Origin of the sequence: Pseudomonas sp. MONT-RG-20F-20-E-7-02 (genome assembly GCF_022662395.1) — a bacterium.
Taxonomy (GTDB): domain Bacteria; phylum Pseudomonadota; class Gammaproteobacteria; order Pseudomonadales; family Pseudomonadaceae; genus Aquipseudomonas.
In genome coordinates, this window is the sequence record NZ_JAKNQN010000002.1 from 401,234 (window position 1) to 516,233 (window position 115,000).

General features: G+C 59.6%; 96 protein-coding genes and 3 pseudogenes (1 of these 99 only partly in view). 39 read left to right on the plus strand and 60 right to left on the minus strand.

Annotated features, from left to right (window positions below):
* From L8I05_RS07070 to L8I05_RS07090, 5 genes are all read right to left on the minus strand, one after another.
* Nucleotides 1–847, minus strand: partial view of a type I secretion system permease/ATPase gene (locus L8I05_RS07070; RefSeq protein WP_242167802.1) — the start only. 905 nt of this gene lie to the left of the window's left edge; 847 of the gene's 1,752 nt are visible here — the first part of the coding sequence; the start codon lies at nucleotides 845–847; its stop codon lies off the left edge, out of view.
* Nucleotides 848–949: 102 nt separating this feature from the next.
* The gene (locus L8I05_RS07075; RefSeq protein ID WP_242167804.1) at nucleotides 950–1,318 is read right to left on the minus strand and encodes a protease inhibitor Inh/omp19 family protein; all 369 of its coding nucleotides are present in this window, start codon (nucleotides 1,316–1,318) and stop codon (nucleotides 950–952) included.
* Between the two features lie 48 nt (nucleotides 1,319–1,366).
* On the minus strand, nucleotides 1,367–2,800 hold the full coding sequence (locus L8I05_RS07080; protein ID WP_242167807.1) for a serralysin family metalloprotease: 1,434 nt from the start codon (nucleotides 2,798–2,800) through the stop codon (nucleotides 1,367–1,369).
* A gap of 367 nt (nucleotides 2,801–3,167) precedes the next feature.
* Nucleotides 3,168–4,271 (minus strand): P1 family peptidase, encoded by a 1,104-nt coding sequence (locus L8I05_RS07085; protein WP_242167809.1) that lies wholly within the window; start codon nucleotides 4,269–4,271, stop codon nucleotides 3,168–3,170.
* A gap of 9 nt (nucleotides 4,272–4,280) precedes the next feature.
* Nucleotides 4,281–5,645, minus strand: a complete 1,365-nt coding sequence (locus tag L8I05_RS07090) for an APC family permease (protein WP_242167811.1) — start codon at nucleotides 5,643–5,645, stop codon at nucleotides 4,281–4,283.
* A 199-nt stretch (nucleotides 5,646–5,844) separates the two neighbouring features.
* Between L8I05_RS07090 and L8I05_RS07095 the strand changes: the two genes are divergently transcribed.
* On the plus strand, nucleotides 5,845–6,630 hold the full coding sequence (locus tag L8I05_RS07095; protein WP_242167813.1) for a helix-turn-helix transcriptional regulator: 786 nt from the start codon (nucleotides 5,845–5,847) through the stop codon (nucleotides 6,628–6,630).
* Nucleotides 6,631–6,879: 249 nt separating this feature from the next.
* Here the strand turns inward: L8I05_RS07095 and L8I05_RS07100 are convergent, their stop codons facing one another.
* From L8I05_RS07100 to L8I05_RS07115, 4 genes are read right to left on the minus strand one after another with little or no spacing between them, the layout of a single operon-like run.
* Nucleotides 6,880–7,959 (minus strand): polyamine ABC transporter substrate-binding protein, encoded by a 1,080-nt coding sequence (locus tag L8I05_RS07100; protein ID WP_242167815.1) that lies wholly within the window; start codon nucleotides 7,957–7,959, stop codon nucleotides 6,880–6,882.
* A 60-nt stretch (nucleotides 7,960–8,019) separates the two neighbouring features.
* Nucleotides 8,020–8,361 carry a cupin domain-containing protein gene (locus L8I05_RS07105; protein WP_197628257.1) on the minus strand — a complete coding sequence of 114 codons (342 nt, stop codon included), beginning with the start codon at nucleotides 8,359–8,361 and terminating at the stop codon, nucleotides 8,020–8,022.
* Nucleotides 8,362–8,387: 26 nt separating this feature from the next.
* Complete coding sequence (locus L8I05_RS07110) at nucleotides 8,388–9,794, minus strand: FAD-dependent oxidoreductase (RefSeq protein ID WP_242167818.1); 1,407 nt, start codon at nucleotides 9,792–9,794, stop codon at nucleotides 8,388–8,390.
* Between the two features lie 49 nt (nucleotides 9,795–9,843).
* A complete protein-coding gene (locus L8I05_RS07115) occupies nucleotides 9,844–10,653 on the minus strand; it encodes a helix-turn-helix domain-containing protein (RefSeq protein ID WP_242167820.1) in 810 nt (269 codons plus the stop codon).
* A gap of 257 nt (nucleotides 10,654–10,910) precedes the next feature.
* On the opposite strand from L8I05_RS07115, the gene L8I05_RS07120 reads away from it, so the two are divergent.
* Nucleotides 10,911–11,183 carry a DUF1652 domain-containing protein gene (locus L8I05_RS07120; protein WP_177018641.1) on the plus strand — a complete coding sequence of 91 codons (273 nt, stop codon included), beginning with the start codon at nucleotides 10,911–10,913 and terminating at the stop codon, nucleotides 11,181–11,183.
* Nucleotides 11,184–11,312: 129 nt separating this feature from the next.
* Here the strand turns inward: L8I05_RS07120 and L8I05_RS07125 are convergent, their stop codons facing one another.
* Nucleotides 11,313–13,760, minus strand: a complete 2,448-nt coding sequence (locus L8I05_RS07125; protein ID WP_242167822.1) for a UvrD-helicase domain-containing protein — start codon at nucleotides 13,758–13,760, stop codon at nucleotides 11,313–11,315.
* Between the two features lie 218 nt (nucleotides 13,761–13,978).
* Here L8I05_RS07125 and L8I05_RS07130 point away from each other — a divergent pair, with 218 nt between their 5' ends.
* Nucleotides 13,979–14,674, plus strand: coding sequence for a pirin family protein (locus L8I05_RS07130; protein WP_242167824.1), 696 nt, complete (start codon nucleotides 13,979–13,981; stop codon nucleotides 14,672–14,674).
* A gap of 69 nt (nucleotides 14,675–14,743) precedes the next feature.
* Here the strand turns inward: L8I05_RS07130 and pgm are convergent, their stop codons facing one another.
* From pgm to L8I05_RS07150, 4 genes are all read right to left on the minus strand, one after another.
* The gene (gene pgm, locus L8I05_RS07135) at nucleotides 14,744–16,387 is read right to left on the minus strand and encodes a phosphoglucomutase (alpha-D-glucose-1,6-bisphosphate-dependent) (protein ID WP_177018644.1); all 1,644 of its coding nucleotides are present in this window, start codon (nucleotides 16,385–16,387) and stop codon (nucleotides 14,744–14,746) included.
* A 106-nt stretch (nucleotides 16,388–16,493) separates the two neighbouring features.
* Nucleotides 16,494–17,900: a PLP-dependent aminotransferase family protein gene (locus L8I05_RS07140; protein ID WP_242167826.1), complete on the minus strand. Its 1,407-nt coding sequence runs from the start codon at nucleotides 17,898–17,900 to the stop codon at nucleotides 16,494–16,496.
* Nucleotides 17,897–19,330, minus strand: coding sequence for a hypothetical protein (locus L8I05_RS07145; RefSeq protein WP_242167828.1), 1,434 nt, complete (start codon nucleotides 19,328–19,330; stop codon nucleotides 17,897–17,899). Before L8I05_RS07145 ends, L8I05_RS07140 begins: the two co-directional genes overlap by 4 nt.
* Nucleotides 19,331–20,045: 715 nt before the next feature.
* Nucleotides 20,046–21,068 (minus strand): zinc-dependent alcohol dehydrogenase family protein, encoded by a 1,023-nt coding sequence (locus tag L8I05_RS07150; RefSeq protein WP_071483319.1) that lies wholly within the window; start codon nucleotides 21,066–21,068, stop codon nucleotides 20,046–20,048.
* Nucleotides 21,069–21,356: 288 nt separating this feature from the next.
* On the opposite strand from L8I05_RS07150, the gene L8I05_RS07155 reads away from it, so the two are divergent.
* Complete coding sequence (locus tag L8I05_RS07155; protein ID WP_003230110.1) at nucleotides 21,357–22,271, plus strand: LysR substrate-binding domain-containing protein; 915 nt, start codon at nucleotides 21,357–21,359, stop codon at nucleotides 22,269–22,271.
* Nucleotides 22,272–22,535: 264 nt separating this feature from the next.
* Here L8I05_RS07155 and L8I05_RS07160 read toward each other — a convergent pair whose 3' ends face one another.
* The 3 genes from L8I05_RS07160 to L8I05_RS07170 form a co-directional block, all read right to left on the minus strand.
* The gene (locus L8I05_RS07160; protein ID WP_242167830.1) at nucleotides 22,536–23,903 is read right to left on the minus strand and encodes a glutamine synthetase family protein; all 1,368 of its coding nucleotides are present in this window, start codon (nucleotides 23,901–23,903) and stop codon (nucleotides 22,536–22,538) included.
* Between the two features lie 69 nt (nucleotides 23,904–23,972).
* Nucleotides 23,973–25,373, minus strand: coding sequence for an aspartate aminotransferase family protein (locus tag L8I05_RS07165; protein ID WP_242167832.1), 1,401 nt, complete (start codon nucleotides 25,371–25,373; stop codon nucleotides 23,973–23,975).
* Between the two features lie 169 nt (nucleotides 25,374–25,542).
* On the minus strand, nucleotides 25,543–26,334 hold the full coding sequence (locus tag L8I05_RS07170; protein WP_242167834.1) for an SDR family NAD(P)-dependent oxidoreductase: 792 nt from the start codon (nucleotides 26,332–26,334) through the stop codon (nucleotides 25,543–25,545).
* Nucleotides 26,335–26,430: 96 nt separating this feature from the next.
* Here L8I05_RS07170 and L8I05_RS07175 point away from each other — a divergent pair, with 96 nt between their 5' ends.
* On the plus strand, nucleotides 26,431–27,336 hold the full coding sequence (locus L8I05_RS07175) for a LysR family transcriptional regulator (protein ID WP_017136660.1): 906 nt from the start codon (nucleotides 26,431–26,433) through the stop codon (nucleotides 27,334–27,336).
* A 115-nt stretch (nucleotides 27,337–27,451) separates the two neighbouring features.
* Here L8I05_RS07175 and L8I05_RS07180 read toward each other — a convergent pair whose 3' ends face one another.
* The 5 genes from L8I05_RS07180 to L8I05_RS07200 all read right to left on the minus strand — a co-directional run bounded on the left by L8I05_RS07180 (nucleotide 27,452) and on the right by L8I05_RS07200 (nucleotide 32,211).
* Nucleotides 27,452–29,062 (minus strand): gamma-glutamyltransferase family protein, encoded by a 1,611-nt coding sequence (locus L8I05_RS07180; protein WP_242167836.1) that lies wholly within the window; start codon nucleotides 29,060–29,062, stop codon nucleotides 27,452–27,454.
* A 23-nt stretch (nucleotides 29,063–29,085) separates the two neighbouring features.
* Nucleotides 29,086–29,865, minus strand: a complete 780-nt coding sequence (locus L8I05_RS07185; protein WP_053256191.1) for an amino acid ABC transporter ATP-binding protein — start codon at nucleotides 29,863–29,865, stop codon at nucleotides 29,086–29,088.
* 2 nt (nucleotides 29,866–29,867) lie between these two features.
* Complete coding sequence (locus tag L8I05_RS07190) at nucleotides 29,868–30,644, minus strand: amino acid ABC transporter permease (protein ID WP_236326210.1); 777 nt, start codon at nucleotides 30,642–30,644, stop codon at nucleotides 29,868–29,870.
* Nucleotides 30,645–30,656: 12 nt separating this feature from the next.
* On the minus strand, nucleotides 30,657–31,466 hold the full coding sequence (locus tag L8I05_RS07195; RefSeq protein WP_242167839.1) for an ABC transporter substrate-binding protein: 810 nt from the start codon (nucleotides 31,464–31,466) through the stop codon (nucleotides 30,657–30,659).
* A gap of 76 nt (nucleotides 31,467–31,542) precedes the next feature.
* Nucleotides 31,543–32,211 (minus strand): GntR family transcriptional regulator, encoded by a 669-nt coding sequence (locus L8I05_RS07200; RefSeq protein ID WP_242167841.1) that lies wholly within the window; start codon nucleotides 32,209–32,211, stop codon nucleotides 31,543–31,545.
* A gap of 436 nt (nucleotides 32,212–32,647) precedes the next feature.
* Between L8I05_RS07200 and L8I05_RS07205 the strand changes: the two genes are divergently transcribed.
* A complete protein-coding gene (locus L8I05_RS07205) occupies nucleotides 32,648–33,709 on the plus strand; it encodes an aromatic ring-hydroxylating dioxygenase subunit alpha (RefSeq protein ID WP_242167843.1) in 1,062 nt (353 codons plus the stop codon).
* 29 nt (nucleotides 33,710–33,738) lie between these two features.
* On the plus strand, nucleotides 33,739–34,689 hold the full coding sequence (locus L8I05_RS07210; protein WP_242167844.1) for a PDR/VanB family oxidoreductase: 951 nt from the start codon (nucleotides 33,739–33,741) through the stop codon (nucleotides 34,687–34,689).
* Nucleotides 34,690–34,695: 6 nt separating this feature from the next.
* On the opposite strand, the gene L8I05_RS07215 is transcribed toward L8I05_RS07210, so the two are convergent.
* The 6 genes from L8I05_RS07215 to L8I05_RS07240 all read right to left on the minus strand — a co-directional run bounded on the left by L8I05_RS07215 (nucleotide 34,696) and on the right by L8I05_RS07240 (nucleotide 42,767).
* Nucleotides 34,696–35,409, minus strand: a complete 714-nt coding sequence (locus L8I05_RS07215; RefSeq protein WP_242167846.1) for a GntR family transcriptional regulator — start codon at nucleotides 35,407–35,409, stop codon at nucleotides 34,696–34,698.
* A gap of 55 nt (nucleotides 35,410–35,464) precedes the next feature.
* The gene (locus L8I05_RS07220; protein WP_242167848.1) at nucleotides 35,465–37,207 is read right to left on the minus strand and encodes an acyl-CoA dehydrogenase; all 1,743 of its coding nucleotides are present in this window, start codon (nucleotides 37,205–37,207) and stop codon (nucleotides 35,465–35,467) included.
* A gap of 35 nt (nucleotides 37,208–37,242) precedes the next feature.
* The gene (locus tag L8I05_RS07225; protein WP_242167850.1) at nucleotides 37,243–38,478 is read right to left on the minus strand and encodes a thiolase family protein; all 1,236 of its coding nucleotides are present in this window, start codon (nucleotides 38,476–38,478) and stop codon (nucleotides 37,243–37,245) included.
* Nucleotides 38,475–40,349 carry a feruloyl-CoA synthase gene (locus tag L8I05_RS07230; RefSeq protein WP_242167852.1) on the minus strand — a complete coding sequence of 625 codons (1,875 nt, stop codon included), beginning with the start codon at nucleotides 40,347–40,349 and terminating at the stop codon, nucleotides 38,475–38,477. Before L8I05_RS07230 ends, L8I05_RS07225 begins: the two co-directional genes overlap by 4 nt.
* 62 nt (nucleotides 40,350–40,411) lie before the next feature.
* Entirely contained in the window at nucleotides 40,412–41,860 is a 1,449-nt protein-coding gene (locus tag L8I05_RS07235) for an aldehyde dehydrogenase (protein WP_242167854.1), read from the minus strand.
* 76 nt (nucleotides 41,861–41,936) lie between these two features.
* Nucleotides 41,937–42,767, minus strand: coding sequence for a p-hydroxycinnamoyl CoA hydratase/lyase (locus tag L8I05_RS07240; RefSeq protein WP_017139056.1), 831 nt, complete (start codon nucleotides 42,765–42,767; stop codon nucleotides 41,937–41,939).
* Between the two features lie 213 nt (nucleotides 42,768–42,980).
* Between L8I05_RS07240 and L8I05_RS07245 the strand changes: the two genes are divergently transcribed.
* The gene (locus tag L8I05_RS07245) at nucleotides 42,981–43,469 is read left to right on the plus strand and encodes a MarR family transcriptional regulator (protein ID WP_242167856.1); all 489 of its coding nucleotides are present in this window, start codon (nucleotides 42,981–42,983) and stop codon (nucleotides 43,467–43,469) included.
* A 5-nt stretch (nucleotides 43,470–43,474) separates the two neighbouring features.
* Here L8I05_RS07245 and L8I05_RS07250 read toward each other — a convergent pair whose 3' ends face one another.
* Entirely contained in the window at nucleotides 43,475–44,800 is a 1,326-nt protein-coding gene (locus L8I05_RS07250; protein WP_242167858.1) for an OprD family porin, read from the minus strand.
* 309 nt (nucleotides 44,801–45,109) lie between these two features.
* Here L8I05_RS07250 and mhpT point away from each other — a divergent pair, with 309 nt between their 5' ends.
* Nucleotides 45,110–46,318: a 3-(3-hydroxy-phenyl)propionate transporter MhpT gene (mhpT, locus tag L8I05_RS07255; RefSeq protein WP_242167860.1), complete on the plus strand. Its 1,209-nt coding sequence runs from the start codon at nucleotides 45,110–45,112 to the stop codon at nucleotides 46,316–46,318.
* Here mhpT and L8I05_RS07260 read toward each other — a convergent pair.
* From L8I05_RS07260 to L8I05_RS07270, 3 genes are all read right to left on the minus strand, one after another.
* A complete protein-coding gene (locus L8I05_RS07260; protein ID WP_242167862.1) occupies nucleotides 46,296–47,243 on the minus strand; it encodes a transporter in 948 nt (315 codons plus the stop codon). The two genes, mhpT and L8I05_RS07260, sit on opposite strands and share 23 nt — an antisense overlap.
* A gap of 81 nt (nucleotides 47,244–47,324) precedes the next feature.
* On the minus strand, nucleotides 47,325–48,092 hold the full coding sequence (locus L8I05_RS07265; protein ID WP_242167864.1) for a coniferyl-alcohol dehydrogenase: 768 nt from the start codon (nucleotides 48,090–48,092) through the stop codon (nucleotides 47,325–47,327).
* Nucleotides 48,093–48,165: 73 nt separating this feature from the next.
* Nucleotides 48,166–49,641 (minus strand): benzaldehyde dehydrogenase, encoded by a 1,476-nt coding sequence (locus tag L8I05_RS07270; RefSeq protein WP_242167866.1) that lies wholly within the window; start codon nucleotides 49,639–49,641, stop codon nucleotides 48,166–48,168.
* Between the two features lie 270 nt (nucleotides 49,642–49,911).
* Between L8I05_RS07270 and L8I05_RS07275 the strand changes: the two genes are divergently transcribed.
* On the plus strand, nucleotides 49,912–51,666 hold the full coding sequence (locus tag L8I05_RS07275; protein WP_242167868.1) for a sigma-54-dependent Fis family transcriptional regulator: 1,755 nt from the start codon (nucleotides 49,912–49,914) through the stop codon (nucleotides 51,664–51,666).
* A gap of 98 nt (nucleotides 51,667–51,764) precedes the next feature.
* A complete protein-coding gene (locus L8I05_RS07280) occupies nucleotides 51,765–52,376 on the plus strand; it encodes a TetR/AcrR family transcriptional regulator (protein ID WP_242167870.1) in 612 nt (203 codons plus the stop codon).
* A gap of 46 nt (nucleotides 52,377–52,422) precedes the next feature.
* Here the strand turns inward: L8I05_RS07280 and L8I05_RS07285 are convergent, their stop codons facing one another.
* The 4 genes and pseudogenes from L8I05_RS07285 to L8I05_RS07300 form a co-directional block, all read right to left on the minus strand.
* On the minus strand, nucleotides 52,423–53,526 hold the full coding sequence (locus L8I05_RS07285; RefSeq protein WP_242167872.1) for a polyamine ABC transporter substrate-binding protein: 1,104 nt from the start codon (nucleotides 53,524–53,526) through the stop codon (nucleotides 52,423–52,425).
* A gap of 40 nt (nucleotides 53,527–53,566) precedes the next feature.
* Nucleotides 53,567–54,903 (minus strand): annotated as a pseudogene (locus L8I05_RS07290) (hypothetical protein).
* Nucleotides 54,904–55,021: 118 nt separating this feature from the next.
* The gene (locus L8I05_RS07295) at nucleotides 55,022–56,284 is read right to left on the minus strand and encodes a serine hydrolase domain-containing protein (protein ID WP_242167874.1); all 1,263 of its coding nucleotides are present in this window, start codon (nucleotides 56,282–56,284) and stop codon (nucleotides 55,022–55,024) included.
* 449 nt (nucleotides 56,285–56,733) lie between these two features.
* Nucleotides 56,734–57,639 (minus strand): LysR family transcriptional regulator, encoded by a 906-nt coding sequence (locus tag L8I05_RS07300; protein ID WP_015885383.1) that lies wholly within the window; start codon nucleotides 57,637–57,639, stop codon nucleotides 56,734–56,736.
* An 89-nt stretch (nucleotides 57,640–57,728) separates the two neighbouring features.
* On the opposite strand from L8I05_RS07300, the gene L8I05_RS07305 reads away from it, so the two are divergent.
* The 3 genes from L8I05_RS07305 to choX all read left to right on the plus strand — a co-directional run bounded on the left by L8I05_RS07305 (nucleotide 57,729) and on the right by choX (nucleotide 60,672).
* A complete protein-coding gene (locus L8I05_RS07305; RefSeq protein WP_043205756.1) occupies nucleotides 57,729–58,844 on the plus strand; it encodes a TauD/TfdA family dioxygenase in 1,116 nt (371 codons plus the stop codon).
* A 24-nt stretch (nucleotides 58,845–58,868) separates the two neighbouring features.
* A complete protein-coding gene (locus L8I05_RS07310) occupies nucleotides 58,869–59,477 on the plus strand; it encodes an HD domain-containing protein (RefSeq protein ID WP_241089453.1) in 609 nt (202 codons plus the stop codon).
* Nucleotides 59,478–59,736: 259 nt separating this feature from the next.
* On the plus strand, nucleotides 59,737–60,672 hold the full coding sequence (gene choX, locus L8I05_RS07315) for a choline ABC transporter substrate-binding protein (protein ID WP_242167875.1): 936 nt from the start codon (nucleotides 59,737–59,739) through the stop codon (nucleotides 60,670–60,672).
* Between the two features lie 115 nt (nucleotides 60,673–60,787).
* On the opposite strand, the gene L8I05_RS07320 is transcribed toward choX, so the two are convergent.
* Entirely contained in the window at nucleotides 60,788–61,699 is a 912-nt protein-coding gene (locus L8I05_RS07320; protein ID WP_242167877.1) for a LysR substrate-binding domain-containing protein, read from the minus strand.
* A 108-nt stretch (nucleotides 61,700–61,807) separates the two neighbouring features.
* Here L8I05_RS07320 and L8I05_RS07325 point away from each other — a divergent pair, with 108 nt between their 5' ends.
* Nucleotides 61,808–62,887, plus strand: a complete 1,080-nt coding sequence (locus L8I05_RS07325) for a tartrate dehydrogenase (protein ID WP_242167879.1) — start codon at nucleotides 61,808–61,810, stop codon at nucleotides 62,885–62,887.
* A 62-nt stretch (nucleotides 62,888–62,949) separates the two neighbouring features.
* Here the strand turns inward: L8I05_RS07325 and L8I05_RS07330 are convergent, their stop codons facing one another.
* Nucleotides 62,950–63,903: a LysR substrate-binding domain-containing protein gene (locus L8I05_RS07330; protein ID WP_242167881.1), complete on the minus strand. Its 954-nt coding sequence runs from the start codon at nucleotides 63,901–63,903 to the stop codon at nucleotides 62,950–62,952.
* Here L8I05_RS07330 and L8I05_RS07335 point away from each other — a divergent pair.
* The 7 genes from L8I05_RS07335 (at nucleotide 63,893) to L8I05_RS07365 (ending at nucleotide 73,010) form a co-directional block, all read left to right on the plus strand.
* Nucleotides 63,893–65,413, plus strand: a complete 1,521-nt coding sequence (locus L8I05_RS07335; protein WP_242167883.1) for an MFS transporter — start codon at nucleotides 63,893–63,895, stop codon at nucleotides 65,411–65,413. The genes L8I05_RS07330 and L8I05_RS07335 overlap by 11 nt on opposite strands.
* 77 nt (nucleotides 65,414–65,490) lie before the next feature.
* Nucleotides 65,491–67,032: an altronate dehydratase family protein gene (locus tag L8I05_RS07340; RefSeq protein ID WP_242167884.1), complete on the plus strand. Its 1,542-nt coding sequence runs from the start codon at nucleotides 65,491–65,493 to the stop codon at nucleotides 67,030–67,032.
* A 35-nt stretch (nucleotides 67,033–67,067) separates the two neighbouring features.
* Nucleotides 67,068–68,549: an NAD-dependent succinate-semialdehyde dehydrogenase gene (locus L8I05_RS07345; RefSeq protein ID WP_242167886.1), complete on the plus strand. Its 1,482-nt coding sequence runs from the start codon at nucleotides 67,068–67,070 to the stop codon at nucleotides 68,547–68,549.
* Nucleotides 68,550–68,583: 34 nt separating this feature from the next.
* Nucleotides 68,584–69,384 (plus strand): 4-hydroxy-2-oxoheptanedioate aldolase, encoded by an 801-nt coding sequence (gene hpaI, locus L8I05_RS07350; protein ID WP_242167888.1) that lies wholly within the window; start codon nucleotides 68,584–68,586, stop codon nucleotides 69,382–69,384.
* Between the two features lie 114 nt (nucleotides 69,385–69,498).
* On the plus strand, nucleotides 69,499–70,839 hold the full coding sequence (locus L8I05_RS07355) for an ATP-binding protein (protein WP_242167890.1): 1,341 nt from the start codon (nucleotides 69,499–69,501) through the stop codon (nucleotides 70,837–70,839).
* A complete protein-coding gene (locus L8I05_RS07360; protein WP_242167892.1) occupies nucleotides 70,836–72,161 on the plus strand; it encodes a sigma-54 dependent transcriptional regulator in 1,326 nt (441 codons plus the stop codon). Before L8I05_RS07355 ends, L8I05_RS07360 begins: the two co-directional genes overlap by 4 nt.
* Nucleotides 72,162–72,449: 288 nt before the next feature.
* Nucleotides 72,450–73,010, plus strand: coding sequence for a hypothetical protein (locus tag L8I05_RS07365; RefSeq protein WP_242167895.1), 561 nt, complete (start codon nucleotides 72,450–72,452; stop codon nucleotides 73,008–73,010).
* Nucleotides 73,011–73,199: 189 nt separating this feature from the next.
* Here L8I05_RS07365 and L8I05_RS07370 read toward each other — a convergent pair whose 3' ends face one another.
* From L8I05_RS07370 to L8I05_RS07385, 4 genes are all read right to left on the minus strand, one after another.
* Nucleotides 73,200–73,577 carry a lysozyme inhibitor LprI family protein gene (locus L8I05_RS07370; RefSeq protein ID WP_242167896.1) on the minus strand — a complete coding sequence of 126 codons (378 nt, stop codon included), beginning with the start codon at nucleotides 73,575–73,577 and terminating at the stop codon, nucleotides 73,200–73,202.
* Nucleotides 73,578–73,634: 57 nt separating this feature from the next.
* Nucleotides 73,635–74,318 carry an N-acetylmuramoyl-L-alanine amidase gene (locus tag L8I05_RS07375; protein WP_242167898.1) on the minus strand — a complete coding sequence of 228 codons (684 nt, stop codon included), beginning with the start codon at nucleotides 74,316–74,318 and terminating at the stop codon, nucleotides 73,635–73,637.
* Between the two features lie 366 nt (nucleotides 74,319–74,684).
* On the minus strand, nucleotides 74,685–75,959 hold the full coding sequence (locus L8I05_RS07380) for a glucarate dehydratase family protein (RefSeq protein ID WP_242167900.1): 1,275 nt from the start codon (nucleotides 75,957–75,959) through the stop codon (nucleotides 74,685–74,687).
* Nucleotides 75,956–77,320 carry an MFS transporter gene (locus L8I05_RS07385; protein WP_242167902.1) on the minus strand — a complete coding sequence of 455 codons (1,365 nt, stop codon included), beginning with the start codon at nucleotides 77,318–77,320 and terminating at the stop codon, nucleotides 75,956–75,958. The genes L8I05_RS07380 and L8I05_RS07385 overlap by 4 nt, the downstream gene beginning before the upstream one ends.
* Nucleotides 77,321–77,425: 105 nt before the next feature.
* On the opposite strand from L8I05_RS07385, the gene L8I05_RS07390 reads away from it, so the two are divergent.
* Together L8I05_RS07390 and L8I05_RS07395 are read left to right on the plus strand one after the other, a co-directional pair.
* Complete coding sequence (locus L8I05_RS07390) at nucleotides 77,426–78,328, plus strand: LysR family transcriptional regulator (protein WP_242167904.1); 903 nt, start codon at nucleotides 77,426–77,428, stop codon at nucleotides 78,326–78,328.
* Between the two features lie 203 nt (nucleotides 78,329–78,531).
* Nucleotides 78,532–79,215: pseudogene (locus L8I05_RS07395) on the plus strand (substrate-binding domain-containing protein); the annotation flags it as partial.
* Between the two features lie 29 nt (nucleotides 79,216–79,244).
* Here the strand turns inward: L8I05_RS07395 and L8I05_RS07400 are convergent.
* Complete coding sequence (locus tag L8I05_RS07400) at nucleotides 79,245–80,135, minus strand: LysR family transcriptional regulator (RefSeq protein ID WP_242167907.1); 891 nt, start codon at nucleotides 80,133–80,135, stop codon at nucleotides 79,245–79,247.
* A 165-nt stretch (nucleotides 80,136–80,300) separates the two neighbouring features.
* Here L8I05_RS07400 and L8I05_RS07405 point away from each other — a divergent pair, with 165 nt between their 5' ends.
* From L8I05_RS07405 to L8I05_RS07420, 4 genes are all read left to right on the plus strand, one after another.
* A complete protein-coding gene (locus tag L8I05_RS07405) occupies nucleotides 80,301–81,383 on the plus strand; it encodes a 4-oxalomesaconate tautomerase (protein WP_242167908.1) in 1,083 nt (360 codons plus the stop codon).
* A gap of 43 nt (nucleotides 81,384–81,426) precedes the next feature.
* The gene (locus L8I05_RS07410) at nucleotides 81,427–82,752 is read left to right on the plus strand and encodes a dicarboxylate/amino acid:cation symporter (protein WP_242168401.1); all 1,326 of its coding nucleotides are present in this window, start codon (nucleotides 81,427–81,429) and stop codon (nucleotides 82,750–82,752) included.
* Nucleotides 82,753–82,873: 121 nt separating this feature from the next.
* A complete protein-coding gene (locus L8I05_RS07415) occupies nucleotides 82,874–84,178 on the plus strand; it encodes a citrate:proton symporter (protein ID WP_242167910.1) in 1,305 nt (434 codons plus the stop codon).
* Nucleotides 84,179–84,270: 92 nt separating this feature from the next.
* Nucleotides 84,271–85,524, plus strand: coding sequence for an OprD family porin (locus L8I05_RS07420; RefSeq protein WP_242167912.1), 1,254 nt, complete (start codon nucleotides 84,271–84,273; stop codon nucleotides 85,522–85,524).
* A gap of 417 nt (nucleotides 85,525–85,941) precedes the next feature.
* Here the strand turns inward: L8I05_RS07420 and L8I05_RS07425 are convergent, their stop codons facing one another.
* On the minus strand, nucleotides 85,942–87,861 hold the full coding sequence (locus L8I05_RS07425) for an ATP-binding protein (protein WP_242167914.1): 1,920 nt from the start codon (nucleotides 87,859–87,861) through the stop codon (nucleotides 85,942–85,944).
* Nucleotides 87,862–88,122: 261 nt separating this feature from the next.
* On the opposite strand from L8I05_RS07425, the gene L8I05_RS07430 reads away from it, so the two are divergent.
* The 3 genes from L8I05_RS07430 (at nucleotide 88,123) to L8I05_RS07440 (ending at nucleotide 91,593) form a co-directional block, all read left to right on the plus strand.
* Complete coding sequence (locus tag L8I05_RS07430) at nucleotides 88,123–89,913, plus strand: EAL domain-containing protein (RefSeq protein WP_242167916.1); 1,791 nt, start codon at nucleotides 88,123–88,125, stop codon at nucleotides 89,911–89,913.
* A gap of 739 nt (nucleotides 89,914–90,652) precedes the next feature.
* Complete coding sequence (locus tag L8I05_RS07435; RefSeq protein ID WP_242168403.1) at nucleotides 90,653–91,255, plus strand: hypothetical protein; 603 nt, start codon at nucleotides 90,653–90,655, stop codon at nucleotides 91,253–91,255.
* A gap of 29 nt (nucleotides 91,256–91,284) precedes the next feature.
* Nucleotides 91,285–91,593: a hypothetical protein gene (locus L8I05_RS07440; protein WP_242167918.1), complete on the plus strand. Its 309-nt coding sequence runs from the start codon at nucleotides 91,285–91,287 to the stop codon at nucleotides 91,591–91,593.
* Between the two features lie 585 nt (nucleotides 91,594–92,178).
* Here the strand turns inward: L8I05_RS07440 and L8I05_RS07445 are convergent.
* The 5 genes from L8I05_RS07445 to L8I05_RS07465 form a co-directional block, all read right to left on the minus strand.
* Nucleotides 92,179–92,586, minus strand: a complete 408-nt coding sequence (locus tag L8I05_RS07445; RefSeq protein WP_242167920.1) for a hypothetical protein — start codon at nucleotides 92,584–92,586, stop codon at nucleotides 92,179–92,181.
* Between the two features lie 221 nt (nucleotides 92,587–92,807).
* On the minus strand, nucleotides 92,808–93,281 hold the full coding sequence (locus L8I05_RS07450) for a hypothetical protein (RefSeq protein ID WP_242167922.1): 474 nt from the start codon (nucleotides 93,279–93,281) through the stop codon (nucleotides 92,808–92,810).
* Nucleotides 93,282–93,342: 61 nt separating this feature from the next.
* The gene (locus tag L8I05_RS07455) at nucleotides 93,343–94,077 is read right to left on the minus strand and encodes a hypothetical protein (protein WP_242167924.1); all 735 of its coding nucleotides are present in this window, start codon (nucleotides 94,075–94,077) and stop codon (nucleotides 93,343–93,345) included.
* An 82-nt stretch (nucleotides 94,078–94,159) separates the two neighbouring features.
* Nucleotides 94,160–95,878 carry a hydrogenase maturation protein gene (locus L8I05_RS07460; protein WP_242167926.1) on the minus strand — a complete coding sequence of 573 codons (1,719 nt, stop codon included), beginning with the start codon at nucleotides 95,876–95,878 and terminating at the stop codon, nucleotides 94,160–94,162.
* 152 nt (nucleotides 95,879–96,030) lie between these two features.
* Nucleotides 96,031–96,723, minus strand: coding sequence for a glycosyltransferase (locus L8I05_RS07465; protein ID WP_242167928.1), 693 nt, complete (start codon nucleotides 96,721–96,723; stop codon nucleotides 96,031–96,033).
* Nucleotides 96,724–96,928: 205 nt separating this feature from the next.
* On the opposite strand from L8I05_RS07465, the gene L8I05_RS07470 reads away from it, so the two are divergent.
* The 3 genes from L8I05_RS07470 to L8I05_RS07480 all read left to right on the plus strand — a co-directional run bounded on the left by L8I05_RS07470 (nucleotide 96,929) and on the right by L8I05_RS07480 (nucleotide 98,630).
* Entirely contained in the window at nucleotides 96,929–97,210 is a 282-nt protein-coding gene (locus L8I05_RS07470) for a hypothetical protein (RefSeq protein ID WP_242167930.1), read from the plus strand.
* 245 nt (nucleotides 97,211–97,455) lie between these two features.
* Nucleotides 97,456–97,779 (plus strand): hypothetical protein, encoded by a 324-nt coding sequence (locus L8I05_RS07475; RefSeq protein WP_177015519.1) that lies wholly within the window; start codon nucleotides 97,456–97,458, stop codon nucleotides 97,777–97,779.
* A 245-nt stretch (nucleotides 97,780–98,024) separates the two neighbouring features.
* Entirely contained in the window at nucleotides 98,025–98,630 is a 606-nt protein-coding gene (locus L8I05_RS07480; protein ID WP_242167932.1) for a cysteine hydrolase, read from the plus strand.
* A 45-nt stretch (nucleotides 98,631–98,675) separates the two neighbouring features.
* Here L8I05_RS07480 and L8I05_RS07485 read toward each other — a convergent pair.
* From L8I05_RS07485 to L8I05_RS07500, 4 genes and pseudogenes are all read right to left on the minus strand, one after another.
* Nucleotides 98,676–98,786, minus strand: a pseudogene (locus tag L8I05_RS07485) (tautomerase family protein); the annotation flags it as partial.
* A gap of 69 nt (nucleotides 98,787–98,855) precedes the next feature.
* On the minus strand, nucleotides 98,856–100,145 hold the full coding sequence (locus L8I05_RS07490) for an MFS transporter (protein ID WP_242167935.1): 1,290 nt from the start codon (nucleotides 100,143–100,145) through the stop codon (nucleotides 98,856–98,858).
* Nucleotides 100,146–100,354: 209 nt separating this feature from the next.
* Nucleotides 100,355–102,421, minus strand: a complete 2,067-nt coding sequence (gene treS, locus L8I05_RS07495; RefSeq protein ID WP_242167937.1) for a maltose alpha-D-glucosyltransferase — start codon at nucleotides 102,419–102,421, stop codon at nucleotides 100,355–100,357.
* Nucleotides 102,422–102,507: 86 nt separating this feature from the next.
* Nucleotides 102,508–103,266: an AraC family transcriptional regulator gene (locus L8I05_RS07500; RefSeq protein WP_242167939.1), complete on the minus strand. Its 759-nt coding sequence runs from the start codon at nucleotides 103,264–103,266 to the stop codon at nucleotides 102,508–102,510.
* Between the two features lie 176 nt (nucleotides 103,267–103,442).
* On the opposite strand from L8I05_RS07500, the gene L8I05_RS07505 reads away from it, so the two are divergent.
* Genes L8I05_RS07505 through L8I05_RS07525 form a run of 5 tightly spaced genes read left to right on the plus strand, consistent with a single transcriptional unit; the run spans nucleotide 103,443 to nucleotide 109,887 of the window.
* The gene (locus L8I05_RS07505; protein WP_242167941.1) at nucleotides 103,443–105,068 is read left to right on the plus strand and encodes an APC family permease; all 1,626 of its coding nucleotides are present in this window, start codon (nucleotides 103,443–103,445) and stop codon (nucleotides 105,066–105,068) included.
* Nucleotides 105,069–105,080: 12 nt separating this feature from the next.
* Nucleotides 105,081–106,007, plus strand: coding sequence for a 4-hydroxyproline epimerase (locus tag L8I05_RS07510; RefSeq protein ID WP_242167943.1), 927 nt, complete (start codon nucleotides 105,081–105,083; stop codon nucleotides 106,005–106,007).
* Between the two features lie 38 nt (nucleotides 106,008–106,045).
* A complete protein-coding gene (locus L8I05_RS07515; protein ID WP_242167945.1) occupies nucleotides 106,046–106,993 on the plus strand; it encodes a dihydrodipicolinate synthase family protein in 948 nt (315 codons plus the stop codon).
* 59 nt (nucleotides 106,994–107,052) lie between these two features.
* Nucleotides 107,053–108,624 (plus strand): aldehyde dehydrogenase (NADP(+)), encoded by a 1,572-nt coding sequence (locus L8I05_RS07520; protein ID WP_242167947.1) that lies wholly within the window; start codon nucleotides 107,053–107,055, stop codon nucleotides 108,622–108,624.
* A 3-nt stretch (nucleotides 108,625–108,627) separates the two neighbouring features.
* Nucleotides 108,628–109,887 (plus strand): FAD-dependent oxidoreductase, encoded by a 1,260-nt coding sequence (locus tag L8I05_RS07525; RefSeq protein WP_242167950.1) that lies wholly within the window; start codon nucleotides 108,628–108,630, stop codon nucleotides 109,885–109,887.
* A gap of 22 nt (nucleotides 109,888–109,909) precedes the next feature.
* On the opposite strand, the gene L8I05_RS07530 is transcribed toward L8I05_RS07525, so the two are convergent.
* The 7 genes from L8I05_RS07530 to L8I05_RS07560 all read right to left on the minus strand — a co-directional run bounded on the left by L8I05_RS07530 (nucleotide 109,910) and on the right by L8I05_RS07560 (nucleotide 114,968).
* Nucleotides 109,910–110,824, minus strand: a complete 915-nt coding sequence (locus L8I05_RS07530) for an ADP-ribosylglycohydrolase family protein (protein ID WP_242167952.1) — start codon at nucleotides 110,822–110,824, stop codon at nucleotides 109,910–109,912.
* 50 nt (nucleotides 110,825–110,874) lie between these two features.
* On the minus strand, nucleotides 110,875–111,858 hold the full coding sequence (locus L8I05_RS07535; RefSeq protein WP_242168406.1) for a GlxA family transcriptional regulator: 984 nt from the start codon (nucleotides 111,856–111,858) through the stop codon (nucleotides 110,875–110,877).
* 70 nt (nucleotides 111,859–111,928) lie between these two features.
* Nucleotides 111,929–112,597, minus strand: coding sequence for a signal peptidase I (gene lepB / locus L8I05_RS07540; RefSeq protein WP_242167954.1), 669 nt, complete (start codon nucleotides 112,595–112,597; stop codon nucleotides 111,929–111,931).
* A gap of 51 nt (nucleotides 112,598–112,648) precedes the next feature.
* Nucleotides 112,649–112,963, minus strand: a complete 315-nt coding sequence (locus tag L8I05_RS07545; protein ID WP_242167956.1) for a hypothetical protein — start codon at nucleotides 112,961–112,963, stop codon at nucleotides 112,649–112,651.
* A 43-nt stretch (nucleotides 112,964–113,006) separates the two neighbouring features.
* The gene (locus tag L8I05_RS07550; RefSeq protein ID WP_242167958.1) at nucleotides 113,007–113,189 is read right to left on the minus strand and encodes a hypothetical protein; all 183 of its coding nucleotides are present in this window, start codon (nucleotides 113,187–113,189) and stop codon (nucleotides 113,007–113,009) included.
* A gap of 158 nt (nucleotides 113,190–113,347) precedes the next feature.
* Nucleotides 113,348–113,953, minus strand: a complete 606-nt coding sequence (locus L8I05_RS07555; RefSeq protein ID WP_242167960.1) for a LysE family translocator — start codon at nucleotides 113,951–113,953, stop codon at nucleotides 113,348–113,350.
* Between the two features lie 70 nt (nucleotides 113,954–114,023).
* Nucleotides 114,024–114,968, minus strand: a complete 945-nt coding sequence (locus L8I05_RS07560) for an alpha/beta fold hydrolase (protein WP_242167963.1) — start codon at nucleotides 114,966–114,968, stop codon at nucleotides 114,024–114,026.
* Between the last annotated feature and the right edge of the window lie 32 nt (nucleotides 114,969–115,000).

A 115,000-nucleotide genomic window follows, 5' to 3' on the forward strand; every position in this document is an offset into this window, starting at 1 on the left:
CGCGGCCCATCAGGATGGAACCGGCGATCATCATCCCGGCGGTCATATCGCCCTTGATCACCAAAAAGGCGCCCAGGCCCAGCACCAACGATTGCAGGCACAGGCGCAGGGATTTACTCAGCGAAGTGATCACCGAGCCGGTGTCGCTGGCCTTGTTCTGGTAACCGAGGAATTGCGAGTGCACCGCGAACCAGCGTTTGCGCAACGCGCCGAGCATGCCCATGGCCTGGATCGTTTCGGCGTTGTGCAAATGGCTGGTGGCCAACTGAGTGGACTGTTGGGAAAACGCGCCCGCCTCGCCCAAGGGCTTTTTGGTCAGGTATTCATTCAGGCAGGCCAGCGCAATCAGCAACACGGCGCCTGCCGTGGCCAGCACGCCGAGCCATACGTTGAAGAGGAAAATCACGAAGAGGTAGATGGGAAACCACGGCGCATCGAAAAACGCGAACAGCGCCGGCCCGGTGATGAATTGGCGGATCACGGTGAGGTCGCCCAGCGATTGCCCGGCATGCCCCTGGCCGCGCAGCAGGTTGCGTTCAAACGCGGCTTTGTACACGCGCAAGTTGAAACGCCGTTCCAATTGGCTGCCGATGCGGATCACGATAAAACTGCGCAGCACTTCCAGCGTGCCGATAAAGGCAAAGAAGCCCACGACCATCAGCGTCAACATCACCAGGGTGGTTTCATTCTGGGAGGACAACACGCGGTCATACACTTGCAGCATGTAAATCGACGGCACCAGCATCAACAGGTTAATCAATGCGGTGAAACAGCCAATGCTGATCAAAATACTCTTGTATTCACCCAACGCCCGGAATAAGGGCGCAACCGCATGGGACTTCGCCATATCGTATGATCTTCCCTGAAACAAATTACGCGCAATAGTTACCCGCGCCCCAAATAAGGGCGGCCAACTATTAAAATCGAGTTATATGTTTATAACTTTTAATTAGGGTGTTCGTTGCAGCACAACTTCGGGGATCGAAGACGTCTGCCCTTTATATTCGCCGTCTTTTTCACGGTTCAAATGGATAATGCCGGTGCCTTCGGCATTCATCAGCCAGATTCCGTCCGGGGTCGGTGTCCAGCTCAGGGGTTTCTGGCCCAGCCATTGTTCTGCGCAGGCAACATCACCGGCCAACGCGTTTGGCTGGTCCAACAGGTCCAACGCGCACACCTGATCCTGCTGGTGCAACTGCCAGTGCCCGGCCAATTGGGCGGCGCTGGGTAAAACTTGACTGCTAGCCATTGCGTGGGCTCCTGCCGACATGAACACCACCTGTGAAGCACAGGCGATCAGATGAGAAAAACGCGCCATCTTCTGCTCCATCCTAGAGCGCGGCGCCGGAGCGCCGCGCGCTTTACATCACGCTACGATGTCGCTGGCAACCGCCTGGCCAACGGTGGTGACGAGGAAATCCGCCACGCCGTGCCCGGAGAAGTCCACGGCCAAAGTGCCCAGGTTAGTCCCCGAGGCATAGCTCAGCACCGCGTCGCCGGCATGGCCGGTGAACGCGTTGACGAAGGTCAGGCCTGCACCTTTGGTAATGCCGGACAGGTCGATCTTGTCCGAACCCGAGGTGAAGTCAAAGATCTTGTCGGCTGCACCTGGCTTGGAATCGGAGCTGGCACCGAACACAAACGTGTCGTTGCCGGCGCCGCCCCACAGTTGGTCAGCACCGCCACCCCCGTAGATGATGTCGTTGCCGGCACCGCCTTTGATGATATTGGCGGCGTTGTTACCAATAATCAGGTCGTTGCCCGCACCACCGAACGCGTTCTCGACGGTCACGCCCTTGGCGATGGACACGTTGCCCACCAGGCCGCCAACGTCGGAGAACGAGCCCTCGTTGAGGTTGATCTTCTGGTTTTGGGTAAAGCCGGAGAAGTCCAGGGTGTCATTGCCACCGCCGTCCCATACCGAGAACACCAGCTTGTCGGCATTGGAGGTGGCGCTGTAGAAATCGCGCCCGGTGTTGGAGTTGAAACCGTAGGTGGTGTCACCGGCGCGGGTGCTGTAGTTGGCACCGTAGAGCTTCTGGATCGCGGCAATGTCGTCGATCAGCGGGCCGGAAGCATAGGCCTCGACGCCGCCTTTGGTGAAGTTCTGGTTGGTGTTGCTCTCGCTCCAGTAACTCATGACGCTGTAGCCACGCGTGTCCTGTCCATAGTCCGCGTCTTTGTACGAAGGGTTGCCGGTCCCGGCGTTGTAGTCGCCAGGGTGCGCCAGGCCCAGGGTGTGGCCGATTTCGTGGGTCAGGGTCTGCCGGCCGTAGTTGTTCACGTCCGGGGTCTTGTTCGGCGTGTAGCTGCTGTTGGTCAGGTACCACGACGTGCCGTCGTAGCCTGCGCCGGTGCCGGGCAGGTAGGCGAAGGCTGCTGCGCCGTCCTGGCCGCCGCTGTAGTTGCCGAAGGTCATGTGCGTGTCGCCGCCCGAAGCGCTTTCGGTAAAGCTCACGTTGGCGACATCCGCCCAGGATTGCATGGCCAGTACGGCCTGTGCTTTCTGCTGGGCGTTGAACTGGCTGAACCCGGAGATGCCATGTTTGTTCATGGTCGCCGAGGAAGCCGAGGTCAGGAACGTGTAGGTCAGATCGATCTTGCCGTTGTGGTTCACATCTTTGTACGAGGCGCCATCACGCAGCAGGTGGTCCGCTGCCTGATCCACCGTCCAGGACGGTTTGCCATTGACCGTGAGGTTTCCGCCACGGTCATACAGATGGCTGAAGCTATCGATTTGCGAGTAAGCAGTGCTGGCTTGCGCGGCAGAAACAATAGCTTTGTCTTTTACTTTTGACATAAACGTACTTCCTTGTTTGCAAGTGCATCAGTCTTTGGTCGATAGGAACCCCGCGGGCGAGATCGTCCTATCACTCGCCTCTTTTGAAGGCGTATCGAAACTGACACAACTTGAAATCTTTCGTCTACAAATATTTCCGCGATGAAAATGTGACGTGGATTCAACTTCAGGAAGTCGCAGGCAGTGTTTATTGGGGACAACTGCGTTTGCGCAAAAGCGCCGGCCCGAGTGGTATTTAAATATTAAATAGCAGTAAAGCCGCTCAACTTGAGCGGCGCACTTGAATAATGGATCCAATATATTGTCACGGTGTCATTGGCGACATTAAAGAGCCACTACTTAGATAATTAATTAGAGTTGCCCCCTATTACGGGGACACGCTCCAGCCGCACTTGTTTAGTGCGGCCAATAAGGTCTCGTCCGCCAGGCCGGGGACCTTGACGCCATCCTCGGTGGTCATGTCCTCGCCGGCCAGCATGGCGTTGATGATCGCCTCCTCCACCGCCTCCGCCGCTGCGCTGAACAACGGCGAAATATGGTCGTTGTTGAGCATCTGCAACGCGCTGCTCAGCGGCAGGTTCTTGCGCCCGTAATCGGCCGGTGGCAGCTCGCGGTTGCCGGTGGCGAACGCCAGGAACAGGTCGCCACTGGAGTCCTCGGTGCCACCGCCGGTGCGGGCAATGCCAATCGAGGCGCGTTGCGCCAGGCGCTGACATTGGTGCGGCAGCAAGGGCGCGTCGGTGGCGATGATCACCACAATCGAGCCCATGCCCGGCGTGCCACGCGCGGCGAACGGCGAAGCAATGCCCATCAAGTGGCGGCCCACCGGGTAACCGTCGACCCGCAGTTCCTGACGCTTGCCGTGGTTGGCCTGCACCAGCACGCCGACGGTCCAGCCGCCCTGCTCGGCCGGCAAGCGCCGTGACGCGGTGCCGATGCCGCCCTTGAACTCATGGCAGATCATCCCGGTGCCGCCGCCCACTGCGCCTTCCTGCACCGGGCCACTCTCGGCGTTATCCAGCGCCTGGCGTACATGCTCAGGCTTGACGTGCTGGCCCCAGATATCGTTGAGCAGGCCGTCATAGGTTTCCATCACCACCGGCATGCACCAGTACACCGCAGAGTCCGCCAGGCGCTCGCGCTCCAGGGCGATCAAGGTGTCACGCACAATGCCGAGGCTGTGGGTGTTGGTGATGGCCACGGGCGTGGTCAGCAACCCGGCTTCACTGATCCACTCAAGGCCGGTGGCATCGCCATTGCCGTTGAGTACGTGATAACCGGCAAAGCACGGCTGGTGCCGCGCCTCGCCCGCGCGCGGCTGCACCACGGTGACGCCGGTGCGCACCTGTTTGCCGTCGATACGCGTGTTGAGCGTACTGTGGCCGACCCGAACGCCCGGAACATCGGTGATGGCATTCAATTCGCCGGGTGTGCCCAGCCCCAACGTAATGCCCAATTGACGTGCACGCATACCCACTCCTTACAATTTTTGATACGCCGGACTCAACCGGCCACTGATGCAATACAAAATCACCGACAGCGCGAGCAAACCGATGATGATCATGATGTCGCGCACTGACGCAGCGTAGATCAAGGTGACCAGCAGGTAACCGGCGCCCAGCACCGCCAATAGCGCCGGCAGCGGCCACAACGGCATGCGATAGGGATGCTCGCGGTCACGCAGCAGCACCCGGCTCATCAGTGCGCACAAGGCCACCGCCAGGTACACCAGCATGATCAGCAACACGCTGAAGGACGTGAGGTCCGCCAGGTTGGAGCTGAAACTCAACAGCGCCGAGGGAATGGCCAGGAACAAGGTCGCCAGCCACGGCGAATCCCAACGCGGATGAATACGCGTGAACAACGTGTTGATGCGCGGCGTCCACAGCGCATCGCGGCCGCTGCTGAACACCACACGGCCAATCTGGATGACGATGGCGACAATCGCGTTGAACACTGAGAGGAAGATCCCCGCGCTGACCAGCCGCGACAGCGTTTCATTGCCGTGGCTGGTCAGCAGGTAGCCGATCGGGTCCGGGCTGCTGATCATCGCACTCAGCGACGGCGCGCCGATCAACAGCGCGGTGATGGGCACCAGTTCGATCACCACCACCAGCCCCAACGACCACAACACCGCCTTGTGCACGCCTTTGCCACCGCACTTCATGTCTTCGGCCAACAACACGGCGGGCCCGTAACCGTTGTACGAGAACAACCCAATACCGATCGCGCCGATCACCAAGCCCCACGGCGCCAGGTGCAGCACGCCGTTTTCGACGATCTGCGGTTGAAACAACACGCTGGCCGGCTGCACCGGATTACCGAAGCCGATGCACACAATCACCAGCAGCGCGGCGATTTCCAGCAACAAGCACGTGCCGGTGATCCAGGCGTTTAGCTTGATATTGAGGATGCCCAGCGCGTAGCTGCACACCACAATGACCAGGGCCACGGTTTGCGAATCGAATTGAGTGCCCAGGGCATTGTTCAGGTACGTCGCCGCGCCGGTGGCCAACACCGGTGGGATAAACAGCAACATCACCAAAACGGTCAGGAACGTGGCATACCCGGCCATGCCACCAAACACCCGCTTGGCGTAAACGTATTCGCCACCGGCACTGTTGTGCGCGCGGCCCAGCTCCGCGTAGCAGAAGGCGAACATCAACGCGAGCAAGCCGGCCATCACAAACGCCAGGAACACACCACTGCCCGCTTGCTGGATGGCAAACGGGGCAATCACAAACACGGAACTGGCCGGCGTTACCGCGGAAACGGTGATGGCGACCACATCGAACACGCTCAGCGTGGGTTTGAGCACGCCGTCTGGCGCGGGGGAAGCACTCATATCGTTATCCTCTGTCGTTGTTTTTGGTGTGAGGCAGAAACGAAAGGTCTGACGGTTGCGGGATATGTTTCCCACTCGATGGTCGAGAAAGTAAACGCTGCGTGCAGCCCGGCCAATTCCCCTATTGGCGTACTCCCCTTGACGGTACGCGCCAAAAGCCGAACCCTTGGACGATATTTTGAGGGTGGGAGCCTGTGATATGAGCCTGTTCAGAGAGGTCGGCATGCACGCGGGCCTGGGCCGCACCGTCGCGCACATCGGCACCGAGCGGTTCTGGAAACAACTGGTGTTGTTGCTGCACCAATGCCTGCCGTTCGATAACGCACTGGCGATTTTCTACCCTGCCGACGGCCCGCCCCAGGCCCTGGAGGAATACGACGCCCAGCCGAGCAGTAAACCGGCGTCGATGCTGGTGTACCTCAATGGCCTGTATTTGCTCGACCCGTTTTACCAGGCTTGCCGCGAGGGCTATGCCAGCGGCGTGTATCGACTGGAGGAAGTCGCACCGGACCATTTTCGCCAGAGTGAATACTTTCTCAACTACTTCCACGACAACGTGCTTGAGGACGAGGTGCAGTTCATCCTGCAAGTGCCGGGTACGGGGACGTTGTCGTTATCGCTGGGCATGCAGCGGCGGTTCAGCGTTGAGGAGACCGGGTTGATGACGCTGCTGGCGGCCTGGGTGTTGCCGTTGATGCAGCAGCATTGGCAGCAAAGTACCCAACGTGCGCCCGCCATGGACAGCCAGATCAGGGATGCATTGAGCCATTTCGGCAGCGGTGTGCTCTCGGAGCGCGAACTGGAAGTGGCGCGCCTGGTGCTGCGCGGGTTCTCGTCCAAGGCCATGGCCGAGCGTTTGAAGATATCGCCGGACACCGTGAAAGTGCACCGGCGACACCTGTACGCAAAGCTGGATATTGCCTCACAGCCGGAGCTGTTTTCGTTGTTTATCCAGTCGTTGGGGCATGATCTGGAAAACCCCTGATTCAGCGGTTTTGCAGTGCTTGGACTTGTTGTGGCGAGCGGGCTTGTTGTGGCAAGCGGGCTTGCCCCGCGTTGGGGCGCGAAGCGGCCCCAGTCAGGACAAATGCGGTGAATCAGGCAGTTCTCAGTGGCAGGTTTTGGGGCTGCTTCGCAGCCCAACGCGGGGCAAGCCCGCTCGCCACGACAGGTCCCACAACAGGCCTGCTCACCACAGTAAGCCCACTCGCCACAATGCCAGCTCCCACCTTATTCAGCGCCCGGTACGAATGGTGTTCCACACCCTTGTACGAATCCGGTCGATATTCAGCGGCATGGCCTCCAGTGCAAACAACTTGCCCATCATTTCCGGGCTCGGGTACACCTTGGTGTCGGCCTTGATTGCCGGGTCCACCAGGCTGTCGGCCGCGCTGTTGCCGTTGGCGTAGTGCACGTAGTTGGTGATGCTGGCCATCACTTCCGGGCGCAGCAGGTAGTTCATGAACGCGTAGCCGGCCTTTTCGTCAGGCGCATCGGCGGGCATGGCGACCATGTCGAACCAGATGGCGGCGCCTTCCTTGGGAATGTTGTAGCCGATGTTCACGCCGTTCTTGGCTTCCTTGGCGCGGCTTTCGGCCTGCAGGATGTCGCCGGAGAAGCCCACGGCCACGCAGATATCGCCATTGGCCAGGTCGGCGGTGTATTTCGAGGAATGGAAGTACGCCACGTACGGCCGCACTTTCATCAGCAGGTCTTCCGCCTTCTTGTAGTCATCGGCCTTTTTGCTGTGGTGCGGCAGGCCCAGGTAGTTAAGCGCTGCGGGCAGCAGTTCCGGACCGTTGTCGAGGATCGCCACGCCGCATTTCTGCAACTTGGCCATGTTTTCCGGCTTGAAGATCAGGTCCCAGGAATCCACTGGTGCGTTGTCGCCCAGCACCGCCTTGACCTTGTCGATGTTATAGCCGATGCCGGTGCTGCCCCACAGGTACGGGAAGCCGTGCGCATTGCCCGGGTCGTTGTTTTCCAGGGCCTTGAGCAGCACCGGGTTGAGGTTTTTCCAGTTCGGCAGCTGGCTCTTGTCGAGCTTCTTCAGAGCGCCGCCCTGGATCTGCCGGGCCATGAAGTGGTTGGACGGGAACACCACATCGTAACCGGATTTGCCGGTCATCAACTTACCGTCGAGGGTTTCGTTGCTGTCGTACACGTCGTAGGTGAAACCGATGCCGGTTTCTTTCTGGAAATTCTTGGTGGTGTCCGGCGCAATGTAGTCCGACCAGTTGTAGATCTTCACCGTCTCGGCGGCCTGGCTGATAGAGGCCACCAACATCAAGGGCAACAGGGCAATGGCTTTCATGGTTCGATTTCCTGGCGGTTTTAGGGCTGTTTTTATGGCAGGCGATCAAGGATCAAAGCGTTACAGAATCAATACGTAGGTCTTGCGCACGGTTTCCTGGATATCCCAGATGCCAGTGCTGTTGGCCGGCAACATCAGTGCATCGCCAGCTTGTAGGTGAACCACTTCACCGTTGTCGGGGGTGAAGGTGCAGCGGCCCTGGATAAAGTGGCAAAACTCCTGGGATTTGATCTGCCGACGCCAGCGCCCTGGGGTGCATGCCCAGATGCCGGTTTCGACGCCGTCGCTGCGTTCCACACTCAAGGTGGAGGCCACGGCGATGGGTTCGCCCAAGGGCACGGCCACCGGCGAGGCGTCCGGCAAGTGGGCATTCAGCGTGTCTTTGAAGTGAGTGATGCTCATGGGTTTTCCCGTGTGAGTGAAACGGCTTAGTGCATGAAACCTTCCATGAACCCGGCCACGCCGGTTGCCAGCTTGCGGCGCCAAGGGGCGGTGTTGGGGTTGGCCAACACTTGGTCTTCATGGACAAAACTGCGAATGATCGCGTTGTAGCCCAACCAACGGCACGGCTCGGGTTCCCAGGCTTTAAGCGCCTCCAGGCCGCGCTCGCGGATCACCCAGGGCTGGGTGGTGAGCGGCGTGTCGAGGCCCAGAATCAGGTCTGCCAGGGTGCGGCCGCCCAGGTTGGTGGCGCCTACGCCCTCCCCGCCATAACCGCCGGACAACGCGATGCCAGTCTTGTGGTCGCAGAGCATGTGCGGGCGGAAATTGCGCGACATGCCGAGGTTGCCGCCCCAGGAGTGGGTAATCCGCACGTTTTTGAGCTGTGGGAAAAGTTCGCCGAACAGGTAGCGACGCAGTTCGACTTCGCTGCTGGTCAGGTCGAAGTTGTGACGCAGCTTCCCGGCGAACTGGTAGCCGCCACGGGCACCGAACACCAGGCGATTGTCGGCGGAGCGCTGGCCGTAAGTGACCTGGCGGCTGCTTTCGCCGAACGCCTGGCCATGCTCCAGGCCGATTTCAGCCCAGGTGCTGGCGGGCAGCGGCTCGGTGGCCACAATCAGGCTTTGCACCGGCAACTGATAGCGGCCCAACGGCGGCAACGTGGTCGCGTAGCCTTCCACCGCCGGCACCACCCAAGCCGCGCGCACACCCGCTTTCGCGGTGCGCAGGCTGCCGGACTGCCAATGGGTGACGGGGCTGTTCTCATAGATCGTGACGCCCATGCTCTCCACCACCCGCGCCAGGCCGCGCACCAGCTTGGCCGGGTTGATGGTCGCCACATGCGGTGCATAAATGCCGCCATAAGGCCTGGCGATGCGGATTTGCTCGGCCAGCTGTTGTGGGCTGAGCCAGCGGTAGTCGTCCTCAGTCAGGCCCTGGGCGTGGAGTTTGTCGAGGTAGCGACGCAGGCTGCCTTCCTGCTCGGGGTAGCGCGCGGCGCAGTACAGCGCGCCGCCCTTGCGGTAGTCGCAGTCAATGCCTTCGCGGGTCAGCACCTGGGCGACTTCATCGGGAATACCGTGCAGCAGGTCAAAGGAGGCGCGGCGTTGCTGCGGCGAAAGCCCGGCCAGCAAGCGGTCTTCGCCCAGCAGGTTGCCCATCAACCAACCGCCGTTGCGGCCGGAGGCGCCGAAACCTGCGGTCTGCGCCTCGATAATCGCAATTTTCAGCTCGGGCGCCTGGCGCTTCAGGTAGTAGGCGGTCCACAGGCCGGTGTACCCGGCGCCGATGATGGCCACGTTGACGTCCAGGTCATGCTCCAGGGACGGCCGCGCCACCAGTGGGTCATTCAGCTGGTCCATCCATAAACTGATACTGCGCCATGCCGGCATGCCAAGCTCCCCACCCTCATTTCGATAGGCTGGATCCTAGAGCGCGGCGTTATGGGCTGTCTTGCGCGCGTGCACGCAGGGAAATTTGTTTGACGTAGGCCTTGGGCGATTGGCCGGTGTGCTGGCGAAACGCGCTGTAGAACGCCGACAGCGAATTGAAACCGGCGGCGAACGCCAGGTCGTCGACCTTGATTGGCGGCTGGGCGCTGTCCAGTGCGGCGAGCAAATGCTGGAGCCTGGCCTGGTTGACGTAGCGGTAGAAGCTCTGCCCCAGCACCTGGTTCAGCAGGTAGGAAATCTGATTACGGCTGTAGCCACATTCCTTGGCCACCCGCTGCAGGTCCAGTTCCGGGTCCAGGTACGGTTGTTTAAGTTGGAAGTATTGCTGCAAGTCATTGGCCATATGCCCCAATTGCTGGGGCGACAGGCCCAGGCGGCTGACCGTGGGGCGCATGGCCTGGGTTGGCTGCTCGTGCACCAGCGAAGCGTATTCGTTGACTCGCCAGATCAGTCCGTCGCGCACGGTGATGGCTTCGCTGGTGCGAAACGACACCAGGCCCTGGCCGCCGCGCAAGGTGATACGGTACTGGATGAACGCGGTGTCGCCATCGGCGCGGATGCGGTCGGTGTGCTCGATCGCCTCGTCGGCGCCACGCGGCATGCTGGCTTGCAGGTACTCACGCAGTTCGGCGTAGCCGATGACGCGGTTCTGGAAGAAATCGTGGTACTGGATTTCAGGGTGGTAGTAGGCCATCACGCCATCCAGGTCACGATGGCGCCAACACAAGTGGTGACGCAAGACCAGCTCGCCGGTAGCTTGGGTGTTCTGGCAATCATCCGCTGGGGCGATGGTGGTCATGTAGGGCTCGACGGCGGATAAACGGTTGAGAGTGCCGAAGTTTACCGGCGCGTTCAATGGTCAATGGGCACAGCTAAATAGTGGCGTTCTGCCTAGTTTGGGGTAGGACATGACGCACATCAAATTAATCGAATACAACCGCCGAACGGGAGCAAAAAAAACCCTTGGAGGCGCGAACGAGTGCTATTTTTGAAGCTCTTCGACGCCAAGACCAGTGAAGGTCATGGCCCCCTGCCGCGAGCTAAAGGAAGCGCTCAATGAACAAGGTGGGCAACATGAATAAAGTGACGTTCCCCAACGCCTGCCAACTGATGCGCTGGCATTTTCATCCGATGGGTTTCGAGGGGAGCATGGACGCCCCTGGCAGCATGGTCGCTCGATTGTTTGACCGAGAGAGCGGTGAGACGTTGATAGCCATTGCCGGCATTCCCTGCGCGACTGTGATGAATGCGGCCGATGTGGAGCGCATTATCGAGGCGGTGGAGGATGAGCTGGAGTGTTTTGTGCCGCCGCTGTCGTTGCGGGCTTGACGGCCCATGTGGGAGCTGGCTTGCCTGCGATGGCATCACCTCGGTGTGTCAGTGATACCTGGGTGATGCAATCGCAGGCAAGCCAGCTCCCACAGAAGCCAGCTCCCACATTTGATATGTGTCTATGCGCTAATTGCGCTGATCGTCAAAAAACGCCTTTTTGCCCTCTACCCGTTCTGACGCCCTGGGCACATTCACGCCCTGGCCTTCGGGTTTTTCCACATACCAATAGCAATGGCTCACGGCTCGGGTAATGCCCACATAGGCCAGGCGCAGCACCTCGTCTTTTTGCGCAGAATCATAGGGCTCGCTGTCACCGTCCTTACCCAGGCCGGCCATGCGGTAAACCTGATTCTTATACGGCGAACTGGTCACATGCTGGCAATCCCCAAGCAGGAATACGGCATCCGCCTGCAGGCCTTTGGCACTGTGATACGTCAGTTGTTTCAACCGACGCGCCGCTGGCGGCAAGCTAGAATCCACATTAACTACAGACTGAATATGCTCTTGAATCAGTAACTTGTCGTTACTTTTTCGATAAAGCATTAACACCGAATCGCCCTTTTGATAGTGCTCCAGCAGCCGCCGACCCAACGCGGCGTCATCCCGCTCAAGCACCGTCACAGGCACCAAAGCCTTGGGCTCACCACTGGCCTTGGCCTTTTTGCCGGGGATCGCCGGCGCGGCCCGCACAATATGCTCGGCAGCATCGATGATGTGCTGGTGGCTGCGGTAGTTCTCGCTCAGCATCACGCGGGTGGTGGTCGGTGACGGGAATTCGTTGTTGAATTCCATGAAGTACTTGGGCGAACTGCCGCGCCAGCCGTAGATCGACTGCCAGTCGTCGCCCACGCACAGCAAGGACGAACGCTGCGCGCCACGGCCAACGTGCATCGCCGGGCCACGGCTGCGTATTTCACGCAGGCTGGCGCGAATCCACGAGACGATCTGCGGCGAGACGTCCTGGAACTCGTCGATCATCAAGTGCGACATCGGCCGCAACAGCGGGTCACTGAGCAGCTTGAGGTTTTCCGGGGTGTTTTCGCCGAACAGCGAGAACATGCGGTTGTAGGTCATGATCGGCGGCGATTGGTCGAGCAGATGGTCTTCCAGGGCTTTCCAGAAAATGCTCAGGGCTTCAAAGAAGCACCGGTCTGGGTCGTCCTTGGCGAAACTCATCTGGCCGACGGCGGTCGGCACGTCCAACCCAAGGTTCTCGATAAACCCGGCAGCCATGACAAAACTGTCCAGCAGCGGCGCCGAGGCCAGCTCGCCTTTCACCTTATAGTCTAAACCTGGCCCGGCGGTGGCATCACCGGCGAGGCTGCTTAAAAGGCGCTTAGAAGACTCATAACTATCCAGCCATATCAAAGGCTTACGACAGAATGCTTGAAACAAGGTGCGTTTAACCGCCCACTCTGCGCGCACGGAAAGCTTTGAGTTGGGCCGACTGATCTGGGCGTTTTCCCGCGAATCGAAACCCAGCACCACCCAGGCGTCCAGCTCAGGAATGTAGCCGTGGCAATGGAACTGCGCGCCATTGATTTCGAAGGTCTGGCGGCTGGGTTCGATACCCTTGATCGGCCAGGCACCGGCGCGAAACCATAAGTCTTCGATCACATCGCAGAGTTCTTCATCGCGCTTGGCGGCCAACTCAGTCACAGCGATGCGCTTTTGCACATCCGGGTGGTCACGTTCCAGCTCTTTGAGTTGCAGGCCATGGCGCGCCAATGGCGCCATCAACTCACGGAAGCGCGCGTGTCGGCTATGCAACTGGTGGTAGCAGGCATTCATCTGTTGGCGCTGGGCGTCACTGATGCGCAGGTCGAACGGGTTACTGTCGGCATCCTCGAAACCGCTGCTGAGGTTTTCAAACGCCTGCAGCCGTTCAAAGCCCGGCAAGCTGCGCACCATCGGCAGAATGCGCGAGTGGAAGGTGCGCACCACGGCTTGGGCTTCTTTGCTGCCAAGGGGTTGGCCCCACAGGCTGAGAATTTCCATGAGTTTGTGGATGAAGTCCTTGCGCGACTCGCGGGTGAACGTCACCACGGTCATCGAGCTGAGCTCAAAGCCCAGGTAATGGGTGAGCAGCAGGATCCGCAGCACCAGCGAAGTCGACTTACCCGCGCCCGCCCCGGCAATGACTGACGTCGAGGGCGTGTCGCTGAAAATCATCTTCCATTGTGCGGCGCTCGGCTGTGCGTGGGCCGGCAGCAAACGCGCCACGTCGGCCTTCATGCGCTTCTTGACCTCGGCGGTGAGCGGCAGACGCCAGTCGTCGAACAGGCTGTCGTCCACGCCCGGTGCGCGGTGTTCATCCGGGCGGAAGTCGCGAATCAGCAAGACCTGCCGACCCTCTTCAATGCCGTCAGCCTTGCCCTCGCGGTAGCCATACTCCACACCGGCCTCGTGCCCACTGCGAAAACCGTCGGCCTGGCCATGCAGCCAGGAGAACCGATGCTGCGCACGCAGGCGCGTGAGGCCATGGCCAAATAAACGCGCGGCCAGGCGTTTGAGCAGCGGCATTTCTGCCAGAGGGCGAAGCTCAGGGGGCAAATCAGGCGTTTGTTGCGGCACGCGGACTCCAGCGATGAGGTTGGTTTTGGCGAAGGCGCCATGGTCGCCGGAATCGGCGCGCAGTTCCAGCCAATTGCTTTGCCGTCATGCAGTTAGGCGATGAAGTGAAAGTCAAAACGCCAGCAACCAATCGAATTGTTAGATCGGAATCAGGCATTTTTTACGCTTTTTATCGATCATGTACTGCTGGATCATGGCAGCATCAACAGGAGACTCTCATGCTCGAACTTCGACCTTTCAACACCCTGGGTGGCGCCCACCATGGTTGGCTTGACGCCCATCACCACTTTTCATTTGCCGAGTACCACGACCCCAAGCGCATGCACTGGGGCAACCTGCGGGTATGGAACGACGACATTATCGCGCCGGGCACCGGTTTCCCGCAGCACCCGCACCGCGACATGGAAATCATTACCTATGTGCGCGAAGGCGCCATCAGCCATGCCGACAACCTCGGCAACAAGGGCCGCACCGAGGCTGGCGATGTGCAGGTGATGAGCGCCGGCACCGGCATTGCCCACAGTGAATACAACCTGGAAGCGGCGCCGACCAAGATCTTTCAGATCTGGATCATTCCGAATGAAGCCGGCCTGCCGCCGTCGTGGGGTGCCAAACCGTTTCCAAAGGGCGATCGTGAAGGGTTCGTGACCTTGGCCAGCGGCAAGGCCGGCGACAGCGAAAGCCTGCGCATTCGCGCCGACGCACGCCTGGTGGCGGCGAATCTGAAAGCTGGGGAAACGGCTGAATACCCGCTGGACAGCGGACGCCGCGCGTACCTGGTGCCGGCGACGGGCGTGATTGAAGTCAATGGCTTGCGTGCGCAAGCTCGAGACGGTGTCGCGGTTGAGGATGAGCAGGTGTTGCGAGTCACCGCGATTGAGGACAGCGAGATCGTGCTGGTCGACCTGGCCTGATCTAACCCCCAGCCCAAAATGACTGTGGGAGCAGGCTTGCCTGCTCCCACCTTTACTGCAGCCTGTCAGTTATTCGGAAATGGCGCCGTCTACCAACACCTGCGCCTCTTCCACCAGTTGCTTGAGGTGGTCTTCGCCAATAAAGCTCTCGGCGTAGATCTTGTAGATGTCCTCAGTGCCCGATGGCCGCGCGGCAAACCAGCCGTTTTCAGTCATCACTTTCAGGCCGCCGATTGCCTGGTTGTTGCCGGGTGCGTGGCTGAGGATTTGCTGGATGCTTTCGCCGGCCAATTGCGTGGAAGTCACCTGCTCCGGCGCCAATTTGCCCAGCAGGGCTTTCTGCGCCGGGGTGGCCTTGGCGTCGACACGAATCGCAAACGGCTCGCCCAGAGCGTCGGTCAGGCCACGGTAGATCTGGCTCGGGTCCTGGCCTTTGCGCGAGGTCATCTCTGCCGCCAGCAGGGCTGGAATCAGGCCGTCCTTGTCGGTGCTCCATACCGTGCCGTCCTTGCGCAGGAACGACGCACCGGCACTTTCTTCACCGCCAAAGCCCAGCGAGCCTTCGAACAAGCCATCGGCAAACCACTTGAAGCCCACCGGCACTTCGTACAGGCGACGGCCGATACGTGCGGCCACACGGTCAATCAAGCCACTGCTGACCACGGTCTTGCCCACGGCCGCATCGGCGCGCCACTGCGGACGGTTCTGGAACAGGTAGTCGATGGACACCGCCAGGTAATTGTTCGGCGCCAGCAGGCCACCGGACGGCGTGACAATGCCGTGGCGGTCGTGATCCGGGTCGCAGGCGAAGGCCACGTCGAAACGCTCCTTCAGGCCAATCAGGCCTTGCATCGCGTAGCTGGAGGACGGGTCCATACGAATCTGGCCGTCCCAGTCGACGCTCATAAAGCGGAAGGTGGAATCGACTTCGGTGTTGACCACGTCCAGGTTCAAGCGATAGTGCTCGGCAATCGCCGACCAGTAGCGCACCCCTGCTCCGCCCAACGGATCGACGCCCAGGCGCAGGTCGGCGCTGCGGATGGCGTCCATGTCGATCACATTGACCAGGTCAGCCACGTAGCTGTTGAGGTAGTCATGGCGGTGGGTGGTATCGGCCTTGAGCGCCTGGGCGTGGGTGATGCGCTTGACGCCGGCGAGCTTATTGGCCAGCAGTTCGTTGGCCTTGGCTTCGATCCACTTGGTGACGTGAGTGTCAGCCGGGCCGCCGTTAGGCGGGTTGTACTTGTAGCCGCCACTTTGAGGCGGGTTATGCGACGGCGTGATAACGATGCCGTCGGCCAAACCGCTGGTGCGGCCACGGTTGTAGCAAATGATCGCGTGGGAAATCGCCGGGGTCGGCGTGTATTCATCGCCTTCGGCCAGCATCACGTGCACGCCGTTGGCAGCCAGCACTTCCAGGGCACTGGCACCGGCTGGCGTCGACAGCGCATGGGTATCCAGGCCGACAAACAAAGGGCCATTGATGCCTTGGGCTTCTCGGTACAGGCAAATGGCCTGGCTGATCGCGAGCACATGCCATTCGTTGAAGCTCAGCTCAAACGAGCTGCCACGGTGCCCGGACGTGCCAAAAGCCACGCGCTGGGTGGAGATCGCTGCATCAGGCTGGCCGGTGTAATAGGCCGTGACCAGTCGCGGGATATCCACCAGCAACTGAGCTGGCGCCGGCTTGCCCGCAAAAGGACTGATTGTCATGCATAAACCTCGAAAGAAGGGTTTGGAGAAAAAACGACAGTTTACTGAGAGTTGGACTACTGCGCGACGGTATCGATCCTACGCAGACAAGAGAAATTTCATGCATTCAGCCGAGTTGCGCCTGCCGCAGTGCCTCACCCAGCGCAGCCAGGGCGATTTCCAAGTTCGGCTGCCCGTGAAAGGTGTGGCTCAAACGCACATGCTGGCTGTGCAGGCCACCGAGGCTGAAGAGTTCACCCGGCGCCACCACCACCTGGCGGGCCAGCAGATGCTGGAACACTTGGCGCATGTCCACCGCATGCACAGAGCCCAGCCAGAATGTGGCGCCGCCGCTGGGCATGCGATAGGTCACTTGCTCGCCCAGGTGGTGGTCCAGGCGCTGGCTCATCTCGCCTGCTTGCTCGCGCAATAACTGGCGCAAAGCGTTCAGGTGCTGGTCGATTTGCCCGCTGTGATAGAGCCGCGCAATCGCGCGCTGGCGAATCGAGGACAACCGAAACGAGCGCAACAGGAATTGACGCTGCAACTCGCCGCTCATGTGCCGGGACAGCAGGTAGCCATACGGCGCCTCTGGCCCGAGTATCTTCTCGAAACAGGAAAACACCACCAGCCGGTCGGGGTTGACCAGGTCGCGCAGCGCGGCCTGTTGCGGCTGGAAACCCAGCTCGCTGTAGGTGTCGTTTTCCAGCAACCAACACCCGTATTGTTCAAGCAACCGCGCGACTTCCAGGCGTTCGAAAGGCTGCATGGCAACCCCCGAGGGCAGGCTGACCGCTGATGAGAGCAACACCAGGTGCACGGTTTCCTCGATCAGCGTGCCTTCGAGCGCCGGCAGGTCCAGGCGGCCATCGGGCGCCCATGGCAACTCGATGATGCGCACCCCCGCGTCCTGCAGCAGGCGCAGGATCAGCCAGTCGCAGGGAGACTCGACAATCACCGTGGAGCCGCGCAAACCCAGCACCTCAATCAGAATGTCGAGCACGCCTCGCAGGTCGGCGCCGATGTACACGTCGTCGGCGTGCCAGCAGCGGCTGGGCGAAGAGGTGTACCGCGCCGCCAACGCCGCGCGCAGCTCCCAAACCCCGCAGGTCTGGGACCACGATTGCAAATGGCGCGGATGCTGGCGCACCAGCTCGCGCTCGAGGCGCAGCAACGTTGCGTCCAGCGAGGCCAGCAGCGCGGGCTCATCGGCGCTGAGCACCACCATGCCAGGGCGGCGGGCGGCGACGTAAAGGCGCTCGAGCAGATCCCCGCTGGGCACCGTCGAAGGGCTGCCGGAGAGTGGCCAGGCGTAATAGCCGGACTTGGCCACCGAATACACCCGGCCTTCTTTTTCCAACAGTGAGTAGGCGTACTGGATGGTGGAGATCGATACATTCAGGCGCTGGGATAGCTGGCGCAAAGAAGGCAGTTTCACCCGCGTATCGGTACTGACCTCGTTGATCAGGTTAATCATGTAGCGGTAGACCGCCTGATAGGCGAAATCCGCCTGCCGCTCACCACGCAGCGTCATCGCCCGGACAGCTGGAAGGCCAGGTCGCCGTCGGCCATAGACTGCTCGTGACGCCCGTAATCGGCACGGCCGCCGGGCACGAGCGTCATCGGCCGTTTGCGGTACAGGTGCTGGAGCAACGGCAGCGGCACCCCGCTGGTGTCGGCGACCCATTGTTGCAACATCTCGGCGGCCGGCTTGCCCTGCAGCACCTTGTGCAGTTCAGGCAGAGCCACCAGCATGCCGGGGTGGCACTGGCGCAGGTAACCTTCCAGGCGTTCACCGTGATGAATGAACGGTGAAAACAACAGGCAGATCAATTGGCCTTCATCCAGACCAAAGAACTGCTCGGCAAGGTTGCTCGACAAGGCACGCCCTTCGCGGCTGACGGCCTGGGCTATCAGCGCATCGGGAATCTGCCGGCGACGCAGGTACTCCGCCGCCTGCCGCAAGAAACCTTCCACCCCTTCCTGGTAATCCAACTCGCGCAGGCATTCGGCCTGCAGGCCGCGCAGGTGTGCCATCAACAATGGATTGGCGAAGGTTGGGTGACTGAAATGAAAGCCCAGCGGGTCCGGCGTATAGGCCATGAACTCGCTGAGTACAGGCGCACAGCCACGGTCGGTGCCCTCGAGCAGGTCGGCAACGCCGATATACGCCAAGTGGCGGTGCCCACCGGCGCTGGCGTCGGCCTTTGGCACATAGTGCTCGCCAAACAGATCCCGGTAGAAATCGTCGCTCCATTCGTCCATACGGCGGAACAACCCGGTGAGCGATGCAGGCTTGCCCGTGGGCGCCTTGTCTTCCTTGGCCTGCGCGGATTTTTTCAACCAGGCGAGCAACTGCCCCTGCTTGCGCGCGGAATCGCCGCTGACCAACGCATGCACCCCGCCATCCCAGGCAGTCACACGCTGGTAGAAATCACCCAATGCCAGGTAGGTGTCATTGCACAGCGTTGCGCGCACATCGCCGGCGGTCAGGTGCCCGATCATCACCCGCTGGCGCTGGCTGGATTCACGCCCTGGCGTCGATACCGGGCGCTGGTAGTTAAAGGGCAGCACCTGTTCATTTTCCACCATCAGCAGCTCAACCCGGTCGTCGTCGTGGAAAAACAATCGGCTGTAACCACGATGGATGGTGTCAAGGGTTTCCTGAGTCATGCCCACGTGGCGCAGCGTAGCGACCCGCAACTGGAACGTCCTGGGCGCTCGCCCGGCGATGCTTAATTGGGCGGCACGCAACAGCGCCAGGGTATAAGTGCTGACTTCCCCGCCGCCGTGGGCCACCAGCACCTTGTAATCGCCTATCTGTTCCATGCCACCCGCCGCCACGACAATACGCTGGATCAACAATTGAAGTGCGGTGCGTTCCGCGCGCGTGAAATACCCAATCAACCGTTGCTGAACTTGTTGGTAAACATAATTCATCGCCTGTTCGTGAATAGCGCTCATAGTTCTACTACCTGAGTTGAAATATCAGTTTCAAACAACTACCGAGCGTAGTTGCTCGATCTATTGCATCTGTAAGAATGTTGCCCGCCTGCCGTGCTCGCGAAGCACGAACACTAGCACCCTGCAACAAATCGACATAAGCGGCGCACCCGGCCGTCCGTGGAGTGTTCCGACGGGCTAATGCCTCTACGCCGAGGGGTGTGGCGCCTTTCGCGACAACCCTAGGAAGATTCCGACAGCTTCCTACAGCGCTTTAACCCGGAATTAAAAGATTTGCCTGACAAATATAATTTGCCAAATGTTGATCCTCGCTTGCGCGCTGTTTGAAAGCTGCCCTGAAAATACCCGCGTCCTCGGGCTGGGGCAGAGGCTGCACTATTAGTTGCAGAAAGTACTTGCAGCAGCATCAAAAAATCATTCATTACTCAGTCCTTGAGTTCAAAGTGAAGACTCAATTATCAGGGCTGGAATTATGATTAACAGATACAGAACTTGTTGAAAAACCAGTTCAGATGATCATCCGGCGAAAGGCGGATAACGCAGACACAACAACGCCGCACTGAGTTTCAGGGCGGCGCCGGGGAGAAAGGTATCGTTTACAGGACCGAGCGGCCCGTTATCGCGTCGGGCAACGCGCAGGTTAAGCCCTGTCAAATGGCGCATTTGCCCCATGCGCCAAGGGTTTGGAACACTCCTTTGCGAATATTCCTACATATCAAACAGCTTCAACCTGCAATGCAACGCGCTCGCGGCACGGGCATTCGTCCATGTAACGGTGCGCTTCCACGAACTGGTTGAACGGAAACACCGTCGTTTTCAGCGGCACCAGCACGCGATCGGCCGTCAGCTGGTTGATATCACGCAAGGCACGCTGCAACGCCACCTGATCCTGAATGATGCCCAGCTCCGGCTTACCGGTGAAGTTGCCGATGCAGTGCACAAAGAACTGAATGTTCTTCTGGAACGCCGCGCAGGCCGGGAATGGCGTCTGGTTGCCACCTTGCAGGCCGTAAAGTACCAGGCTGCCACGCGGCGCCAGCACATCGCCGAGCAACGACATCTGCGGGCCACCCAAGCCATCGAACACCACATCTACGCCGCGGTTGTCGGTGAACTTGTTGATCTGCATAAGCAGGTCCTGCTCTTCGGTGACAATCACCTTTTCCGCCCCGAGGGACAGCAGGTACTCACGCTCGGCACTGTCCTTGGTCGCAGCAATCACCCGCACACCCAGGGCCTTGCCCAGTTGTACAAACGAGGGGCCGGCGCAGTGGCTGGCGTCGGTGACCAAGGCAAATTGCCCAGGCTTGACCCGTGCCAGGTCCACGTAGGCAAAGTAGGCAATCAGCAGCGGCGTGTAGTGCACGCTGGCTTCAATGGGGCTCAAGACATCCGGGTAGCGGGTCAAGGCCGAACGGGGCAGGACGATCTGTTCGCCATACACCGGGTAATCGTTGGGGCTCTCGGCCGGAAAACTGGCCACTTTATCGCCCACTGCCAAGTCATCCACGCCGTCGCCAAGGGCGACCACTACCCCGGCCATCTCATGGCCAAGGCCGGACGGCAGACGTGCATGGGAAGACGCCAGGTTCTGGCGCCACAAAATGTCATACCAGCTGATGCCAATCGCGTCGACACGCACCTGCACTTCGCCCGGTGCGGGCTGCGCGGCTACATGCTCTTCGCACTTGAGCACCTCGGCCGGACCAAACTTGTGAAAACGGATCGTGCGGGACATCGCAAACCTCGTCAAAGTAACCTCTAATGCCATGAACTCTATCTGGGCTTTCCGGGTAAGACCACCGGTCGCCGTTAATAGTCGACATGCCTGTCATTGATTCCGCAACTGAGCAATTGACCTCAGCGCGTGTAGAAAAACTCAATTGGGCCGTAGGAAAACTCAATTAGCCGGTGCAGAGTACCAGCCTTTGCCCGTAAGATTCATGCCGGTCATGCTTCTAAATGGAACCTTAGGGCTCTCATATGACCGCTCTCGTCAAGCACGCTGACTCTTCCAGGACACAAGATGAACCGTAACGACCTGCGTCGTGTCGACCTGAACCTCTTGATCGTATTCGAAACCTTGATGCATGAGCGCAGCGTGACCCGCGCCGCCGAGAAGCTGTTTCTCGGCCAGCCGGCCATCAGCGCGGCCCTGTCGCGCCTGCGTGGTCTGTTCGATGACCCGCTGTTTGTGCGCACCGGCCGCAGCATGGAGCCCTCGGCACGCGCCGTGGAGATCTTCGCCCTGCTCTCTCCGGCCCTGGACTCGATTTCCACCGCCGTCAGCCGCGCCGCCGAATTCGACCCGGCCACCAGCACGGCCGTGTTCCGTATCGGCCTGTCCGACGACGTGGAATTCGCCCTGCTGCCCCAACTGCTCAAACGCCTGCGCGCCGAAGCCCCAGGCATTGTGCTGGTGGTGCGCCGCGTCAACTACATCCTGATGCCGGGCCTGCTGGCCTCCGGTGAAATCTCCATCGGCGTCAGCTACACCGCCGACCTGCCGGCCAACGCCAAGCGCAAGGTGTTGCGCCGCAGCCTACCGAAACTGCTGCGCGCCGACAGCGTGCCCGGCTCGCTGAGCCTGGACGACTTCTGCTCACGCCCCCACGCGCTGGTGTCATTCGCCGGCGACTTGAGTGGGTTTATCGATGAAGAGCTGGAGAAGCTCGACCGCAAACGCCACGTGGTCTTGGCCGTACCGCAATTCAACGGGCTGGGCACGTTACTGGCGGGCACGGATATTCTGGCCACCGTGCCGGATTATGCGGCTGAGGCGCTGACGTCTGCAGGTGGATTGCGGGCGGAAGACCCGCCACTGCCGGTGCGCTCGTTTGAATTGCACATGGCGTGGCGTGGGTCGCAGGATAATGATCCGGGGGAGCGGTGGTTGCGGTCGCGGATTCAGATGTTTTTTGGGGATCCTGAGAGTCTTTAGGGTTCGTCTGGAAGGCTATGCGGCTGATCATTTCTGCCTTTCCATAAACCATGGAGTCCATTCACTTCCAGTGGATTGGACTGCCCCCGCTCCCGTAGACTTTTCTCAACCCTATCGTATGCGTGATTACGATCCGAGCCGCGGGCATACGACCTGCGGCTCATAATGATGAGTCACTGTGAAATGCGCAGGATGTGCTGTACGCATCTTAGTTGTCAGCTACTCTCCAGCAGTCCATTTTAAGACGCGCTGACGGGCCAACCTTTATGCGTGAGTGAGGTACCAGCGCCAGTCCTGTTCTCCGACTTCAGCATTGAATTGACGGAACTCGCGCCACTTGATCGCCATGAACACCTTCAGGAACTCAGCGCCCAGCGCCTCTCGTGCCCAGGTTGAACGTTGCAGTGCCTGCAACGCTGTCAGCCAGTCGGTGGGTAGAAAATCGGTCGCCTGTTCATAGCCATTCCCCACAATCGCCGCGCCGGGATCGCTTTCATGCGTGATGCCGTAGTGAATGCCCGCAAGTAACGCGGCAGCGGCAAGATAGGGGTTGGCATCGGCACCGCAAATGCGGTGTTCGATATGCCGACTGATTGCAGGGCCGCCGGGCACGCGGAAAGACACAGTACGGTTGTTGACGCCCCAACTTTTAGCCAGCGGCGCGTAACTACCGGTTTGGAAGCGTCGATATGAATTGGCGTGGGGGCAAAATATCGCCAGAGAGTCAAACAAGGTCTCCATCATCCCGCCGATGGAGTACCGCAACAGTGGCGTACCCTGTGGGTCTTCGCTCGCATACAAGTTATTCCCGTGATCGTCGGCAAGGCTGACGTGCAGGTGCATACCGCTGCCGGTCTGATCGCTGAATGGCTTGGCCATGAAGCACGCTTGCAGCCCGTGTTTGTTAGCCACACCCTTGACCAGGCGTTTGTAACGCACGCCTTCATCAATGGCCTGGAGTGCGTCGAACCGATGCTCCAGCGTCAACTCAACCTGGCCTGGCGCGTACTCGGATATCGCCGTACGTACCGGCAACCCCTGCAGTGCGCACGCCGCGTAGAGGTCATCAAGAAACGGTTGAAGCTGCTCCAGCTCGTATACGCCATAGACCTGTGGCGCAACAGGGCGTACGCCATTGGTCTGCAACGCCGGCTGCGGCCGACCGTTGACGTCGCGTTGTCGGTCCAGCAGGTAAAACTCCAACTCAACGGCCATGACCGGATGAAATCCATCGGCTTTCAGACGCTCGATGGTGTTCACCAGTACGTGGCGCGGGTCCGCCGGTGCGGCGGGAATACCTTGGGTCGGGTGCATGCTCACCTGCACTTGACCGGTGGGGTTGGTGCGCCAGGGTTGCAAGGTCAGGCTTCCCGCCAAGGGGTATGTCCAGCAATCGGCATCAGCAACATCCCAGACCAAGCCTGTGTCTTCTACGTCTTCACCCTGCACGGTCAAGGCGAGAATGGAGCTTGGCAGTGGCCGACCAGTTTCGTAGATCGCCAGCAGTTCGTCGCGATGCAGCAGTTTGCCTCGCGGGACACCGTTCGCGTCGATAAGGAACAACTCGATGCTCAGGACTTCAGGGTGGGCGGCCAGATAATCCAAGGCCTCTTTTTTATCCGCAAATTGCATGTCAAACCTCTTAGCGCTCATTCAAGCGACTGGCAGTATTTAAGAACAATGGCGTTTTCAGACGTGCCGTTATGAAGCGACAACCCGCGCGCCAGGGAGAGCAAGCAACGCCGTCAGCGCGTTATCCAGCGCGTCGATGAGCCTGTCGACATCCGCATGGCTTGTTTGCGGACAGCACAGGGTCATGTTGTGAAAAGGCGTGATCAGGATGCCGCGATTGATCAAGTACAGGTGCAGCGCCATTTGAAGGCTGTCATGAAAAGCCGCCTCGGCTTGCGCACCGGTCCTGGGCGAGGTGGCACAGAATTGAAACTCACAACGGGCACCCAATTCTGTGACCGACCAGTTAAGTTGGTGCTGCTTGAACAAGTACCGAAGTCCCTGAGCCAGTCCCGAGGCAAGAGGCAACATATGTTGGTAGGCGGACTCTGTCATGACCTCTTCGAGGCTGACTCGCATGCAACGCATCGCCAGCGAGTTGGCGGACAGCGTGGTTCCCATACCGCTGTGGCCATGCCCGCTACTCTCTTCACTGACAGTTTTCTGCACATCGCGCATGGCCACGGCAACCTGCTCGGTCACGCCAAACACCGCGCAAGGTATGCCTCCCGCGATGGGTTTACCCACCACGAAAAAGTCGGGCTTCAACTCCCATTGGCGAGTGCATCCACCGAGGCCAGTGGAAATAGTGTGGGTCTCATCAATGACCAAAAGGCTGCCGTATTTGAGGGTCAACTCTCGGCACTTCTGCATGAACCCCGGATCGGGCAGCACCATGCCTATGTTCGTCATCGCCGGCTCGCACATCAGCGCGCACACATCGCCCTGGGCTAAAGCAGCCTCCAGTGCGTCGACATCGTTGAAGGGAATGGATCGACTGTACTGGCTCAAGTCGTAGGCCTGGCCCACAAGACCTGCACGGGGCACTGTTTTACCGTCGCGGTAGCGCACCATGACGTCATCCACGGTACCGTGATAGCAGCCGTCGAACACCAGCAAGACGTTGCGTTTGGTAATCGCGCGCGCCCAGCGCACCACATACCGGTTGGCGTCCGTCGCAGTGGCGGTCACCTGCCAGTAAGGCAGCCCGAATCGCTCAGCCAGCAACTCGCCGCAGACCACCGCGTCTTCGCCAGGCAGCATCGTGGTCAAGCCATTATTGGCCTGCTCGGCTATGGCGCGAGCGACAGGATCAGGTGAATGGCCAAACATCGTGCCAGTGTCGCCCAGACAAAAATCTATGTACTCATGACCGTCAACATCGGTAAAGCGCGCCCCTTTGGCACGCTGGACGAAAAGCGGCGAAGGCATCGACCAATCGCTCATCCAGTGCATGGGAACACCTTTGAACAGATTCGCCTTGGCGCGTTTGGCCAGCGCCAGTGAAATTGGGTTGTTTTCTATAAACCGGGCACGCTCGGAGACGGTAAAAGCAGCAATCGCTGATTCACTAATTCCACTTTTCGACATGATCAATACCCCATATTAATTATCAAATTAATTAAAAATTCATTGCTCAATGACAGCCGGATACGGCTCAAAGAACTCAACTGCTCCTTGATACATCGCGCTTTTATAAATCTCGGTTATAGCCCCCCGCCCACTATCGTGGATTGAGCGCGCTGGAGCGTATTCAAACTTAATAATCGCCGTGAGGGGCTTTGTTCTCGACCAGACAGTTCCCGCCATCCACCACGAGGACTTCCCCTGTGATGTAACTGGCGTCAGGCGATGCCAGAAATGCAACCGCCGCCGCCACTTCGCGGGGGCTGCCTGCGCGCCCTATCGGAGTGAAGCGCCCTGCCTCGGCCTCAACGGGGGTGGTTGAGCCCGTGGTGATCCAGCCGGGGGCCACACTGTTGACGGTAATCCCCTGCTTGGCGACTTCAAGCGCAAGCCCCATGTTCATGCCCACCATCGCGGCCTTGGCGGCGCTATACGCGGCTTCCCCCGGATTGCTCCCGCGGGTGCCCGTGGTGGAACTGATATTGACAATGCGCCCGTAACTTCTCGCCTTCATACCGGGCAACACGGCTCGGGTCAGCAGAAAGGCAGTGGTCAGGTTTCGGGCCAGTGAAAGGTTCCAGTCAAGCAATTCCATCGACGCCAATTCCGAGAAAATCTCAGGGCTGCCGTGCATGGACATACCGGCATTGTTCACCAGAATATCGACCTGCCCCCAGACTGACTCTGCCCAGAGGCTGAAGTCTCGCACCTGACTTTCATCGGTAAGATCAGTGGGCCTGCCTTCAACTTCAAACCCTTCAAGGCGCAGCTCTTTAACCCGATCCACAATGCGGTTGCTGCTGGCAGTGATGATCAACTTCGCCCCGGATGCACCTAGCCTGTGAGCAATAGCCATGCCGATGCCGGATTTACTCCCGGCACCACTGACGAGTGCAACATGCCCTCTCAATTGCATATCCAACATGGCGTGCCCCACGTATTTAATGTGAAAGAGAGTAGAAACTAGGCGAATAAATCTGATACATAAAGACAATCATCATCAGAAAATCTGACAACTCCTATGGCGTTTACCAGTGAGTCACTTAAAATTTTCCTCTCGGTCATCGACAGCGGATCCTTTTCGGCGGCGGCGCGAAAATTAGGCCGGGTACCCTCGGCCGTTAACATGGCGGTGTCGCAGCTTGAAGCAGAGTTGGATTTGTTGCTTTTTGACCGATCAACTCGCAAAGCCATTCCTACGGCCGCCGCCAAGGCACTTGAGCCACAGGCACGACAGGTCGCAAGCCAGATAAACCTGCTGGATGCGCATGCCCTCCAGTTGCATCAGGGGTTGGAGGAGCGACTGGTCTTTGCGATGGCGCCGGAGTTGCAAACAGGCGTATGGAATCGTCCGCTGTCGATTATCGCCAGGGAGTTTCCCACACTGGAAATCGAGATCCGCTCCGCGTCCCATCCGGAGGCAATGCGCATGCTCCATGAAGGGCGTGTGCAGTTGGCACTTGGATTTGAACGACCAGGGCTTGATGAGCGAGAAACATTTCTTGAAGCGGGGAGCCAATTGTTAGTAGCGGTTGCTGCTCCAGATCACCCTGCGGCCGCCGGCAAGAAAAGCCCCTTGAGCGAGGAGCAACTGGTCAACGTTCGGCAGATCATCGTCGCCACAGGAGGGCCTGCAGACTCTGACCCGCGTGTTGTGCTGTCGCGGCGGATTTGGCACAGCGACAATTATCTGGCCACGCTGGACCTGGTGCAGCAAGGATTGGGTTGGGCTTATCTTCCAAAATCGCTGGTACACCCTCTCATCACGTCAGGCGCATTGACGGAGGTGGTGTTTGACTACATGCCGAGTCAGATGCGGTTATGGGTCGATATCATCTGGGTAAAAAACCGCCCCCTGGGACTGGGCGCGCTTCGTTACCTGAGCCTGATACGCGAAATTACGCAGGGGGAGCCTCGTCGTATTTGATGAGTAAAAGTGCAGATTGAGGCTTGCGACGGCGACGCCCACTCGCCGTCGCGAAGATTAAACAACTCATCACCTCGTCATTATTAGCCGTCTGGCTCAGCGCTTGTGTAGCCGCTCACCAAACCGCGATATGTGAGTCTGCCCTTGGCTCAGTGCCCCCGCACAACACGCCAGTGGCCGGGTCACGCAGGATGATCTGCCCACGCCCGTAGTCGGTCAGGTCGCTGTCGGTCTGCACCTTGTGCCCACGCCGCGCCAGCGCATTGACCAGGTCGCGGGACGCACCGTGTTCGATGCCGACCTTCATGTCGCCCAGCCATTGCCAGCGCGGTGCGTCGAGGGCCGCCTGGGGGTTGAGGCCGAAGTCCACCAGGTTCATCACCATCTGCACATGGCCCTGGGGCTGCATGTAGCCGCCCATCACGCCGAACGGGCCAAGGGCCTCGCCGTCCTTACTGAGAAAACCCGGGATGATGGTGTGGAAGGTTTTCTTGCCGGGTGCCAGGCAATTGGCATGGGACTCATCGAGGCTGAATTCCTGCCCGCGATTCTGCAGGGCGATGCCACTGTCGGGCAGCACCACGCCGGAGCCGAAGCCGTGGTAGTTGCTCTGGATGAACGAAACCATATTGCCTTCGGCGTCGGCGGTCGCCAGGTACACCGTGCCGCTGGCGTGAGGGTCGCCAGGCTTGGGTGGCTGGGCCTGCTCGCCGATCTGGCCACGGCGACGGGTGCTGTAGTCGTCGCTGAGCAGGTCGGCCACTGCCACGCGCATGTGCTCAGGGTCGGTGATGTGATGCAGGCCGTCGCTGTAGGCCAGCTTCATGGCTTCGAGTTGGCGATGCCAGGTCTGCTGGCTGTCGCGGTGATCGAAGTTGAAGCCTTCAAGGATCTTCAGCGCCATCAGTGCAACCAGGCCCTGGCCGCTCGGCGGGATTTCCCAAACATCCACGCCCCGGTAATTGATGTGGATCGGCTCCACCCACTGCGCGCGGTAATCCTGAAGGTCGCTGGCGCGCAGGTAGCCGCCGCTGGCGCGCGAATGCGCATCCAGGCGCTCGGCCAGAGCGCCGCGATACAGGCTTTCGCAGCCGGTGGCGGCGAGTTCTTCCAGGGTACGGGCCTGGGCCAGGTTGCGGAAAATCTCGCCTGCCTGGGGCGCGCGCCCGTCGATCAGGAAGGTGTCAAACCAGGCTTGCAGCACGTCATCACGGTGCGGGCTAAATTCGTTCAAGGAGATCTGCCATTGATGGGCAACCACCGGCGATAGCGGGTAACCGTCGCGCGCCAGGCTGATGGCCGGCTGCAGCAAATCGGCAAACGGCAATTTACCGAAGCGTTTCGACAACTCGGACCACGCCGACGGGCAACCGGGCACCGTGACCGAGGTCCAGCCGTACAGCGGCATCTGTTGATGCCCCGCCGCCTTGACCGCCTCGATACTCAAGGCGGCCGGCGCATGGCCGTTACCGTTAAGGCCATGCAACTGCCCCTTGCACCACACCAGCGCAAAGGCATCGCCGCCCAGGCCACAACCGGTGGGCTCTACCACCGTCAGCGCGGCGGCGGTGGCGATGGCGGCATCAATGGCGTTACCGCCCTTCTGCATGATTTCGATGCCGGCCTGAGATGCCAGCGGTTGCGAGGCGGCGACCATGCCCCGACGCGCGAACACGCTCTGGCGTTGCGATGAGTAGGGGTATTCGTGAGCGGAGAATTTCAACATGGCAAAGGCTCTTCAAAAAAAGGTCATAACACACGACTGAGAAACGCCCGAGTACGCGGATGGCTGGGGTGGCTGAAGATCTGTTCCGGAGGCCCCTGCTCAATGAGTTCGCCCTGGTCGAGCACCACCACGCGGTCGGCCACTTCACGGGCAAAGCCCATTTCGTGGGTGACCACCACCATGGTCATGCCCTCCTCGGCCAGCTCCTTCATCACCTGCAGCACTTCGCCGACGGTTTCCGGGTCGAGGGCGCTGGTGGGCTCGTCAAACAACATCGCCTGGGGTTTCATCGCCAGTGCACGAGCAATGGCGACCCGTTGCTGCTGGCCGCCGGAGAGCATCGACGGATAGTGGCTGGCCTTGTCCGCCAGGCCCACCCGCGCCAGCAAGCCCCGGGCCTGTTCCAACGCCTGGGCACGCGGTACGCCGAGCACCTGGATCGGCGCTTCGATGATGTTTTCCAATGCGGTCATGTGCGGGAACAGGTTGAAGCGCTGGAACACCATGCCGATGTCGCGGCGCTGACGGGCGATGTTGCGCTCCGAATCGCGCACCAGACTGCCATCGGCGCGTTCGCGATAGCCCATGGCGCGGCCGTTGACGCGAATGCGCCCGCCCTGGATGTCTTCCAGCAGGTTGATGCAGCGGATAAAGGTGGTCTTGCCGGAGCCGGAGGCGCCGATCAGCACTACCACTTCGCCGCGCCGCACTTGCAGGGAGATGCCCTTGAGGATCTGCAACTCGCCGAACGACTTCTGGATATCCTGTGCGTCAATGATCAGCTCTTCACTTTGGTGCGCCATGGTTAACGTCCCCTCAGCAGTTTCAGGGTGCTGCGACCGAACATGCGGCTGGCGGCCGGAGGTGGCGCCGAAGGTCGATCGGACTGGCCAAAACGGTTTTCGAGCCAGCGTTGGAAAAAGCCCCACAGCGTGGTCAACGTCAGGAAGTAAATCGCGACGACCAGGTACAACTCGAATACGCGAAACGTCGCCGAGGTCACCATCTGCGTGCTGAGCAACAACTCCTGCACGCCGATCACGCTCACCAGCGTGGTGTTCTTGAGCATCACATTGAACTCATTGCCCAGCGGCGGCACGATCACCCGAAACGCCTGGGGCAGCACGATGCGCCGCATCAGCTTGCCGAACCCCATACCCAGGGAACGCCCGGCTTCGTACTGGCCCTTGTCCACCGCGCCGATACCGGCGCGGATGATTTCGGCCATGTACGCGCCTTCATTCAGGCCCAGGGCGATGATCGCCGCCTGGATATTGCCGGGGACGATCAACCCGAACAGCTCGATGTCCTCGAAGCGGAAGATCCCGCCCGCTGCCAGTGCGGTGTACAAAAACACGATCTGCACCAGCAGCGGCGTGCCGCGCATCAGCCACACATAAAGGCGTACCGGCAGGTGCAGCAGCGGGTTCTTCGACAGGCGCAACAGCGCCGCCGCCAGGCCCAGCGCACAGCCGAGCAGCATCGCCAGCACGCTGATCAGGCAAGTCAGCCACAGCCCGGTGAGGTAGACCCCACTGGGCTGCAACAGGTATTGCCAGAACACATCCCAATTGAAATTCATCGTGGTAGAACCTCAGTCGAGTGTGTCGCTGCTGACATGCCATTTGTTGAGCAATTGCACATAGCTGCCGTCGCTGCGCATGTCGCTGATGATCTGCTGCACGGCGGCGGTCAGTTGCGGGTCGTCCTTGCGCATGCCCAGGCCGGTGAGGATGCGGCTGAACGCAGGCACCCCTTCCTGAAAAAGCTCCGGGGCCATCGCCGCGTAGTAACCGGCGGTTTCAACGGTGGTGCCGTAGGCGTCGACCTGGCTGATGCGCAGCGCCTGGAACGCATCGGTGTCGGTGTTGTAGACCACCAGTTTCATCGGTGGCTTGCCGGCCTTGGCAAGGCTCTCGTTCTGGGTGTCGAGCAAGGTCTTGATGGTAGAGCCGTTGAGCACCGCCACCTTGTGCGCAGACAGGTCATCCAGGGTCTTGATGCCTTTGGGGTTGCCCTTGGGCACCACCACCGCCTGGCTGGAGTACATGTAGTTGACTATGTCGATCACCTGGCGGCGCTCGGGTTTGTCGAACAACTGGTCGACGATCATGTCGCACTGCTGGGCAAGCAGCGCCGGCACCAGGCCGGAAAACGGAATGACCCGCCATTGCACGGTTTTATTGCCCAGGCGCTTGGCGATTTCCAGCCCCAGGTCGACGGTGAGCCCACGCGGTTTCTGGGATTCGTCGAAGGACACCAAGGGCGGTGAATCCATCCCCGAGCAATAGGTGAGTTTGTCGACGCTCTTCAGGCGCTCAGGCACCTGGACTGTGGCGCTGGCCCATTGTGTACAGAGACCCAGGGTTACAGCCACCAGCAAGGCGCGGTGTTGTTTATGCATGACCAGACACTCCACTTCGTTAAATAACGGGGCAGGAATCAACGTCTAAACAAGGACGGGTTGGAACCCGCCTCTTTTATTTTTCCAATTGCAGAAATTGAATCAGCAGCGGCACGGTGCTTTCGATGTGTTCGCGTACCACAGCTTCGGCACCGGCGGCGTCACCGGCGCGAATCGCGTCGAGGATTACTGCGTGTTCCTGGCGCGCGCTGAGGGGTTTTTCGCTGTGATGCAGCCACAAGCGCATAGGCGCTTCCACCAGCGAATACAACGCCGAAATCTGCTTCAGCAAGCGTGGCCGGCCGCTGAGCCCGCACAGGTACTCGTGAAAGGCACGGTGGCGACGAACCCACGCGGCACTCTCGTCGCGGTAGTCATCCATTTCATCCAGCAGCCGCTCCAAAGCCGCCATCTGGCGCTCACCGATACGGCTGACCGCGACGCGCACGGCCAGGCCTTCCAGTGCGCTGCGCATCTCGAACACCTCATGCAGTTCATCAATATCCAGACCGCTGACGATGGCACCGCGATTTGGCCGCAGCGTCACCAGGCCCTGGGCATCCAGGCGGCGGAATGCCTCACGCACCGGCATGCGGCTCATGCCGATCTCGCCGGCGATATCCTCGGCGATCAGGCGATCGCCCTTGCGGAAACGACCGCCGCAGATGGCGTCGAGGAGGAAGTTGTAGGCCTCCTCCTCGGCAGTGAGGGGCTGGCGGTCAACGTAAGCGGGGGCAAATTGCATTGGCGGCCTCTTTGTATTTTTGTATCCAATTATCCACGAATACAGTAATGCATAACGCGCGCCAACAGCTCGCGCAGAACATTACTCATTGATTTAAATGAAGTCTTCCGTTCGGATGTGGAACATTGCGCAAAGAGGGTTAAGCGATTTGCTACTAAATGACTCAGCAACTTTCCATTTCTGCGCAAAAAAGTAGCGGATGTCCGTTGAAGGCCCTGGTTACGCCTGATGATCTACACAGGGTATTTTTTGGCAGGCCTTTTTTTCTGCGATCAGCGCACCAAGCCCTTACCGCTCAATGGATCCAGTAAAATCGTGTTGATCGATAATCGCCCAAAACAACCTCAAAACAAATGATTTATCCATTGACTCACAGCAGCTCCGGAAATTTAATGGATCCATTAAACAAAAATAATTAACCAACCAGAGAGTTGCCATGTACCCCAAAAACACTTGGTACGTCGCCTGCACACCCGATGAAATCGCCCAAAAACCCTTGGGTCGGCAGATCTGCGGTGAAAAAATGGTGTTTTATCGTGGCTCGCGAGGCAGCGTCGTAGCCATCGAGGACTTTTGCCCCCATCGCGGCGCACCGCTTTCACTGGGTTATGTCGAAAATGGCAACCTGGTTTGCGGCTATCACGGCCTGGTCATGGGGGCCGACGGTAAGACCGTCGAAATGCCCGGGCAGCGGGTGCGTGGCTTTCCGTGCAACAAGACCTTTGCCGCAGTTGAACGCTATGGCTTTATCTGGGTATGGCCCGGCGATCAGGCGCTTGCCGACCCGGCGCTGATTCATCACCTGGAGTGGGCAGTGAGTGACCAGTGGGCGTACGGCGGCGGGCTGTTTGATATCCAGTGCGATTACCGCTTGATGATCGATAACCTGATGGACCTGACCCACGAAACCTACGTCCACGCTTCCAGCATCGGCCAAAAGGAAATCGATGAAGCCCCTCCCGTCACCACGGTTGAAGGCGACCAAGTCATCACCGCCCGGCACATGGAAAACATCATGGCTCCGCCGTTCTGGCGCATGGCCCTGCGCGGCAACAACCTCGCCGACGATGTGCCGGTGGACCGCTGGCAGATCTGTCGCTTCACCCCGCCCAGCCATGTACTGATCGAGGTAGGCGTGGCCCACGCCGGCAAGGGTGGCTACCACGCAGCGCCCGAACACAAGGCGGCAAGCATTGTGGTCGACTTCATCACCCCGCAGACCGAGACGTCGATCTGGTATTTCTGGGGCATGGCGCGCAACTTCAATCCTCACGATGAGACGCTGACCGCCAGCATCCGCGAAGGCCAGGGGAAGATTTTCAGCGAAGACCTGGAGATGCTCGAACGTCAGCAGCAGAACCTGCTGGCCCACCCGCAACGCAACTTGCTCAAGTTGAATATCGATGCCGGCGGCGTGCAGTCGCGCAAGATCCTGGAACGACTGATTGCCAAGGAACGCACCCTCGAACCACAACTGATCACGACCACCACCGCCTGAACGGCGCGACAACTCTGCGAGGACCGAACATGATCGATGTGGTGGTGGTATCCCGTAATAACGAAGCCCAGGACATTTGCAGCTATGAACTGGCCAGGGTCGATGGCCAGCCGCTGCCCGCCTTCAGTGCCGGCGCGCACATTGACGTGCATCTGCCGGACGGGCGGGTGCGCCAGTATTCGCTGTGCAATCACCCCGAGGAGCGTCATCGCTATCTGATCGGCGTACTCAACGACCCGGCTTCTCGCGGCGGCTCGCGCAGCTTGCATGAGCAGGTACACCAGGGCGCCCACCTGACGATCAGCGAACCACGCAATCTCTTCCCCCTGACCCATGAAGCACGACGCAGCCTGCTGTTCGCCGGCGGCATCGGCATCACCCCGATCCTGTGCATGGCCGAGCGCCTGGCCCATGCAGGTGCCGACTTCGACCTGCATTACTGTGCCCGCGCCAGTGAGCGTGCGGCGTTTGTACAGCGGCTCAAGGCGTCACCGTTTGCCGAGCGAGTGTTCCTGCATTTCGATGAGCAGCCCCACACGGCCCTCAAGACAGCCGAGGTGTTGGCTGCGCCCGCAGACGATGTGCACCTGTATGTCTGCGGCCCCGGCGGTTTCATGCAACACGTGCTCGACAGCGCGCGGGCGCAAGGCTGGCAGGAGGACTGCCTGCATCGCGAGTACTTCTCGGCGGCGCCAGTGGACAACAGCCTCGACGGGAGCTTTTCGGTGAAGCTCGGCAGCAGCGGCCAGGTCTTCACGATCCCCGCCGACAAGACCGTGGTCCAGGTCCTGGAAAGCCAGGGCATCGAGATTGCCGTGTCCTGCGAACAAGGGATCTGTGGCACCTGCCTGACCCGTGTGCTGGACGGCATCCCGGAGCACCGCGACCTGTTCCTCACCGAGCAGGAACAGGCGCTGAACGACCAGTTCACGCCCTGCTGCTCACGCTCGAAAACCCCACTGTTGGTGCTCGACATCTGAACCGTGTCACGACGCGGGCAAAATCACCTTCATGCGCGCGTCGGCGGTGGCTGAGCTGAAGATCTCGGCATAACGCAACGTCGCATTGGCGTGTTCGCGCATGATGGCTTCGGCGCGCGCGCCCTGGCGATTGACCAGGGCATCGAACACGGAGTGATGCTGCATGTGGGCATAGTTGAAGCGCCGGTATTCACGAGCCATATCCTCACGATCCACCGCCAGCGCGGTCACCGATGCGAATGGCAGGTGATCATTGCGTGCCAGCGCATCCGTGATCGCCGGGTTGTGGCTGCCCTCCACAATGACCTGGTGAAAGCGCATGTTAAGGTCGTGGTAAACCTCAAGGTCATCTTCGGTCACGTAGCCTTTGTCGAACAGCTGGTCGCCTTCCACCAGGCAGCGCTCCAGCGCCGCACGCGCCGCATCGGAAAGACCATGCTCTGCGGCTTGCCGCGCAGCCAGGCCTTCCAGCACACCGCGCACCTCGACGGCGCCGGCAATGTCACCGGGGCTGACCGACCGCACCTGATAGCCGCGCCCGCCAAACGGCACCAGCAGCCCTTCCTGCTCAAGGGTACGAAAGGCCATGCGCACCGGCATGCGCGACACACCAAAGCGTTGCGCCGTGGGGATTTCCATCAGGCGTTCCCCCGCCACCAGCTCCCCGCTGGCAATCATCTTGCGCAGTGCAACCAGCACCAATTGACCGGGCTTACTCATCCAGGCAACTTCCAGAAAACGTGGGCTGCCATAGTACCGCAAGCATCCGATCCCGTCAGACGAACGCCAGCGCGGCGCGCGCCCCCTCTATGGCACCCAGGTGTTGCGCCAGTCGCGACGGCAGGTAATCGAAAAAGAACCCGGCGCTTTGCAGCTTGGCGGCACGCAATGGATCGTCTTCGGGCAATGCCCTGGAGACCCGCGCAGCCCGCGCCCAGGCAAAGGCCAGCAACGCCACGCCACAGAGCTGGAGGAAATCCGGCGCGGCCCGATAGGGGTATTCACTGTCTTCCTGCGCGCGTTCACGCACGGCGCTCACCACACTGGCCAGCGCGTCGCACAGACTACCCAATGCGCGGGAGAACCCTGTGCACTCGACATACTGCAAGCCCTGCCCGGCCTCGGCACGCAACTCGGCCAGCAGCAGGCCAAAGGCTCGACCTTCATCCCCCAGCACTTTGCGCAGCAACAAATCATTGGCCTGGATCTCGTTACTCCCCTCGTAGATCATCGCGATGCGACTGTCCCGCAGGGTTTGCTCGATGGCGAACTCGGTGACATAGCCGTAACCGCCCAGTACCTGCAGCGCATTGCTGGCCTGACGAAAGCCCTGCTCGGTGAAAAACGCCTTGATGATAGGCGTCAGCAAAGGCGCCAATCGGGCGGCCGACGAGTCCTGGCCATGCTCGGCCTGATCCAGCAAGTGCGCCGCCCAATAGCCGATGGCGCGCATGCCCTCGCTGGTGGTGCGCAGCTCCAGCAACACGCGGCGCATGGCCGGGTGATAACGGATCGGGTCAGCGGCCTGGGCCGCCACCTCTTCGGGCCTTGACGGTGCACGCATCTGCACACGCTCGGCGGCGTACTGCCGGGCATTTTGCCAAGCTGCCTCGACATGCCCCAAGCCCTGCAGGCCGACATGCAGGCGCGCCGAATTCATCATCACGAACATCGCCGCCAGGCCCTGGTTGGCATCACCGATCAGCCAGCCTTGGGCGGCGTTGAATACCAGGGAGCAGGTGGCGCTGCCTTTGATGCCCATTTTGTGTTCGATACCGTCGCAATGCACACCATTTACCCGGCCATCGTCCAGCCGCTTGGGTACCAGGAACAGTGAAATGCCGCGACTGCCCGGCGGCGCACCGGGCAGGCGCGCCAGCACCAAGTGCAGGATATTGGCCGTGAGGTCATGCTCACCGCCGGAGATAAACAGCTTGCTGCCGCTCAAGCGATAGCTGCCATCCGCCCGTGGTTCAGCGCGACAACGCAGCAGGCCGACATCGCTGCCGGCCTGGGGCTCGGTCAGGCACATGGTGGGCAACGCCTGGCCACTGACAATCTCCGGCAAGTAGCGTGCCTGCAGCCAAGGGTCGGCGTGAGTCTTGAGGCACAGGTAGGCGCCGTGGGCGATCCCGGTGTACATGGCCCAGGCATGGTTGCTGGCGTAGAGCATTTCTTGCAGCGCCGCATCGAGCAGTTGCGGCAGGCCCTGCCCGCCCTGCTCTTCGGCGCACGCCAGCGCCGGCCAACCACCCTCGACGTAAGCACGATAGGCCTCGACGAAGCCGTCCGGGGTGCTGACCTGGCCCGCCTGCCAGCGGCAGCCCTGGCGATCGCCATGGCTGTTCAACGGCGCCAGCACGCCCTGGCTGAAGCGTGCCGCCTCCTCGAATACTTGTAATGCCAGCGGCAGGTCGAGGGCCTCAAACGCCGGGTTGCGCCGCCAGCTTTCGGGCGCCTGCAACCAGTGTTCGAGGACAAATTGCATATCGCGCAGGGGCGCCTCATAGCTCCACATCGGTACACCTCATCGACTAAAAAAGAATCACGTACTCATGCGCAAAAAGCAGGGTTCTCGATCAGCAGCGCCATGCCCTGCCCGCCGCCCACACACGCCGCGGCAATCCCGTAGCGCAGGTTGTGCTGACGCAGTTGTCGGGCCAGGGACATAACCAGGCGCAGGCCAGTGGCAGCCAGTGGATGCCCAAGTGCCAGCGAGCCGCCCTGGACGTTGAGGCGGGTGCTGTCCAGCTCAAGTTCATGGGCCACCGCCAGCACTTGGGCGGCCTGGGCTTCGTTGATCTCGAAGCGGCCGATGTCATCCAGATTCAACTCGCTGCGTTGCAGCAGCAGACGAATCGCCGGCGCCGGGCCGATGCCCATGAACTCGGGGGCCACGCCGACCACCGCGCTGGCCAGCAACCGAGCCAGTGCCGGACGCGTGCAGGCCGAGGCGCGGCCCACCAACGCTGCCGCAGCGCCATCCACCACGGCACAACTGTTGCCGGCGGTTTGCACGCCGCCGGGATGCACGGCGCGCAAGCGTTTCAAGCTCGCAAGGTCGGTGGGCCGAGGGTGGCTGTCCTCGCTCACGGCACCGGCCCGACGCGCCAGGCTGATGCCTCTGGGCTGGTATCCCTCAAGCTCGAATACCTGGTTATCGACCGCCACCACCTCGTCAACCCAAGCGCCGTCACGCTGCGCCTGCAACGCTCGCTGGTGGCTGGCGCAGGCGTAGCGGTCCACCGCCTCGCGGCCCAGGCCATAACAGCGCGCCAGGTTGTCGGCCGTGGCGATCATGTCCAGGCCTGGGGCCGGGTCGTACAGGGCTTCCCACAGAAAATCCTTGAACTGGACCTCGCCGCCAAGACGAAACCCGCCCCTGTGGGTGTAAGCCGCAATGGGGTTGCGCGACATGGATTCACTGGCCACACATAAGGCCAGTTGCACGCCGTCCCGCAGTTGCCCGGCAGCCTGGCGCAACAGTTCGAAACCGGTGGCGCAGATGCGCTGCACCCCCAGTGCCGGAACCGCTTGCGCCACACCGCTGTACAAGCCGATATGCCTTGGCAACAAGTAAGCATCGAAGCTGGCCTGGGCCATGGAGCCGGCCAATACGCTGTCCACTGCTTGCGGTTCAATACCCGCCCGGGCCAGCACCTCACGGCCCACCTTGATCCCCAGGTCGATGGGCGAGACCTGAGACAGTGCCCCACCCAGGTCAACCCAGGGAGTGCGCACGGCCTCGAAAATCGCCACATCGGCAAACGCCGAATACTGCCCGTTCAAGGCCTGGCCTCGGCACGCAGCAGCGTGGTGTCTTCGCCGCGATACAACGCCTCGACCTTGGCGGCGCGCCATTGCAGCACGGCGCGCTGGTTGATCGAACCTTTGTCGGTGATTTCCCCACGATCGATGGACGCCGGCTCGTCGAGCAGGGCAATCCATTCCAGGCGACTGGCATTGCCGGTGGCCCCGCGATTGAGGCGTTGCAACCAGTCGCCGAACCACTGGCGTACCGGCGCGCTGCCCAGCACTTCGGCGTCACTGGCGTCGGCGTCCAGGCCCGCCAGCCGACGGCATTCGTAGAGCCTGGGGAACACCAGTGCTCCGAGACACTCGCGGTCGGGCGCGGCAATCACCAGGTCCTGCACATAGGGCGAGCCGTCGAGCACCGCGCGATTGCGCAACGGACCCACGCTGACAAACACCCCGGAAGAGAGCTTGAAATCCTCGGCAATCCGCCCATCGAACATCAGGCCCAGTTGCGGCTGCTGAGGGTCGGCGAGCTTGATCGCGTCTCCTGAACAGTAGAACCCCTGTTCATCGAACACCTCGGCGGTTTGCTGGGGCGCCCGCCAATACCCCGGCATGATATGCGGCCCGCGAAAGCGCCCTTCGAACTTGCCGTCCACCGGCACCAGGCGCACCTCGCAGCCCGGCGCGGGCAAGCCGATATAGCCGGCCATGGACAACGGCCCGGTGGTGAAGGTGCAGGACGGTGCGGCTTCGGTCATGCCCAGCCCGGCCATCATGCGAATGCGTTCACCACAGTGCTGTTCGGACACGCGGTCGAGACGGTCCCAGATGCTTTGGGACAGGCCGGCGGCGGCGAAGAAGAACAGTTTCATCCGCGCAAAAAAACGCTCGCGCAACTCGGCGTCCTGTTCCAGGGCGTTGACCAGCTCTTCCCAGCCCTTGGGCACCGTCAGGTAAGCCGTGGGCGACACCTCCTTGAGGTTGCGCAAGGTCTGGGCAAATCCCTGGACCGTGGGCTTGCCGTCGTCCAGATAAAAGGTGCCACCGTTGTAGAGCACGATGCCGACGTTGTGGCTGCCGCCAAAGGTGTGATTCCACGGCAGCCAGTCCACCAGCACCGGCGGCTCCTCACCGAACACCGGAAATGTCTGCAACAGCATTTGCTGGTTGGCACAGAGCATGCGCTGGGTGGTGATCACGGCCTTGGGTAATTTGGTCGAGCCCGAGGTGAAGAGAAACTTGGCGATGCTGTCGGGACCGGTTGCATTGAAGGCCTGCTCGGCCTCAGCGCCCCCCGGCGTGTGCAGCAGGCTGGCGAAGCTTATCTGGCTGCGCCCGGGCACTTGGCCGCGCACGCAGATCAGCGGGGTTTCGGCCGGTAATACGGCCTCGATCGCACGCTGGTAGGCCACCGCATCGCTGACGAACACCAGCCCGGGTTGCAGCAGGTCACAGACATGCCGCAGCTTGGCGAAATCCTGGGACAACAACGAATACGCGGGCGATACCGGGCAATAGGGAATGCCGGCGTACATGGCGCCAAGGGCGACCTGCAAATGCTCGATGTCGTTGCCCGACAGCAAGGCCAACGGCTTGTCCGCCGACAGCCCGTAACTCAGCAGGCCCTGGGCAATCGCGCGTACGCTGTCGAGCATCTCGCGGTAGCTGACACGGCGCCAATCACCGCCGGCCTGGCGTGCCGCGATAAACGTCTGCTCGGGCCGCACCCGAGCCCAATGCACCAGGCGATCGAGCAAGCGCGCCGGCAACTCGGCCAGGGGTTCCAGGGAGCGCATGTGCAACACGCCCTGTTCTTCAGTGACCGCCACGGGTGCGTGGCCGATGGAGACCTCACGGTATCGCGGTGCGGGCTGGGGTTGCGGTCGGAATTCGGAACTCACAAGGATGTCCTCCAGCAAGGCGGATCACAGCCGCCTTGTTATTGTTATGTCGCAGCAACTGCTCAGATCGGGTAATGCCGTGGCCCGTTCTGCAAGGTCACCCAGCGCAATTGCGTGAAGTGCTCAATGGACGCCTTGCCACCAAAGCTGCCGTACCCACTGGACTTGACCCCACCAAACGGCATCTGCGCCTCGTCATGCACGGTCGGCCCGTTGATATGGCAAATACCCGACTCGACCCGCTGCGCCAGTGCCAGCGCGCGTGCGGTGTCGCGACTGAAGATCGCCGCCGACAGGCCGAACTCGGAATCGTTGGCCAGGCGCAACAAGGCTTCATCTCCCTCACCACGCAGCAGGACCGCCACCGGGCCAAAGGACTCTTCGCGGTACAAGCGCATCTGTTCGGTGACACCATCGATCAGGGTCGGCTGCAGGATGCTGCCCTCCAGCTGGCCGCCCACCACCAGCCGCGCGCCCTTGGCCAGAGCATCGTCGATCAGGGCCTTGATGCGCGTGCCGGCGCTGGCGTCCACCAGGGAACCGAGTACCGAATCCGCCGCAGCGGGGTCACCCGCACGCAGGGTCGCGACCTTGGCCGCCAGCTTGGCGGTGAACGCATCGGCCACCCTGGCATCGACGATCAGGCGTTCGGTGGACATGCAAATCTGGCCCTGGTTGAAATAGGCGCCAAAGGCCGCCGCCGCCACAGCGGCGTCAAGATCGGCATCGTCGAGCACCAGCAACGGCGCCTTGCCGCCCAACTCCAGCAACGCCGGCTTGAGGTGACGGGCCGAGAGTTCGCCGACAATCCGCCCGACATGGGTCGAGCCGGTGAAGTTGACCCGCCGCACGGCCGGGTTGGCGATCAGCCGCTCGACAATCGCGGCGGCATCCGCCGGAGCATTGCTGATGACGTTGACCACGCCATCGCCCAGGCCGGCGTCCTGCAACACCTGGCCGATCAGGCGGTGCACCGCCGGGCTTAATTCCGAGGCCTTGAGCACCACGGTATTACCGCAGGCCAGCGGCATGGCGATGGCGCGCGTGGCGAGGATGACAGGAGCGTTCCACGGCGCGATGCCCAGCACCACACCGCACGGTTGACGCAAGGCCATGGCGAAACTGCCGGGGACATCGGAGGGGATCACCTCCCCCGTGATCTGGGTGGTCATCGACGCTGCTTCGCGCAGCATATTGGCCGCCAGGCGCACATTGAAGCCATACCAGTTGTCCATGGCGCCGGTCTCGCCGGCGGCGGCGATGAATTCGCTGCTGCGCGCCTGCAATTGCTCGGCAGCGTTGAGCAAGCGGGTCCGGCGCTCATTGGGCGCCAGCGCCGCCCAGGCGGGGAACGCGGCGTGGGCGGCAGCGACCGCGGCGTCGGCATCTTCCAGGGTCGCGGCGGCCACTCGGGAGACCACTTCACCGTTCACCGGGTTGCGACGTTCGAAGGTTCGACCGTCACGGGCGCGGCACGACTGGCCGCCGATCAACAGGGGCACGTCCAGCATGGTGATTCCTCTTTATTGTCTTTATCGGGAATACGTTCAAACAGGGTACAACGGCGCGGCCAGGCGGCCGCGCCCTTCAGCGTTTATACGCCTGCAGGCCAGGCTTGATGCTCTTGTCGTCGAGGAACTGTTTCATGCCCTGCTCGCGACCGCCTTCGGTGTCGAGCAGGCGCGACTGATCGAGCTTGGCGTAGAGGTAATCCTCGTTCTGCTCCCAGGTCAGTTCGCGGCAGCGCTTGAAGCCATGCTTGGCGGCACGCAGCACCACCGGGTTTTTCTCCAGCAGGTTGCGCGCCAGTTCGATGGTCACTTCGCGCAGTTGAGCCAGGGGCACGCTTTCGTTGACCAGGCCCATTTGCGCGGCTTTCTGCCCGCCAAAGGTCTTGCCGGTCATGATGTAGTACAGCGATTGACGATGGCCCACGGTGTCGGCCATGGCCTTGCTCACCAGGTTGCCCGGCGGGATGCCCCAGTTGATTTCCGAGAGGCCGAAGGTCGCTTCGTCGGCGCAGATCGCCAGGTCGCACGCCACCAGCGGGCTGAAGCCACCGCCGAAGCACCAGCCATTGACCATGGCGATGGTCGGCTTGGCGTACATGCGCAGCAGCTTCCATTGCCATTGCGAGGCTTCGCGGCGGATTTTTTCCTGGAGGATTTCCGGGCCGGCATCCACTTCACGGAAGTATTCCTTGAGGTCCATGCCCGCCGTCCAGGCTTCGCCCGCTCCGGTGAGGACCAGCACGCCGGCGGCAGGGTCCTGCTCGAGGGTTTCCAGGACGTCGATCATTTCCCGGTTCAGGGTCGGGCTCATGGCGTTGCGTTTTTCCGGACGATTGAGAATGACCCAGGCGATGCCTTCTTCGATCTCAACCTTGACTGTGGTCCAACGGCCTTCGTAATTGCTCATAGCGGTACGCTCTTGTTCTGGGTGTGAAGATGATTCGAAATTAAACCGCAAATATAGTTATGTCAATTAACTATTAATCTTAATAACCAATATTTTTCATGCTTAAAACCCACGCGTTGCAGGCGCTGTGAAAACCCGGCATAGCCATAGCCAGCCAACACCGGCAAACTAGATAGCATTCTTAACCTGCACCTTTTGAGGATTGCACTGCCAATGGCCAAGCCTTCCAACATCGCCACCGCCAGCCAGGCCCTGCCCGACAACGACGAGATACGGCCGCCGCTGGATTCAGCACTGGACGATCTGATCGGTTACGCCATGCGCCGCGCCCAGCTCAAGCTGTTCCAGAACCTGATCGGCCGGTTGTCGGACCACGACCTGCGCCCGGCGCAATTCTCGGCCCTGGCGATCATCGAGCAGAACCCCGGGCTGATGCAGGCCGACCTGGCTCGCGCCCTGGCCATTGAGCCACCCCAGGTGGTGCCGTTGCTGAACAAGCTGGAAAGCCGCGCCCTCGCGGTGCGGGTACGCTGCAAGCCGGACAAGCGCTCCTACGGGATCTTCCTCAGCAAGACCGGCGAAACCCTGCTCAAGGAGCTCAAGGAAATCGCCGCACAAAGTGACCTGGACGCCACCGCCGCCCTCGACGGCCAGGAGCGTGAAGAGCTGCTGCGCTTACTGAAGAAGGTCTACCAGGACTGATCGGCCTACCAGAGCGCCACGGTGTAGAGCACCAGGAAACGGGTCTGGTTTTCATCGCGAAAGGCCGCGCCGCTCGGGAAGTCATTGCGGTAGATCGACTTGCGCGCCAGGAACCCGACGTTCTTCAGCGGGCCGCTCTGGATCACATACCCCAGTTCCATCTGGAACTCGCGCTCCTTGCGATCCTCGGCGTTGAAAGCGGCCAGTTCGATGTTGTCGCCACGCACATACCGCAGCCGCGTCTTCAGCCCCGGCATCCCCGCTGCCGCGAAGTCATAGTCGTAGATGGCTTGCCAGGTGCGCTCCTTGGCGTTGAGAAAGTCCGAACTCATGGTCAGTTCGCTCATGCCCATCAACTCCGTTCCCGAGATATAGGGCGTGGCCGTCTCCCCGCTTGAGTGCATGTAGCCAAGGCTGACGCGATGGCCGCCCAGGCGGTAGCCGAACAGCGCCGAAAGGTTGCGGTTATCCACCTTGCCCGCCTTGGCACTGCCATCCTCACGGCTGAAAAAACTGCGCAGGTCGCTGGTGAGTACGCCGTCGCCCACCGGCAGGTTGTGCAGCAGCGCCAGGGTGTCCTGCTGGTAGAGGTCCGCGATCTGCGAGTGATAGGCGCGCAAGCTGAGGTCTTTGTTGACCTGATAGTCACCGCCCACATAAGCCAGGTGCGACGTGGTGGCAGTGGCGTTGAAGCGCCGGTTGGGCGAGGCGATGGTCATGGCCTGGTAATCGGTGGAGTCGCGCTTGTTGATGCGGTCGATATAGCCCGTGTTGAGGGTCAGGCCATCGATGTCCTTGGAGCTCAACGTGGTGCCGCGAAAAGTTTGCGGCAGCAGCCGCGACGGACTGGCAAAGGCAAACGGCAGGAAGATCGACACATCGCCGGCCTTGATCGTGGTTTGGGCGAACCGCAGCTTGGCGGTTGGGGCCAGGCGCGAGTACTCGTCGGCGGCGCGCTTGTCGCTGGCCGACACCGGTAACAACTCGGTACCGCTACGGTCCGGCGAAGAGTCGAGCTTGACCCCCATCAACCCGCGTACATCCAGGCCAAAGCCCACCGGGCCAGGGGTGTAACCCGATTCCAGGTTGAGGATGAACGCCTGGGCCCATTCCCGTGCGGCGGTCTTCGCACCGTCGTCCTTGTAGTCACGGTCCAGGTAGTAATTGCGCAAGGTCAGGGTGCCGTGGCTGTCGTCGATAAAGCCTGCAGCCCACAGCGAACCGGGCAGCACGCTCAAGGCCAGCAAGGCCAGCAGCCGGCGTGGAGTGGTGTTCGACACACAGGGGACGGACGCCGCTGCAACGGCGTCCTCCATAGGGAGTTTTGGCATGTTCGATGTCCATTTTTGTTGTTGTTATTGGGTTGGCACACGCTCGGCCCTGTCAGCCTCACGAGCCAAGAATGGAAACAGCCGACGGCACTCGTCAACCGTAAATGACCGATAATCGAACATTAATAAAGCTATCTATTTTTTAGCAATTAACAAACAAGTATTTCAATTAATTGAATTTAATGACTTTATTCTGTTTTTTTACTGATCTTATTCCACGATTCATTTTTTAGTTATATTTGTTATCTTAATCCTCAGCAGCCGCTCAAGCTCGCCACCACAACAAAAAAAACAACAATGAGGTTTGCCATGGACAGTTCATCGCGTCGTTCGACGCTGACTATTGCGTTGTGCTTTATCGTTGCGCTGATCGAAGGGTTCGATCTGCAAGCCGCCGGCACCGCCGCCGCCGGGTTGCGTCAAACCTTCGCCCTGGACCCGAAGATGCTCGGCTGGGTGTTCAGCGTCGGCATCATCGGCCTGCTGCCGGGGGCGTTCTTCGGCGGCTGGGTTGCCGACCGGATCGGGCGCAAGAAAATCCTGGTCAGCGCCGTGCTGCTGTTCGGGCTGTTCTCCCTGAGCACCGCGTTTGTCGACAGCTACTCAAGCCTGTTGCTGGTGCGTTTCCTCACCGGCCTGGGCCTGGGCGCCGCGCTGCCCAACCTGATCGCGCTGTGCGCCGAAGCAGTGAGCGAACGCAACCGTGGCACGGCCATCAGCGTGATGTACTGCGGGGTACCGCTGGGGGGCGCATTGGCCGCGGTGGTGGCGATGTTTTCCAGTGAGCACTGGCAGACCACGTTTATCATTGGCGGCCTGGCGCCCTTGCTGGCCGTACCGTTGATGATCCTGCTGCTGCCTGAGTCCAGTGCCTTTCGCCAACAGCTCGACACCCCCCACGGCGCCCGCCCCTCCACCGGCCAGGCGCTGTTCGGCGAGGGTCGCGCCCGCACCACGCTGGCCTTGTGGCTCAGCTACTTCTTCACCCTGACCGTGATGTATATGCTGCTTAACTGGCTGCCGTCGCTGTTGCTGGAACAGGGTTTCAGCAAGCCCCAGGCGGGCATGGTGCAGATGCTCTTCAATATCGGCGGCGCTCTGGGTTCACTGCTCGGCGGCGTGTTGCTGGACCGCTGCAATGCCGTCAACGTGGTGTTGTCGGTGTATGCCGGGTTGCTGGCGGCGTTGGCCGGGGTCGGATTGTCGGTGGGCATCGTGCCCATGGCCATCGCTGGCTTTGCCGCCGGCTTGTTCGTGATGGCTGCGCAGTTGGTGCTGTACGCCTCGGCACCGCCCTCGTATCCCACCTCGGTGCGTGCCACCGGCGTCGGTGCCGCCGTGGCTGTCGGCCGCCTGGGTTCGGTGGCCGGGCCCCTGGCGGCCGGGCAACTCCTTGCCGCCGGCGCCGGCACCGCCGGGGTACTGCTGGCGACGTCCCCCGGAGTGGTGATTGCCGCACTGACCATCATTAGCGTGATGGTGCGTACGGCGCCAACTAGAACTTATGCAGCCAATTGAGCACCAGTTTGTTGCCCTCGGTGCGGTTCTGCGCCTGCTGTTCGAAGTAGGCGTTTACCGATAGCACCTCTTCCTTGCTGAACGCGTAGACCAGGCCTGGGCCGATGGCCCACACCTTTTCCCGACGCCCGCTCAAGGCGTGCCCATCGACCTGGGTATCAGTGATCTGCTTCAACCAGTAGCCGTTGACCCCCACGCTCAGTTGCTGGTTCAAGGCATATTGCAGCGTCAGATTGGCATGCAATGCCTGGCCGGCCTGGGTATCGGAAACATCCCCGAAGCCTGCCTGCGGATCATCATTCTTGCCATTCCACAGGTACATGAAACGTCCGCTCGCCGACCATTTCGGGCTGAACCAGTACGTCGCCGCGTAATACGGGTTGAATGACCAGAAATTGCTGCCGGGGTTGATCGAACGATTGCGGTCATAGGCTCCCACCGGGATCGACACATCAGCCTCGACACGCTGGGTCAACAGCGGGCTGCCATCGGCGCGGCTCAGGGTCGGCAGTTGCAGGAAGGCACCGACCGTCAGATCACCGAAGCCGGCACGGGAACTCAGCGCCGCATTGTTCAACCCATCGTCGACATTCACATGGGCCAGGGAGGTGTTGATCAGGGTGAATCCGGGCATCGCGCCATTGGCCAGGGGTTGGCCGACGTAGATGATCTGCGTGGTAGGCGCCACCACTTCCACATCCTGCCTGGGCAACGCCAGCTTGTTGCCGTGGGCATCGTTGAAACGGCTCGCTCGGGAGTACGTCAGGTATTCCTCCAGGTACCAGCCAGGCCCCGCCGGGGCCGGTGAGCCATCGTAGAAACTGGTGGTGCCCAGGTTGAGTCCTGGCAGGTCATAAGCGTGTGCAATCGGTGACAGTGCGACAAACGTGGTGGCCGCAACCTTCCGCAAGATAGGCTTGAGCATCTTGTATGTCCTGTATTTTTGTTGTTGTTCAAGACTCCCGGCACGGAGGGGCCGCACCGGGATTTTTCGCTGTGGCAGGCCCTACACGTAGGTGGCGGCCAACCCGCCATCCACCGGCAGATTGACCCCGTTGACCCAGCGCGAAGCGTCCGAGCAGAGGAAGGCAATCACCGGCGCCACCTCATCGGCCAGGGCTGGACGGGTCATGCGCTGGCTGTCCTCGGCCACCCGCTGCGGCCCGAGCATGCTGACGAAATCGCCGAGAATCGGGGTAAACACCGGCCCCGGCGCCACGCAGTTGATACGCACCGAGTGATCGCGAAACCAGCACTGGGATTGTTGGAAGCTCCACACGATCAGCGCTTCCTTGAAGTACTGATAACAGCTGGCCTGCTCCACCGGATTGGCCGCCAGCCACTGCTGCCCCGCCTCGAAGCTGGACGTCGCAGCCAGGGCCTTGTGCAGCTCCAGCCGTTGCGGCCATTGCGCGCCAAGCACCGAGGCGACATTGACGATGCTGCCGCCCGCCGGCAGGCGTGGCAGCAGCGATTGAGTCAGGTGCCGCAGCCCCAGGTAGTTGACCGTGGCCACCGCTTGCGCGGGCGCCGTACCGGGCACCCCGGCGATGTTGCACAGCCCGTCGACCCGCGCGGGCAGGCGCGCCACCAGCGCATCAATGCTGACAGGGTCACCCAGGTCAGCCTGGAAGAAGCCATCCAGGGTCAGTTGCGGTTCATGGCGATCCACACCGATCACCGTGGCACCCTGGAAACGCGCGAGCCGCGCCAGTTCTGCGCCAATGCCGGAAGCGACACCGGTGACAATGATGGTTTTGTTGTGCAGGTTCATGTTCAAGCCCTCTTATTTTTGTATAGGCATGGGTGTATCAAAGCGATGAGCCAGGGCCCGGAACGGCCACGGCTCAGAATGGATAGACCGGCGGAGTATTTTTCACCGTGACCCATTGCCACTGGCTGTACTCGTCCCAGTCGGCCGGCCCGCCGACGCTGCCGCCGTTGCCGGAGGCACCGCGCCCGCCGAACGGGTTGATGCATTCGTCGGCCACGGTCTGGTCGTTGATGTGCAGCAGGCCGCAGTCCAGCCGCTCACCGATGGCCATGGCGCGCCCGACCGACGGCGAGATGATGGCGGCCGAAAGGCCGTACTCCGTGCGGTTGGCCAGTTCGATGGCTTCCTCGTCGGTGGAGAAACTGACCACCGTGGCCACCGGGCCGAACAACTCTTCCTCAAAGGCGCGCATGCCCGGACGTACGCCACTGAGCACGGTGGGCTGGTAGAACAACCGGTCATAGTCGCCGCCCGCCTCCAGCCGTGCGCCGTCCTGCAGGCTGTCACTGACAATCTCGTGCACGCGCTGCAGTTGCCGTTGGTTGATCAGCGGGCCGAGCGCCGCTTCACCCTGGGCGGCATTGCCCACAGTGAGCGCCCGGGCCTTGTCCACCAGCTTGCGGGTGAGGCTGTCGGCGATGGATTGATGCACGAGAATCAGCCCGGTCGCCATGCAGATTTGCCCCTGATGCAGCCAGGCACCCCAGGCTGCATTGCTCGCGGCCAGGTCGAGGTCGGCGTCTTCGAGAATGATCAGCGGGTTTTTCCCGCCCAGCTCCAGTGCAACTTTTTTCAGGTGTCGACCGGCCACTTCAGCGACTTTTCGCCCCGCCGCCGTGGACCCGGTGAACGCAATCATCCGCACATTCGGATCGCGGCACAGCGCTTCCCCCGCCGGCGCCGCGCCCGGCAACACCTGAAGCAGACCCTTGGGCAAGCCCGCCTCTTCGAACAGTCGGGCAATGAGAAACCCCCCGCTGACCGGAGTCTGTGGGTCGGGTTTGAGCACCACTGCATTGCCCGCCGCCAGCGCTGGAGCCACTGAACGCAGTGACAGCACCAGCGGGAAGTTGAACGGTGAAATCACCCCGACCACGCCGTGGGGCTGGCGCCGTGCATAGGAAAGTCGGCCTGCAGCGCTGGGCAGCACCACCCCGTGAGGTTGGGACAACAGCCCCGCCGCCTGATGCAGCAGCACAATCGCTTCGCGCACCTCGTGTTCGCCCTTGAACAATGCGCCCCCGGTTTCCCGCGCGACGTACAGCGCCAGCTCGGCGAAGGACCGCTGGGCCAGGTCCGCAGCTCTGCGAAATACCTCGGCGCGCTCCCGTGGGCCCAACGCAGCCCAGGCCGGCTGCGCCAGGGCCGCGCTGCGGCAGGCGATGGCGATGTCGGCCGCGTTGGCCATGGCGCAGCGCATCAGGGGTTCGCCGGTGGCGGGTTCAATCACGTCAATCACAGATCCCGAAACGGGAATCCAGTCGCCGTTGAACAGGCATTCGGACGCGATGGCCCGCTGTAGAAAGGGGGTGGTCTCAGACACTGACATTGGCAACTCCGGTTCTTGTAATTGTCATCGTCTGCACAGGGTGCAAACGCCGCATCAGGTCTTGAGCAAAGGCTGTGCCGCTTGCACGCAACGGCGCGGACATCAATCGGCGAGGTCTCTGGGTCGAGGCCTGCCACGCAGCGTTCACACGCCTGGGGTGTTCACCCGCAAAAAACCCGGGCTCTGCCACTTGTTCAATTGATAAGGTTATGTTTTATAACTATCTGAGTAGTTGCTCATATCGATCACTCGCTTTGCAGGGGCATAACAATGACTAATCCCCACAGCGCGCTGCCCGACGACCGGGTGGCCACCGCGCCCTACCCTCCGCGCGGCGACAGTCGCCAACTCAGTGACAGCAGCTCGCCCACCACAGCGGAACTGGCCGACTGCCTGTTCTTTTCCCCTGAAGACGGGCGCATCTGGCTCAACGATCAACGCATGTTGTTGCTGCACAGTTCGTCGTTCGGCGCCCTGCGCGCCGAGGTCATCGAGCGCCTGGGACGGGACCAGGCCCGGGGCTTGTTCACCCGCACCGGTTATGCCTCCGGCGCACGGGATGCGCGCTTGATCCGCGAGCGCTGGCCACAGGCCGATGCCGCCGCGGTGTTTCGCGCCGGGACTCACCTGCACACCCTGGAAGGCATGACCAAGGTCGAACCGCTGCACTTCAAGTTCGATGCCGAATCGGGGTTCTATGAAGGGGAGTTTCTCTGGCACCACTCGTGCGAAGCCGATGAGCATGTGGGGGCCTACGGCATCGGCCAGGACCCGGTGTGCTGGACCGAAACCGGCTATGCCATCGGCTTCGTCAGCGGTCTCTTCGGGCAAATGGTGATTTTCCGCGAAGTGGAATGCCGTGGCATGGGCCATCGCCGTTGCCGCGTGATTGGCAAGACCGCCGAGCAATGGGGTGATGTCGAGCAGGACCTGCGCTACCTGAATGTTTCCCAGGCCGTCACTGGCCCTGCCACCCCCACGCTCGCAGGCCCCGTAGCCAGCAGTGGCGGAACCCGCCAGCCGCAACCGTTGGTGGGCGCCAGTGCTGCGTTCAACGCGGCGATGCAAGCGCTGCAAAGGGTTGCACTGACGCCCGCGACAGTGCTGATCAGCGGTGAGTCCGGCGTGGGCAAGGAGATGTTTGCGCGCCAGCTGCACCAGCTCAGTCGTCGCCACGACAGCCCGTTTGTGGCACTCAATTGCGCCGCCATCCCGGATAACCTGGTGGAGGCCGAACTCTTCGGTGTCGAACGCGGCGCCTATACCGGCGCGACGCACTCGCGCCCCGGGCGGTTCGAACGGGCCCAGGGCGGCACCCTGTTCCTGGATGAAATCACCAGCCTCAGCCTGCCGGGGCAAAGCAAGTTGCTGCGAGCCTTGCAGGAACGGGAAATCGAACGGGTCGGCGGGGTGCGCGGGATCAAGGTGGATGTGCGCGTGGTGGCCGCCACCAATATCGACCTGCGTAAAGCGGTGGCAGACGGAAGCTTTCGCGAAGACCTGTTCTACCGGCTGAACGTCTACCCCATCGCCCTGCCCCCGCTGCGTGAACGCCGGGACGACATCCCGCTGCTGATCAATGCGTTCCTGACGCGCTTCTGCCAGGACTACGCCCGGACCCCGTCAGGCCTGACCATGCGCGCCCTGAAGACGTTGCTGCGCTACGACTTCGCGGGCAATGTGCGCGAGCTGCAAAACCTCATCGAACGCGGCCTGATTGCAAGCGATGAAGGCCAGGCCATTGACCTAGTGCATTTGTTTCGCAACGAACCGATGCCCGCCGAGCCCTATGGCCTCGACGACCAAGGCGGCCTGTCAAATACCGCGCAGGCGCGGCGCGCGACGCTGCTGGATACCCTCGCCCCGTTGGACCAGGGGTTTTCCATCGAAGGCCTTGAATCGCGCCTGATCACTGAAGCGTTGCAACAAAGCGCCGGCAACCTGGCTGCGGCCGCCAGACTCGTGGGGCTCAGCCGTGCTCAATTTGCTTACCGTATGAAGAAGCACCAGCGGCAAACCCCTTGAATGGCAATTAGGGCTTTAAAAGCTTTACCCAATTAAGTATTTTGCAGGGGTATGGGGCCGACACGCGCCCCTCTTTTTATTCGTGACAAGGATCTCCTGTGAGTGGACTGCGTGAACGTCAGAAAGCCGAGCGCCGGCAAGCTATCAGTAAAGCCGCGGTCGAACTGTTTGAGCGCCAGGGTTTCCAGAACACCACCATCGAACAGATAGCCAGCCAGGCCGGAGTGTCGCCGCCGACGGTGTTCAAGTACTTCGGCAACAAACAGGAAATCATCCTGGAGATCCTGCACCATGCCGATCAACGCGCGATCACCGACACCCGCAGCCTGATCCACCAAATAGACGACCCGGTCGAAGCGCTCTGCCACCTGGAACGCCTGCTCACGGGCTATGCCCTGGAGGTCATGCACCCCAGCCTGTGGCGTGAACTGCTGCCGCTGATCCTGTTCGGCGGCAGCAATGGACTGCCCGAAGGCTATCGGGCCATGAACGATGCGCTCAGGGCCGAAATCAGCGAACTGCTGCGCGAGTTGCAACGGGCCGGCAAGCTGCGCCCGCAACTCGATGTGGAATTGGCCGCGTTCCTGTTGAATGACTATTCGCACCTGCAACTGTTCAGGCTGGTGAACCAGGAACACCCGGATATCGACGCGCACTCCCTGCAGGTCAGGCGTATCACCGAGCTGGTGTTTTACGGCATGCAGGCCTGATTGCCTCCCGAGTGGAGCCCGGCGCACACGCACCGGGCCACACTGATCAGCGGTTACTCTTGATGGCGGTCCAGGTGCGGGTACGGATGCGCTCCGCGGCAGCCGGGATCGGCTCCAGGGCGAACAGGGTCTTGCGCGCTTCGTCCGGCACATACATGTTGGGGTCGTTGCGGATGCTGGCGTCCACCAGCGCGGTAGCGTCCTTGTTCGGGTTGGGGTAGCCGATTTTGTTGCTGATGCGCGCAATCACGTCCGGGCGCAGGATGTAATTGATGAACGCATGGGCCTCCGCCGGATCGGGAGCCTTGGCCGGGATCATCATCACGTCCGACCACATCGGCGCGCCTTCCCTGGGCAGTGCCATCTCGACCTTGACGCCCTTGCCGGCGGCATCTGCCAGTCGTGTGGCCAATGCGACACCGCCTGACCAGCCCACGCCCACGCAGATATCACCGTTGGCCAGGTCCATGCCGTAGCGCGACGAGTTGAAGTAACTGACGTAAGGGCGAATCTTCATCATCAAGGCCTGGGCTTGCACATAGTCCTCACGCTTCTGGCTATTGGGGTCGAGGCCCTTGTAGTGCAATGCAATCGGCAGGATCTCGTTGCTGGCGTCGAGGAAACCCACGCCACAACTGGCGAGCTTGGCGAGGTTTTCTTCCTTGAAGATGATGTCCCAGCTGTTCATCTGCACGTTGGGGCCCAGGGCTTTGCGCACCTTGTCGACGTTGTAGCCGATCAGTGTGGTGCCCCACAGGTAAGGCGCGGCATAGCGATTGCCTGAGTCACCTGCGGTTTCCAGGGTTTGCATGAATTGCGGGTCCAGGTGCAGCCAGTTTGGCAACTGCTTGCGATCCAGCGGCTGCACGGCCCCGGCCGTGATCAAGCGTCCCAGGTTAGCGGAGCCGGGAAACACCACGTCATACCCGGAGTTGCCCGTCAGCAGCTTGGACTCCATGGTTTCGACGCTGTCGAATACATCGTAAATCGGGCGAATGCCGGTTTCCTCCTGAAAACTCTTGAGCACTTCGGGGGGCAGGTATTCGATCCAGTTGTAGATCCGTACGGTTCGTTCTTCAGCCAGGCAAACTCCACTGATGAGCAACGAGGCGACAGTGCCCAGCACGGTGTTACGCAAAAATCTGTTCATGATCAAAACACTCCAGCGCGGCCGCGATGGCTCGCAGCACTTAATAGCGGTAGGTGAAATACAGTTCCAGCGCACTGAACATCTGGTCGTTGCCGAACACCTGTTTGGCGGCGGCGAGTGGCTTGACCCAGTTGTACGACAGCGACGTATAGAACGACGGCGTGGGTGTCCAGTCGAGGAAAACCACACTTTCGTCAGCAAAGCGCCGATCGCTGACCGGCGCGCCCAGGTAGTTTTTCTCGTCCAGCCAGAACTGGTAGTGAATCGCGCCCAGGGTCAGGGTTTCGTTGAGGTGGGTCTTGAGGGAGAACTGCTGGACGTTTTCGTTGCTGTTGAACATCAGGTAATTGCCGACCACGTCCCCGACCAGCCACGTGCTCCAATCGATGAAGCCTTTGCTCAGTGGGTCCCAGGCTTTTTGCCGGTGGTCGGTGAGGTTGTCGTCGCCGGAAAAGCTCGCGTAGCGGTAGCCAAGGACCGGCGTCAGCGGCAAGGTGTTGAAGGCATAGTCGGCCTGGGCATACCAGGCGTTGGCAGCGTAATCGACACCCTCGCCGCTCCCCCTCTCCAGCGCGTACTCGGCATTCAGCGTCAGCGCCTGTACGCCGGGCACATTGGCGTTGAGCGCCCGCAGGTTGTACACCTGCATCCCGTCCCGACGGCGCGGGAGCGTGCTGCCTCGGGGGCCAGGGCATTGACCTTCATGGCCATGGCGCCGAGCGTCACCTGGTCATCAAGGTTGTAATCGAGGTTGATGCCGGTCATGCGGAAGTCGCCCAAGTCATCATCGGTGCGCAAGGTGAAGGCCTGGGACTTCAGCGCGCCATGATCCCAGGCGAGGATCGCCGAATCCTTGAAGGCGGTGCGCGGGCCGAGCCAGTAGGCGCCATCCTTGTACTGGTCGAGGTTACCGTCCATGACGATGAACCCCGTACCGATCATGTAGTTCTGGCGGCCGGCGGTGAACTTCCACTCGCCGGCGCGAAAACCACCGTAGAGTTCTTCGGTAGCCACCTTGCCGTCGGAGCTGCGAGTAAAGCCTCCCGCATCGCCATCACCGAAGGTGCTGGCCGCCACCAGGGAACCGCCCGCCAACAGGCTGAAATCCGGTTGCAGCGCGTACTCGAGTTTGACTCCCGGTTTTACGTAGACCTCTTGCCAGTTGATCCTGGCGCCGCCGTTTTTACCGTTGCGCGCATCGACCTGGCCGCTGCCGAAGTTGACGCCACGGGTAAACAGCGTCGCCCCTCCTGCCGTGAGATTGACTTCACCCTTGAGATCGCCGTCCTCAAAGGTGTAGCCCGCCAGCGCAACGTGGGTGGTCAAGGGTAAGCCGAGCGCTAACAGCGCTCGGGAAAAACGCTTGGTGAAAACCATAAGAAGCTCCTGTGGAATTATTGTTGTTACAGGGCAGTCAATGGCGACGCAGGGCGCCGCACAACACCTGGGCAAGCCAGGTGAATAGAACGCAAGACTCTTATTTTTTGGGCGTGGATCAGTGACTCAGGTGGGCAGCAATCGCGCGCAGCATGCGCACGCTGTCGGTATCGAACGGGCTGACCGCATCGGTGAGCGACGATTGCTTGACGATCACCACGCCGGACGGCTTGTCGATGAACAGGTATTGGCCGTGGATCCCTCCGGCCATCAGGGCTTGGCTGTGGTCGTTGAACACATACCACTGGCTGCGATAGGACGCACCGGGCGTCCAGCGGGAGAACTCGGCATTTTGCGCATAGATCGCCGGATCCGCACCGGCGGTGATACGAGCCACAGTCTCGGGCGACAGCAGCTCAACACCGTCGTGGCGACCGTTGTTAGCCAGCAGGCGACCGAAGCGCGCGATGTCTCTCAAGGTGGCACTGAAGCCCGCCCCGGCCACGTTACGCCCCCAGGGATCGGCCATGAAATAACCGTCGCGGTCGCACCCCAGGCGCCCCCAGACCTCCTCCAGCATCTGACTGCAGGCCTTGCCCGAGGCACGTTCCATGACCCACGCCAAGGCTTCAGTGGTGGCCGTCACATAATGGAAAAAGCCCCCGTGGCTGCCCCGTTTCTTGAGGGATGGCAAGTACTGGTACAACGATTCGAACTGCGCGTACTGCGCCGGTGCGGGTTGAAAACCGCAGGCGTAGCCGTACTGTGAGCTTTCTGAATTGGGGTCGTCATACACCTCGCTGTAGTCGATGCCCACCGCCATGTCGAACAACTGGCGCACCGTGGCATCGCCAAACGCACTGCCCGCCAGTTCAGGCACGTAGTAAGCGGCCGGCCGCTCGGGCTTGAGCACGCCGCGCGTCACCAACTGTTCACCCAAGGTACCGATCAGCGACTTGGTCACCGAGAACATGATGTGCCGGTCACAGGCGCGCTGACCGTTGAAGTAACGCTCGTACAACACCGTGTCACCCTGCATCACCAAAAAGGCGTCCGTCTGGCTGGCGACGAGATGCTCGATCACGCGGATGCCCAGCCCACTCTCACTGTCGAAACACAGCTGATCCAGTGCGCGCGGCGCCTCCTGCAACTGACTGGCAGGCCCTGGCCCCGCCGCAACATCAATGCTGGGTCTCAGTCGAGACAGATGACGGAACCCCCATTGATTGAAGGGCGCGCGCATCCAGTTGTTCCACGTTACCCGGTGTTCCGGCGCGGCGGGAAAACCCTGCATCAGCAGCGGCGCCACGCGAGTGGCCAATGAAGATTCATTGGCCTTGACGTAAGAAGTCGCGAGGGAGAATTGGGCTTTATGATTCATCGGGATAACCCTGAAGATGACTCTGCATGAAGCAGATGCAGAGAAATAATTACCCCATACAATATTTTAGTCAATAAAACTTTTTTATCATAAAAGTAGATTTACTTGCACGTAGTGCGCGGGTCCACCCTGCCCATTCTCCAGCAACAGACCTGAGGTTCGCTTCGAGCGCGGGAAATACTTCGTTCCACAAAACGGTGTGGATTTCCTGAGGTAATTAGTCTGTTTGACTGACGACGCGCGCGACGTCGTTTTTTCTACGTTAGAAAAAGATCAGTCAACTTGTAGTGGTCCAATGAAACCGGACACCCATTTAGGCGAAAATGCTCGCCAGATAGACGCGTCTGGTCCCTGGCGGGATCGGCATCGAGTTAATCTAATACCTCGCCAGCACGATTTTCAGCAGCGGAAACGGATTTGGCGGACATTCAACGGCGCAGGCTTCAAGGTCAGCTAGCCGCAATCAGCCACTGAAGGACATCCCTAACCAGAAGTGTCTCGTGATAGTTCGATCTCACAATGTAACCCCGGTGAGGCCGGTCTACTGAAGGCCCGAGAGCGATCAATTTGCCCGCCTTGATCTGCTCTTCGATCAGCCCAGCCCAGCCCAAGGCGATACCTTGACCCTCCTGCGCAGCGGTCAGCAGCAACGGATAGTTATTGAAGCAAAAAACTGGCGCTTCCTCTGGCGGAGTGATCTTCGCGTGCAGGCACCAGTGATGCCAATCCAGCCACCGGGAGTCATCGCTGTCCTTATGAAGCAGCGGTAGATCCTCGATACTGCTTATTTTCGTACCTTCCATTAGCCCCAGTTTTTCAGCCAGATCTGGACTGCACACTGGGAATACCGTCTCGGGAATCAGTAGCTTTTCAAATCGGAAGTCACCGTCGAGGGATCCAAACTGAATGGCGATATCGGCATCTTGAAGCATCGGATCATCGTCAAGGTTTACTGGGCGAATCTTGAATTGGATCTGGGGGAACTGGCCCTGGAGCGCAGGCAATTTCGGCATAAGCCAGAAATAGCAGAATCCAAAATTCGCAGCGATCGAGAGGGTAGGTTTCTGTTTGTTGAAATGGCGACGCATGCGCTTGACCGCTGCCTTAATTTCACTCACCGGGGAGGCTAGGCCTGAATAAATCTGCTGACCCTCATAGGTGGGTCGCAACAGCTTACCGTTACGTTCGAAGAGTACACACCCAAGCGACTCCTCCAAGGTGCGAATCCGCTGAGAAATCGCCGGTTGAGTAGTGCCCAATTCAACCGCTGCGGCCGTCATCGAACCCAAGCGGATTGTGGCCTCAAAGGCGACCAAAGATTTAAGTGGCGGGAGGTCCTGTTCGCTCGGCTCCATAACGTTTATGCATACCTCTAATAAGGGGATTGCGGGTGTTTATCCCCTGAGCACGTAAGGATACTGAGACCACCTATTTGGAGGTTCTCATGGTACAGGTCACTTTTGAAATCAAGCAACAACCGGCATCCGTGATCGCACAGTTGCCAGGGGAAACCATTGTGCTAGCGCCTCTGTGGTTGCGGGAGCGCTGCCAGGACGCTGTCAGTCTTGATGTCACTACTCAGCAAAGACTGTTCAACCCGCATAACCTTCCTGACGGCATCACTCTGGTTGAAGCAGAGGCCAAAGGCGTAGATCAGGCATGGCTGTCATTCAGTGATGGTTATGCGGGGCTGTATGACCTCACGGAGTTTCGTGCCGACTTCGATCCGTTGGATGGCCTGCCAACGCCCATCAGTTGGAAGAGCAACATTGACACCCAACTCATCTACATCGACTTCAACCGACTGACCGACTTCGATTATCGATTGGAGGCATTCAGCAAGTTTTTGACCTATGGGGTTGTCGTTATCCAGAACGTGCCTACCGAAGCCGAGTCAGTTCTGGATGTAGGCAGAATCTTTGGCCAGGTGCGCGAAACCAATTTCGGCAAGTACTTCGAGGTGTACTCCCGGCCGAACTCCAATGACCTGGCCTATCGCTCAATTCACCTCGATCCTCATACCGATAACCCTTATCGCGACCCGATGCCTGGCATCCAGCTCTTGCACTGCCTGATCAACGAAACATCGGGGGGGCTCTCTACACTCGTTGACAGTCTCGCGGTCGCAGAGCAGCTCAAATTGGAAGATCCCGAAGGCTTCGAACTGCTGGCCAACGTGCCTGTGCGTTACCGCCACGTCGATAACGACGTTGAGCTGATTGAGCGGCGGCCAATCATCATGACCGACGCGCTGGGCCGAATGACAGGTGTCAGCTATAGCCCACGCCTCGACTATCTACCGTTGCTGAATGAACACGACATGGCCGTATTCCACCGTGCACGTCGTCGCATGGGCGAGCTCTTTGTGGATCCGGCATTTGAGCGACGTTTCAAGCTGGAGAAGGGCGAGCTGCAAATGTTCAACAACACACGTGTCCTCCATGGCCGGACGAGCTTTGATACCAATGAAGGTCGCCGTCATCTGCAAGGTTGCTACATGGATATGGATGGCCCCAAAGGCATCTACAAAGCCATGAAAAGAAGCTTGAAAGCTCAATAAGATTCGAAAGCCTGAGGACTGATGATGGAAACCGTAGCTTTTACCCAGATGAAAGACGGCACCAAAGCCGAATATGAAATGCTGACCCAGCTGGAAACTGATTTCGCAAAGGAGCTTCCTGACCGGCTCCTTAAATGCCTGCGGGATCTGGAACACTCTCTGAGCGGTTACAAGGTGAGCAGGCTCGCTCATTCGCTTCAGACCGCCTGTAGAGCTGAGGACGCTGGTGCAGATGAGGAGATGGTGGTTGCAGCGCTGATCCATGATCTAGGCGACGAGCTCGCCCCCTACAACCACTCCCAGTATGCAGCATCCATCCTTCGCCCTTATGTTCGTCCAGAGGTGACCTGGGTCATCAATTATCACGGCCTTTTCCAGAACTACTACTACGTTCACTTCTTCGGCGGTGATCGTAATGAGCGGGATCTGTACAAGGATCACCCTTACTACGAGAGTTGTGTGCGCTTCTGTGAGGAATGGGACCAATCATCCTTTGACCCTGATTACCCTACTCGCCCTTTGGAGCACTTCGAGCCTATGGTTCGGAGGATTTTCACTCGGCCAGCATTCGATCAAAAGTACGTTGGTGACCAGACTATGGGCCGCAGCGCGCTCGACCAACCTGTGGCCTAGGCATTTTACTGACGGTTCAAATTTGCGTAATAGCGGCAGCGTGCTGCCGCTATTACGTTCCTATCCAGGTGGATCCCTCCCTACTGATCCATAAGAAAACCGCATGCTCCTCATAATAGAAACGCGGTTATGCCGTACTGGCGATTGGCCGATAATCGAAGCGGGAAAGGCGCAATTCATAAGCGTCAGCCACGTGCAAATTTGAGTCTGCCATCCAGATACGTCAAACAGAGTTAGTGCAACTCTAGAGGGGAGTCGGATGAACAAGTTTTACAAAACCGTGATCGCAGTAACCTTGGCATCTCAAAGCGTGTTGGTTATGGCTCAAGAACCCAGTAGTTGCCGAGTCATCAAGACCGCGAACGTGGGGTGGCTTGATGGTATATCGACAAACGCATTAACTCAGGTGGTGGCCGAAGGTCTGGGGTACAAATTTGAGGACAATATGCTTTCACTGCCAATCGTTCTGAAGTCTATTAGCGATGGCAAGTTGGATACGTTCATTAACTACTGGTCGCCCTCTCAAGATCCTCTGGTCACCCCGCTTAAGGATTCTTTGTCCGTTCTACCGGCCCCTAACCTCACAGGTGCAAAATACACACTCGCAGTTCCAAAATTTCTGGCCGATGAGGGGTTGAAGGATTTCAAGGACATCGAGAAATTTAAAGATCAGCTCGGAGGCCGCATTTACGGCATCCAGCCTGGTAGCGGCGGAAACACGTTGGTGCAGAAGATCATCAAGGACAACTCGTATGGTTTGAAGGATTTCAAACTGGTCGAGTCTGGTGAAGCAGGCATGATCCAAGAGGTAGGTCGCTCGATTCAACGCAAGAAGCCCATTGTGTTCCTGGCGTGGGCGCCTCACCCAATGAACGTGAACATGGACATCGTGTATCTAACGGGTGGTGATGATTCCTTCGGTCACGATTTCGGCGCAGCAACGGTCAAAACCATCACATCCAAAGACTATGTCGAGCGCTGCGGTAACGTTGGCAAGTTGTACAGCAATCTGAAATTCACGGTCGACATGGAGAGCAGCATCATGAACTCCCTCGACAAAAAAGAGCCCGCATTGAGTGCGGCGAAAAAATGGCTGGCCGCTCATCCTGAGACTCTGGATAGCTGGCTGGCTGGTGTGACTACCGTCGACGGTAAAGACGCGAAAGCAGCAGTATTAGCAAACATCTCCAAGTAAAGAAAAGCCGCTTCAGTGAAGCGGCTTTTTTTCGGCAGTCTACCGCGCCAACCAATATGGCCCTGACCCAGGCCACCTGTAAGCGTCCTTGGGGACGGGCCGCACCTGTCGTCGCTCACTTGAGGGCCGCGAACGGCAAACGCTCAGCCAACGCCTGCGCAAGGTAACGGGCGAAGACCGAGATGCGCTGGGGGATATGCCGCCGGTGCTGATACACCGCAAAAATGTCAGCCTTCGGTGCCTGGTGATCGGTCAGTACTGCCTGCAGGCGACCACTTTCAAGATGTTGCTGAACATTCCAGCGCGACCGCAGGATCAATCCATGCCCGTCCAGCGCCAGGCTCAGCGCAACCTCGCCATCATTACTCGACAGCGTCCCGCTGACCTTGTGTGAGTAATCCTGGCCATCCTTGCTGAAGCGCCAGATCGCATAGTCGCTGCCGAACTGTCGCAGAACAATGCAGTTATGCTGCGCCAACTGCGCCACACGCGTCAGTTCAGGCATCGCTTCAAGGTATGCCCCAGAGGCGCTGAGAATGCGTGGGTTCTCCAGCAGACGAATGCCGACCAACCGTGAGTCCGGCGGCTCGCCCATGCACACGCCAATATCGAATTGATCGTCCAGCATGCTCAGTGGCTGGCTGGTCAGCTCCAGAGAAATCTCAAGTTCCGGGTGCAGCCGAGCGAAGCTCGATACCACCGGTGCGAGATGCTGCCGCCCGAAACCGAGCGTGCCATTGATCCGCAACCGGCCGTGCAAGGTCGGCTGACGGCTGCCGAGCGCGCTCTCCAGTTCCTCAAGCTGGCGCAGAATCGGACGACTGCCCTCCAGGTACAGCACCCCTTCTGGGGTCAGCGACAATCGGCGTGTGGTGCGCTGTAACAACTGCACCCCGAGCCTGGCCTCCAGTTGGCTGAGCCGTTTGCTCACGGCAGGCAGCGACAGCCCCAGATGGCGTGCCACTTCCGTAAGGCTGGCGCGCGTAGCCACCTGCTGAAAGAAACTCAGGTCATCGATCATGCTCATGGATTCTTTCCTAAAAACTAAGAATGGATTTACATCAAGACTAATTATTAATCCATACACACTGCATACACTGAGATCCATGCGCCAATCAACCCAGGAGTCGAATCCATGAGCAGAACCCAGTACAAAATTGCAGTGATCCCCGGCGACGGCATTGGCAAGGAGGTGATGCCCGAAGGCGTGCGTGTGCTCGACGCTGTGGCTGCAAGGTTCAACCTGGAACTGCAATGGGACTGGTTCGACTTCGCCAGCGCCGATTACTACCTGGCTCACGGCAAGATGATGCCCGACGACTGGTTCGACACCCTCAAGGGCTACGATGCGATCTACTTCGGTGCCGTGGGCTGGCCGGACGTGGTGCCTGACCATATTTCCCTGTGGGATTCACTGCTGCAGTTCCGTCGTGAGTTCGACCAGTACGTCAATCTGCGCCCCTGCCGCCTCATGCCCGGCGTGAAGTCCCCACTGGCGGACCGCAAGCCCGGCGACATCGATTTCTGGGTGGTGCGCGAGAACACCGAAGGCGAGTACTCCAGTGTCGGCGGCAAAATGTTCCCCGGAACCGATCGCGAGATCGTACTGCAGGAAACCGTGATGACCCGCGTCGGCGTCGATCGTATCCTCAAGTTCGCCTACAACCTGGCGCAGAGCCGTCCGAAAAAGCACCTGACCTCGGCCACCAAATCCAACGGCATCGCGATCACCATGCCCTACTGGGATGAGCGCGTCGTGGAAATGGGCAAAAAGTATCCCGACGTCAACGTCGACAAGTACCACATCGATATTCTCACTGCGAACTTCGTCCTGCACCCGGACTGGTTCGACGTGGTGGTGGCAAGCAACCTGTTCGGTGACATCCTTTCCGACCTGGGCCCTGCATGCACCGGCACGATAGGCATCGCCCCCTCGGCCAACATCAACCCGGAACGCAACTTCCCGAGTCTGTTCGAGCCGGTGCATGGTTCGGCGCCCGATATCGCCGGAAAAGGCATCGCCAACCCGATCGGGCAAATCTGGTGTGGTGCGATGATGCTCGAACACCTGGGCCATCCCGAAGCCGGAGCCGCGGTGCTGACCGCCATCGAAACCGTGCTTGCGATGGGCCCGCAGAATGCTCCCTTGACCGCCGACATCGGTGGCACCGGCAACACTGAATCGTTGGGCAAGGCCATCGCTGCTGCGGTCTGAAGCCTGGAACAGAGCGTGCAATCCGGATGCGCGTCTGCTCACCACAACCGTCGCCTGTGCATTCACTCAGGCGCGGTCTCGCCTCTGATGTCCCTAGCCTTTTCGTGCAGGGCGTCGATGAGGGTGCCTGCAACGGGAGTTCTCAGCCCGTTACGTAGCAGAATGATGCCCACCGACGGTAATTCGATCGGCACCTCCAGCGGCAAGGCGTGACCCAGGCCCACGGATTCGAGGTAATGCGCGACTTTAGTGGCGACGAAACAGACGCAGCTTCTGTCTCTCATAAACGCCATCATCACCAAAAAGGACGAGGTTTCGATGATGTCAGCGGGTGGTTGCAGTTTGTGCTTGTAGAACATCTGATTCAGCTTGACGCGCGAGGAGGCCCACGCCGGGGGAACGACCCAGGGAAGCGTCGCCAGATGATGCCAAGTGGGTTTGGCCACTGCGGCCAAAGGATGATCGGCGGCGACGACGACTCGCATGGCGTCGGTGTATAACGCCTCCGTTTCAAGGTCCGGAGAACTGTAGCCGGGCTCCAGCCGACCCACGATAAAATCAAGCTCGCCTGTACGTAGCCTCGGCAACAGGCGCGTGAGATCACCCTCCTCGATCGACACCGTCGTGTGTGGCGAGCTGAGCTTAAGGCGGCTGACAGCGCCTGCCAGCAATCCAGGCGTGGCGACGACCATTGCGCCGACACGGATACGGCCGGCTCCGCCGCTGGCGACTGAAGCGATGTCGTCACAGGTACGGTCAAAATCTACCAGCACCGAACGCGCAAATCGGACCACTTGCTCGCCATAGGCGGTGGGCCGGGTACCTCGCGTTGAGCGGATGAATAACTCAAGCCCGAACATCTTTTCGACCTCCGCCAGCGACTTGCTGACTGCCGGCTGGGTCAGCGACAAAAATTCCGCTGACCGCCCCAGATGACGGAATTCATCCAGTGCAACGACGAGCTGCAGATGCTTGAGTTTGAGGTTGGAGCGCAAAACTCTATCAATGTCGCTCACCAGCTTTATCTCCGAAAGAAGACGCCTAGATATCAAAAAGGTTATGAAGTATGTCGGCTTATTCATTGTTCAGCAATGTAGCCGCGAGTCAGTATTGAAGAACAAAAATAATGATCGGAGACTAGCAATGCGCACTCCAATGACCACAAAACCGTTAAATGACGCCGTGGTGAATAAAGGCAAGAAATCCAACGCACGTTGGGTTGTGGCAGCTCTCATGTGGTTTGCCATCGCCATCAACTATATCGATCGCACCGTTCTCTCAGTCGCAGCCCCCGAGCTCATCAAAGAATTCAGCCTGACCCCCGAAATGATGGGTATCGTCTTGTCCGCGTTTTTCTGGTCCTACGCGCTGCTGCAAATCCCTGCTGGCTGGGTAGCGGACAAATTCGGGCAGAAAATGGGGCTTGGGATCGCCGTAGGCTCATGGTCGCTTGCGACGGCAGCGACAGGGCTTGCGACAGGTTTTGCATCCTTGGTGGGCCTGCGAGTGGCACTCGGCGTCGGTGAAGCCGGCGCTTACCCGGCCAACGCCGGGATCGCGTCAAAATGGTTTCCCGACAAGGAGCGGGCCACTATTTCCGGGCTGTTTGACAGTGCCTCGAAGTTCGGCGGTGCCGTGGCGATGCCGCTCATTGTGACATTGATGATGACGTTCGACTGGCGCATGACGTTTGTGATCGTGGGCCTGACCGGCCTGGTCTGGAGCCTGATCTGGTGGTGGTATTTCTCGGACACGCCGGAGAAACACAGAAGCGTCAACGCCGCCGAAGTGGAATACATCCGGGGTGGTCAGACCCAGCAGCACGGTGTCGATACCACGATTGCGATGAAATGGTACGAACTGCTCAAGCACCGCAATATCTGGGCGATGTGCCTGGGCTTCTTCACCATCAACTACATCTCGTACTTCTTCATCACCTGGCTGCCCACGTACCTTGTAAAGGAACAGGGGATGGGCTTGCTTAAGATGGGCATGGTCGCTTCGCTACCGCTGATTTGCGGCCTCTTCGCCGAGATCGCTGCCGGCTGGCTTTCCGACAGGGTGGTGCACAGTGGACGCCTGTCGCTAACCGCCACACGCAAACTGTTTCTGATCGTGGGGCTTTCAATGGCGCTGTGTATCGGCCTGGCTCCATTGACCACGTCGGTCGGGCTCACTGTTCTGCTGCTGTGCATCGCAAAGGCCGGAACCACCGTCGCGGCCTCGCAAGTCTGGGCTCTGCCGGGTGACGTCGCACCGAAGAACATGACGTCCACCGTGGCCGGATTGCAGAACATGGTTGCGAACTTCGGCGGCGTACTGGGGCCGGTGATTACCGGATTTATCGTTGCCTCGACCGGTTCTTTCAAAATGGCTTTGGTCTTCTCGGCGGTGCTCGGAATGCTGGGCATCTTGAACTACGCCCTGCTGCTGAAGAAGGTGGAACCCATCGTGGCGTCCATGCCGACCAAACCTCAGCACGCTCCAGTCCCCTCGCAGGTATTGAATGAACCCTATAGCCGCTGAAGCCTGAAGCGCCGACGCCGGGATGACACCTGCGTTTCAACTTCTCCGACGCCGTAATCTGGATGCCAGGATTTTTTATGACGACTGCCACGCCCCATGCCACTCACAGACTGATCCGCCTGCACACCAATGACAACGTCCTCATCGCTCGCCAATTGATCGGCCTTGGGGACGAGTTGCCTGAACTGGGCGTACGCATCCGGGCGCAAGTGCCCGGCGGGCACAAGATCGCAGCGCAAGACATCATGTCCGGTGAACCCGTGCGCAAGTACGACACGATCATCGGTGTCGCTTCGCGCAATATCCTCAAGGGCGAGCACGTTCACTCCCACAACATCGCACTCATCGATTTTCATCGAGACCCAGGCTTCTGTGAGGATGTGCGCCCGGTGGACTACGTAGCCCCCGATAAGCGCGCGACCTTCATGGGTATCGTGCGAGCAGACGGCCGTGTTGCCACGCGCAACTTCATCGGGCTGCTGTCGTCGGTGAACTGCTCGTCGAGCGTAATCAAGAAAATCGCCGAACACTTCACGCCCGAGCGGCTCGCCGCCTACCCGAATGTCGATGGTGTCGTCGCATTCGCTCAGACAAGCGGGTGCGGCATGTCGTCCCCCAGTCATCATTTCGACGTGCTGCAGCGCACCATTGCCGGGTACGCGCGCCACCCCAATTTGGCAGCCGTACTGATCGTCGGACTGGGTTGCGAGCGAAACCAGGTGGCCAGCCTCGTCGATGCCCAGCACCTGGTGCCCGATCGCAATCTGCGTACATTCGTGATGCAGGATACCGGCGGCACGCGTGCAACCATCGCTCAAGGCATTGCGGCGATCGAAGCGATGCTGCCCGAAGCCAACGCTATCAAGCGTGTCCCGGTCAGTGCGGCGCACCTGAAGATCGGACTGGAATGCGGCGGTTCCGATGGCTTTTCAGGCATCACCGCCAACCCGGCATTGGGGGCTGCGATGGATATTCTCGTGCGTCATGGCGGCACGGCCATTCTGTCTGAGACACCCGAGATCCACGGCGTGGAGTACATGCTTACGCGACGTGCGGTCAGTGCCGAGGTGGGCCAGAAGCTACTGGACCGCCTGGCCTGGTGGGAAGAATACACACGAGGTCAGAATGGGCAGTTCAATGGCGTCGTAGGCCCCGGCAATCAGGCCGGCGGTCTGGCCAATATCTTCGAAAAATCGCTGGGGTCTGCCATGAAAGGCGGCACGACACCGTTGCAGGCGGTGTACGAGTACGCGGAGCCGATTGACAAGGCCGGGTTCGTGTTCATGGATTCACCGGGCTACGACCCTGTCGCGGCAACCGGTCAAATCGCCAGCGGTGCAAACCTCATTTGCTTCACCACGGGAAGGGGCTCGATGTTCGGGAGCAAGCCTGCACCCACGATCAAACTCGCCAGCAATACCCCGATGTTCACCCGCCTGGAAGAAGACATGGACATTAATTGCGGCCTCATTCTTGACGGTGAGTTGTCGGTTGAACAGATGGGTGAACGCATCTTTGAGCACATTCTGCAGGCTGCTTCAGGCGCCTCGACCAAGAGCGAATTGTTGGGGCTTGGGGATCATGAGTTCGTGCCCTGGCACCTGGGCATCGTCAGCTGATCCAACCCATTTGCACACATTTAAGGAACCTCGGCATGAACTTGAAACTGACCCGCACTGACCTGATTCGAACGCAGAATTTCATTGGCGGCCATTGGCGCAACCGAGACCCGGAGGCGATGTTGACTGTCACCAACCCGGCCGACGAAAGCTATATCGCCCAAGTACCCGACAGCAACGGCATTGATGCCCGGGAAGCCGTCGATGCCGCCCATTCGGCTTTTGTCGCTTGGCGAAGCACCCCTGCCAAGCAGCGCGCGCAATTGATCAAACGCTGGAACGATCTGATTCTGGAGCACCAGGAAGATCTGGGCAGGCTCATATCGCTGGAGCAGGGAAAACCGCTGGCAGAGGGACGGGGCGAAGTGGTCTACGCCGCCAGCTATGTCGAGTGGTTTGCCGAGGAAGCGACGCGCTCATATGGCGATGTGATCCCGGCGCCGGTCTCGGGTCGCCGCATGACCGCAATCAAGGAGCCCGTCGGCGTGGTCGCAGCGATCACACCCTGGAATTTTCCGGCAGCGATGATTGCCCGCAAGATCGCACCAGCACTGGCAGCCGGTTGCACCGTCGTCTGCAAGCCCGCCGAAGACACGCCACTGACGTCCCTGGCGCTTGTGCGCCTGGCTGAAGAAGCAGGCTTTCCGGCAGGCACACTGAACATCGTCACCGCTTCGCGGGCGCGTACACCCGAAGTGGTAGACGCTTGGCTGGCTGATTCACGGGTGCGCAAGATCACTTTTACAGGGTCGACGCCAGTGGGCAAGCACCTGGCCCGAATGTCAGCCGACACCTTGAAGAAGTGTTCGCTCGAACTGGGCGGTAATGCCCCATTCATTGTTTTTGATGATGCGGACCTCGACGCTGCCGTGGACGGCCTTATGGTCTCCAAGTTTCGTAATGGTGGCCAGACCTGCGTGTGCCCCAATCGGATCTATGTGCAAAGCGCTGTGCACGATCAATTCGTTCAAAAGCTGGTGGCAAGAGTCAGCGCGCTGAAGGTTGGGCCAGCCTCCCACAGCGACTCTCAGATTGGTCCGATGATCAACGCGCGCGCCATCGACAAGATCGCCCGCCACGTGGATGACGCTGTTTCAAAAGGCGCAGAAATCGCCACCGGCGGTCGACGTATCCGCGACGCTGTCGCGGACGGTCCGAACTACTACGCGCCTACCGTGTTGATCAATGCGACCTCGCACATGAAACTCTGCCATGAAGAGACATTCGGCCCCGTGGCCCCCATTTTCCGCTTCACGACTGAAGCACAAGTGATCGAACTGGCCAACGACACGCCATTCGGGTTGGCGGCCTACTTTTACACCCAGGACGTCAAACGCGTCTGGCGCGTAGCTGAGGCGCTGGAGTCGGGCATCGTGGGCATCAACGAAGGTGCGCTCACCGCAGAGGCCGCCCCGTTTGGCGGGGTCAAAGAATCGGGGTATGGCCGTGAAGGTTCACGCTACGGCCTGGAGGACTACATGCACATCAAATACCTGTGTCAGGGCGGCCTGAACTAGTTCCGACAACTATTACAGAGGAGTACAGGCAATCATGGGCAATCCATTCAAGACCGCGCTTTCGCGAGGCGATAAGGTCATCGGCCTCTGGCTTTCACTTGCCAATGCCTACAGCGCCGAAATTTGCGCGACAGCAGGCTTCCAGTGGGTGCTGATCGACGGTGAACACGCGCCAAACGATGTGCGTAGCACACTGGCACAGTTGCAGGCCGTTGCGCCCTACCCGACCCACCCGGTGGCCCGCACGGTCGATGGCAATCCGGCAATGATCAAACAGCTGCTCGACATTGGCGTTCAAACATTGCTGGTGCCCATGGTCGATACTGCCGAGCAAGCCATCGCTCTAGCGGCCGCGACCCGATACCCGCCGCAAGGAACAAGAGGCGTCGGTGCAGCGGCAGCGCGTGCTTCGCGCTGGGGAGGCCACACGGACTACCTGGAGACCGCCAATGACGATGTATGCTTATTGGTGCAGGCTGAATCCAGGGTTGCACTGGAGAACCTTGAAGCCATCTGCGCCGTCGACGGCGTGCATGGCATTTTCATCGGGCCGGCGGATCTGGCCGCATCAATGGGGCATCGTGGGCATCCTGAGCACCCTGAAGTGCAACAAGCGATAGAGAACGCCATACGCACCATTGTTGCCAGCGGCAAAGCCGCCGGCACCCTGACAGGCGATGCCAGACTCGCTCGGCACTATCTCGAACTGGGTGCCAGCTTCGTCGCAGTGGGGCTGGATCTCACCCTGCTGGCACGGGCGACCCGCGGATTGGCCAACGACTTCGGCCTCGGCGCCTTATCGGCAGCCCCCGCCAGCGGTGCCTCACCCTACTGATTGCTCTGCCAATCGCGCGTCGACGTCGCTTTTGGAGATCTTCAAGGGAATCAAACCGGTAAACAGGCGGTCCTTTATCACGCAGATATCAGCTGCTGCCTGGAAAGGTCCGTTATGCTCAAGCGCTTCGACAAATCCCGCCTCGTGCTGTGGGCAACCGCGTTAGCGCTGCTGTTGTCGGCCGCCGCGCTGGCGTGGAGCCTGGTCCAACTGAGCCGTCAGAGTGCCGATACTCAAGTACTCAATGCCAAGTCCCAATCCGAATTCGCGTGCGCATCGCTGGCCGCTGGATTGAAGCGTTTCGAGCAACTCCAGGGCACCCCTGATCATACGGCGGCCCAAGCGGTGATCGACATGGCATTGCGAGACTTGAGCGGGCTGGAGGGGGGCTTCTGGCAGGCTGATCGGGGGGTCATCGCCTATGCGTTCCCGACCTATGATGGCACGGGCATCAAGCTGGATCCGCCCAGCGCCGAGCTTGCCCGCATCGTGGCGACCGCACAGCGGGCAATGGACAGCAAAAGCCTGGTGGTGGATGTTCGCCCTGGTCAGCGTGAAGCGGTGGTATTCAGTGCCTGTGTCGTCGACGGTGATACCTTGGGGCGAATGGCGTGGACGTTGATGCGTGTTTCTACCTCCAGCGCTCAGGCCAGCAGTCCCGTCAGCTTGACCCTGAGTTTGCTACTCGGGTTCGTGTTGACCGGCGGCGCGGTGCTACTCTTGGCGCTTCGCCATGTTTTGCAGGAGCGCAAGCGCGCGTTCGAACACGTTGAGGCGGCTGAGCGCCTGGCGATGGTCGGGCAGTTGTCGGCGGGGTTGGCCCATGAAATTCGCAACCCGTTGGGCACCATCCGCATCAAGGTGGAAAACGCGCTGGCGGCGCCACCGCCGTTGCGTGAACAGCGTACGCACAGCGCGTTGCAGGTGGTGCTGGAGCAAACGCAGCGCCTGGAGAGCCTGACCAGCAGCTTGTTGGCGCTGACGCAACTGAACTCATTGCAACTGCAGTTGATCGACCTGCCAGGCTGGCTACAGGACGTGTGCGACTTCTATCGGGAGCGCGCCGAGCAACTGGGTTTGACCCTCGAACTTCAACTTGAACCGCCATTAGGCGAAGGTCGAGCCGAGCCGGTGACCTTTGACCCGCTGTGGGTACGTCGGGCGTTGGATAATTTGATGCTAAACGCGCTGGCCCATGTGCGGTCCGGGGGCACCATCAGGATAGGCGCCCGTCGGCTCGCCGCCCAATCGCTAGTGCTATGGGTGGAGGATGACGGCGATGGCGTTGCGCCTGCGCTGCGGGACAGCCTCTTTTCGCCCTTCACCAGCCATCGCCCCGGTGGCAGCGGCCTGGGCCTGGCTCTGGTGCAGGAAGTGGCCAGGGCACACAAGGGGGCCGCCACACTGGTCCCCTCTCGTCGCGGCGCGCGATTTGAAATGGAGCTCGGTCAATGAGCATCTTGTTGGTGGACGATGATGCAGCTTTTCGCGAAAGTCTGGGAGAGGCCCTGGAGGACTTAGGCTATGCCGTGGTCCAGGCGGGTTCTACTCGGCAGGCCCTGGACTGCCTCAGCAGGCATTCTCCGGCCTTGGCCATCGTCGACCTGCGCATGCACCAAGACGACGGGCTGACCTTCCTGCGCGAGGCTCGCACCCAGCGTCCCGAGATGCCTTGCGTTATCCTCACCGGCTATGCCAGCAGCCAGAACACCATCGAAGCCATGCGCCTGGGAGCCTTCGACCACCTGACCAAACCTATCGGGCGCGAGCCGTTGCGCGAGTTGCTGCTGCGCGCGCTCCCGCCTGCTGAACCCGCTGCTGCGGCGCCACTACCGGCTTCGACCGACGAATTGATCGGTGACAGTGAGGCCATGCGCCAAGTGTTCAAACTCATCGGCCAGGCAGCGGCCAGCGATGCGACCGTTATGATCCTGGGCGAAACCGGTACGGGCAAGGAGATGGTCGCCAGTGCGTTGCATCGCAATGGCCCGCGCGCCCAGAGGCCATTCATAGCGGTCAATTGCGCGGCCATTCCCGCAGACCTGCTGGAAAGCGAGCTGTTCGGCCACGTCAAAGGTGCTTTTACCGGCGCTCACGCTGACCGCCTCGGGCGCTTTCGGGAGGCGCAGGGCGGCACGCTGTTCCTGGATGAAATTGGCGATATGAGTCTGGTCACCCAAGCCAAAATCCTGCGGGTGCTGCAGGAGCGTCAGGTATCGCCGCTGGGCAGTTCGCAGAACATCGCGGTGGACGTGCGCCTTGTCGCCGCGACCCACCGCGACCTGACGGCCTGGATCGAACAAGGGCAGTTTCGCGAAGACCTCTGGTACCGCCTGCAAGTGATCACTGTCCAGTTACCGCCACTGCGTGAGCGCCAGGGCGATATCGTAGCGTTGGCCGAGCATTTCCTGCAGTCGGCCAGCGGTGGGCCTTTAGCAAAACGTTTAAGTGCGCAAGCCATCCAAGGCCTGCTGAACCATACTTGGCCCGGCAATGTGCGCGAATTGCGAAATGCGATGCAACGGGCGGCGCTGCTCGGCAAAGGCACGGTCATCGATGTTCAGGCGCTGGGGTTGACCCCGCCGACGCTGAGTTCAACCAGGTTGGAGTTGGACTGGGAGGGCCCGCTGGAGGCGGCCGTAGCGGCCGTGGAACGGGAGATGATCGTTCGCGCACTGGTCCGCGCGGGGCAGAATCGCGCCGAGGCCGCGCGCCTGCTGGGTATCTCACGCCAGCAGCTGTACCGAAAGATCGAGCAATTGCACCTTCAAATGTGAACCTGTCCGATGAAGTGACAGGAGGTGTCGCACAAGCGGACATGTCCGCCCGGCGCTTTTACTCAAACCTTTGATTTAACAGGCTTTTTAAGTTGGTACGGTGGTTGCAACAGCCCTCTCTGTGACAATCCGTCAAACTCAGGAATCCTACTCATGAAACATCATCATCACGTGTCGCTGCTCGTTCTCACCCTGTTGATGGGAGGGCAGGCCCTGGCGCAGACCACTCCCCTTCCCGTCCCACCCGCACCGCCTCTACCTGCCCCGGGCGCGGCGCCAGGCGCCACTATGCGCAGCGAAGAGACAACCGTCGACGGGCAGGTGCGACAGTTGCTGATCAACCCCTACGGGGAGGTCGACGGCTTGATGCTCGACAGCCGTCAGATTATTAAATTTCCACCGCACATGAGTGCTTCACTTGCCGAAAACTTCAGCGTCGGTACTCCCGTCAAGGCCGTGGGGTTTCGCGAGAGTGAAGCTACCTTGCGCGGCAGTGCCGTGGTCAACCAGCAGACCGGGAAGATCATTGTAGAGCGCCCGCCGCAACCCGGCGAACCCGCCCCTGTGCCCCCGCACTTGCGCACGGCGCAATTGCAGAACCTGCAAGTGGAAGGCAAGGTTCAGGCCGTGCTGAGCGGCCCTGCCGGCGATACCAACGGCGTAATTCTCGAAGACGGCAGCATTGTGCGCTTTGCGCCGATGGCGTTGACCCAGCCAGTGGCGGTTGGCAAGTACCTTGCCGCAAGCGGCGTCGGCACTCGCAATAACTACGGGGTAGCCATCGAAGCGCTGCGCATAGGGGATAACGCGCAATCCTTGCAACCCGTGGGGGCTGCTCCCGCGCCCTGAGAGAACACCATTTCGCCTTCTGGATGGCAACTTTGTCCAGATCCAAAATATCCGCGGGAGTAAATGTGGAGGTATTTTTCACACATGACTTAGCCCGACCTTTTCAGATTGGGCTAAGTCATTGAAGAAAAACCTTGCGCCGCAACGACGGGAAGCGACCCCATGCGTTGCGACACCCCTTACACAGTCTTACTCTCCAAGCTTCGACTCAACGCAACCGGTACTGGTGCACTCGCGTTCGCGCTCCTGCAGGAATGCCATGCGTTTTTGGGTCATGTCGACCGCGCAATCCAGATTGACGAAATAGCCGGTTGGCTTCTCTTCGCTGCATTGTCCATCACGCTGCTTGATCCAGGCCAGTTGGCCCTGTTTCAGCGAGCTCTGCTGCGTTGGATTGAGATGCTTGCGCAGGCCCGTGTATTGCTGATTCAAATCACGGTCAACCTGCGCAAACAGGTTGCCCGCACAGTAGACCTGATCGAACGCGTTACGGGGCTTGGCACACCCCGCCGCGTGTGCACCTAGGGGGAAAACGATAGCCATCAGGACAATTGCGACTTTCTTCATCTTCGCGCTCACTTCTCTGGGTTGAAATTCTTGGCTGAACAGCGATATTCCTGCGCGTCACGGCTGGCAAGCCATGACCCCTTGTGAAATTGCATCAGCGATCTTCGCAATCGTTGCGGGGTCCTGAAGGCGTGGTTCCTCGTCGGGATTGGCAATAACACCCGCTTCGATGAGCACAGCCGGCATCGGAGCCGTCTTGAGCACGATCAGATCGTCGAAACGATGAATACCGAGTCGCGGGTCGATAAGCGGGCGGTTTTCGCCTTTTATCGGTGTCGCATGATAAAGCGACGGTGTTTCGCCAGCCGCGAGCAGCTTCTCACCCATGGCCTTTGCGCAAGCGAGGCTTTGTTGATAATGCGGGTTGAGCATAGACACGAAAATCGAGAATCCCTTGAACTCTCGACGGCGACCCGCGTCGATCCACGCCTGCTGCATCGAGTCATGATGAATTGAAACGAAGAGGTTCGCACCTGGTTCGGCGTTAGGTCTGTCGGCCAGTGTGAGTTCGCGATTGTCGGCACCTGTACGCGTGACGCGATCACCGTCGGCCTGAAGGTCTTGGGCAACTGCTGCGCTCAGATCCAGGTTGTAAAGATGCTCTACCCTGCCGCTTGCCCCCGTTGCACCGGGATGAGCAGGTGTATGACCCGCATCGACGATGACCCAGGCTGCATGGCAAGGCGAGGCGCACACCACAAAAGCAAATGGAATAATTCTCGAAGTCAGCACTCTGAGCATTGTAGTTTGCCAGCGGTGTTGGTTGATAGAACGTCATCAGGCAGAGTGGAGACGCGTATCCAAAATGCACTGCGCATGAATGTAGCCGACATCCTGGCATGCACTGTAGTCAAATCCCACACTTGAGGCAAAATTTGGAAACCGCCTTGCAGTCCGAAAAATGCCTGACCGAAACCAAGCGGACAGTGTCATTGGGGGCTCGCAGGCCGGGATCTTTGTCGGGATGGCTAATGTCGTTAAATTGATCGCAATCCCGCCATAACCTCCCGTTCAATCCCTGTGCTTGCCAGGGCTGAGCACCCGGAATTGCCCCGCCAAGCAACTATCAAGTGATGTAGCCTGCATCCAGGCGTTTGCTGACTGAACTCAAAAACGCGGTTTGACCGCCTTCCACTCCGGCTTGTAACGCTGCATCTGTTTCACGTCATCGCGCTGACGAATGCCGCACGTCAGGTACTGGTCGTGCAACTTGCCCAGTTGATCGTGATCCAGCTCCAGGCCCAATCCGGGCGCACGGGTGATCTTCACGCAGCCATCGACGATGGGTATTTTGCCGCCCTTGATCACTTCTTCATCCGCTTCCTGCCAAGGGTAATGCGTGTCACAGGCGTAATCCAGATTGGGCACCGCGGCGGCGACATGCGCCATCGCCATCAGGCTGATGCCCAAATGGGAGTTGGAATGCATGGACACGCCCAAGCCAAAAGTGTCACACATTTTCGCAAGCATCTGGGTGTCGCGCAGGCCGCCCCAGTAGTGGTGGTCGGCGAGCACGATCTGCACGCTGTTTAACGCAACACTGCGGCGGAATTCATCGAAATCGGTGACCACCATGTTGGTCGCCAGCGGCATGCCGGTGCGCTTGTGCAGTTCGGACATGCCGTCCAGGCCCGGTGTCGGGTCTTCGTAATATTGCAGGTCATCGCCCAACCATTCAGCCATGCGAATCGAGGTTTCCAGCGACCAATTGCCGTTCGGGTCGATGCGCAGCGGGTAACCGGGAAAAGCCTTTTTCAACGCCTTGATGCACAACACTTCGTGTTCCGGTGGCAGCGTGCCAGCCTTGAGTTTGATGCTCTTGAAACCGTTGGCTTCGATCATGCGTTGGGCCTGGGCGACGATCTGTTCTTCGTTCAGCGCTTCGCCCCAACTGTCGGGTTTGTAGGGTGAATCGACATGCTGGGCGTATTTGAAGAACAGGTAGGCGCTAAACGGAATCTCGTCGCGAATCGCACCGCCCAATAAGTCCACCAACGGCACGTTCAACGAGTGCGCCTGCAAATCCAGGAACGCGACTTCAAACGCCGAATACGCGTTGCTCACCGCTTTGCTGGCATGGGATCCCGGCGCCAGTTCCGCACCGGCAATGCTCGTCGGTTTGTTCGCCGCCACCGTAGCTTGCACGATGCGGCGCAGTTGATTGAGGTTGAACGGGTCGAGGCCGATTAACTGGTCTTGCAGTTGCTGCTGGATCAACAGCGCCGGGGCGTCCCCGTAGCTTTCACCCAGGCCAATGTAGCCATTATCGCTTTCAATTTCGATGATCGAGCGCAGCGCAAAAGGTTCGTGAATCCCACTGGCGTTCAGTAGAGGCGGATCACGGAAAGCGATTGGGGTGACGGTGACTTGTTTGATTTTCAAGAGGCTGCTCCTTTCGAACCTGAACTCAAGGCTTGATGACTGATGGATTTTTCAGGCGTTGCAACGTCGCCACGCGGTGCGGTGCGGGCAAAAAAGATCACCACAGCCGCAACCAGTGAGGTGGCCGCCAAACCGTAGAGGCCGCCTTCGATGGAGCCGGTTTTTTGCTCCAGGAAACCGAACGCTGTCGGGGCGACGAAGCCACCGAGGTTGCCGATGGAATTGATCAAGGCGATCACGGCGGCGGCGATGCGAGCGTCCAGATAGCCTTGGGGAATCGGCCAGAACAATGCCGAGGCCGCTTTGAACCCAATGGCGGCAAAACAGATGGCAACGAAGGCGAAGATCGGCCCGCCAATGGTGGACATGAACATGCCGAACGCGGCGATCACCAGGGTCAAGGCGACCCAGGCTTGCTGGTGTTTCCATTTGCTGGCCATGGCGGCGAAGCCGTACATCGCGATGATCGAAATGATCCACGGAATCGAGTTGAACAGGCCCACCTGGAAATCGCCGAGGTTGCCCATTTTTTTGATCATGCTCGGCAGCCAGAACGTGGCACCGTAGATGGTCAGGGCGATGGAAAAGTAGATGAAGCAGAACAACGCGATTTGCTTGTCGGCCAGCAGCTTGAACATCGATGGTTTGACTGTCTGCGTGGCTTCGCGGGCCTGTTGTTCCAGGGCGATGGTGTCAACCAGCGCGTCCTTTTCTTCGGCGCTCAACCATTTCGCCTCGCGCGGGTGGGATTGCAACCAGAACCACACAAATCCACAGAGTACGATCGAGGCAAAGCCTTCAATCAAGAACATCCACTGCCAGCCATGCAGGCTGAAACCGCTGACGTTCAACAGTGCGCCAGAGACGGGACCGGAGATCACCGAGGCGATGGCCGAACCGCTGAGGAAAATCGCCATGGCCTTCCCACGTTCAGTCGACGGCAGCCATTGGGTGAAGTAGTAAATGATGCCGGGAAAGAAGCCTGCCTCGGCCGCACCGAGGACAAAACGCAGCACATAGAAGCTGGTTTCCCCGCGCACAAACGCCATTGCCATCGCCGCCGCGCCCCAAGTGAACATGATGCGCGTCAGCCAGGCACGGGCACCGTAACGCTGCAGCAGCATATTGGAGGGGACTTCGAATATCGCGTAGCCGACAAAGAACAACCCGGCACCCAAGCCGTAGGCGGCAGCGCCAATACCGAGGTCGGCTTCCATGTGGCTGCGTACGAAACCAATGTTGACCCGGTCGATGTAGTTGACGATGAACATCACCACGAACAGCGGCAGCACATGATGCTTCACCTTGGTAGCAGCGCGGGCGAGCACATTCGGATCAGGCGGACTTTGAAGGGTATTCAAGGGGCACTCCCGTTCATTATTTTTTTAGGGGCGGGCCGATCATGGACGCGCAGATTGATCCCGTCTAATCTAAATTGGCATTCTATTGATACCGGAATTAGATCAATGTTCGAGCTGACTCAACTGCGCTGTTTCACCACGTTGGCGACGGAACTGAATTTCCGCCGCGCCGCCGAACGGTTGAACATGACCCAACCGCCTCTCAGTCGACAGATTCAACTGCTGGAACATCACCTGGGTGTAGAACTGTTAACCCGCACTACCCGCAGCGTCGCCCTGACCGCCGCCGGCCGCGCATTTTTCATCGAAGCGCAAAACCTGCTGGAGCGTGCCCAACAAGCCGCCGTTACCGCCCGCCGTTTTGCCGAGGGGGACATCGGCTCGGTCAATATCAGCTTCGTCGGCAGCGCGGTGTACGAATTCCTGCCCAAGGTCATCGCCGAAGCACGGCTCAAACAGCCCCATGTGAAAATCGACCTGACGGAGATGAACACCTATCAGCAGCATGAAGCGCTGCGTGCGCGGCGTATCGATCTGGGTATCGCTCGAGCGCCGTTGCTGGAGCGGGGATACGCCACCGAATGCCTGGTGCGTGAACCGTTTGTATTGGCAGTGCCGAGCCGTCATCGGCTGGCGAGCGCTGAAACCGTCTCGGTCAAAGACCTCGATGCGCAGCCTTTTCTGATGTATTCCCACGCCGCCTACCCGCCGTTCAACGAACTGCTGACCGGCATGCTCCGATCTGCCCGCGTCGCTCCGGAATACGTGCAATGGCTCGGCTCCTCATTGACCATCCTGGCCTTGGTCAACGCCGGAATGGGCCTGGCCCTGGTGCCTCGCTGCGCCACCAGCGTGGTGTTCAAGAACGTGGTGTTTCGCGATATCGATTTGGGCGAAGGTACTCAGAGCGAGCTGCATTTGATCTGGCACGAGCATAATGACAACCCGGCGTTTGCGATGTTGCTGGAGGGGATTCGAAGGGCGGTGCGGGAGGGATGGGGAGTGTAAACTGTCAGAACAAACCGACCGTCGGATCCGCCGACGAGTCTGGCTAAAACTGAGGGCCGTATCATGTTTGACGTATCCCTGAGCGTCCTGAGCGTCTTCAACCCAACCGAGATAGTTATTTCCCTCCTCCGATAGCTCGTTGGTAGGGGATGCGCCCTTGCCCGACTCAGTCGCGATCCAATTTGTGGTTGATCATCTTGGCGAGCCAGATAAACCTGCTGGACGCGCATGCGCTCCAGATTCATCAGGGGTTGGAATCGCGCTTAGTCCTTGCGATGACGCCGGAGTTGCAAACAGGCGTATGGAATCGTCCGCTGTCCATTATCGCCAGCGAGTTCCCCACGCTTGAAATCGAGGTTCGCTCCGCGTCCCATCCGGAGGCGATGCGCATGCTCCATGAAGGGCGTGTGCAGTTGGCACTTGGGTTTGAACGACCAGGGCTTGACGAGCGGGAGACGTTTCTTCAAGCAGGGAGCCAATTGTTAGTAGCCGTTGCCTCTCCCGATCATCCTGCGGCCGCCGGCAAGAAACGCCCCTTAAGTGAAGAGCAACTGGTCAACGTTCGGCAGATCATCGTTGCTACTGGAGGACCTACAGACTCTGATCCACGTGTTGTGCTATCACGGCGGATTTGGCACAGCGACAACTATCTGGCAACGCTGGACTTGGTGCAGCAAGGATTGGGCTGGGCTTATCTTCCACAACCGCTGGTACAACCCCTGATCACCTCGGGCGCATTGACGGAGGTGGTGTTTGACTACATGCCAAGTCAGATGCGGTTATGGGTCGATATCATCTGGGTAAAGAACCGCCCCCTGGGGCTGGCAGCGAGTCGCTATCTGAGCCTGATGCGCAAAATTGCCGAGGGCGAGCCTCGTCGTGTTTAAGGAGTAAAAAATACTGCCCGTGGCATGGCTCATTGCGGCCATTGCTCAAGCAGTATCGAGACGAATTTTTCCGCCGCCGGCGAAAGCGATGACCCCCGGCGGTAGACCAAGCCCAAAGAGCGGTTCACAACCGGCTCGATCAACGGGACGCTGACCAAGGTTGGATGATCTTGCGCCGGCATGGCCAGGCTCGGCATCGCCGAAACTCCCAGGCCCGCCTCCACCAGCCCCAACGAAGTAGAAAGTTGCTGGACTTCGTAGAACCATTGCGGCCTCCAACTCAAGCCAGACAGGGCGTGATCGAGCAGCATGCGGTTCCCGCTCAGGCGCCCTACCCCGATAAGACGGTAATCGCTCAATTCAGACCAGGTGACCGCACTGCGTCCAGCCAATTCATGATCACGCCGGCAGGCCAATACAAAAGGTTCGCTGACCAATGGCACGAACTCGATATCCGGGTGCTGCCCACTCATCATGTTGATACCGAAGTCGGCTTCCCCCCGCAGTACCGCTTCAAGCCCTTCATTGGCGCTCAAATCCAGCAGGCGGATCCGGATTTTTGGATAGCGCTCGTTATACAAACGAATGACTGACGGCAAAAAATAGAAAGCGGCAGTAGGGATACATGCCAGGGTTACCCGGCCAATCTGGCGTTCGGCTAGTTCGCGGATATTGAGAATCGACTCATCGAAGTCATCCAGCAACCGGCGTGCCTTTGGCAGAAAGTCGCGGCCGACGCTCGTGAGGCTGACCTTGCGCGTGGTGCGATCGAGCAACGCGGTGCCCAACCCCTCTTCCAGTTTTTTTATCCGACGACTGATTGCAGGTTGAGACAAATGCAAGGCATCGGCAGCTTCGTGAAAACTGCCAAGTTCGGCGATTTTAACGAAGGATCGAATGTCGTTCAGCTCATATTCCATGTCTTATCTCATCCGCAGAAGGCGTCAAAAAGTAATTCAGCGTAAATTCATCATTTGTAAAACGCAATAATCTCATCAATTTTTGCATTTGAAACATTTTTTAAAGCTTGCGACTCTTGCTCCAAGAACATCAATTACGTCAATTGATCAACAAGAGTCAGGATCATGCAAAGAATTCCCTGTGTGCTGATGCGCGGCGGTACCTCTAAAGGCCCGGTTTTTCTTGACTGGGATTTGCCGGCAGCCGTTGAAGCGCGCGACGAGCTTCTGCTCAACCTGATGGGCTCCGGCCATGAGCTGGAGATCGACGGTATCGGTGGGGGCAGCCCGCAAACCAGCAAGGTCGCGATTGTCAGCCCTTCGCTGCACCCGGACGCAGACGTTGATTACTTGTTCGTTCAGGTGATGGTTTCGCAACGCCGGGTCGACAGCGCCCCCAACTGCGGCAACATGCTTTGCGCGGTCGGGCCGTTCGCCATTGAACAGGGTCTGGTCAAAGGCAATCCAGGGCGTACTCGTGTACGCATTCGCAATGTGAACACCGGGACCTTTATCCATTCCGAGGTGTACACACCGAATGGCAAAGTCAGTTATGAGGGCGACACCGCCATCGATGGCGTGCCAGGTACTGCAGCGCCCGTGCAACTCACCTTCCTCGATGCGGCCGGCAGCAAGACCGGCAAACTCTTCCCGACCGGCAATACGCAGGACGTCATCGATGGCATTGCGGTGACCTGTATCGACATGGCGATGCCGATGGTGCTCATCGAAGCCAGTCAACTGGGCAAGCGTGGCGATGAGAAACCAGCGGAACTGGACGCCGATAGAGAATTCCTGTGTCGCCTTGAGTCCTTGCGGCTTCAGGCCGGCCAGGCCATGGGCTTAGGCGATGTCAGCAACAAGGTGATTCCCAAACCGGTCCTTGTATCGCGTGCGAAATCCGGCGGTACGATTCAGGTTCGCTATTTCATGCCGCACAACTGCCACCGTGCGCTGGCCATTACTGGCTCGATTGGTTTGGCTACCGCGTGCGTGATAGAAGGCAGCATCGTCTCGCAGATGCTCGGCGGGATTAGTACGCCGCGCCTTGAAGCCGTGCGTATCGAACATCCTAGCGGCGGGATTGATGTCGTATTGTCCTACACCGGCGTCAACGGTGAGACAATTCAAGCGTCCGTCGTACGCACCGCGCGCAGGCTTTTTTCAGGTTACGTCTACGCCACGGGCTCTCAGCGCCTCGCCGGATAATTCCGGCGGTCGTTGGCATTTTTGCATCCACACAATTCTAAAAATGGGTGATGCCATGAAAGTTGTTAAATCGCTCTACTTCCAGATTCTCTGCGCCGTGGTGCTGGGCATTGTGGTTGGCCATTTCTGGGCTCAGCAGGCCATCGCACTCAAGCCATTGGGTGATGCGTTCATCAAGCTCATCAAGATGATGATTGCCCCCGTGGTGTTCTGCACCATCGTCACCGGCATCGCCGGGATGAGCGACAAACGCTCGCTTGGACGCCTGCTCAGCAAAACCATGCTGCTGTTTTTTTGCCTGACGGTGATCAGCCTGGTAATTGGCCTGGTGGCGGTGTACGTATTCCAGCCGGGCGCCGGCATGAATATTGATCCCAGCCAACTGAGCACCAAAGGCTTGGCCCAGTACACGGAGTCGGCTGCAAAGCTTGGGGTTGTGGAGTTTTTCATGCACATCATCCCCGACACCTTTATCGGTGCCTTCAGCAAAGGGGAAGTGCTGCCGGTGCTTTTTATTTCGGTATTGTCCGGCTTTGCCTTGTCTTCACTGGGCGAGCGCGGCAAGCCGGTGCTCGACGTGCTCGAGTCCGCCTCGCAAATGGTCTTCAAGATCTTCGCTTACCTGATGCGCTTTGCGCCGATCGGTGCCTTCGGGGCCTTGGCATTCACCGTTGGCCAGTACGGCATCACTTCGCTGGGTTCGCTGGCGAAGTTGATCATGACCTTGTACATCGCCTGCGGCTTCTTCGTGTTCGTGGTGCTGGGCAGCATTTGCCGCAGCAATGGCTTCAGCCTGTGGAAACTGTTGCGCTACTTTCGCGAAGAATTCCTGGTGGTGCTAGGGACGTCCTCCACGGAACCTGTCATGCCACGCATGCTGGAAAAACTTGAAGCGTTAGGCTGCAAGAAAGGCGTCGTGGGCCTGGTACTTCCAACCGGCTACTCGTTCAACCTGGACGGTACGGCCATCTATCTGTCGTTGGCGGCGATTTTCATTGCCCAGGCCTGCAACATTGACCTGAGCTTTATGCAAATCATCACTATGCTGGCGATCATGTTGTTGTCCTCCAAAGGAGCCGCCGGCGTGACTGGCAGCGGATTCGTGGCGCTTGCCTCGACCCTAACGGTCATTCACGACATCCCGTTGGCCGGCCTGGCGTTGCTGATCGGGGTAGACCGCTTCATGTCTGAAGCGCGCGCCCTGACCAGCCTGGCCAGCAACGCAGTCGCGACGGTCGTGATTTCGATATCCGAAAATGCCTGCCACCGCGAAACGCTGAACCGGATGCTCGATGCAAAACCTTCTGCGGCACAAGTAAACGCCTGGGAAGACCTGAAGATCGCAAACGCGTCCAGCAAAACCGGATAACGCCCTCTCCTGACTTGACTGAACCGCCGACCCCGCCAGGCGCCGTTGTGCAGCCCGGTGGGCCAGGGCTCGTGCGCCTTGGTATTTGTCACCATTACGATAACAACAAGAGAACCGTCCTATGCTCGCTTTCCTTGGCTTGGCCATGGTAGTCGTATTCACCTTCCTCATCATGACCAAGCGTTTGTCGCCGATCGTCGCACTCACCGTAGTACCTATCGTCTTTGCGGTGATCGGCGGTTTCGGCGGCACCACCGGCAAGATGATGCTCGATGGCCTGAAAATGGTCGCACCGTCTGCCGCATTGCTGCTGTTTGCGATCCTGTTCTTTGGCTTGATGATCGACGCGGGCCTGTTCGATCCACTGATCCGCAAGATCCTCAAGCGCGTCAATGGTGACCCCATGAAGATCGCGGTGGGCACTGCCCTGCTCTCGTTGCTGGTCGCTCTCGACGGCGATGGAACAACGACCTACATGATCACTTGCGCTGCGATGCTGCCGCTGTATAAACGTATCGGTATGAACCCGATGATCCTGGCAACCATCTCCATGCTGTCCTTGAGCATCATGAGTGGTATGACCCCCTGGGGCGGCCCCGCTACACGGGCCATTGCCGCGCTGGGTCTGGATGCCGGCGAGTACTTCGTGCCGTTGCTGCCGACCATGATCGGCGGCGCCATGTGGGTGGTTTTCACGGCCTTCCTGCTGGGGCGAGCCGAACGCAAGCGTATCGGCAACGTGCAACTGCAAAGCGGTGGCGGCAATTGCTACATCAACGCGATTCTTGAGGACACACCTCACAAACGTCCTAGGCTGGCCTACGTCAATCTGGTGCTGGTGATTGCGGTGATGGCGGCTCTGGTGATGGGGTTGATGCACTCAGCGATCTTGTTCCTGATCGGCTTCGTGCTTGCGCTGATGATTAACTACCCGCAATTAGACATTCAGAAAGAACGCATTCTGGCGCATTCAGGCAACGCCATGACGGTGGTGTTGCTGGTATTCGCAGCCGGTATTTTCGCCGGCATTTTTTCCGGTACCAAGATGGTCGACGCCCTGGCACAGACCCTCGTCGACTGGATCCCACCCTCTTGGGGCCACCTGTTTCCACTGGTCGTCGCGATCACCAGCATGCCGCTGACGTTCGTGCTGTCCAATGACGCCTACTATTTTGGTGTCGTACCGATCCTGGCTAATGCCGCCGCGGCGTATGGCATCGACCCGATTGAAATCGCGCGCGCCTCGATCCTGGGACAGCCCGTGCACTTGATGAGCCCGTTGGTTGCCTCGACCCTTTTGCTGGTAGGTATGGTCGATCGCGACATCGGCGACTTCCAGAAAGCTACCGTCAAATGGGCAGTGCTGACCTCCCTGGTCGTCACTGCACTGGCCTTGCTGACCGGCGCCATTAGCCTGTTTAAATAATTCTCCCACCAACCCCTGCTGACTTTCAACGCGCCTCACTCAGGGCGCGGGTGTAGCCCTGCATCCAAAATAACAACAACGAGTCATTTGCCATGAACCCTATGTATACCCGTCGAGCTTTGTTTTGCGCGTTAGGCTTGGTCCCCGTCGCGGGCGCCAACGCCGAAGGTTTTATTGATGACAGCAAACTCAAGCTGCAACTGCGCAATGTGTATTTCAACGAGAACTTTCGTGACGAGCACGGCTTGAGTACACGAGCCGCCAGAACGGCAAAAAGCGAACGGACCGAGTGGGCCCAGGGATTCCTGCTGGACTATCAGTCCGGATTTACCGCGGGCACGCTCGGCTTCGGCGTCGATGCTCTGGGTCTCTATGGCGTAAAGCTCGATTCAGGGCGCGGTCGCAGTGGTACCGGGCTCATGCCGGTGCATGATGACGGGCGAGCGGCCGACGAGTTTGCCAGCGCCGGCGCTACCGCAAAAGCCAGGTTCGCGAAAACCACCGTAAAGTACGGCACCTTGCTGCCCAAGGTGCCGGTGCTGATTTACAACGACGCACGTTTATTGCCCCAGACCTACCAGGGCACCCAGGTCAGCAGCACCGACATTGAGAACCTGACAGTCACCGGCGCGTACTTGGACCGATTCAAATTACGCGACTCCACCGACAGCGTGCCAATCGTGCCTGATGGCTATAGCGGGGCAAAGTCGGGAGACTTCAACTACGCCGGGGCCGAGTACAAGTGGGGCAAAAATATCCGCCTGAGCTATTTCTATGGCGAACTCGAAAACTTCTACCGGCAGAACTTCGCTGGCATTCAGTACGACCTGCCATTGGCGGGTGGCGTACTCACCAGCGACCTGCGTTACTTCAACAGCGCTGATAGCGGCTCTGCGTATGCAGGCAAAATCGACAATGACATGCTCAGCGGCCAACTGGCCTACGCGATCGCCGGCCACACCGTCGGCGGTGGCTATCAGGCCCTTCGCGGCGATGCCGGTTTGCCCTACATCAGCGGCGCGACCGTGTATTCATTCAGCAACGCAGGCATCGGCAAGTTCATCGAGGAAGACGAGAAGACCTGGATGCTCAACTACGCCTACAACTTCGCCGCCGTCGGCGTGCCCGGCTTGACCTTCTCCGCGCGCTACCTGAGCGGCAATGACGGTAAGTCCACGACCACGGTCAAGGAATGGGAGCGTGATACCGAGCTGGCTTACGTAGTACAGGCGGGTACGTTCAAGGGGCTGGGTGTGCGCATGCGCAACTATGTCTACCGCTCTGAGTTCTCCCGGGGACGCGACAGCAATCGCCTCTACCTCACCTATGACATCGCCCTCTGGTAGGTCGACGATCGCGGCCCTTGCGGCCGCTTTCTTAAAGCGTCAGGTAAGGAAACCCAAGCATGCTGTTTAAAAACAAAGTACTGATCCTGGTCCTGGCCCCCGTGGTGGTGATATCCACGGTGCTGGCACTGACAACAAGCACCATATTGAATCGCCCCGGGTTGCGTAGACACATCCGAGCAACTGCTCCTGGCCGCAAACCGCCGCTCATGGATGACAACTATCGGCCGAGGCTTTGTAAAAACGTTTTTGAGCGCGCCAGGTGCTCAAAACCAGACTGGAAATCGCCTTTTTACGCGAAATCCACATCTGCAGACGTGCCGATAAACTTCAAATTTAACGTAGACGCGGACACTTCAATTTTGGCGAAGCGTTGTTACACACTCTGGGCCAAAAGCGGACGCTTGCCGAGCCTGCTCATCGTTGAGAGATTAGGCGCTGCACAATTACTTTCAGCTCTTTCAGGGCAAAGGGCTTCAGCAGGAGTTCGGTCTGGCCGCTTTTTAGTGCGATCGCCGGGACAGCGTTTTCCACGAAACCGGAAATGAAAAGGACTTTGAGCGCCGGGCGCTTGTCGAGCGCGATCACCGCTAATTCATCGCCACTCATACTGCCGGGCAGACCGATGTCCGTAATCAGTAACGCTGCCTCTGCATGTGCCTCCAGCTCCCTTAGTGCTTGTGCAGGAGTTTCAGTCTTGGTGACCTGATAGCCGACTTCTTCCAGCGTCTCACCAATAAGGTCACGAATAGCGACCTCGTCGTCGAGCACGACTATTCTGGCGTTATCTGCCTGGAAATCGCATTCCATACTGCTGGGTGCGCTGATATCAACAGTTACGGCCTCGCTGTGGTGCAACGGCAGGAGAAGGCTCACCGTAGTCCCTTTCCCCATAACTGATTCGATCCGGGCTTCACCCGATGATTGCTGGGCAAAGCCATAGACCATCGAGAGGCCCAGTCCGGTTCCAGAGCCCAAGGGTTTGGTGGTGAAGAATGGGTCGAAAGCGCGCTCAAGCACGCTTTGTGGCATACCCACCCCGGTGTCAGATATCCGCAAAAGTGCGTATTGCCCTGCGTTCAGCGCTGTAGAGCCATCCGTAGTTTCAACGCGGGTCTGGCTAATTTCGATCCGTAGCCGACCTCCATTAGGCATAGCGTCGCGTGCATTGATGCAAAGGTTCAGTATCGCGTTTTCCAATTGGTGGGCGTCACATAAGCACAGCAAGGTTTCTTCTGGCACCACTAGCTCCAGTTCGATCCGCGGCGTGAGGGTCCTGCTGATGAGTTCCCTCATTTCTTGAGCTAGCAACGCTGGGTCGACCACTGAGCTCGCCAGAGGCTGACGTCGGGCGTAGGCCAGCAGCCGATGCGTCAGAGAGGCTGCTCGGGCAGAAGCATTTCGTGCGAGCCCTACATATTGTGGTAGATCCTCTTGCTTGCCCTGGGCGATACGTCGATCAAGCATGTCCAAGCTGCCAGTGATCACGGTCAGCAGGTTATTGAAGTCATGTGCCAATCCACCTGTTAGCTGGCCCACCGCTTCCATCTTCTGGCTCTGCTGCAACTGCGAACTCACTTGATCGAGCGCTTCTTGACGTTCTTTGTATAGAGTAACGTCTCGCGCGACCGCAAAGTACAGCCCCTCTCGACGTGCTATTCGCCAGTTCAGGTGCAGCGCTTTGCCATTGGCGCGAGAGCCTTGGGTATCGAGCTCTGCGATATCCCCTCTGCCGAGGGTGCGTAGGGCATCTGACAGTTGTGAGGGGGAGATGAAGCAGAAAAATGCACCGCCCTTGAGTTCCAGATCTGAAAGCCCGGTTTCGGTTTGCCAGGCCGGGTTCATCGCCACGACATCCCCGCCCACGGACAGTGTGCAGATTAGGTCAGGGGATACATTCCAGATACCATCTCGCTCCAGTGTACGACGCTCGACCTCATACTCCAGACGATCATTGACCGCGTAGAGGGCGCTCAAGGTTCTTCGGAACAAAGCGCAAACAACCGCCATGCCGAAAGTCACAAGGGCGAAACTTGCACTACTCGCCCAGGCGGTAAAGCCATCACTGAAGCCAATCTCGCCAATGAAGAAATAGTGTGCGGTGACCACTGCTAGCACGCAGCCCAGGAACGACGGGCCAACACCGAAGACGAAACCGATGAACATCAGGCCCGGTATGAAAAATAGGTAAGGTAATGCCGTGAATGGAAGCTGAACGCGCACCGCGGCACAAAGCGCAATCACCATGACGGTGCCGGCGTAGCTAACCGGAGGGCTTGGCTGGTAGCGCACCAATCGGCGCACCACCTCAAGAGTGCGAGAGAGAATACTAATCAAATGTTGCTCCGTCGGGGCCGGGTCGGAGAGCTGAGGTGCGAATTGTCGGCAGTCGATACGGCGACGGTTCGCCACCGCAGATAATTATCGGCAACAATGCCTTCAGCTTTAAGCAGTTCACAACCAGAGCCTATAGTTTCTGACTAACAGCGTAATGGCTAACCATAATTGTGGGACTTTGGCGCCGTGATAAGCTCAACGCATAGAATTAAAACCTAATCCTAGTGTTTCCAGCCGACTTATCTCTCAATAGTAGCCGATATGACCACGTGTAACTCATCGCCCGAAGAAGAACGCGCACGACTGGTCGACGTAGACCGTTTGACCTCGGACTTGGAAAGCGGCTCGGACCCTGTGCTCAATAGCATCGTGGCGATGGTCGCCAGCTATTTTAAAGTGCCTACTTCGCTGGTAAGCATCATCGAACGCGACTATCAGGTTTTCAAAGCCCGTGTGGGCATGGAGCCTGAACGGACTGTGCGCGAAACGTCCTTCTGCGCCCACAGTCTCGACGAAGGGGGGGTGTTGGAAGTGTGCGACCCTGTCGCTGACCCGCGCTTCTCGAGCAACCCGTTGGTATTAGGTGCTCCGTTCATCCGGTATTACGCAGGTGCTCCTTTGACGATCAAATCAGGGCGCAACTTGGGCAGGCTCTGCGTGATTGACCATAAAGCGCACGCGCCGATGGACGAGCAAGGTCGAACCCTTCTGCGCAACGCGGCCCAGGTCGTGGTGGCGCGGTTGGAATCTATGCATCGCTCGCATTACATCGACCCGATAACTGGCTTACCCAACCGGCAGCGCTTTGAAGCAGACATTCTGCAGGCTCCTGATCAGGATGATCGGGTCGCCATCCTTATAGAGCCACTCTCGGCATCGGGGATAGACAGTTTGGCGAAGTCGCTTGGCAGCGAGTTTTTCACCAACTTCATGCTGGCGGTCAAAGAGCTGCTTTTGAAGTTGCTGCCCGAAGGTACGCGTTTGTACCGCTCCGGTACCCTGGGCTTTGTCGCACTGCTCAACCGCCGGACGCTGTCGCTGTCCAGCCTGCTCGACAGCATCGTGCATGCGTTCGAAAGGCCGTTGTACTGTGTGGATATACCCGTTTTCTCCGATGTAGGGATCTGCGTACTGCCGCTCAAGCACGAGCCCGGCCAGCCAACAGATATCCTACGCCTGATGTCCAGCATCACTGATGCTGCGCGCCGAAGCGAGCAGCGTTGGCTCGATTACGATCCCGCTATCGATTCTAGCCTGCGTCGCAGCACCGCACTACTCAATGACATTGAAGCGGCACTTGCCACCGTTGACCAGTTCAGGCTGGTCTACCAACCTCGTGTCGATCTTGCCAGCAACCGGTGCGTCGCAGTTGAGGCACTGCTGCGGTGGTCGCATCCCAAGCTAGGTGAAATTAGCCCCGCTGAATTCATCCCACTGGCCGAAACCACAGCTTCTATTCGCCACATCACCAGTTGGGTAGTGCGGCGCGTCTGTGAGCAGCTATCAGAGTGGCGCGCTCAGGGCTTGGAAATAACTGTCTCCTTGAACGTCTCGGCACTGGATCTGACTGACGGGCGTCTGTTCAATCAGTTGGTCGAGGCCCTACAAGCCTTCAAGGTAGCACCACGACTCATCGAGCTCGAATTTACCGAAAGCGTTCTGGTAACCGACTTCCAGGCCGTGCGGATTCAGCTACAACGCTTTCGCGATATCGGCGTAGCCATTGGGATTGACGACTTTGGCAGTGGTTACAGTAACTGGGCCTACCTGCGCCAGATTCCAGCAACCAGCGTCAAGCTCGATCGTTCACTGCTGGCTGATCTTCAGCCGGGTAGCAACGAATGGCACATCATCCGAGGCCTGATCAGCTTAGTGCGGAATCTTCGCTTGACCGTCGTGGCGGAAGGGGTTGAAACGGAGCTGCACTACCACCTGCTGCGAGGTTGGGGCTGTCAGCAGGGTCAAGGATATTACTTCGCCAAGCCATTATCCCCGGTCGCCCTTCTCGCCTGGCTTGACGAGGGTATCTGGTTGTCTGAGCGGCCTCGCTGACGTATTCGCTCTGGGCTTACGAGACTGGAGGAGATTCAGGTCGGGTCAGCTAAAGCCGGCTTGAGGTTAATCAGTTACTGGGCATTAGGGTCATAAGGGTTGCCTCATCCCCACTGTTACTAAGGGTTGAAGCTTGCGCTCCGAACGTAATCGACACCGACGGAGTGGCCGAGTGCAGCCGCTCTGTAGGGGGGGTTGCATTCAGTACGTAAACCTCATCGTTAGTACTCAGCTTAAACGACTTTCGGATGAAACTCCGAAAAGAAGAACTCTCCGCCCCGTTGGCCGTTGCATAGAGGTTATCCTGTTCGGCTAAAACCTTCGGAATGAATTGCTGGCTGCTTCGTTTCGGCAGGACTGATCCAGCCATCTACAGTTACGAGAGAGCGATTCAAGGAGCGGATCAAATCCGATTTAAACGCATCGATACGCATGATGAAACTCAGTATCGAAGCTGGAAACGTATCCCCAAATCGGTCCTACCCTGCCGCGTTACAGAATCTCGACCGAGTAATCCTGGAGTACTTTTGGTACAGCGGCAATGCTCAGGATGAGATAGTAAGTCCCAGGTGTGCTTCTGGCCGAAAGGCGTCTGCTCGTGTTAAAGGGCCGGGCTTGAAGAATTGACAGACCAATTCCGATATCGTCGCGACGCTTCAAGCACAAAATTTTCTGCCGTTACGCAATGCGCCTCCTCTTTTGTGGTCTGTACCCCTGACTTCGCAAAAGGAAAGGCTTCATCTCGATACGCCCCCTGCTTGGCCTGATAGCATTGCTATTGTTCGCAGGCTGCCAGTATTTGCCCCACACCAACTACTTCACCGCGCCCGAAAACGAGCCCAACCCTGCCTTGGTACGTATCGTCGACTACACGCAACACGCCGAAATTTACCAATACGAAAACGGTAAACGTTCGGGCGGGGCTGTTCGCACCGGCCCCCTGCCGTTCACCCACACACAGGACGTGGGCATGCCCAAGGCAGGGCAAGACCTCACATGGGACTATTACGAAACGCAGATCCGACAGGGTATCGAAACGCAGGTGGATCTTTTCTGGACGGGTTCACGCACTCGCTCCTGCCACATCTCGACGAAGTTCACGCCCCAAGCCGAACGCTATTACCAGTTCAGGCTGACATCCGGCTCACCAGGCAGCTGTAGGTTGTACGCATCGCTGATCGAGCGCGACAAGGAAGGAAACGGTTGGCATCTCACGCCGAACCCGAAGGTGACCTATTACGGCGATGGACCGACGGCCAAAACCCATTACAACAACAGCAGGTTTAAGGACCCCGATTATCATCCACCTGAGGCTCTGTATCCGGGGATGGACATTCACTAGACAGGTGAACGACTACAAGGAATCGTTAATTGGCTAGCGCAAAATATTTCCGAACGCTCGGCGAGCGAGCCTCAGAAGATGTGTTTGCATGGGCGGCATTTGTCGCGCAAACAGAATTCCTTTGGCAAGACACTGCGTCAGTCAAGGACGCCGTCGCTTGGCAGCGGACTTGGTTCGAGCTGGAAATGCTCAACGGGCTTGCGTTGGCGCAATGGGAGGATGAGGGAAAGCCTATTAACTGGTCGTGCCGCTGGAACATCGGCTATCGACAAGAAGCGGCAGCCCTGGCCAATGAGTTGTTGGAACTTTTGTGCGATGCAAAATCATCTGGAGGCTGAACCATCACGCCGGCCTCACACATAGTGCCAGCTTATCCAACCCCATCCGCGCGCTTGTGCAATAGAGCATTTCATAAACCGCTCACACCGTATTTTTCCTCGATGCATTAATGCTCTGTTGGCATTACGCTACGACTGCGGATGGATACGCGGATCGATCACTCTGGCGACGAGCGCCATTGCAACATCGCGAAGAGCATGAGCGTCTCGCGATGCCAATTACAGGACAGGCGCTGAAAGACAGCCCGGACAACTCCGATTAAGGATATCGACTCATTGAACGACCAATTTGCCTAATTCGGATTAGTCATCCAGGTATACGGGAGCGCATTGAATACCAACAACGTTCACCCAGGTCAGCGTCAGAAATCGCCATTCGCGATCGCTCGAACACTTGGTGCAATTGGGGGCACAACTGGGGGCATAATTCGAGTTTTTCAAGCTGAAACCACTGTCCTAGAGCCCAGTCAAAATGTTTTTTGGGGATCCGGACAGTCTTTAGTCGTCATTGCCAACCCTCCAGCGAGGGAACGCCCGGTGCAAACATGCCCACCCGAAGCACCGCGCCTCTACACATAATCAGGCTCAAGGGAATTCCACCTCGCAATCTGAAAGAGCAATCGAGCGCCCGTCGGACACAACAAACTGATCACCGTCAATTCGCGCAAGCAGCAATCCACGGGCTTGTGCTCCGGCCTCAACTGCCTCCCGCCACCCCTCTATATCACCATGGTAAGAGAGGACATGGAACTGAAGCCCCTCCGGCAGATGAATTTTACAGCTGTCAGAAACAACCCCACCGCGGGTGGCCCTTATCTCACCTGCCGAGTCCAGGAGGGCATTGAACTGCTTCTTTGCCTTACTCTTTCCATCATCTTGGTAGTAAACAAACTCTACGCCTTCAACAGGATTCAAGCCGGGTACGGCACGCTGCCCGCGCTGCTCGATGGTGCCGCCTAGGATTTTCTCCAACGCATCCCGATCACTGCTCATTACCTACCTCACTTACGCGATCGTTGCCACGCTCCGCATGGGCGTAAACATTTCCCTTTGAAAAATCAGCCGGCCACAATTTGCCCCTGCCCTTTCAGGATATCCTCGATCAGCGTTTTATCAGGACAGCGAAAAACCACTTCAAGTTCGTGTACTTTTTACTGCGATCTGCGATCGCTCCCATGGTACAAAAATGACAGATGGGAAGATCGCCTTAAGACCTACTCTCTCACCTGAGAAAAAGTAACCACCGGGCCGTATTCCTGATCAGACACTATCGCCTGCACACAAAATTTCTTCTCTGGAAACTTACTCAGCAACACCATCCTCCATGACTGAGCAATAAGGTTGCACAGTTGTTCATAAACAGCTTCGTCCACTCTATCGCTGCAGCCTGCAAAAACATCATACAGGTGCACATGATTCAAAACCTTCTCAACCGCCACCACATCACTATTACAAGACTGCATCCAACTAGAGAATGCTTCAACAGTGAATCCGCTTTCCAGAAACACGCCCGACTCGTAAACAACAAAGTCTGGAAACAACACGGTGGAAAACACCAGGACATCTTCAGGATGTACAACATCACTAATAAAACAAGACTCAACCAACTCGGATTGATCCTTCCATTGTGACTTCCAGCGCTCGTATTTGGGAGACCTGACAGGGCCTGTCGTCCTGATTATTTTCATAGCACTGTTCCTGCACTGATGCCTTTTGGCGATTTTTTTTGAGCGAGAATCGATCGATGACTCATTGTTCATCAAGAAAAAAACTCTCTCGAAACAAACTCTTAAGCTCGGCCCGTCGCGTCGAGAATAGTGAAAAGTCACTCGCCACATCCTGAATATTCTCTGTGACCCTCACAAGATACCCAGTATTCAGCTTTTCAATGGGAAAGCCTGACGCAGCAATCCGCTCAACATCGACCTCTTCAGCAAACTCATCGCCGTAGAACATAGCCCAACCGATATTGGGCACGTCCGGTTTTAAAGCCGATTTGAATGAGCCGATCTGAAAACTATTATATTTCTCATGCGGGCCAAGTTCGGGTTCACTGAACAGGTGCAGCATTCCGAGTTGAGGAGGAAAAATTTCACACCATGCCTTGAAGAGCGAATACCAATCGACGCTCTTGCTACTGGCCGAGCGGTATGTGATTGCGCCAGGCACCACCTGCCCCCGGACATTGCGCGCCGTGTGGATGACGCTCCCACGGCCTTTAACCGCCTTTTTTCTGCGCCAGGCAAAGTCCAGGTAGAAGTCCGATAATGCGCCGTTAAACCGTATGGCCGCCTTTGATGCCCAGCACGCCTCACTCGCGGCCACGCCCATGAAGGGTTCTCCTAATTTATCCGCATTGTGCGACACCTGCTCTGGAACCAGTAACTCCCCTTCCCGACTTAATGACGAAATGAACGCCTCTCCAACACCCCAACCGATAGTTTCAGACTTCGTCCTGATTGAAATTTGCACATAGGGCTTCATAAATCGTCAAAGTCTCGTCAATTCGCGGGTGACACAAGTATATCTAAAGACCTCTCCCACCTTACTCATCGCATCGAGTCTATCAATCAACCAACGCTGCCCTACGCGCCAGTGCCCACGGCGCCATCAACCGCTGCGGGGTCTGGCAGGTTTTGCGCTTGAGCACGAAGTTGCGGCATTTCTCGGCGAATTGGTGGCGGTTGTGCACCATGTCTAGCTGCATCTGTACCAGCTCGGCTTCGCGGCAGCGTGCAACCTGGTCAATGTCCAGCGCCGCTTTACGAACGCGAGCCACGGCGTATTTTTCATCGGTTAACGCGCTGCCCGCCTGCTGCATCAGCCAGCGGCTGAAGGCGTGCGGGCAACGCGGGCCGATGCCCTGAACCAGCCCGTAGTGCTCGGCTTGCAAGGCACTGATCGGCAGGCAGGCGTCGGTGAGCTGTTGGGCGACCTCACTGCCGACTGCCCGTGGCAGGCTGTAGGTCCAGTATTCGGAGCCATATAAGCCCATGGTTTTGTAATGCGGGTTGAGTACCACGCCCTCGCGGGCCAATACGATGTCGGCGGCCAGCGCCAGCATTACACCACCGGCGCCGGCGCTGCCGGTCAGGCCGCTGATCACCAGTTGCCGGGCCGTGAGCAGTTCGTGGCACACATCGTCGATGGCCTGAATGTTGGCCCAGGCTTCCAGCCCCGGCATTGGGGCAGCCTGGATGACGTTGAGGTGCACACCATTGGAAAAGCTGCCGCGCCCGCCCTTGATCACCAGCACTTGCGTGTCCCGCGCCTTGGCCCAGCGCAACGCCGCCACCAGCCGCTGGCACTGCTCGGTGCTCATGGCGCCGTTGTAGAACTCAAAGGTGAGTTCACCGACGTGGCCGGCTTCGCGATAGCGAATCGGTTGATAGGCTTGCTCATCGAACATTTGATTGGCGATCGAGCTGTCCAGCACGGGAATATCCGCCAGTACTTCCGCCAGCACGTGGCGGGCCGGCAGCTTGAAGGTCTCCTCCCCCGGCCGGGCTTTGCGTTTGAGCGAGCCGATCCACAGGCTCTGATCACCGGCCGCCACCAGCACCGCGTCGTCCTGCACCGCGAGGATCTCACCCGGTGTGCCGTGGCGTGCATCCAGGTGCGCGTCGTACAGGTAATACTGCCCGCCCTGGATACTGGCCAGCACACCGGGCTGGCCATCGGCGGCGTCGATGCAGCGTTTGATGAAGCGTGCGCAATCGTACCAACTGAAGGTGCGGTCAGCCTGTGTCATGTTCGGCTGCAAACGCCCGATGACGTGGGCTTGGGTGTAATCGAGCGGCACCGGGACGAAACACCGGGCGAACTTTTCCACCACGTCGCGGATGCAATAGAGGGCGGCGTCACTCACCGCGCCGTTGTACAGCTCGGATTTGCGCACCTGGGCAGGCATGTCGAATTCGCAGGTCGACCAGATCGGCCCGGCGTCCATTTCCTCCACCGCCTGCAAAGCCGTGACGCCCCAGCGGCTGACCTGCTGGCTGATGGCCCAGTCCAGCGCGCTGGCACCACGGTCGCCGACGATGCCCGGATGGATAATCACCACAGGGCGCTCAAGGTTGCTCCAAAGTTGCTGTGGCACACGGTCTTTCAGAAAGGGGCAGATCACCAGGTCGGCGTCTGAATCCTCGATCTGCTGGCACACCGAGGCTGCATCGGTGAACAGAACAACGCTGGGCGCGTGCCCCGACTGGCGTAAATCCAGCCAGGCCCGCTGGGTCAAACCGTTGAACGCCGACGCTAACAACATGATCTTCAATGACCGCATGGCTGACTCATCCTTGAGAATGCGCGGCCAGAGCTGCTCCTTGAGCCTTCCCTGGCCTTTGATGGAAGCACAAGGATAGTTGGCGTGCGAGGCAGGCCACCTGATCAGGATCAATCTTGTGTCAGCGAGTGCTTGAACGTAGGCGCCTGCGTTCAACCAATAGGCGCATGAGCCGGCGAGTGCTCCCGCGCGCCCTCTGCCACAAGGGATGCCAGGTATTCACCAAACCCGCCGCGACACTTGTAGTCCCGACGCGCGCTGGTGACCACGGGATTGGTCGCCGTCCACACGATCCGCGCGCCGATCCTCTCGAGGTCGGCCACCAACTGCACATCTTCATGGGCAACCAAATGCTGGAACCCACCCGCATTTAAATAGGCATCCGCACTCAGGCCCAGGTTGGCACCGTGGATATGGCGGTGGTTCTCGGTGAACTGATACAACTCGAGGTAGCGCGAACGAACCGATTCACCGTACTCGCTCCAGCTGTCCACCTCGACGGTCCCGCACACCGCATCGGCGCCAAAGCCGATCTGGCGCACCAGCCAGTCGGCGGGCACGACCGTGTCAGCGTCGGTGAATGCCAGCCACTGAGCGCCCACTTCAAGCAATTGCTCCGCGCCCACGGCCCTGGCCTTGCCCACATTTCGAACGCTCACCTCGAGCGTTGCAACACCCATGGCTGACACGCGCGTGGCGGTCTCGTCCGAACACGCATCCAGCACCACCAGCAATTGGACCTGTTGATGGGCTAGGGCCGGATGAGCAATGGCGCGCTGGATGGAGGCGAGGCAGGCACTGATGTGCCGTTCTTCGTTATGGGCAGGTATCACTATCCCTATCATTGACGTTCCCTCTACCAGGCAAAGTGTCTACAGCTATCGACCGGGCCCTGAGGCAGAAGGTTTAAACAATCTGAAGGCGCCGCCAAATAATGGCGACAGGCAGGTCGCGGTGATTAAACGGAACGTCACAGGCGCCACAGGCTCAGATGGTTTACGTGTTTGATGCACGGATGAACCCGCCATTCCTACAAAAAGGTCAGCCATCATGTCTAACGATTATCAAGGTATCGCCAGTGTCATCACGGCGTCTCGCCACATGGGTACAGACTCGGATGAACGCCTTAATGAGACGGTAAATATTCAATTGACCTGCAGCGGCAAACCAACGATTGCGCGGTTGAGTTTCGCCACCCCGCTTCAATGGCCCGGCCACCCCAACTTTGTGCTGATCAACCTGCCGGACGGTACATCGGTGGGTGGTGTGATTGCCGAGATTGAAAAGTCGACCGATGGCCCGGGTTGGGTGACGTTTACGGTGGATGATTGAGGTCTTCCCAACAGGCTTCAAATCACCTCCAGACGGCTGCCTCGAATGAGACACACAGGCCAGTAATCGAGACGCACAGACAAGCCTATTTTCCCAGATACATTTTGTAACGTCCTATGATTGACGCTTGCTCGAATCGCCGCAGGGATTGGGTGGAGTGTGTTTATCACGCCCTTGAATCCGCAGCGAAAAATGAATCGAGTTCAGCAAACCAATCGATTTGGACAGACAAAAGGATGCGGGCTATGTCATTGCGTAATTTATCTTTACTGGTCACCACACTGGCGCTGTTAAGTGGGTGTAATGCGCTCGCGGGCAAAACCAACATGCTCAGTGATGAAGACGTGAAATCCCAAAGTGCCGGCGCATTGGGCTATGCCCCGACAGACCTGAGCATCGTCAACCGTCGAACCGAAGGCACCAACACCTACGTACTGCTTAAAACCAACGACAACAAGCAATTCAACTGCATTATCAACGGGGGCAATATCCTGACCTTCGGTATGTCCAACCCGCCTTCGTGTGCGAAGAAAGGTGAACAGATCAAGAGTGGCCCGTTCGGGAGCTGATCTGTCGCTGGAAAAAGGGCCAGGCCACCTCTATGAACGGAGGCCTGGCCCTTTTTTATTCGCTCAGATGAGTTTAAAAGACAAGATATCGGGCAGCTGGGCTCCGGCCCGTTCAGTCTGGGCAACCCAAACAAAATGCTCAGCGACTACTCGGCCGTCGCCGCACACCGTTTAAAGGGTGCGACCTACAGCGTCGCCCTGGTTGAAGGCAGCAACGAATAAACCCTATTGATCGGAGAGCGACCATGCACCCGCATAAAACCGCGATTGTTTTGATTGAATACCAGAACGACTTCACCACCCCCGGCGGCGTGTTCCATGACGCGGTGAAAGGCGTCATGCAAACGTCCAACATGCTGGCGAATACCGCCACCACGATTGAGCAGGCACGCAAGCTGGGCGTGAAGATCATCCACTTACCCATCCGCTTTGCCGACGGCTACCCAGAGCTGACCCTGCGCGCCTACGGCATCCTCAAAGGCGTCGCCGACGGCAGCGCGTTTCGTGCCGGCAGCTGGGGCGCCGAGATCACCGACGCGCTGAAACGCGAACCCACCGATATTGTGATCGAAGGCAAACGCGGGCTGGATGCTTTCGCCACCACCGGCCTGGACCTGGTGCTGCGCAACAATGGCATCCAGAACCTGGTTGTCGCAGGTTTCCTGACCAACTGCTGCGTCGAAGGCACGGTTCGCTCCGGTTACGAGAAAGGTTATGACGTGGTGACTTTGACCGACTGCACGGCGACGTTCAGTGATGAACAACAGCGCGCAGCCGAGCAGTTTACGTTGCCGATGTTTTCGCAAACCCTGCAACACACCGCGTTTCTGCAAGCACTGAACGCCGAATAAAAAAGCGGCGACTCCTGCCGAGTCGCCGCTTTTTTAGTGCTAGGGTCATTCGGTTGGCGCGTACTGCATTTCGCCGTTCCCAAACGACCAGTCTTCGCGCTTCACGTCCACCAGGCTGATCCACACGTCTTCCTTGCGCAGCCCGGTCTTGGCATTGCCGACGGTTTGCGCGAGTGCGCCGCGAAACTTCGGCATTTGAAGCATCGGTGAATGGCTGACCGGATGTCAGTGCTTATTGACCTGAACATAGACTGCCGCAAACAGACCAATCAAACAAACACCGGCGATGTAGTAAGCGGCGCCCATCTGACTGTATTGAAGCAACAGGGTGACGACCATCGGCGTCAGGCCACCGAATACGGCGTACGACACGTTGTAGGAAAAGGACAAGCCGGAAAACCGCACCACCGGTGGAAAGGCACGCACCATCACGGCAGGGGCTGCGCCTATCGCGCCGACAAAAAAACCGGTAAGTGAATAGAGTGGAACCAGCCATTGCGGGTGCGTTTCAAGCGTTTTGAACAAAAGCAGTGCGCTGAACAGAAGCATGACGCTGCCGATCATCAGTACCCAACCCGCACTGAAATGATCGGCCAGTTTCCCGGCGATCACGCAGCCAACACTCAAACACACAATAGCGAGACTATTGGCCTGCAAGGCTTGCGCTGCAGTAAAGCCATAGTGGGTTTGCAGCAGCGTCGGCGTCATCAAGATAATCACCACCACCCCCGCCGACATAAACCAGGTCAACAGCATAGACACACCGACGGCTTTTCGATGAGCTCGCAGCACAGTGCGTAAAGGCAGCTCTGCGGCCACTTCCTTGCGCTGCTGCATCTCTGCGAAAACCGGCGTCTCATGCAGCCATCGACGCAGATACACCGCCATCAGCCCGAACCCTCCGCCGAGCAGGAAAGGCACGCGCCAAGCAAAATCCAGTATTTCCTGCGCGGTGTAAAAACTGTTGATGAGGGTGGCGACAAAAGAGCCCAACAAAATCCCGGCCATCAACCCTGCCGTGAGTACGCCGCAGGCTAAACCAATATGGCGCGAAGGCACATGCTCGGAAACAAACACCCAGGCGCCCGGGACTTCCCCACCAATGGCAGCCCCTTGAATAACACGCAAGAGTAATAACAGCACTGGCGCCCACAGCCCAATCTCGGCATAAGTCGGCATCAAGCCCATGATGAGTGTGGGAACAGCCATCATTAAGATACTGAGCGTGAACATTTTCTTGCGCCCCAGAAGGTCGCCGAAGTGGGCGATCACCACACCGCCTAATGGACGCGCAAAGTAGCCGGCAGCAAAGATTCCGAATGTTTGCATCAATCGCATCCATTCCGGCATCTCGGGAGGGAAAAACAACTGCCCCACGACGGCGGCGAAGAACACAAAAATAATGAAGTCGTAAAACTCCAAAGCACCGCCCAAGGCGGACAATGACAAGGTTTTATAGTCCTCACTTTTAAGCGGGCGCGAGCCCTCTGGAACACCCGTCTGAATAGAGCTCATAGGACTATCTCTTTCTGATTTTATAGGTCTGACGACGTGGCAAAACACGGGTGGAGTCTAAGAAAGGCTCTATAGTTTTGAACGTCAGAACAATCTGAAAGCAGAGCGGTACTATCGACCGTGGCGCACTTTTAACGCGCGCTCGCCGATGCGTTTGGTGGGGGGAACACGCCGTGCCAATAGCACGGCGCCGGGTTAATCATTGGCCATTAAACCATCGGCGAATGGCTGACCACTCGCAGCGCCAGACCCTCGTAGGCATCCAGCGTGATGGTGAACTCACCCTCGGCGGTCAGATCGCCCTCGACCCGTTCATTGATGATGTCCACCACCGGCCCCGGCGCGATATTGGGCAGGTGCAGGGTTTCGGTAATCGCCGTGGCGCCGAAGTTAAGCGCGGTGATCTGCGTGCCCTTCCCGGCCGGCAGCTCGTGAACCATGATCAGCAAGCCGGGATGCTCGACGTCCGGCACCAGAATCTGCCGGCTGGCGGCGATGCCGTAGGCACTGCGCACCGCGAGGATTTTTTGCAGCTGCGAGGCAAATGACTGCGGGTCCTGCAACTGATGATTGAGGCTGCCGTACAAGGTTTTCGAACGCGGCATCTGCCCGGCCGACAGCTCGGCCTCCGGGTTCAAGTCCACCAGGTCATAGGCGCCGCGATGCACCCAGCGGGTATCGCCATCGGCCATCAAATGCGCGACGTCATCCGCCGCCAACGGCAGCGCACCGACCAGGTCCCAACCCGACAAGGCAAACACCCCAGGCTGCATGGCGTTGTACATCACCAACAACAAATGGATCTGCCGGATCTGCTCGATATCAGCCGGTGTAATCGCCTCCAGGTCACGAATACCCAGGGCCGCCGTGATGATGCTGGCGGTGGTGCAGGACACGCCGTTGGTGACGAATTTGAGGTTATACGGCGCATGCTCGCCGGCCAGGCGCTCATACATCTGCTCGCGGATATGCTCGCGCAGGATGTTGCCGGGGAACGTCTGGCCCTGATAGAGGTAATTATCGTGGGCGTGCAAGGTCCAGAAGTGCACCAGTTCCAGGGTCAGCTCGTCGTGGTTCTGCAAGGCATGAATCAACGAACCGGGGTCGATGCCCAGGCTGTGCATCTCGCGCAGCATCAGGCGCAGGAACTCGGTGTCGCCCATCAGCAACGCATGCTGGTAAGCCGGGCGCGTGATGAAGTCATAGGACAGGTCCGCGCCGCCGTGGGACATGGCGGCGATATCGTCGACCGTCAGGTTCAGCTCCTGAAAGCTGAACCCACCGGCCTTGCGAATCGCGCCGCCGAGCAACTGATTGCCAGTGATCGAGAGCGGGTGGCTTTCCGACCACGCGCCGCCTTCCAGCTTGCGCTCCACACCGAGGAAGCCGTTGGCGTCCAGGCGCAGGATCTTCGCGCCCATCACGTCAATCGCATGCAAGGCATCACCAATGATCATCTGCTGCGCGGCAAATGAGGGGTCGAGCCAGTTCAGCGACGGCTGGCCTTCCTTGAAGTAATGCAGGTACACCCAGCGCCGTGGTTTGCCGTCCACGCCCACCACTACCGGGGTTGCGCTCCAGTCGGTTTCCTTCACGCCAGGCTCGAAAAAGATCACCCGCTGCAACTGGCCGACGATGTAATGCTTGTCGCGCAGCGCATCCACCTGCAAGGGGCTGAGGTTCTGCGCGTCACGGCCTTCGGCGACATCGGGCAACATCGACCAGTCTTCCTCGCGGATCTCCACCATGTGGTAAAGCCCGGGGTAGTCCTCATACGCCATCTCGGCCAGGCGAAAATCCGCACCCTTGCCGGTGTGCGAGGGGATCACGTCGTCGATGATCACCGCGTTATGCGCGGCGGCCATGCGCGTCAGGGCTTGCAGCTGCGCCTCGGTGCCCAGTTGCGGGTCGATTTCAAAACTGATGCGGTCAAAATTGCCGTCAATGGTAGGCGTATGCCGCGTGCCGGACAGCCCGCCGGACTTTTTCAGCGGGCCATTGTGAATGCCCTGGATGCCGATTTTCGACAGCGCATGCCACAGGCTCTCATCCCCCAGCGCCTCCAGCACCGTGCCGTTTTCGCGGGTCACTATCGAAGCCGGGTACGCGGTAAACCACACCGACGACAACGCCGTGGCATCACGCGGCCGGGTCTGCGCATACGGCTGCTGCCACATCCGGCCTTGGCCCGAATAGAGCTTGGCGCGCTGGCGCGCCGCGTGCAGCATCGATTGCTCAACCAGCCAGTTCACATGATTGTTGTCCGCCGCCGTCATAAGCCCGTTACCTGTGTGCGTGAAAAGGTCATTCGTAAGCATAGGAGCGGCCACGGGGGTGATTCGTTGCATTGCAATGCGCGCAACTACGTCAACTGCCGATATTGCCTCGGCGTAAACCCGGTCAACGCCTTGAACTGGCGCGTAAACGCGCTGTGGTCGGTGTAGCCGCATTGCAGCGCAACCTCAGTGATCGGCAATTCGCTGTGCAGCAACCGGTGCGCATGTTCCAGGCGCACTTTCTGGATCATCTGCCGGGGCGTCAGGTGGAACACGCGCTTGCAGTAGCGCTCCAGCTGCGCCACGGAGATCCCGGCGATGCGCGTCAGTTCGCCAAGGCTCACGCGCCGGTTGAAATGCGTGCGGATGTACGCGTCCACGGCGGCCAGGCGCTGGTACGCCGGGTGGGTTTCGCTGGCCGATTGCAGGTCGACCGAAATCCCCGCCAAGCCTATGATCTGGCCGTCATCACTGTACAGCGGCCATTTGTGCGTCAGGCACCAGCCGGGTTCGCGCGTGCCGTACAGGTGCAGTTCCAGCTGGTCCTCAAGCACAAACCCTTGCTCCAGCACTCGCCGGTCCTGCTCGGTATAGCCCGGCCCCAACTGCGCAGGGAACACTTCGGCGCTGGTCTTGCCCAGCAGCGGTTGCAGTTGCTTGAGGCCGCAGCGTTGCACCAGCGTGTGGTTGGCGAGCACGTAGCGTGCGTCGATGTCCTTGATAAAGATCGCGGCATTCGGGATCACGTCCAGCAGCGGCAACAACTGCGCCACGCCATCCAATAGCTGCTGCATGTCGTGGGGGCGACGCGCCTCGAATAGGCGTGCAAATGCGCTGGGCAACATGAGGTGACTCCCGGTTTTTTTGAGCAGATTGCCCCATGCCGAAGTGACTGTCGAGCGCGGCAAACTGTGCCGAATTCGTCATCACCACACGCGCAAAACATCAATCCCCACGCCGTTGATGGGTTCAGGATAGCGCCACTACCTGCCTATCCAATAACTCACAAGAAGGCGCCGCCATGTCTGCTCAAGGCAAGTTCAAGAAACAACTTTCACTGATGGACCTCACCTTTATCGGGCTGGGCGCCATCTTCGGTTCGGGCTGGCTGTTCGCGGCCAGTCACGTGTCCGCCATCGCCGGGCCGGCCGGGATTATTTCCTGGCTGATCGGCGGTTTCGCCGTGCTGTTGCTCGGCATCGTCTACTGCGAGCTTGGCGCCGCCCTGCCCCGCGCCGGTGGCGTGGTGCGTTACCCGGTGTATTCCCACGGCCCGCTGCTGGGCTACTTGATGGGTTTTATCACGCTGATTGCGTTCTCAAGCCTGGTGGCGATTGAAGTGGTCGCCTCGCGCCAATACGCAGCGGCCTGGTTTCCCGAACTGACGAAGGCCGGTTCCAGCGACCCGACCACCCTCGGCTGGCTGGTGCAATTCGCGCTGCTGTGCCTGTTCTTTATCCTTAATTATCGCAGTGTGAAAACCTTCGCCATCGCCAATAACCTGGTGAGCGTGTTCAAGTTCATCGTGCCGCTGTTGGTGATTGGCGTGCTGTTCACCTTCTTCAAACCGGCGAACTTCCAGGTGCAGGGTTTTGCACCGTTCGGGCTGTCGGGTATTGAGATGGCGGTATCGGCCGGTGGGGTGATCTTCGCTTACTTGGGCCTCACGCCGATCATCTCGGTGGCCAGTGAAGTGAAGAACCCGCAACGCACGATTCCAATTGCGTTGATCCTCTCCGTGCTGCTTTCGACCGCCATCTATGTGCTGCTGCAAACCGCGTTCCTTGGCGGCGTGCCGACCGAGATGCTCGCCAACGGTTGGGCCGGGATCAGCAAGGAACTCGCGCTGCCTTATCGTGATATCGCGCTGGCGCTGGGCGTGGGTTGGCTGGCGTATCTGGTGGTGGCCGACGCGGTGATCTCGCCCAGCGGCTGCGGCAATATCTACATGAATGCCACCCCGCGCGTGGTGTATGGCTGGGCGCAGACCGGCACGTTTTTCAAGATCTTCACGCGTATCGATGAAAAATCCGGCATCCCGCGCCCGGCGCTGTGGCTGACCTTTGGCCTGTCGGTGTTCTGGACCCTGCCGTTCCCGTCCTGGGAAGCGCTGATCAATGTGGTGTCGGCCGCGTTGATCCTGAGCTACGCCGTGGCCCCGGTGACCGTCGCCGCGCTGCGCCGCAATGCACCGCAAATGGCGCGGCCATTCCGGGTCAAGGGCATGGCGGTACTCGGCCCGCTGTCGTTCATCATCGCCGCGCTGATCGTGTACTGGTCGGGCTGGAGCACCGTGTCGTGGCTGCTCGGCCTGCAAATTCTGATGTTTGTGATTTACCTGCTCTGCGCGCGCTGGGTGCCGACCGCGCACCTGACTATCAAGCAGCAAGTGCGCTCGTCGGCGTGGCTGATCGGCTTCTACGCGGTGACCATCCTGCTCTCCAAGCTCGGCAGCTTCGGCGGCATCGGCGTGCTCAGCCACCCGTTTGACACGCTGGTGGTCGCGGTCTGCGCCTTGGGCATCTACTACTGGGGCGCCGCCACCGGCGTGCCTGCACACCTTGTGCGCCTGGAACACGAAGATGACGAAAGCGAAGCCGTCAGCGAGCCCCAGCACAACGCGCCCTTGTCCCCGGCCACTCACTGAATGGAGCGTCATATGAAGCGCCTGCACGTTATCGACTCCCACACCGCCGGCGAACCGACGCGCCTGGTGCTGGACGGTTTTCCCACGCTTTCAGGCAACACCATCGCCGAGCAACTGGAGAACCTGCGCACCGAGCACGACCCATGGCGCCGCGCCTGCCTGCTGGAGCCGCGTGGCAATGATGTACTGGTCGGCGCGCTGTACTGCGAGCCGGTCACGCCCGGCGCCACCTGTGGGGTGATCTTCTTCAACAACGCCGGTTACCTCGGCATGTGCGGCCACGGCACGATCGGGCTGGTCGCCTCTTTGCATCACCTGGGGCGCATCCAGCCCGGCGTGCACAGCATCGACACGCCGGTCGGCCCAGTCGCGGCGACGTTACATGAAGACGGCGCCGTGACTCTGCGCAATGTGCCCGCCTACCGCCACCGCCAGCAGGTGGCGGTAGACGTGCCCGGCCATGGCGTGGTCCACGGCGACATCGCCTGGGGCGGCAACTGGTTCTTCCTGGTCTCGCAGCACGGGCAAACCCTGGAGATGGACAACGTCGAAGCCCTGACTGATTACACCTGGGCGATGCTCAAGGCCCTGGAACAGCAAGGTATTCACGGTGCCGATGGCGCGTTGATCGACCATGTCGAGCTGTTCGCAGACGACCCGCACGCAAACAGCCGCAACTTCGTGATGTGCCCCGGCAAAGCCTACGACCGCTCGCCGTGCGGCACCGGCACCAGCGCCAAGCTCGCGTGCCTGGCCGCCGACGGCAAACTCGCCCCCGGCGCAACCTGGGTGCAAGCCAGCATCACCGGCAGCCAATTCCAGGGCCGTTATGAATGGGACGGCGAACGCGTGCGCCCGTTCATCACCGGCCGCGCCTATATGACCGCCGACAGCACCTTGCTGATCGACGAACAGGACCCTTTCGCCTGGGGCATCTGAGCCCGGGCCGTATTTAACTGAACGCTGGAGTTAGAACAATGAGCGACAACATCTTCACCGGTTGCATCCCCGCACTGATGACCCCGTGCACACCGCAACGCAAGCCGGACTTCGACGCGCTGGTTGCCAAGGGCCGCGAGCTGATCGATATCGGCATGAGCGCCGTGGTGTACTGCGGCTCCATGGGCGACTGGCCGTTGCTCACCGAAGCCGAACGCCAGGAAGGCGTAGCACGCCTGGTGGCAGCCGGTGTGCCGACCATCGTCGGCACCGGCGCCGTCAACAGCCGCGAAGCGGTGGCCCACGCGGCGCATGCGGCCAAGGTCGGTGCCCATGGCCTGATGGTGATCCCGCGCGTGCTCTCCCGTGGTGCTTCGGCCACCGCGCAAAAGGCGCACTTCGCGGCGATCCTCAAGGCCGCGCCAAACTTGCCGGCGGTGATCTACAACAGCCCGTATTACGGCTTTGCCACCCGCGCCGACTTGTTCTTCGAACTGCGCCGCGAACACCCGAACCTGATTGGCTTCAAGGAGTTCGGCGGCGGCGCCGATTTGCGTTACGCGGCGGAAAACATCACCTTCCAGGACGATAACGTCACGCTGATGGTCGGTGTCGACACCCAAGTGGTGCACGGTTTCGTCAACTGCAACGCCACCGGCGCCATCACCGGCATCGGCAACGCCCTGCCCCGCGAAGTGCTGCAACTGGTGGCCCTGAGCAAACAAGCCGCCAAAGGCGACGCCAAGGCACGGCGCCTGGCGCGCGAATTGGAAGCCGCGCTGGGCGTGCTGTCGTCCTTCGACGAAGGCTGCGACCTGGTGCTGTATTACAAGCACCTGATGGTGCTCAACGGCGACCAGGGTTACGCCCTGCACTTCAATGAAACTGACGTGCTCAGCGATGCGCAACGCCGTTATGCGGAAAACCAGTACGCGCTGTTCCGCCAGTGGTACGCCAACTGGTCGGCCGAGCAGAACCTGGCCTGACCCGTGCGCGCCGCTGTGGTGGTCACAGCGGCCAACCCTCTTTTTTGCAGGACGACCCCATGACTCTGACGGGCAAGATGCTGATCGGTCAGCAAGCAATTTCCGGCGATCGCGAAGCGATCCGGGCCATCAATCCCGCCACCGACACGCCATTGGAACCTGCGTACGGCGGTGGCCATGGCGCGCATGTCGAACAGGCATGCGCCTTGGCGTGGGCGGCGTTCGACACTTATCGCGAAACCTCACTGGGAGATCGCGCCACGTTCCTTGAAACCATTGCCGACGCCATTGAAGCCCTCGGCGATGCGTTGATCGACCGCGCCGTGGCCGAAACCGGCCTGCCGCGCGCGCGTATTCAAGGTGAGCGCGGCCGCACCTGCGGGCAATTGCGCAGCTTCGCGCGTACCGTGCGTGCCGGTGAATGGCTGGATGTGCGCGTCGATACGGCGCAGCCTGAGCGCCAACCGCTACCGCGTGCGGACCTGCGTCAACGCCACGTGCCACTCGGGCCGGTGGCAGTGTTCGGCGCAAGCAATTTCCCGCTGGCGTTCTCGGTGGCGGGCGGCGACACCGCTTCGGCACTGGCGGCCGGTTGCCCGGTGATCGTCAAGGCCCACGGTGCGCATCCGGGCACCAGCGAGCTGGTCGGGCGTGCGGTGGCCAAGGCCGTCAACGCCTGTGGTTTGCCGGAAGGCGTATTTTCACTGTTGTACGGCTCCGGTCGCGAGGTGGGCATTGCGCTGGTCACCGACCCGCGCATCAAGGCCGTCGGTTTTACCGGCTCGCGCAGCGGCGGCATGGCGTTGACCCAGACGGCGCAGGCACGGCCGGAGCCAATTCCGGTGTACGCCGAGATGAGCTCGATCAACCCGGTGTATCTGTTTCCTGCGGCGTTGCAGGCACGGGCCGAAGACTTGGCGCAGGGGTTTGTGGCGTCGTTGACCCAAGGCGCTGGGCAGTTCTGTACCAACCCAGGCCTGGTGATTGCCGTCGCAGGCAACGCACTAGAGCTCTTTATTGCCAAGGCGAGCCAGTTGCTGCCAGGGTGTGCGGCGCAGACCATGCTGACGCCAGGTATTTTCAGCGCTTACCAAACCGGTGTCGGTGCATTGACAGAGCATGCCCAGGTTGTCGCCACCGGCGCGGCGTCCGTTGGCCCAAATCAAGGCCAGGCGCACCTGTTCGTGACCCAGGCCAAGGCGTTTTTGGCCGATGAACACCTGCAAGGGGAAGTCTTCGGCGCCGCTTCGCTGGTGGTTGTGTGCGCCAATAACGAAGAAGTACGCCAGGTCTCGGAACACCTGGAAGGCCAACTGACCGCCACGCTGCACCTGGATGACGATGACCTGGCACACGCCAAAGCCTTGCTCCCGGTGCTCGAACGCAAAGCCGGCCGCCTGCTGGTGAACGGCTGGCCAACCGGCGTGGAAGTCTGTGACGCCATGGTCCACGGCGGTCCTTTCCCGGCCACCTCGGATTCGCGCAGCACCTCGGTCGGCACGGCGGCGATCCTGCGGTTCTTGCGCCCGGTGTGTTATCAGGATTTCCCCGACAGCCTGCTGCCCGACGCCCTGCAACAGGGCAACCCATTGCGGTTACGGCGCTTGCTCGACGGCCAGAGAGAGGCCTAGGCCATGTCCGATTCCAACACTGGCGATATCGTCGTGGTCGGCGCCGGCATTATCGGCGTGGCCTGCGCCCTGCAATTGGCAAGACAGGGCCAGCGCGTGGTGGTGATTGACGCGCAAGCGCCCGGCAACGGCGCCTCCTACGGTAATGCCGGGCACCTGGCGACCGAACAGGTGTTTCCCATCGCCGATGTGTCGATTCTAAAGCGCCTGCCCGCGATGCTGATGGACCCGATGGGCCCGCTGCGCCTGGACTGGAAATACCTGCCCCGCGCCCTGCCCTGGTTTGTCCGCCTGTTGCTGAACCTGCGCCCGGCGAACTACCGGCGCACGGTCGCGGGTATTCGGGCGCTGAATGAAAGCAGCCTCGGCGCCTGGCAACGCTTGCTGCACTCCATTGACCGCGCGCAGTTATTGCGCGAAGACGGTTCGCTGTTGGTGTTTGAGCGCGCCGAATCGCGTGAGGCCATTGAGGCCTTGCAACAGCGCATGCGGCAACAAAACGTGCCGGTGGCGCTCTGGTCAAGTAGTGATGTGCGCAAAGCAGCGCCGCAGTTGAGCGACGCGGTACAAGGTGGGCTGTTTTTCCCCGGCACCGGGCATTTTCTCGACCCGTACCACGTGGTCTGCGAACTGGTTGAGGCCGCCAGGGCCGAAGGTGTGCAGTTTCTCAAGCAGCGCGTCGTGGACGCGCGCCTCACGCCAGATGGGGTGTCGCTGTTGACCGATCAAGGCACCCTCACTGCACGCCAGGTGCTGATCGCCTGCGGCGCACACTCGGCCAAACTCACCGCGGCACTCACCGGCAAAACAGTGCCGCTGGACACCGAGCGCGGCTATCACTTGATGCTGCCCCAGGAGCCACAGCGCCTGCCCTTTGCCGTCACCTCATTCGAGCGCAAATTCATCATGACGCCCATGGCCGGCGGCCTGCGCCTGGCCGGCACGGTGGAATTCTCCGGGCTCGAACGCCCGGCAAACATGAGACGTGCCTGGCAACTGCACCGGCTGAGCCAGGGACTGTTTCGCCACGACCTCAGCACGCAAGACGCCACGCCGTGGATGGGGTTTCGGCCTTCCCTGCCTGACTCGCTGCCGATCATCGACCGGGTGTGCGACGGCAAGGTGTTGCTCGCCTTTGGGCACCAGCATTTGGGTTTGACGCAAGCGGCGGTGACGGCGGAAATGGTCGCGCAGTTGGCCGCTGAAACTCCGGTGTTTTCCGGGCTACCTGCGTTTGCGTCGTATCGCTTGGATCGATTCTGAAAAAACGGTGAGTTGCGAGTATTCAGCAGCGGGCCTGGGATGCAGCCAATAAATCATCAGCCATCTGCTGAATCTCCTCGCGCATCCATAGCGTCTCCAGCCATCCTGCCGGAATGCCTTGAACGCCGTAGTAGGCACCCGCCAACTGCCCCACGATAGCGGCCGTGGTATCTGCGTCATCACCGAGGTTCGCCGCAGCGAGCACAGCTTCGGCAAAACTGTCGGTGTGCTGGAAGCACCAGAACGCAGCCTCCAGAGAGGCCACGGAATACCCGGAACCGACAACGTCATCGCGGGATTTGTGCTGGTACTCGCCGGCTGCGATAGCCAGCACTTTAGGCGCAGTCAGGCCTGATCCAGAGACCTGCAAGACTGCATTCTTCGAGGCGCCGCTCAAGGCATTGCTGATGGCTTGCGCCAGCACCACGCAGCACTCGATTGCCTCCTGGGCCGCGTGAGTCGTGCGGGAGCTTTCGATGGCGAACTTACGCACGGTTTCCGGGTTGGGAAAGAACAACAGCACCACCGGAGCAAGGCGCATCAGCGAACCATTGCCGGCAGAATACGGATCGGTAGAGCCCGAAAATGCGTCGCCGCTGCCCTCGAACCGTGCCAATGCCTCACGCACGGTCATGCCGATATCAAAGCAGTCTCCGGTAGAACTCAAGTAGCCCCATTTCCACCAGTTAAGATACCGGCCCATCTGGTCCTTCGGGTCAAAACCACCCTTGCGCAGCAGGCTTTCAGCCAGGCACAGCGCCATCGATGTGTCGTCCGTCCACTGGCCGGGCTTAAGGTTAAACGGCCCGCCGCCGACCATATCCGTGAGCGGCGTAAACGAACCGCGTGGCATAAATTCAACCGTGGTGCCAACGGCGTCACCACATGCCAAACCCAGCAAACTGCCGCGGTAGCGATCTGAAAGCGTTATAGACATCGGCACTCCTTGGTAAGTATTCGTCCGGTAAAAAGCCATCCGTGCCCATGCTACTTGACCAACCGCTTCTCCTTGGAGGGGCGATATCCGAAATACGCGCTATAGCACTTACTGAAATGACTTGGCGAGACAAACCCGCACGCCACCAGCACATCCACTTGCGACAGCTCGGTGTGCTGCAGCAAACGCCGCGCCTCGGTGACGCGCAACTCCATGTAGTAGCGTTGCGGCGTGGTGCCCAGCTGCTCCTTGAACAACCGCTCCAGCTGGCGTCGGGAGCGGCCGGCGTAAACCGCAAGTTGGTCCAGTTCCAGGGGCTCTTCGAGGTTGGCGTCCATCAGCTTGACCACTTCACGCAGTGGCGCGCTGACGCAGACGTTTTCCGTGGGTTTGATGCGCCGGTAACGCGACTCTTCGAACGACAGGATATCTTCGATACCTTCGACCAGGGCCTTGCCGTGCAGGCCCTTGATCCAGTCCAGGGCCATGTGGAAGGAGCCCGAGGGGCTGGAGGCCGTGAGGCGGTCACGGTCGATCACAAAGGCTTCGCTGGTGACCTGGGCAGCCTTGGCGACTTCCGCCAGCGCCGGGCGATGTTCCGGATGAATCGCGCAGCGGTAGCCCTGCAACAGCCCGGCGCGGCCCAGGAACCACGCGCCATTCCACAGGCCGGCGAGGCTGACACCCTGTTCGGCGGCGGCGCGCAACAGCTGGATGAGTTCATCGCCGGCTTTGAGTTCGGTGCGAAAACCTCCGCACATAACCAACAACTCCAGCTCGCACAGCGCTGAGAGTTCCAGGCGCGCGTCGGGGCGGATCACCAGGCCCAGGTCGCTGATGACCTCGCCATCGCCGCAGCCGAAGGTACGCGTGGCGAACAGTTCGGGGCGCAGCAGGTTGGCGGTGATGAGGGTGTCGAGGGTCTGGGTGAACGCGGGCAGGGAGAAGTGCTCAAGCAGCAAAAAGCCGACACGCGTGGCGGCGGCCGGCTGCTGTGGGGTTTCATTGAGGTAGCGCAGGTTCTTGCCTTGCATGCCACCGCTGAACTGGCGTCTTTCCATCGAGGCTTAGCCCACTCTTATTGTTGATGCAGTGGGCGCCATCTTAGAGGATTGCGGCACCAAATCGGCGAAATCGTGGCATCCAGTTATCCAGGATCTGCGCCGAAGCCAGCACATGGTGCGCGCGCCCGATCAGCAGGCGGCGCGGCACAAAGCCGATGTAGCGCGAATCTGCACTGTTGTCGCGGTTATCGCCCAACATGAAGTAGCTGTCGGCGGGTACCACGACGGGGCCGAAATCCCGCAGCGCACGCACCACCGGCATGAATTGCACGGTGCGCCGGCTGGTGTTCACCTGCTCAGTCAGCTTGATACCCGGCACAGACTGGCCTGGCACAAGGGGCTCGTTGATGGCCTGCTCATCCGAGTAGGTGGCCGGCACGCCGTTGATCCACAGCACCTCGTTCTTCATTTGCAGCGTGTCACCAGGGATGCCGACGATACGTTTGATCAAGCGCACACCGTCTTTGGGCGAGGAAAAGGTCACCACGTCACCGCGCTGCGGGTTATCCAGCTTGAGCAGTGAAATATCCGTGAGCGGCACCTTGAGGTCATACGCGACGCGGTTCACCAGCACCACATCGCCTTCCACCAGGGTCGGGCGCATGGAGCCGGAGGGGATCGGGTTCCAGTCGGCCAAGGAGGTGCGGAACACGCCAAAACACAGCCAGAAAAGGATGGCGTAACGGTATTTGCTCAACAGACTTCGCATACATCCTCGCACTGCAAAGGCGGCGCAGAGCAGGCTCTACGCTGGCCGAGGTCATTTTTTGAAACATTCACGCTTGCCGATGAAGATTACATTAAGGCTTGCCCATACACCTCTACGCGCGGGCGTTAAGCGCTGATCTTCATAAACTCGCGCGCTTGCCAAGCCCTTGTTCAAGGCTTCACGCCCCATCTGATACGGTTTTTTCTTTGCCATCTGCGTCTGTATCGAAAACGGTCTGGGGCGGACAATGGGCGCATTCCCGACACCCTTGTCGAGTGCGGCAGGAAGGTTCCTGTCGCCCCTTCCCTTCGGAGGCCTTATGACCAAGATGGCAATTTTCCTGTTCGGCTTTTTGGTGCTGACCATCGGCATTGGCTTGCTGGCGACTATCTCGCCGGTCTGATCCAGTTCAGCAGAACGTCACCATTTCGAAATCCGCCAAGGTGCCCGCTGCCTGCGCCGCCAATTCGCTGATCGCGATGGTGCGCAGGGCACTGGCATGACTGAGCAGAAACCGCGTGATGTCCTCGGGTGAGCCGTGTACATCGGCCAGGCGCTGGTGGTCGCCATATTGGCCGGCCAACAGTTCCATGACTTTATGGGTCGGCAGCGAGCCCTTGGCCGGGTCGAGATGAAGTTTGATTGAGGTGAGTGCCGATCGGCTACGTGATCGGGTTGCCGGCCAGGCATATGGCGCCGAGCATGCAATAGCCCGCCAAAACCCGTCAATGTCGGCAACCGGCTACTGCTTCAATTGAAGAGCATCGGGTACAGCGACAGTACCAACAACGCCGCCATCGAGCCGTTGAACACCCTGACCCGGCGCGGTTCGCGCAGCACATTGCGCAGGCCGGTGCCACAGCCCACCCAGACACACACGCTGGGCAAATTGACCACTGCGAACACCAGGGCAATCACCAGCACATTGGTCACATAACCCTCAGCCGGCGTATAGGTGGTGATCGCGCCCAACGCCATGATCCATGCTTTGGGGTTGACCCACTGGAACGCCGCCGCGCCGAGGAACGTCATGGGCTTGGCGTGCGCATCACTGCTGTCGGACATGCCGCCTGCGGTGGCGATTTTCCACGCCAGGTACAACAAGTAGGCCGCGCCGACATAACGCAGCACCGTGTAGGCCCACGGGAACACCTTGAATACTTCGCCCAGGCCCAGGCCTACCGAAATCACCAACAGCATGAAGCCTATGCTGATCCCCAGCGCGTGAGGCATCGAGCGGCGAAACCCGAAGTTCACCCCCGACGCCAGCAACATGGTGTTGTTGGGCCCTGGGGTGATCGAGGACACAAAGGCGAAAAGCACAAAGGCTGACAGCAGGCTGGTGGACATGAACATGGCGCGGCATCCGAACGGCAGTGGTATGCCTGCGACAGTAGTGGGTTCTGGCGCCATTCGCCCCGTACAGCTAAGGGCGGATCGAGGAATACACTTTGGCCTTGTCGAGCAGTTCACGGCAGTGGTCGACGGTTTGCTGCGTAGACTCCACCATCGGCAGGTGCCCTATGCCGTCAAGAATCACCAGCCGTGCATGGGGAATGCCCGCGAGCCAGGTGTGCGCACTGGCGACGGGCACCATGCGGTCCTCGCGGCCCCATAGAATCAGGCTCGGCACGCGCACCTCAGGCAGCCAGGGTTCAATGCGCGGGCTGTCGGAAAAATTCGCAAAAATCTCCGCCAGCTCATCACGCCGCTTGATATAGCTTTGCGCCTCAGCCGCCAGCAATACCTCGGGTATAGACGGTGGCGCGGCCATGGTCATGGCAAAAAAACGGTCGAACTGCGCACGTGTACGAATCAGGAATGGGTTATCACCCCTGTTGACCAATTCTTCCACTTCATTGGGTTGCGGCAGGTTCACCCCCGCGGCCCCAATCAAGCCCAGGGACAACACCCGCTCCGGGTGATGGGTGGCCAACCAGCTGGCGACATACGCGCCCATGGAGCTGCCAATCACGTGCACTTTGTCGATATGGCACGCATCCAGCAACGCCACCATCCGCCGCGCTTGCGCCGCAATGCTGTAGTCGCCACCCGGCACAAAGGTATTTTTACCGTGGCCGGCAAGGTCCGGGATGATCACCCGGTAGTCATCTACAAAATGCCGGGCAAACCCGAGCCAGACGCCCTTGTCCGCGCTGAAACCGTGCAACAGCAACAGGGCTGGCGCATGGCCGCGGCCGCCTTGGTAAGTTGCGAGCGTCATGCCCTTGATCGGCAGGGTAACGGCCTTCAAACGAGACCGCCGTGCTTCCACCCAGGCGATCAGCTCAAACAGCACATTGCCAACGCGTGGGTAGGTCCACCACACCCACAACGCAACGGTGGCAAGCACGCCGACGATCACAAGCATCAAGGTTTCTCCGACAGTGGCGATGGGATTGC

What these genes read in the sequence shown, in the direction of transcription:
- L8I05_RS07525 (WP_242167950.1), top strand. Translation starts at nt 108,628, where the DNA reads ATGTCCGATTCCAACACTGGCGATATCGTCGTGGTCGGCGCCGGCATT.
- L8I05_RS07455 (WP_242167924.1), bottom strand. Translation starts at nt 94,077, where the DNA reads ATGAAGCCCTATGTGCAAATTTCAATCAGGACGAAGTCTGAAACTATC.
- L8I05_RS07560 (WP_242167963.1), bottom strand. Translation starts at nt 114,968, where the DNA reads ATGCTTGTGATCGTCGGCGTGCTTGCCACCGTTGCGTTGTGGGTGTGG.
- L8I05_RS07285 (WP_242167872.1), bottom strand. Translation starts at nt 53,526, where the DNA reads ATGAACAGATTTTTGCGTAACACCGTGCTGGGCACTGTCGCCTCGTTG.
- L8I05_RS07295 (WP_242167874.1), bottom strand. Translation starts at nt 56,284, where the DNA reads ATGAATCATAAAGCCCAATTCTCCCTCGCGACTTCTTACGTCAAGGCC.
- L8I05_RS07155 (WP_003230110.1), top strand. Translation starts at nt 21,357, where the DNA reads ATGAACCGTAACGACCTGCGTCGTGTCGACCTGAACCTCTTGATCGTA.
- L8I05_RS07260 (WP_242167862.1), bottom strand. Translation starts at nt 47,243, where the DNA reads ATGCTCAAGCCTATCTTGCGGAAGGTTGCGGCCACCACGTTTGTCGCA.
- L8I05_RS07305 (WP_043205756.1), top strand. Translation starts at nt 57,729, where the DNA reads ATGGTACAGGTCACTTTTGAAATCAAGCAACAACCGGCATCCGTGATC.
- L8I05_RS07490 (WP_242167935.1), bottom strand. Translation starts at nt 100,145, where the DNA reads ATGAGCTCTATTCAGACGGGTGTTCCAGAGGGCTCGCGCCCGCTTAAA.
- L8I05_RS07510 (WP_242167943.1), top strand. Translation starts at nt 105,081, where the DNA reads ATGAAGCGCCTGCACGTTATCGACTCCCACACCGCCGGCGAACCGACG.
- L8I05_RS07445 (WP_242167920.1), bottom strand. Translation starts at nt 92,586, where the DNA reads ATGAGCAGTGATCGGGATGCGTTGGAGAAAATCCTAGGCGGCACCATC.
- hpaI (WP_242167888.1), top strand. Translation starts at nt 68,584, where the DNA reads ATGGGCAATCCATTCAAGACCGCGCTTTCGCGAGGCGATAAGGTCATC.
- L8I05_RS07325 (WP_242167879.1), top strand. Translation starts at nt 61,808, where the DNA reads ATGAGCAGAACCCAGTACAAAATTGCAGTGATCCCCGGCGACGGCATT.
- L8I05_RS07105 (WP_197628257.1), bottom strand. Translation starts at nt 8,361, where the DNA reads ATGAGCATCACTCACTTCAAAGACACGCTGAATGCCCACTTGCCGGAC.
- L8I05_RS07465 (WP_242167928.1), bottom strand. Translation starts at nt 96,723, where the DNA reads ATGATAGGGATAGTGATACCTGCCCATAACGAAGAACGGCACATCAGT.
- L8I05_RS07195 (WP_242167839.1), bottom strand. Translation starts at nt 31,466, where the DNA reads ATGCATAAACAACACCGCGCCTTGCTGGTGGCTGTAACCCTGGGTCTC.
- L8I05_RS07185 (WP_053256191.1), bottom strand. Translation starts at nt 29,865, where the DNA reads ATGGCGCACCAAAGTGAAGAGCTGATCATTGACGCACAGGATATCCAG.
- L8I05_RS07345 (WP_242167886.1), top strand. Translation starts at nt 67,068, where the DNA reads ATGAACTTGAAACTGACCCGCACTGACCTGATTCGAACGCAGAATTTC.
- L8I05_RS07515 (WP_242167945.1), top strand. Translation starts at nt 106,046, where the DNA reads ATGAGCGACAACATCTTCACCGGTTGCATCCCCGCACTGATGACCCCG.
- L8I05_RS07405 (WP_242167908.1), top strand. Translation starts at nt 80,301, where the DNA reads ATGCAAAGAATTCCCTGTGTGCTGATGCGCGGCGGTACCTCTAAAGGC.
- L8I05_RS07520 (WP_242167947.1), top strand. Translation starts at nt 107,053, where the DNA reads ATGACTCTGACGGGCAAGATGCTGATCGGTCAGCAAGCAATTTCCGGC.
- L8I05_RS07480 (WP_242167932.1), top strand. Translation starts at nt 98,025, where the DNA reads ATGCACCCGCATAAAACCGCGATTGTTTTGATTGAATACCAGAACGAC.
- L8I05_RS07190 (WP_236326210.1), bottom strand. Translation starts at nt 30,644, where the DNA reads ATGAATTTCAATTGGGATGTGTTCTGGCAATACCTGTTGCAGCCCAGT.
- L8I05_RS07390 (WP_242167904.1), top strand. Translation starts at nt 77,426, where the DNA reads ATGTTCGAGCTGACTCAACTGCGCTGTTTCACCACGTTGGCGACGGAA.
- treS (WP_242167937.1), bottom strand. Translation starts at nt 102,421, where the DNA reads ATGACGGCGGCGGACAACAATCATGTGAACTGGCTGGTTGAGCAATCG.
- L8I05_RS07530 (WP_242167952.1), bottom strand. Translation starts at nt 110,824, where the DNA reads ATGTCTATAACGCTTTCAGATCGCTACCGCGGCAGTTTGCTGGGTTTG.
- L8I05_RS07355 (WP_242167890.1), top strand. Translation starts at nt 69,499, where the DNA reads ATGCTCAAGCGCTTCGACAAATCCCGCCTCGTGCTGTGGGCAACCGCG.
- L8I05_RS07270 (WP_242167866.1), bottom strand. Translation starts at nt 49,641, where the DNA reads ATGTCAGTGTCTGAGACCACCCCCTTTCTACAGCGGGCCATCGCGTCC.
- L8I05_RS07215 (WP_242167846.1), bottom strand. Translation starts at nt 35,409, where the DNA reads ATGAGTAAGCCCGGTCAATTGGTGCTGGTTGCACTGCGCAAGATGATT.
- L8I05_RS07370 (WP_242167896.1), bottom strand. Translation starts at nt 73,577, where the DNA reads ATGAAGAAAGTCGCAATTGTCCTGATGGCTATCGTTTTCCCCCTAGGT.
- L8I05_RS07250 (WP_242167858.1), bottom strand. Translation starts at nt 44,800, where the DNA reads ATGCCAAAACTCCCTATGGAGGACGCCGTTGCAGCGGCGTCCGTCCCC.
- L8I05_RS07145 (WP_242167828.1), bottom strand. Translation starts at nt 19,330, where the DNA reads ATGAGCGCTATTCACGAACAGGCGATGAATTATGTTTACCAACAAGTT.
- L8I05_RS07535 (WP_242168406.1), bottom strand. Translation starts at nt 111,858, where the DNA reads ATGCAAGGCAAGAACCTGCGCTACCTCAATGAAACCCCACAGCAGCCG.
- L8I05_RS07180 (WP_242167836.1), bottom strand. Translation starts at nt 29,062, where the DNA reads ATGTTGAAATTCTCCGCTCACGAATACCCCTACTCATCGCAACGCCAG.
- L8I05_RS07085 (WP_242167809.1), bottom strand. Translation starts at nt 4,271, where the DNA reads ATGCGTGCACGTCAATTGGGCATTACGTTGGGGCTGGGCACACCCGGC.
- L8I05_RS07130 (WP_242167824.1), top strand. Translation starts at nt 13,979, where the DNA reads ATGCTCGAACTTCGACCTTTCAACACCCTGGGTGGCGCCCACCATGGT.
- L8I05_RS07245 (WP_242167856.1), top strand. Translation starts at nt 42,981, where the DNA reads ATGGCCAAGCCTTCCAACATCGCCACCGCCAGCCAGGCCCTGCCCGAC.
- L8I05_RS07115 (WP_242167820.1), bottom strand. Translation starts at nt 10,653, where the DNA reads ATGACCACCATCGCCCCAGCGGATGATTGCCAGAACACCCAAGCTACC.
- L8I05_RS07415 (WP_242167910.1), top strand. Translation starts at nt 82,874, where the DNA reads ATGCTCGCTTTCCTTGGCTTGGCCATGGTAGTCGTATTCACCTTCCTC.
- L8I05_RS07110 (WP_242167818.1), bottom strand. Translation starts at nt 9,794, where the DNA reads ATGCCGGCATGGCGCAGTATCAGTTTATGGATGGACCAGCTGAATGAC.
- L8I05_RS07150 (WP_071483319.1), bottom strand. Translation starts at nt 21,068, where the DNA reads ATGTCCCGCACGATCCGTTTTCACAAGTTTGGTCCGGCCGAGGTGCTC.
- L8I05_RS07470 (WP_242167930.1), top strand. Translation starts at nt 96,929, where the DNA reads ATGTCTAACGATTATCAAGGTATCGCCAGTGTCATCACGGCGTCTCGC.
- L8I05_RS07310 (WP_241089453.1), top strand. Translation starts at nt 58,869, where the DNA reads ATGGAAACCGTAGCTTTTACCCAGATGAAAGACGGCACCAAAGCCGAA.
- L8I05_RS07090 (WP_242167811.1), bottom strand. Translation starts at nt 5,645, where the DNA reads ATGAGTGCTTCCCCCGCGCCAGACGGCGTGCTCAAACCCACGCTGAGC.
- L8I05_RS07475 (WP_177015519.1), top strand. Translation starts at nt 97,456, where the DNA reads ATGTCATTGCGTAATTTATCTTTACTGGTCACCACACTGGCGCTGTTA.
- L8I05_RS07235 (WP_242167854.1), bottom strand. Translation starts at nt 41,860, where the DNA reads ATGCTGGACGTGCCCCTGTTGATCGGCGGCCAGTCGTGCCGCGCCCGT.
- L8I05_RS07460 (WP_242167926.1), bottom strand. Translation starts at nt 95,878, where the DNA reads ATGCGGTCATTGAAGATCATGTTGTTAGCGTCGGCGTTCAACGGTTTG.
- L8I05_RS07160 (WP_242167830.1), bottom strand. Translation starts at nt 23,903, where the DNA reads ATGCAATTTGCGGATAAAAAAGAGGCCTTGGATTATCTGGCCGCCCAC.
- L8I05_RS07555 (WP_242167960.1), bottom strand. Translation starts at nt 113,953, where the DNA reads ATGTTCATGTCCACCAGCCTGCTGTCAGCCTTTGTGCTTTTCGCCTTT.
- L8I05_RS07550 (WP_242167958.1), bottom strand. Translation starts at nt 113,189, where the DNA reads ATGGAACTGTTGGCCGGCCAATATGGCGACCACCAGCGCCTGGCCGAT.
- L8I05_RS07365 (WP_242167895.1), top strand. Translation starts at nt 72,450, where the DNA reads ATGCGCAGCGAAGAGACAACCGTCGACGGGCAGGTGCGACAGTTGCTG.
- L8I05_RS07420 (WP_242167912.1), top strand. Translation starts at nt 84,271, where the DNA reads ATGAACCCTATGTATACCCGTCGAGCTTTGTTTTGCGCGTTAGGCTTG.
- L8I05_RS07360 (WP_242167892.1), top strand. Translation starts at nt 70,836, where the DNA reads ATGAGCATCTTGTTGGTGGACGATGATGCAGCTTTTCGCGAAAGTCTG.
- L8I05_RS07505 (WP_242167941.1), top strand. Translation starts at nt 103,443, where the DNA reads ATGTCTGCTCAAGGCAAGTTCAAGAAACAACTTTCACTGATGGACCTC.
- pgm (WP_177018644.1), bottom strand. Translation starts at nt 16,387, where the DNA reads ATGACAATCAGTCCTTTTGCGGGCAAGCCGGCGCCAGCTCAGTTGCTG.
- L8I05_RS07175 (WP_017136660.1), top strand. Translation starts at nt 26,431, where the DNA reads ATGGCGTTTACCAGTGAGTCACTTAAAATTTTCCTCTCGGTCATCGAC.
- L8I05_RS07545 (WP_242167956.1), bottom strand. Translation starts at nt 112,963, where the DNA reads ATGGTCAGCACCAAAAAGCCGAACAGGAAAATTGCCATCTTGGTCATA.
- L8I05_RS07300 (WP_015885383.1), bottom strand. Translation starts at nt 57,639, where the DNA reads ATGGAGCCGAGCGAACAGGACCTCCCGCCACTTAAATCTTTGGTCGCC.
- L8I05_RS07210 (WP_242167844.1), top strand. Translation starts at nt 33,739, where the DNA reads ATGATCGATGTGGTGGTGGTATCCCGTAATAACGAAGCCCAGGACATT.
- L8I05_RS07205 (WP_242167843.1), top strand. Translation starts at nt 32,648, where the DNA reads ATGTACCCCAAAAACACTTGGTACGTCGCCTGCACACCCGATGAAATC.
- L8I05_RS07400 (WP_242167907.1), bottom strand. Translation starts at nt 80,135, where the DNA reads ATGGAATATGAGCTGAACGACATTCGATCCTTCGTTAAAATCGCCGAA.
- L8I05_RS07120 (WP_177018641.1), top strand. Translation starts at nt 10,911, where the DNA reads ATGAACAAGGTGGGCAACATGAATAAAGTGACGTTCCCCAACGCCTGC.
- L8I05_RS07375 (WP_242167898.1), bottom strand. Translation starts at nt 74,318, where the DNA reads ATGCTCAGAGTGCTGACTTCGAGAATTATTCCATTTGCTTTTGTGGTG.
- L8I05_RS07095 (WP_242167813.1), top strand. Translation starts at nt 5,845, where the DNA reads ATGAGCCTGTTCAGAGAGGTCGGCATGCACGCGGGCCTGGGCCGCACC.
- L8I05_RS07275 (WP_242167868.1), top strand. Translation starts at nt 49,912, where the DNA reads ATGACTAATCCCCACAGCGCGCTGCCCGACGACCGGGTGGCCACCGCG.
- L8I05_RS07450 (WP_242167922.1), bottom strand. Translation starts at nt 93,281, where the DNA reads ATGAAAATAATCAGGACGACAGGCCCTGTCAGGTCTCCCAAATACGAG.
- L8I05_RS07240 (WP_017139056.1), bottom strand. Translation starts at nt 42,767, where the DNA reads ATGAGCAATTACGAAGGCCGTTGGACCACAGTCAAGGTTGAGATCGAA.
- L8I05_RS07265 (WP_242167864.1), bottom strand. Translation starts at nt 48,092, where the DNA reads ATGAACCTGCACAACAAAACCATCATTGTCACCGGTGTCGCTTCCGGC.
- L8I05_RS07320 (WP_242167877.1), bottom strand. Translation starts at nt 61,699, where the DNA reads ATGAGCATGATCGATGACCTGAGTTTCTTTCAGCAGGTGGCTACGCGC.
- L8I05_RS07075 (WP_242167804.1), bottom strand. Translation starts at nt 1,318, where the DNA reads ATGGCGCGTTTTTCTCATCTGATCGCCTGTGCTTCACAGGTGGTGTTC.
- L8I05_RS07430 (WP_242167916.1), top strand. Translation starts at nt 88,123, where the DNA reads ATGACCACGTGTAACTCATCGCCCGAAGAAGAACGCGCACGACTGGTC.
- L8I05_RS07340 (WP_242167884.1), top strand. Translation starts at nt 65,491, where the DNA reads ATGACGACTGCCACGCCCCATGCCACTCACAGACTGATCCGCCTGCAC.
- L8I05_RS07500 (WP_242167939.1), bottom strand. Translation starts at nt 103,266, where the DNA reads ATGTTGCCCAGCGCATTTGCACGCCTATTCGAGGCGCGTCGCCCCCAC.
- L8I05_RS07200 (WP_242167841.1), bottom strand. Translation starts at nt 32,211, where the DNA reads ATGCAATTTGCCCCCGCTTACGTTGACCGCCAGCCCCTCACTGCCGAG.
- choX (WP_242167875.1), top strand. Translation starts at nt 59,737, where the DNA reads ATGAACAAGTTTTACAAAACCGTGATCGCAGTAACCTTGGCATCTCAA.
- lepB (WP_242167954.1), bottom strand. Translation starts at nt 112,597, where the DNA reads ATGCGAAGTCTGTTGAGCAAATACCGTTACGCCATCCTTTTCTGGCTG.
- L8I05_RS07335 (WP_242167883.1), top strand. Translation starts at nt 63,893, where the DNA reads ATGTCGCTCACCAGCTTTATCTCCGAAAGAAGACGCCTAGATATCAAA.
- L8I05_RS07080 (WP_242167807.1), bottom strand. Translation starts at nt 2,800, where the DNA reads ATGTCAAAAGTAAAAGACAAAGCTATTGTTTCTGCCGCGCAAGCCAGC.
- mhpT (WP_242167860.1), top strand. Translation starts at nt 45,110, where the DNA reads ATGGACAGTTCATCGCGTCGTTCGACGCTGACTATTGCGTTGTGCTTT.
- L8I05_RS07140 (WP_242167826.1), bottom strand. Translation starts at nt 17,900, where the DNA reads ATGACGCTGCGTGGTGAGCGGCAGGCGGATTTCGCCTATCAGGCGGTC.
- L8I05_RS07220 (WP_242167848.1), bottom strand. Translation starts at nt 37,207, where the DNA reads ATGTGGAGCTATGAGGCGCCCCTGCGCGATATGCAATTTGTCCTCGAA.
- L8I05_RS07100 (WP_242167815.1), bottom strand. Translation starts at nt 7,959, where the DNA reads ATGAAAGCCATTGCCCTGTTGCCCTTGATGTTGGTGGCCTCTATCAGC.
- L8I05_RS07410 (WP_242168401.1), top strand. Translation starts at nt 81,427, where the DNA reads ATGGGTGATGCCATGAAAGTTGTTAAATCGCTCTACTTCCAGATTCTC.
- L8I05_RS07165 (WP_242167832.1), bottom strand. Translation starts at nt 25,373, where the DNA reads ATGTCGAAAAGTGGAATTAGTGAATCAGCGATTGCTGCTTTTACCGTC.
- L8I05_RS07170 (WP_242167834.1), bottom strand. Translation starts at nt 26,334, where the DNA reads ATGTTGGATATGCAATTGAGAGGGCATGTTGCACTCGTCAGTGGTGCC.